Consider the following 115,343-nt stretch of genomic DNA (forward strand, 5'->3'; position numbering starts at 1 on the left):
AACCTGTCTGAAGCCATGGCGGTGACAACAGCAGAGATAGGAGGCGCAGGAGGAGGTCACGATATCGCAGCAGGTGCCACCATACCATTCAATGTAAAAGAAGAATTCCTGCAAAAGCTCGATTCCGTCATTGGTGAGCAATTGCGCAAAAAGTGATCAGACAAAATCATCGACGTGTTTCATCTCATCTATGTCTATCAAAGTTGACATCGCGTTTGTGCGAACCGCAAACCCTTGCTCCTTTGCCATTGCCATAGGGTTGGTCCCGCCAATGACAACAACGCCGAGATGATCACGCTCCACCGGCACGTCAAGCACCCTGGAGTTTGGCTCCCCAACTTCCATTATTCCGCTGATACCTGCATCCAGCATATCAGAGAGAATATGGTCGATATCGTCCCTTGCTACCAGTGGCGCTTCACGAAGATTCGCAAGGATCTTGCCTGAGCCTGTTCTTAACATCTGGGATACAGAAGTAACATCCTGCGACATCAGTACCTCAAGAGGATCGATAGTTGTGCTGACATAGGTCACAACATCGGTGAACCTCACCGGATGCCCGTTCTTGATCTGCACGACCCCTCCAAGTTTAGGGTTGATCATGACACCACCTTTCAAGAGCACACCATCGATGGTAATACTACAAACTGTGGCAATGCCCACATCACCCTCGGAGATCCGGAAATCGCCAATACTTTCCCCAGCTTTGATTATCTTGAGGAAAGGACTGACCGACAATCCGCCCCTGATAGCCAGCGCGTAAACATCGAGAATAGATTCAAGATCTTCTTCCTTGATGAGAGACAGATTGATGATAACATCACCTGCCATTGCAACCGGGTCGAATGTGGTCCTGAACATAAGGTCTTCAATACGAGATGAAGTGAACTGGACACTATGTGGTTTGTTGATCATAGAGACACCTTGTCATTTCCATAAAGTAAGGAAATTACCTTATTATAGTTTTGTGTGTCCGCATACTTATAATAAATATAGAAAGAGAACCTCAAATTGTGAGGATGCTCTCAAATACCCCTACAAAATCCTGCGGTTGTTTCAGGAAACGCAGTTTTTCAGTGTCTTTTATAAGTTCATACATATCCCTGCCACATGTAAGACCAAATTCCGGAATGTCCACCGGAGTGATATATCTTAGCTCAGGAAGGTCCTTATAACGAGGATTCTTGACAAAACCTTTATCCAGCAGATAATATGCCCCACCTTCCATATCCCTGAATGGTACATAACTGGAAGCAAAGTCACAACATACCCAGTTAGCCATCTTCAGAGGTTCATCGGATGCATTGATGGTAACATGACCATACTCCGGAGGAATGAGTGCAATGTCTCCTGCTTTTGCCTTTATTGCCACAACATCGATAATATCATCGACCTCATGCTTCTGCAAAAGGTAGGTTGCCTCACCCTCAAGCACCTGGTACACCTCAGGATAGGATATATTCTCACCCGGAACGTTCGGATGATAATGACCTGCAGTCTTTACAAATTCACGCCCCATCATTCCCGGAGGAATTACCGTGATGTCATAACGCAGGTGTTGCTTGTTGATATGTTTAAGTTCTGCCTCGGATCTGGAAAGATGCCTGAACATATAATAGAGTTCGAAGTCATCAACTGAATCGAACCAATCTCTGTCGCAGACGACCTCTTTCATATCATGAAGCATTCTGATATCAGGATGCCTTTCAACTCCCCCAAATTCAATATTATAAACCATATTTAATACCCTCTCTTAAATTACAGACCGGACCCCACCGGTCAATCGATCATCATAATAATAATCGAAATGCCTGCTAAAGATGAGCTTACTACATATTAAATTTAACTCATCGAATTAATAAAAAGTAGACATTCGTAGCATAATTCATCGAGACAGTAAAAACAACAAGCTTAAAAGTATATGAGAGACTATACAATGGCACATGGAGAGGGATATCAGAATACTGCATACTGCTGACACACATATCGGATACCGGCAGTACCATAGTGAAGTGCGCAGGCAGGATTTTATTGATGCTTTTTCCAGGGTCATTGATGATGCCATTGAGATGAAGATGGATGCTGTTGTCCATGCAGGCGACCTTTTTGATTCAAGGAACCCTACGCTTGAGGACATCCTTGACACGATCAATATACTCTCAAAGCTAAAACCATACAATATCCCGTTCCTATCTATAGTGGGAAACCACGAAAGCAAGCAGCATACCCAATGGCTTGACCTGTTCGAGAGCATGGAGATCGCTATTCGGCTTGGGACCGACCCATACAGGATAGAGAATGTTGCCATCTATGGAATCGACAATGTCCCGAGATCGAAGATACCGCTTTTTGATTATTCGAAGTTCACAGATGAGAACTGTGGAGAATTCAACATTGTAGTAATGCACCAGCTGATGTCCCCATTCCCCTTTGGCGAGTGGGATTGCGAGGAGGTCATCAACGGCCTTCCTTTTGACGTACATGCCATCCTGCTGGGAGATTATCACAAGAATGAAAAAACCAGGGTCTTGCAGACCTGGGTAACCTATTGTGGAAGCACAGAACGTAACAGTGCAGCCGAAAGCGATGCCCGCACGTATAACATTATTACGATAAATGATAACGGCATCGAAATCGGCAGACGTAACATCCTCACCCGCGAGTTCCTGTTCATTCCGGTTGAGCTGCGGGACATGGATAGTGCCTACGAGCTGATCATCAATACCGTCAAAGAGTATGATGTTTCTGAAAAAGTTGTCTTTGTGGATATATCAGGAAACCCGGAAGTCACGATATCCTACAATGAGATAGAGGAGTTCCTTGCGAACCAGAAGGTCCTTGTAACCCGTATAAGGGACATGAGGCGCGGAGAAGATATCCAGGAGGATAAACCAGTAGAGGTTTCCTTTTCAGATCCTGACGAAGCAGTCAAAAAAGAGATCGGGAAAATGACACTTACCAGCGGCGGCATCATGATAGACGAAATAGTAAGGGATCCGGGCGTTCCCAAGACAAAGGTCGACCTTGAAGCTGAAACACGAATAGGCAACCTGCTTTCAAGTATTGATTTTATGCAGCCGGGAACATACATGATCCAAAAGGATACAAAAAGCGACGAAGGTACGGAAATCGTAACAGTTGCTGATAAAACCGAGAGCCAGGAAGCTGCGGATGTTCAACAGGTTGCTGAAACCCCTGAAGAATATAACGTCCGCAATGTGCCCGAAAAAGATGCTGCCCCAGAGGAGATCGTGGTTAAGGATGAAACTGAACCACCAGAAACAGATGATGAACCACCCGAACTATCTGACATAACCTCCGATATGACCGAACCATCTGAGACCAATGGTTCAAAGGAAAAGGAAGTTGAAGCCCCGAAACCAAAGCAATACAATCTGGGGGACTACCTGTGAAACTGAAAAGGGTACGTGTTGAGAACATTAGAAGCTACAAAGACCTTGACATAAGCTTTGAAGATGGAGTTACCGTGGTATCCGGTGTGAACGGGAGCGGTAAATCCAGCCTGCTGGAAGCATGTTTCACAGGACTTTTCGGTAGCCGCACCCTTTCAAAGGAATTCGTGCTTTCCGACCTTATCCGCAAGGGTGCAACAAAGGCATCCATTCTGGTCGATTTTGATAACAAAGGACATGAGTACAACATTGAGCAGGGGTACAAGATAAATCCCAGGACCGGAAGTGCATCCAACAACAAGTCGGTATTCAAGATCGACGGGGATATCATGGTCGACCAGGCCAGCCAGACCTATGAAGCTGTAAAAGCACTTCTGAAAATGGACGAGGAAGCCTACAAGAACTGCGTGTACATCCGCCAGGGAGAGGTCGATGTATTGATCAATGCAAAGACAAAGGACCGGCAGCGGATGATCGATGACCTGCTCCAGATAGGGAAACTGGAAGAGTACAGGGAGCGTGCAGGTAGTGCGAGGAAAGGTGTGGGAAGACATCAGAGAGAAACAGACGCTCGCATCAAGGACAACGTTGCAGATATTGAAAATATTGAAAGCTCCAACCCATACCAGGTGCTCAATACAGTCAAAACTGAGATGAATGAGACCGGAGCGAAAATTACTGATTTTGAGTCTAAGAAAGAGCGTGCCAGAGGAATTGTGGAATCCATTGGGGAGAAGATAAGCAAATACACAGAAACCCAGGAGCAAAAGAAAGCGATCGATCTTGAGATAAAAGGCTTCAAGTCAAAGATAACGACAACATACAGTGAAATTGAGAGATCCAGGAACCTTGTTGGTTCCGGCAGGCAGGAAGTCCAGCAGCTTAAAAGTGCAACTGCCGACCTTTCCAAACAGATAAATGTTCCAGAAGATGCTGATATTGAGATTTATAGTGTATCCATAGAGAAAGAGGAGGTCAGTGCCCGGGATGTTGTCAGCAGCATTGTCAAAAAGAGGGAACTGGCACAAAGCAGTGAGCGATCGCAGAATGAATTCCTCCTTAACCTGAATGAACAGGTAAAGACGACATCCATTGCCATACAGAATAAGGAAGCCAAGATCAAAACCATTCAGGAAGATATTGAAAGGCTTTCTGCAGAAAGCAGGAAACTGGATGATGAGAACGCTAACAGATCAAAGGAAGCCTCTGAACTTGGATTCCCTGCTGATAAACTTGAAAATATAGAGGATATTGCTGAACTTCTGAGCATGAAGCAAAAACAGCTTCACGGAAAGGAAAGGGAAAGGTCTGCCACCCTTGCAGAGCTTGAGAAAAGGGTGAAGAAATCCAAGGAGCTACTGGACAAGGGACTGTGCCCCACCTGCGGACAGGACCTTAAAGGCTCAAAGATATGCGAAGAAACAGCAGTGGATGAAGAACAAAAGGCCGAGATGTTGGCCGAGCTCCAGAGCATACGTTCCGAACAGGCAGAAGTGGAAACAAAAGTGGAACGTGTCAGGAAAGCAAAGGAAATTGCAAAAAGGATCGTAGAGAACGATCACCTGACCCAGATAAAGAAGAAAGACATCGCTGCCAATGAGAAGCTGATCGAAGAGAACCACAGGACCATCAGGGAAGAGAGGAAGAAGGAAAGTGGTCTTAAAGAGCAGATCACTGAGGTCACGATATCGATCAGGAAGATCAGGGAAGATATTATTTCCCTGGGAAAAGATGAAACTGCTGCGAGGGATTCTCACAAAGTTGTAAAAGAGAAGCTCGATGTTGCAAGAAATATACGAACTAACCAGCTTGAGATCAGTAAGGTCCAGAATGACATACAACGGTTACAGGACGGGATCAATAACGGGCTGGAAAAGGTCGGACTGTTCGAGGAGCAGATAAAGGATAGGAAGCAGCGTCTTGACCACCTGGAAAAGGTACTTGGCGATGTCAATATAGATAAGCTCCAGACCGAAAAGATGCAGTACGAAAGTGCGTACAAAAATATCGTTTCCGAACTGGAAAGATCGAACCTGAGGATAAAGGAGCTTCACAAGGAAGTGGGGCGCGTCGAAGGAGAGATCAAGAGGCTTAATGAACTTAAGCAAAAGCACAAGTTGCTTACCAATAAGAAGGAGTTTCTGGCAGCCGTTTACAATGACGCGGAAGAGCTTGAGACCATGTACATACGACTGCGTGCTGAACTGCGTGCAAAGAATATTGATGCGCTTGACAGGTTACTCAATGAGATATTCTCTTTCATGTACACCAACAATGCATACTCGCACATCAAGCTTGACCAGGAATACAATCTTACCATCTATGAAAAGGATGGCACTGCCCTTGAACCAAAATTGTTGAGCGGAGGCGAGAGAGCGATATTCAACCTTGTGCTGAGGTGCGCTATCTATCGTTTATTGTCACATTCACCCGGAACTACAGGCAGTTCAGAGCTCCCACCGCTGATACTGGACGAGCCCACCGTGTTCCTTGATCGCGGACACATCCATCAGCTGATAAAACTTATCGACATGATGCGGGACATCGGTGTTGGACAGATCCTGATAGTATCACACGATGAATCACTGATCGATTCTGCAGACCATGTGTTCGTAGTTGAGAAAGACCCCATCACAAATAGTTCTTCCATTTCCGCAAAATGAACATCTTAAAGGAAAATTGTGACCATAAGATATATTATAGTTTTTACCATTATTACTGGACAGGATAATGGTTTGGTATTAAAAGGGATCAAAAGGTTTGTGAGGTATTGAATGAGCTCCGAAAACAGGGACTTTGTTATAGAAAGGCTTGAGCGAAAACTGACTGAAAAGGAAGAAGAGATAGAGACGATCAGCACCAAACTTCGTGATTCTATCATGAAGGAACTTCGCGAGAACCTGAAGAATGACCTCGATATCAACAACCGTCTTGTCAAGATCGAGCAGAAGGTTCAGGAGCTTTCAAGCAATTTAAGTGGTGTTATGGATGAACTGCTCGACCAGAAATCACAGATCAGGTCAATGAGCACAACCACTCGAAAAGAAGACACTGAGCCATTTAAAGTAACAGCAACACAAAATCCTTTCAACCCCCCTGCACCAAAACCTGTTGAGGTTTCGGGGAAAAAAGGTCAGCTTGCAGATTCCCTGTTCGGTCAGAAAAAAGCTGTACCAACCACAATTCCTGAAAGGAACATAACTGAACCACCTGTACCAAAGATGACAGTCCCTGAATCAAAAACATCTTCAGGATCACAGTGGAGCAAACTGGTAAACCCGAACGAGGTCAACATGGAGATCAGGGAAATAAGGACCGAGAAACCTGCACAGGAGCAAACAAGAGATATACCATCCGAATACATTGTAGCGGATGGGATCGATGCGCCCCGGGACAGGAATTATTCAAGACCTCCGAAAGATGAATGTGAATATATCGTTGCGGAGGAAGGCAAACCTCCTCGTACTCGCTCAGAAACAGAGTACGAGACCGTAGAAGACCGTGATGATGAAGATACTGTCGTCACAACGACCCGCAAAAAATAATTTTAACTCGACGACAGAGGAATCACGTGTACATCAAAGAAATTGAATTTACAAACTTCAAATCTTTTGGGAAAAAAATAAAAATACCATTCTTTGATGATTTTACCACCATATCCGGACCAAACGGAAGTGGAAAATCCAATATCATCGACGGGATACTTTTTGTGCTCGGGCTTTCCAGCTCACGTACCCTGAGGGCTGAAAAACTGACAGACCTTATTTATAATGGTGATAAGGCAAAAAAACCTGATTTCGCACAGGTCACGATAAAGTTCGATAATGCCGACCGTGAGATGCCTGTGGACGAAGAAGAGATCACCATCAGCAGGAAGATCAGGGAAACAGAGAACGGATATTATAGTTATTTCTATTTCAACGGGAAAGCGGTCAGCCTTACAGACATCCACAACCACCTTGCAAAGGCACGTGTGACCCCTGAAGGCTATAATGTGGTCATGCAGGGTGATGTTACCCGTATCATCACCATGACAGCAGGTGAGCGCCGCAAGATCATCGATGAGATCGCCGGTGTTGCGGAATTCGACAACAAAAGAGACAGGGCCCTGAACGAACTGGAGATCGTCCGGGAACGTGTCGAAAGGGCTGACATATTAATAGAAGAGGTTGAGAAGCAGCTGGAGAAGCTCAAGGTCGAGCGTGACCAGGCTGTGAAGTACCAGAGCCTCAAACAGGAAAAAATGAAGTTCGAAGGCTTCGTACTTCTTGCAAAGCTCAAGGATGCAAAGGTGGAACTTGAGAACGTGAACCTGGACATAGATGCAAAAAAGGAAGTCCAGGAAAAATTGCAGCAAGCCCTTGAACAGAAGCAGGAAAAACTGGAAGAGCTTGAAAAAGAACTTCAAGAGCTTACCTCCGAGATCCAGAGGATGGGAGAGGACGAGCAGATCCAGGTCAAGAAGGACATCGAGGAGATAAAAGGAGAGGTCTCAAGATGTGTCAACAGCATAGAACTTGCAGATAATGAGATCGAAGACATTGATTCCAGGCGTAAGAAGGCGTTCCTTGATATCGAGCAAACGAAGAACAGGGTCAATGAAATAGATTCAAAGCTGTCTGAGGAAACACTCCGTAAGGACAGTATCTTTTCAGAGATATCCGAAAGAAAGACCGAGAGAATGATCCTGCAAAGCAGGATAGCGGATGTGGATGAGAAGTTCGCCCAGACCAGAGATGAGCTTACAACGTTCAAGAATGAACTGGAAAATTTCAGGAACGACAAGAGCGAGCTGATGCGACAGGAAGATCGCCTGCTTGACTCCCTGAGAAGAAGGTCAGCAGAAGTAAGGGATATCGAGAACGAGATAGAGGATGCAAAGGTTAAAGCACAATCATCAGACAGCGATACAAAGTCTGCGCAATATGAGATAGAAAAAAATACCGAGCAGATAAATTCCCTGACAAAGGACCTTGATGACCTTGAAAGCAATCGTTTCCAGATAAAGACCGTAGTAACAGACCTTGAAGCTACGCTCAGAAAACAGCAGCAGGATTACGCAATGCTGGAAGCGCGTGTCCGTGCGGCAGAGGATACCAGCAATTATTCCAAAGCTGTGGACATGATAATCGCCGAGAAGAAACACCACGGACTTCCCGGAATCTACGGCACCATCGCCGAACTTGGAAGCGTGGACCAGAAATATTCCACAGCACTTGGTGTTGCAGCAGGCGGACGTATGCAGGCGATCGTTGTGGAAACTGACCAGGACGCATCACGTGGCATACAGTTTTTGAAACAGCAGCGCGGAGGACGTGCAACCTTCCTGCCACTTAACAAGATGGAGGCAAGGCGGCCTTACAAGGACCTTTCCGACCGCCAGGGCGTCATCGGCTATGCCATTGACCTGATCGACTTTGACCCAAAGTTCGAGGCTGCATACTGGTACGTATTCAGGGACACACTTATTGTTGACACACTTGAGAATGCACGCCGCCTCATCGGCGGTCTTCGCATGGTCACACTCGAAGGAGAGGTCATTGAAAAGAGCGGTGCAATGACCGGAGGATCCATGCAAAGGAAATCTGGACTCTCATTTGCAGCCTCTGAAAAGGACAAGCTCATAAAGATCGCTGAAAAACTTACCGAATTTGAGTCAAGACGCAATACTGCGATCAAGAAGCTGGACAGCGTTGAGAGCCATATTGCGGATATTAACCGTGAGATCCATGAGCTGGAGAAGGAGATCTCAAAGAAGGAAATGATCTTTGAGGAGATAGGCAGCAGGGCAGAACGCCTCAGCCAGCTGATCGAGGACAAGAACAGCGAACTTTCAGAGATAGAAGAACAGCGCTCGAAGCTCCGCGAAGAAATGGAACTGGTCGTTTCCCAAAAGAATGAGAAGGATGAGAAGTCCGGGGAACTGGAAGAGAAGATCGCCGTCATTGAGGAGAAGCTTTCCGAATCAGAGATACCTGAACTTAACAAACAGGCTGAACGCATCGATGAAGAGATGCGCAGGCTGGACGGACGTATCCGTGACATTGAAGCTGACATCAATGCACTGAACCTTGACCGCGAGTATGCTTCATCCAGGATAGAAGACAGTCGCCAGCTTGTCAAGGAAATGGATGAAAAGAGATCCACACACCGTGAACGTGTGGACGGCTTTAAAGCGAAGATAACCGAGCTGGAAGCCACCCTTCAGAGCAAGCAGCAGCGTGAACAGGAACTTACGGAAGAACTTAAGGAGATGCAACAGAAACGCGCCATTAAGCAAACAGAGTATAACGCTGCGGAAAAGGATCTTCTTGCCACCAGATCGAGACTGGACGATGCTGACAAGACAATGATGGCACTGGAAGCCACACTGAGTGCCCTTGTTGACCAGACAAAAGACCTGAAGGAAGAACTGGACAGGCGCGGCATCGAAGAGGTCGAAGATGTGCCAAATTACGAGACCGTCAGCACAAGGATAGCATCCATAGAAAAGGCTATGGAAAGGCTTGAACCTGTGAACATGAGAGCCATTGATGAGTACGACGAGGTTGATGCAAGAGTTGTGGACCTTAAGACCAGAAGAGCCATCCTCTTCAATGAAAGGGAGCAGATCCTCGACCGTATCGACCAGTATGAGACCCTGAAGAAAGATGCTTTCATGGAAACATACAACGGCATCAATGAACCTTTCAAAGAGATATTCAACGAGCTTTCCGATGGTAGCGGAGAACTCGTACTTGATGATTACGAAGATCCTTTCAATGGAGGACTGACACTTCGGGCACAGCCAAAAGAGAAAACGCTCCAGCGTCTGGAAGCGATGTCAGGTGGAGAGAAAAGTCTTACCGCCCTGGCTTTCGTGTTCGCTATCCAGCAATACCGCCCGGCTCCATTCTATGCATTTGACGAGATCGACATGTTCCTTGACGGTGCAAATGCAGACAGGGTCGCCCAGCGTGTTAAAAAGGCCGGAACAAAAGCACAGTTCATTGTAGTATCCCTGCGTAAACCGATGATCGAAGCGGCTGAACGTACCATCGGTGTCACCATGCAGGAGAACAATATCACGAGCATTACGGGTGTGAAATTACGTTGAACGATCTTTCTGAAAATATAGAGGAAAGCGAAAGCAATATCCAGAAGATCACCAGCATCTCCGACAGCTCTGTTGACCCGGAATTTTTGGAAACACTCCGAAGCCTCGGTGTTGATGAATCCCTTATAGAGTTTTCAGATGATGTACTCTGCGAACCCGTGGAGATCTTCGTAAATCTTGCCAAGAACGGCGACATCAACCCATGGGACATCGATATCGTCCAGGCTACAGACAAGTTCCTTGCATACATTGAAGATATGAAGCTCATGGACCTGAGGATATCGGGCAGAACACTTTTGTATGCAGCCATACTCCTCAGGATGAAATCAACAGGTATCGTTCAGGAAGAAGAGGAGGAAGAGGAAGATTTCCTGGACGACGACATGGATTTCTATGAAATTGAAGAATACCCAGTCCCAAAACTGCCCATCCGCCGTACTGCGACACGACCTGTAACCCTCCAGGAGCTTATTACGGAACTTAAAAAAGCAGAGAAGGTAGAGACCAGAAGAAAGGACAGAAGAATACGCCATCGTATCGAGGTAATGGACAGGGCGACCACAGATGATGTGCTTGGTATCGCGCATGAGGAAGACATCAGGGGCAGGGTGGACACCCTTTATGAGTATCTCGAAGAGCTGTTCAGGGATAGAGAAGAAGTTCTTTTCTCGGACCTTATCGATAATTCCAACAGCCGCTCCGAAAAGATGATGACATACATTTCACTTCTGTTCCTTGCAGCTGAAAAGAGAGTATGGTTATCACAGGAAGAACTTTTTGGCGAGCTATATGTCCATCAGGGTTGCGCCATCGAATGATTTTGAAGAGGAAAATATGAACGACAAGGAGATCATAGAAGCCGTACTTTTTGCGGCAGGGGGAGCTGTTGACACCCAGACGCTCGCGAAGGTCGTTAATAAGTCAGCAAAGACCATCACACCCGTTATCCAGACCCTTATGGAAGAGTATTCAGCAAGAGACTGCGGCATGGAGATCGTTGACCTTGGCGGACGTTATGTGATGCAGGTCAACCCGAAGTATACCGATCTTGTAAGCCCGGTGGCTCCAAAAGAATTGAGAGCTCCGATCCTGCGTACGCTTTCCATGATAGCTTACCACCAGCCAGTGGTCCAGTCAGAGCTTGTGGACATGAGAGGCAATTCAACATACGACCACATACGTGAGCTTAAAGAAAGAGGATTTATCGAAGCAGTCCCTCACGGAAGGACAAAACTGCTCCAGACAACACCGCTTTTCGCAGATTATTTCGGACTTAGCTCCAACGATCCGGAATCCATAAAGAAAAGGATCGTTGACCTTTCCCGGCAGCAGAGCGGGAAAGAAGGGCTTGACAGGTGGCTTGGAAGGAAGTTCGTGGGCATCACCCCCATGTACAGGTCACTTGCGGATCTTTGCGGGATCAAGGATTACAGGATCATCAATGCCTATAACCCTACAGAAGAAGAGCTTGAGAGCCTTGCAGATGTGTTTAAGCTGGTAGTCTCCAGAGGCTATGAGGAAAAGGTCAGTAAATTTTACGATGGGGAGATAATCGAGGTCAGATCCACTACATTTGGCGACATAATCGATGCCATAAACGCACTTGAGAGCATTGCAGATCCTGAAAAATCAAAGGAGAACATCGAACTGATAACAGATCTGCGTGACAGGTATGTATCAAAGGCGCTGGTCATCAGCAAGAAGGTGAAACCTGCAACAGATATGATCGCACGTATCGTCAGCGACCTGAGGCTTGGAGTTTCTGCAGAAGGTTGTGTCATAGCGCCCGATTATGGCACATCCAGTGAGGGAGTGAACATCTCCGAAGGAGCTGATATCCTTGTCCCGACACACTCAAAGGTGGACGGAGACATTGTGGACAGGGTCTGCAGGAAATATGATGCTATCATAGATGGCCTGAAAGATCTTGAAAAATAACAAAATTAACACCTTTTTAAATGACGTTTAAATAGATATATAAAGAAAAGGGTATAAGCTTATATACTGTATTGGCAAATATACCCACCCTTAAATACTGAGGATCAAAGAATATGACGGAATATAATATCAAGATAGAGAACGTGGTTGCGTCAACCAAACTTGCTGAAGAATTCGACCTTACAAAGATAGAAGCGGAATTCGAAGGCGCAGAATACAACAAACAGAAGTTCCCGGGACTTGTATATCGCGTTTCCGATCCAAAAGCTGCATTCCTTGTATTCACATCCGGAAAAGTAGTATGTACAGGTGCAAAGAACGTCGCAGACGTACACACAGTCATCGGAGATATGGCAAAGAAGCTCAATGGCATCGGGATCGACACCCTTGCTGAACCGGAGATCACAGTACAGAACATCGTTGCTTCAGCTGACCTTAAAGCAGTGCTCAACCTTAATGCAATTGCTATCGGACTCGGTCTTGAGAACATCGAGTACGAGCCAGAACAGTTCCCAGGTCTTGTTTACAGGATCGATGAACCAAAGGTTGTCGTACTGATCTTCAGTTCCGGAAAACTTGTGGTCACAGGTGGAAAATCCCCTGAGAACTGCGAGGAAGGAGTCGAGGTCGTAAGACAGCAACTTGACAATATGGGACTTTTGTAAATGGATATTCAGATCCCCCTGGACAAGAACGATGTGTGCATCCTCATTCCCGCTTTGAATGAGGAAGCAACCATAAAGCAGCTCATCGAAGATTTCCAGGCAGAAGGATTTGAGAATATCCTTGTCATCGATGGACACAGCCATGATCGCACCCGCGAACTTGCTGAAGAGAGCGGTGCAAGGGTAGTAGTCCAGGAAGGAAAAGGCAAGGGCCAGGCAGTCCAGGAAGCTTTCCAGCTTATCGAGGATCCATACACCGTCATGATCGACGGTGATGGAACCTACCTTGCAAGTGATATATATACAGTTCTGGGACCGCTTCTTGAAGGACGTGCTGACCAGACGATCGGCAACAGGTTTGCAAATTATGAGCCGGAAGCATTTACAAAATTGAACCTGGCAGGCAACAAATTGCTCAACAAGCTTTTTGGTTTTGCATATGGTATCTGGCTGGAAGATATCCTTACAGGATACCGTGGTTTCACACGGAAAGTGATCAAAGGCCTTAGCCTCAACGAAATGGGATTTGAGATCGAGACAGAGATCACGGTCGAGAGTGTTAAGAACGAGATGAAGGTCGAGGTCGTACCTATCACATACGTATCGAGGCATTCAGCAGCAGCCACCAAGCTCAACCCATTCAGGGACGGGATCAAGATCGGAAAGACCATCATCAGGATGGCAAGATTGCACAATCCGATGTTCTACTTTGGGATATTCGGCACGATACTGACACTGGCTGGTGTCGGCACGGGACTTTATGTGGTAAATGAGTGGTTAAGCGGAGTTACCCGCATACCAATGACAATACTGACCGCCCTATTGATACTTACAGGTATACAGATGTTCGTTTTTGGAATGCTGAGCGACCTCATAGTATCACTACACAGGGAAAATATGCGAATGTTGCGTAAGAATAGCGAGCGTTGATCCTTTTCCCCTGACTAACTTTTTTTATGACCTTGTTGCTCAGTGCGAGCATATTTTAGTGGGATATTACATTGAAAATATACAACTCAAGTAAACTTTACTTGTTTTTATCTAAAATTTGATGGATTTGTTTCGCGAAGTGCTAACTAAGACACAACCACTCATTGATATCATACAACAAGATAAAACATCAACAGATGTTGATTGTTGGATAGATCAACTTCAAAATTATGTAGGATATATACCAATAAGTAGAAATTGCCTGAGGGCACATGCAATTTTACTTTACATACTCTAAAGTTGATTTTTCGAAAATACTTATATAAAATACCTCCTTTTTTATACCAACTGAATAACGAGGTTATAATCATGTCAATCGTAGAAGATGCCAAAGCTGGCCAAATTACAGAGCCAATGAAAGTTGTTGCTGAAGTCGAAGGTTTAGAGCCTGAGTTCATCAGACGTGGAATCGCTGCAGGTAGGATCGTAATCCCAACCTCCCCATACAGGGATGTCAAATACTGTGGTATCGGTGAAGGCCTTACAACAAAGGTCAATGCATCAATCGGTGCATCCTCAGATATCGTCGACCTTGACATGGAAGTTGAAAAAGCAAAGGCTGCAGAAGCTGCTGGTGCAGACACACTTATGGAGCTTGGAACCGGCGGAGACTTCCTTGGAATCAGGAAAGCTGTCTGTGACGCAACATCACTTTCCGTTGGATCAGTTCCTTTATACCAGGCATTTATCACAGCTGCAAAGAGAGACGGTTCTATCATCCACATGACAGAAGATGACCTCTGGCATGCAACTGAAGAACAGGCAAAGCTTGGTACAAACTTCATGGCTATCCACACAGGTATCAACAACATCGTTCTCGACAGGCTCAAAGCACACGGCCGTTACGGTGGTATCTGCTCCCGTGGCGGTGCTTTCATGACAACATGGATGCTCCACAACGAGAAGGAAAACCCACTTTACGCTGACTTCGACTACCTTTGTGAGATCCTCAAGGAGCACGAAGTTGTCCTCTCCACAGGTAACGGAATGCGCGCAGGTGCTATCCACGACGCTACCGACAGGGCACAGATCCAGGAGCTCATCATCAACTCAGAGTGCGCACAGAAAGCACACGACAAATATGGTCTTCAGGTAATTGTAGAAGGTCCAGGTCACGTACCACTCGATGAAGTAGAAATGAATGTCAAACTCATGAAGTCAATGAGCGGACACAAGCCATTCTACATGCTCGGTCCACTTGTAACAGATGTCTCCCCAGGAAGAGACCACATCGTTACCGCGATCGGTGCAGCAACATCAGCATCACACGGCTGTGACTTCCTCTGCTACGTAACTCCTGCAGAGCACCTTGCACTTCCAAACAAAGAGGATGTTATCGAAGGTGTAAAGACATCAAAGATCGCAGCTCACGTCGGTGACATGGTCAAACTCGGAAAGAGGGATCAGGACCTTGCAATGGGCAGGGCACGCAGAGACCTTGACTGGAATAAGATGTTCGAGCTTTCACTCGACCCAGAACTCGCAAGAAAGATCAGAACCGAGAGAGCTTCAGCAGATGAAGATGCATGCACAATGTGCGGTGACTTCTGTGCTGTGAAGATCGTCAACCAGAACTACAATCTTGCAAAGTAATGCCATTGGCATTACTTTTATCTTCTTTTTAAAAGACCACCATAGTGGCCATTATATTTTCTTTACAGCCCAACTAATTTTGCATCACATTATAGTTAAAGCAAAAAGCATAGCCATGCTTTGAGAACTGTAATTAAAATAGCAGACGAAGACTGTAATTAAAATAACAAGATAAAATAAGCGAATCACCATTCCATTTCAGAATGGTGCTAAACATCGAACTAGCAGAACTTCCCCCCAAAAAAATGAGATCAATAGGGGGTTTTAGTTACGTATGAAAGGTCGATCTTTGAAACGTTGGCTTTCTGAACAAGGAGAATAGACTTCCCATAGTCAGGGTTCTCATAATCGAAGATCAACCATGTGATCTCGTCTTCTAATACTTCACGGCAATCCGTGATGTTATCATACCATATGATAGATGATGATGCACCGTCAAGCAAGTAAAGATAACCTGACAGCTCGTGCCCCTCAGGCACATTTTTTATCATTTCAAGAATGGAATTAATCATCTTAGTAACACCCATTTAAAGAACCCCTGAACGTATAAAATGATTTTGGTAAAAACAACGATGAATACGACATCAGTCTTAACTTTTTATAAAAATTATCCAAATAACGATATAATATAAAAAATGATTATTCGGACAGAAACACCGAGCACTCCGACCGTGGGATTTCTGATATAAAGTTATCGATAGAACTGTAGACCAGAACAAAATACCAACTGATAGTAAAAGAACCATGAAATAAGAGATTTAGCTATTACCCCCATATTTACCTATTTCGTACCTAACAGAAACCCTTAAATCCAGATTTGCCGTAAATCCGGGTGGGAGACACATTAATGAAAAAAGCAATTATTGATACAAACAAAGGTCAGATCGTTCTGGAACTATTCGAAAAGGATGCACCCAAGACAGTTGCAAACTTTGAGAAGCTCATCAAGCAGGGATTTTACAATGGCCTTACCTTCCACAGAGTAATACCAAACTTTGTCATTCAGGGAGGATGTCCAAAAGGAAACGGTTCAGGTGGGCCTGGATACACCATTAAATGCGAGATAAATCCAAAGAAGCATACAAAGGGTGCCCTTTCCATGGCACATGCCGGAAAGAATACCGGTGGAAGCCAGTTCTTCATCACACATTCCCCACAGCCACACCTTGATGGAGTGCACACTGTTTTCGGAAAGGTCATTGAAGGTATGGATGTGGTCAACAAGATCAAAGAAGACGATGTAATGACCAAATTAAGAGTGGAAGAGGAGTAAACTCCTGCCCCATTCCCATCTTTAAAAGAACATAGAGGAAATGAAAACAATAAGAGGGCTGTCCATCCCATGCAGGATATACACGACCATGAGGAAGCCAGCTCTCTTGTTGATCTTTGTCCCCTTATTACTATTATAATTAGATCTGCGGTGTAACATGGATAAAAACACGTTCAATCGGGTCAGAGTAGCAGGACTTGTCATCAATGAGATCGAGGACCTTGCACCAAAAATGTACCCATATGTCGAATTTGTAAAGAACGAAGATGAAAGTGAAGGCAAATATAGTGTAACCCCGCTCTCAGGAGAAGGGCTGGAAATGCACGAAATGATGCTGGACAAATACCGGAAATGGTATGCTTGCGTCCTGGAATTGCTAGAGCAGTATTATCCTGAAAAGGCAGATGAATTCACAAAAGCATATGAAAGCGCCATCCCTTACGTCACTTTTGAATGTAAACCAAAAGTTCCAAACAGCTTTAAAATGCGGTTCGAGTTCATCAAGCACCTGACAGCCCAGAAGACAATACTATCTCACCTGTTCTCAAAGATGTCCACCATGGAGATCACTGAAAGCGAACCAGACACCATCGAGAGTGACGATGTTTGTGAAGCAGAAGAAAAGATCCCACAGGAAATGACGGCTTTACTTTTCAAACAGGTTATCAAACCGGTCCTTGATGAAGAGATCAAAAAATTCATGGACAAGCTGGCCCAGGAGAAGGCCGCACTCGATAAAGTTGGAGATCTTTCCGAAGACATAATCACCTCTGATGCTGCAGATATCGAGCAGATAAAAACCAAATGTGCCAGTCTTCAGCAGACCTGCCAGAAAGATGACTTGTGTAAAGAGAACATAAAGCAACTGGGACCAATATTCGACATCATAAGCAGACTGTGAGTTCTGCTTTTTATACTTCTTTTTATGATATTTTAGTGTAGCATCTCAAAGGATGGAGAAAGCAGATGAAAATTATAAAATGCAGAGACCTTGGATTTAATTGCAACTTCATGGCAACCGGCAAGGCATCTGAGATTGATGATGTGAAACAAAAGATGCTGGATCACATAACTGAGAAGCATCTATCAGAAAAAAATATGTCAAAAGAAGAACTTGAAGAGATAGGCTCACGCATCGACATTATGCTGAGCAGAGGTTGTGGCTGCGGAGCTCTTTAAGCAAGCACCGCATATTATCTTAACAGAAATGTTATAAATTACATTTCTTGCAATTGGAAAGACCACATATCTTGTTCTCGAACTTCCATTCGAGACCCCACTTCTTAATGGACTGAATAATTTCCATGAACTCTTCTCCACTTTTAGTCAGAGAATAAGTGTATATCACAGAGTCCTTTGAATCGTCAAGCGTCTTCTTCACAAGACCTTCCTGCTCCAGTTCCTTGAGCCTTACTGAAAGGGTCTTAGGAGTAATGGTCTGTAACTTCTTCTTAAGTTCGTTGAACCTTTTTTCCTCGTTGTTGCCCTTGTAAAGCTCCAGCAATATGCACAAAGTCCACCTCTTGCCAATTATATCGATCGTTTTGTAGATGGTACAATCTTTCATAGTATCAGGAAAGAAACTGGCATTATATATAGGAGTATCCCAAATATACTTAGTAACGAAAAACAACAAATTTTAAAAGGAGAGTACTAAATGTCAAAAGATCTACTTGAAAAGGGAGCAATTGTTCAGAGAGACAAAGAGACATTCGCTATCGCACCACATATAGCCGGAGGTATTGCATCACCTGACCTGCTCAGGAAGATAGCTGATGTATCCGAGAAATATGGTGCAGCTGCAATTAAGGTCACATCATCCCAGAGAATGGCCATTGTAGGCCTCAAGGAAGAAGACCTTGACAATGCATGGGAAGACCTCGGAATGAAGCCAGCAGCAGCGATCGGCCTTTGTGTCAGGAGCGTCAGGATCTGTCCGGGAACCACATTCTGTAAACGCGGACAGCAGGATTCAGTCGGACTTGGCCTCAAACTTGATGAGATATACCATGGAATGGAGCTTCCATCAAAGCTCAAGATCGCTGTATCAGGCTGTATGAACTCCTGCGCTGAGAACGCTGTCAGGGACATCGGTATCATGGGAACACCAAAGGGATTCACCGTCATGGTCGGCGGCAGTGCCGGACTCAAACCACGTCTTGCAGATGTCATTGCAGAAGAGCTCGATGAAGAAGAAGTTCTTGACCTCGTTGACAAGATCATCACATACTACAAGACCCACACAAAGAAACACAGGATCGGAAGGGTCATTGACGACGTCGGACTTGACACCTTCAAGAAAGAAGTCGGTCTTTGAGCAGACAATTATTACGACTGTAGGGGTTCTTTGCAAGAACCCCAACAATCCCCACGAATCGCTTACGAACACGATCTACAGGGTAGTTCGGACAAAAACCCTGCTTATTTTCCTGATTGATACAGAGGAGACCATGCAGATCAGCTTTTATTATACCGGAGAGTTCGGAAGGAAAGTTATCGGCAATGTGGTGAATTCCAGCACATTCTGCACATCATGTGGAGAACTTTGTGACCACTGCAGAGAGAAGAAGAGATCGTATGCTGACCAGATCGTTGATATTTATGAATTCCCCGCCGACCTGCCACAGTTCATCGAAGAACCTGAAGAATACCTGCCTGAGAGCATGGGCAAATGTGATCTGCTGATCGCCATGGACCTTCATCCGGACATTCTTTCCGTTCTGCCGAGGATGGCAGAGATGGCAGGTGCAAAGGCTGTGATAGCACCAATAGAGGTTCCAAAGCTTGCCCCTGCCGGACTTGTCCAGCAAGTAAAGGAGACCCTTGAATCAAAAGGAATCGACTGCGAATTCCCAAAGCCATTCTGCTCACTTGTAAAAACAGGAAAGCACCTGATCGATGAATTTGTAGACATGGGATTTGGCAAGCCGCTGCTTGTCATAGAGGTCGATAAAGAAAGGAACATATTCACACATGCAAGGGTACTGAGGGATGCACCATGTGGTTCCACATGGTATGTCGCCAAAAAACTTGGATGGTCTGATATTGAAATCTACAAGGAAACCGTATCCGGAGCACACCACGCATACCCATGTACTGCAAGCATGGACAAGGACCCGCAACTCAAAGATACCATCCTGCATGAAGCCGGATACATAATCAGGAAAAGCGTTGAGGAAGCGGCCAATATTAAAATTAAAGAAATGGACGAAGACGTTTCGTCTGAAGATGAAAAATGAGGTGAGAATATTACCGAACACAAACCTGTGAAGATAGCGGTTCTCAGATGCGATATCGTATCCGAGGCATGCCCGGGAACAGGATGTTTTAAAGCTTTCAATGAACGGAGAGTAAAGTTCGCCGACTATGATAATAATACACAGATGGTTGCTTTCTTCACATGCGGAGGGTGCTCAGGCAGACGCGTATTCCGCCTGGTGCGCTCCCTGCAGAAGAACGGAGTGGATGTGATACACCTGAGCTCATGCATGCAGATGAAGAACTACCCCGAGTGCCCGCATATTGATACTATCAAGAAGACCATAGAAAATGCAGGCATCAGGATCGTTGAGGGAACACACCACTGATAACTAATAATTGAAAATGGAGAGGATACAATGGTTAAACGAATGATAGTTAAGATCGATGAGGACAAGTGTACAGGCTGTGGACAATGTGTTTCTCCCTGTGCTGAAGGAGCCATACAGATAATCGACGGCAAGGCAAAGGTCGTTTCCGAAGACCTCTGTGATGGCATGGGATTCTGTATCGGCGTCTGCCCAGAGGGTGCCATCACCATCGAAGAGAGACAGACCGTGGAGTTCAACGCTGAAAAAGCAGAGGCACAGCCAAAGAGCACTGATGTATCCATCAGGTGCTTCAGCTGCGGTGCCGGGGAAGATGAGAGGTACCTCCTGCCCATGAGGCATAAGATGGAGAGCCTCTGGGTCTGCACACGCTGTCTGCCCCAGCTTATCCATGGGTGAATCAAATTGATAGAGCTTGGACTTACCTCAAGAGAGGATCACCTGTGCGATTACACGTTCAATTTCTACTGGCACGAAAAGGAACTTGAACCCGACACAGTGATCCCGTCCCAGAAAAATACTGAGTATACATACAGACAGCTAGTTGACGAACTCAAGAAAGGAGAGGACGTTCACATAAAGGGAAGTGTTGGCACAAGGTTCGCATATAGCCTCGGGGTCGACCTTGCACATTTTGGCGGGACTGGCAAGACCGAGCCTGCCGGACGTATCTTTGTAGACGGAGATATAGGACCGGAATCAGGGATGTCCATGTCAGCAGGTGCACTTTACCTGACGGGAGATATTGAGGAGCCACTTGGAAACATCATCGAGGTCAGTTCCGATGAGGAAGGATACAGGAAGTTCATTTCCATCACGGAGCTGCTCTGTTGCAACAGCTCCGAAGTCCCCATTGAGAACAGTTTCGATGCAGGAGGTAAGAAGCTTGTACTGACAGACAACATCCCTCGCGGAACCCTTGCTTCAAGATGTAACTGCAATGCAGAGATCATTGTCGAAGGGAATGTTCACAACGGCACAGGACTCCTGATGGAGAGCGGCACAATCACGGTCAGAGGTAATGCAGGGCTCAACACCGGTGCACATCTGAACGGCGGCAGTGTTGTCGTAGAGGGCACTGTCGGTGAATTTGCAGGTGCTTACATGAAAGCCGGTGTCCTGCTGTTCAATGATGCGAAGGGATATGCAGGTGCAGGTATGCTTGGCGGCACCATCTATTCCAGGAAGAAGATCCCACCCGCACCCCCTGCTGAGAAAATGAGGATGGGAGGCAAGGACAGCTCCGCCGTGAGAAAACTTACAGGTGCGGGCCGCGTGGAGTCCATGCTTTACAACAAGTACGAGGTCGGCGAGGAGAAAGCGCAGTATATCAAAGTACAGATGAGGGATGGTTCCATCGTTTTACGTAAGGTGGACTGAAAGGCAGTACTGATACCACTACTGCTAACACCAGTAACTGTTTTCCTGACATAACATATATAAGACGTAACATTGTATCCTGATAGTATTAGATATACCGAAAAAGGTTGGATGCACTTGACGACAGAAAGAACTGAAGATTACCTGAAGGCCATTGACACCATAATTGAGAAGAAAGGATACTCGCAGGTGAAGGATATTGCAAGGTTCCTGAATGTCAGCCCGTCCAGTGTTACCGGAATGTTCAAGAAGCTCACCAAAGAAGGGTACATCAATTACGAGAAATACGGAGGAGTTACACTCACTCCGGAAGGAAAGAAAATTGCCAGGAGCACAAAGGAAAAATACAGCGTCCTGCATGAGTTCCTGATCCTGCTGGGAGTTGATGAGATCACAGCCGATGACGATGCATGCAAGATGGAGCATGCGGTGACACCCCAGACACTTGAGAAACTGACAAAGTTCAGTGAATTTGTAAATTGTAAAGATGAAATGCCAAAGTTCTTCCGCCATTTCAAGGAATTTTGTGAAAAAGGTGAGATCTCCGGCTGTAAGAAAATAACTGGAAAGACCTCTTTAAGCAAAAATACAAGGAAAGAATGTGAATAACTGTATTGATGCAATAGTAGTAAAATAAAAAATGATCATCTTTTCCAGTTGCTGATTTTAGTTTTAGATGGGCAGTTTTGACTGAATATAATTTATATTTATATTCTGTTTTTTGTTGAAACGGCCTCAAAGCAGTTTCAAATTTTGCCCTAACCTATCGTTTTTTAACATTGATAGATCTCCAGATCCCTTTACTTTTTTAATCCGGCATATATTGTTAGGCATGCCAAAACTTATATATGACTGTGAACAATTGTGCAATAAATTAGGATAGCCTAAATATTGGAGGCTTGCGAACAAATGTTTACCAAATTAAAAAAGAAAAGGTGTTGCGATCTCGAAGACAATGCTGAAAGCGGTCTTGAAAAGATAATTCTTGTAGGAAACCCAAACGTAGGCAAGAGTGTTATCTTCAACCATTTCTCAGACAGCTATGCAATTGTTTCAAATTATCCGGGAACTACAGTAGCAATAAGCAAAGGGAAGGGGAAAATAGCAGGCAAGCAATACGAGATAATCGATACTCCCGGGATGTACTCATTATTGCCGATTACAGAAGAGGAGCGCGTCTCACAGAGTTACCTCTTTGACAGTAAACCATTTGTTTACCTGCATGTTGTAGATGCCAAAAATTTGCAGCGCATGCTTCCCCTGACACTCCAGTTAATAGAAGCAGAGGTGCCCCTCATACTTGTCCTGAACATGATGGATGAGGCTGCTGAGAAAAGCATTGAGATCAATGAGGCTAAACTTGAAAATGAGCTGGGAATTCCCGTAATCTGTACGACCTCAATTAAGGGAGAAGGACTTGACAGGCTTGAAAACGCAATCGCCGATTATGACATTCAAAATGTCTATAACAAAGTAAAGTACAGCAGGGGAATTGAATCTGCAATTGAAGAGATATCCTCATTGATAAGATCTGAATTCGGAGTCTCAAAAAGGACACTTGCACAGTTGCTTCTTCAGAATGACAGGGTTGCTTTTGAGAAGATCGTCCAGAACAATGAAGATGTCAGTTCTATCAAGAAGGTAATAGAGGAAACGGAAAAAAGCTACACTGATCCACTTAATTATGTCCTTACAATAGAAAGGCAGACCTTTGTCAATGATATTGTCGACCCTGTGATGAGTACGACTAAAAAGACAGATACGCTTACAGAAAATACTGAAGAAACATCACGAACAACACGAGCATCACTTCGGGAACGTATTGACAGACTCCTTATACACCCTATCACAGGAATTCCGATATTGTTACTGATACTCTACTTTGGGCTGTACAAGTTCGTAGGCGGATTCGCAGCAGGTACAGTTGTGGATTACCTTGAAGGAACCCTGTTCGGGGAGATGATCAATCCGTGGATCATCGAGACCTTCAATTCCATAGTCCCATACCCGGTCATCCAGGATCTCTTTGTAGGTGAATACGGCATACTGACACAGGCTGTGACATATGCAATTGCACTGGTCATGCCGCTTGTGGGTGCATTCTTTATCGTATTCTCCATAATCGAGGATACAGGTTACCTCCCACGTCTTGCAATGCTGATTGACCGTGCTTTCAAGAAGATGGGAATGAGCGGCAGGGCTGTCATCCCGATGGTACTTGGCTTTGGATGTGCCACAATGGCAACCATGGTTACACGCACCCTTGAGACAAAAAGGGAGAAGATCATCACAAGCATGCTGCTCTCACTGGCGATCCCGTGTTCCGCACAGCTTGGTGTCATACTGGGCATACTCTCTTTCAGTTCAAAGGCACTGCTGATATGGGCTTTCGTCATCGGCATAGAACTTCTGTTCATAGGATTCCTTTCATCAAAGGTGTTACCAGGGAAAAGCCCCAGTTTCTTCATGGAGATGCCACCACTGAGGCTTCCGAAGCTTTCGAACGTGCTTATTAAGACCTATTCGAGGATGCAATGGTATTTCCTTGAGGTACTCCCCCTGTTCGTGGTCGCGAGTGTACTGATCTGGATAGGAAGGCTTACCGGACTGTTCGAACTGGCTGTCAGGCTATTCTCATACCCTTCACAGTGGATAGGACTTCCAGCCGAGGGTGGAGTTATGTTCCTATATGGGTTCTTCAGAAGGGATTTCGGTGCTGCCGGCCTGTTCGATATGTACAATGCAGGGATGTTGACCGAGATCAACCTTGTCGTAGCTGCCATCACACTGACATTGTTCATGCCATGTATAGCACAGTTCATGGTAACCGTGAAAGAGAGAGGACTTAAGATAGCCCTCGGAATGGCTGCGTTCATCTTCCCGAGCGCTTTTGCTGTGGGATATGTTGTGAACTACGTCCTGACAACGTTTGGAGTGGTGCTATGAAGTGCCCCCTTTGCAGCCATGAGTTCGATCAGCCTGACAAATCAAAGTGTACAGGCTGTGGGAACTTCAGTTCATGCAATATGCAGCGCTGCCCGAAGTGCGGATACGAGATCCCGCGGGAAACAAAACTGGAAAAAATCATCAGAGGGATATTCAAATGAAAATAAGTGAGAATGCGGAAGAGGTCCTGGAAAGGATGTGGGTATGCATAAACGAGCAGGGCACAGATCCTGTGAGCATGGGATCTCTCGGACTGAAGGAAACCTCACCAGAGATACAGGAACTGCTCAGGATCGAGAATATCACACTTTCCGGATCACATGTCAGCCTTACAGAGGAAGGTACTACAAACGGCAGGACCGTTGTCAGGAGGCATCGTCTTGCTGAGAGGCTCCTTGCAGATGTGCTGAACACGAAGGACAAGTATGTGCACAGCTCCGCATGTGATTTCGAGCACATACTGTACCATGGAATCGATGAGAACGTCTGCATCCTGCTGGGACATCCACGCACATGCCCCCATGGAAAACCGATCCCTGAAGGAGAATGCTGCAAGAAAGCAAAGGAAGAGATCGAGCATGTTGTTGCCTCACTTTCATCCCTGAAGAACGGACAAAGCGGTAAGATCGCTTACTTCAATATGAGGGAAGAGGAAAAGATGCAGAAGATGCTGGCAATGGGAGTGCTGCCTGGGATTCCGGTAAATCTTGTCCAGTCATATCCGTCCTATGTTTTCGATCTTAACCATACAAGATATGCGGTGGACAGGGAAATTGCCGACAGCATATATGTAAGGATAAAAAGGGACTGAGAACAAATTTAGCTCAATAGTGTACCGCCAACCACAGGGTTTCTGTCGTGTCACTGGTCCAGATGACCCTGTGTTTGCAGTGGGCTGGAATATTAATATGGTCGCCGGGATTAAGGTACACCACCTCCGAATCTTCGAACAGCAACTTCGCCTCCCCCTGCAACACCATGACCCATTCACTGCGGTCCTGATCGTACCATTGACCCTTCGGAGTCACATGTTTCTTTGAAATAATGCGCTCGACCAATAGCCCATCTTGATCTACCAAAGGCTCGAACACTTCTTGGGTCAGATCGGCTGGTATCTGGTTAAAAATATTATGTTTTTCCATGACATACCTCATGGGGTCGATCAATAAAAAGGACACCTTAAGGCGGACTTATATTGTTCAGATCATAGCAAAGTAGCTATTTCATCAAGGGCTTTTTCCCGGCAGAGTGATCGAGAATGGCATTTCGATCATCAAAAACTTTATTTGGTTTTCGACACAGACTCCTGCTGATGTAGAAAAGAGAGGAACATCCTTCAGGTCAAGGTAAGGAAGACCTTTTACATGAGATGGTCATGCATATCCACGATCAACCCTGCCGGATCGTTCTTGCAATTACCGGAGGAGGAGCCGGGACTATCGAACAACTTTTAAAATACGGAGGAGGTTCCGCAACCCTTCTTGAAGCTACCGTGCCATACAGTTCCAAAGCGCTTGATGATCTTATCGGTAGGAAGCCTGATAAATATGCTTCACCGATGACTGTAAGGGCCATGGCCATGGCAGCGTACCGCCGCTCATTATCCCTTTCAGAAGATGATGAACTGATCAGGAACAAAGATCTGATGGGCTTGGCAGCTTCCTGCAAGCTTTCCACAGGAAGTGATGAACGTGAAGGCCGCGAACATGAGATATATGTTGCCGTTCAGTCCTTTGACAGAACAGTTGTAAGGAGCCTAAGGCTCGGAAAAGCGCGTTCAAGACAGGAAGAGGAGCACATTGCAACCTGCATGGTAATAGATTCCATCGCGAAAGAGTGCGGCTGGGATGGAGAAATGCTTCCTGACCGGCTGTTGGGCGATGGTGAATTCATCAAAGAGAGAGAAGCAAGCGTTTCCGAAGAGATCGCACAGATGCTTGCACGCCCGGATAGCATCATGAAACGCCCTGACCTCAAGCACGATGTTTTCAGGTTGAACCTCAAAGGCGAGGAAGTTGCTGATAAACCAGAGATCATCTTTTCAGGCTCTTTTAATCCATGCCATCGCAACCACATTGTGATGGCTGAGCAGGCATTCTGGAAACTTGGGAAAAAAGTCCATTTTGAGATATCCGTCACGAATGTGGACAAGCCTCCGATAGACTTCATATCGCTTCAGGAAAGACTGGACTCACTCAAGGAATACAGGGACAAGGATTTCCTGGGAAATATTTACCTCACTGTTGCCCCCCTTTTCATCCAAAAAGCGCAGATATTTGAGAATACCACTTTCATCATCGGAGCGGATACCGCCAACCGCCTGTTCAAGGTTAGATACTACCGCAACGAAGATGACATGAAAAACATGCTGACAGAGTTTCGGGAAAAGAACATCCATTTTCTGGTGTTCAGGAGAAAGGACGTGGAACTGAGGATCGAAACTGAGATCAGCGACCTGTGCGAGATCGTGCCGCTGGAAGATTATGAGGATAATGGCATTTCATCCTCTGCAATCAGGAAAGAAATGGACATTGAATGAGACCTCTTCCTGCTTCTTTTTGTAATTTTTAACTTCTAAAATAATAGGGTTGCTGCTATTAAATATTTATATAAATCATTAACCTGAAGACTTGCAGAACACCCTGTCCCCCTAAGATAAAATGAGGACAGATGGCAGGTGAAGCCATGAAAAACGAAGCTGTGCGACACCCACGAACTGCACAGGAAAGAAAAACGAAGCGACCCGCATACAAGTTTTGTAGATCACTGAAAAAAGTGAGCTTACTTGCCCGTAATACCGATGCGTACATCCCATTCTCTGTCATCGGCATCTTTGTAATACTCGGAGCTGTGCTCACCTCAGCATACTTTCTGCAGACGGATTACGACATTGCACAGACGATCTACACCACTGAGAAGACAGATCCTGAAAAGGTAGCTATCGGATTTGCTTCTGCGGACCTGTCCCGATGCCTCAATTATGCAGGGATGGAAGCCCTGAAATGGAAAGGTGAGCACCCGATCATCCAGCCTGTGGCCACTTCGGGAGGTACGACCTCGGAAGATGATTTCATGGTCAACTCCCGCACCCATGACCTTGAGGTTGGGGATACATTAAGTGTTCAGGTCGACCTGCCTTCGGATGTGTGGTACAGCATATCCTCCCTCTGGAAGGACCAGAACATCATACTGAGGATAAAGGACAGCAACGGCCAGATCATAGATTCCGTAGACTACGGTGAAGCTGTCAGCATCTGGAAGACGGTGTCCTTTGAGGAGAACTTCCTGCTGCCACAGGATATCGATCCCGGCTACGGTGCTATTGAGCTTGAGTGCGGAGGCAACGTGAAGGCCACCGACTGGTTCAGTGTTGCCATGAACCCTGTGAAGGACATCTCTGCAAAGCATTTCAACGAGCTGATCACAGGAAACTACCAGTACGACCAGTATGTCTATGACAAATATGCCATCAACGTGGAACCGGACATCCAGCCTCACCAGATACTCATTGAGGAGATCAACGGGACACTTGAAAGGCAGATAAATGATGACAACCGGACCTATTCCATCTATTACACATTCTCTATCCTGGACCTGAACTATACCCTTGTTGAACTTGAGACCGGGGAGTCCTTCAACCGCAGCATGGATATCTCCACACTTGTGACCTCAAGGGAACCGCTTCTTGAAGAGCTTACTACGGAATATGAACGCTCACTGAACAGTGCCGAGACAGCGAACATCGTCCTCGGTGCCATGAACATACGCTCGTTCACCTACGGACCCTGGCAGCACTATGCCAATGGGCCACTGAACATCATCACAAATCCGGCACTGGCATCTGCGGTCAATGCCGGGACAGCCTATTCCCAGAAACGGACGTTCGATTCGGTGGATCCCTGGGCACTGATGTACACCACATACTACAATGGCAAGGTATTCTACGAGGATGTGCACGGAGCTGCTGACGAGTATGATATGAACAGCTCTAACGGCTCTGCAAACCTGACATCCACCTACGACAAACTGGCAGAGAACAACTCGTTCAGCGTGGACATCGAGGAAGGCATTGCCCAGTCGATGACAGAGACCGGCACGACCTTTGAGCAGGTGGATGAACAGTCGACGATCCGGGTGGCAGCATCGGATTACATCCCGAGCCTGGTGGACGGCTGGGTGTTCAATGACCACGTCTGGACCGATGAGCAGGACCTTGTGCACGATGTTGCCCGGGAGGTATATTCTGCCGGGGTGCAGGCACAGGTCTTAAGGGACGGTTTCAATGATACCGTTCCGCTGTTCACGGACACCAAAGGAGAGGTGGATTCGTCCTCCTATGACTGGCACACAGTATTCTGGAAAGCCTCGTATGATATCGAAGGAAAACATACCGGGGCCATCGAACCATCATATTTGTGGGATGAAGCATGGCGCCGGTCATACGACAAGACAGTCAACCCGAAGATCAAACCACCCAGAGGAAGTCTCACCAGCTGGAAGGTAACTGATGCTACCGTGTCCCTTCAGTCGGTTGATGCAGAAGTAACGATCACGCCGGTGTTCCGTCACAGGGAGAACGACAACGTTACCGGGGTGGTGCGCAGTGACGGATACCTTGAACGCGAAGACCATGTTTTCGACTGGAATGTGACATATAACATAGACTACCGTGTCACTTCGAAATGGAACATATACTACAAATATTACTATACCTACAAATGGAAGGAGATCACCGGCTATCAGACCACTGAAAGCGGCGGAAAGATACCGCAATACAGCCATCATTCATCAAGCAGTACAGGATCGAAAACAGAATATTACACTACCACTGAGAACCGCGCGACCTCACACCTTGAGACTGAGACCGAAAACTTAAGCATACTGTACCACAAGCGTCCGCCCACAGGAACCTACGAGGGCATGGCATCCTACGCCGACCCGGTGACCCGGGAGTACCGCATGACAAACATAGATATCGACGGCATCGAGCGACAGGACCCTTCCTGCAGTGATGCTGCTGACAAGTACAAGGAGCAGTACATCGACATCCACCAGATCGAGACCCGCTACATGCTGTTCCCCAATGACTTCTACATCCCGGAGCAGAAGGTGGAGTGCGATATACCGGACTGGCTCCACAAGATGATGGCAGACGAACTGCTGGAAATGGTCGGCTCCATCGAGGCAGCGGACCCGGCGGTGAACGTATCCCTGATGGACGACCCCGATGCAGACCCGACACTGCTCAGGTACGAGGCCGCAAAGGAGCTGACAGCCGACCTCAGGGATGATACTGAGATTTACGTGAACAGACAGCAGCACCTGATAGACGGTGAGATGTACACCAGCAGCAATGCAGCCCGCTATATTGCAAAAAATGAGGCTTACCTGAAGCTGATGGACGAGATCGAATCACAGAACCGGAAGCTGAACAGCGACCTCAATGATTACCTGCTGGAGAAGCTCACCGAAGCGAACGTTGACATCCCCGGCCTTGACACAGGAGCACTGGACAGCGTGACCTCCGGCTCACTCTCACTTTTCAACAACCCTGCCGTGAGCATGGCAGGCACTGCACTGGGAACCGAGATGGGGATCATCGATACCATGACCATCACAGGCATGCCTGAGAGCAAGTACAACTGGACCGAAGGGATGACACTGGTGGTGGACCAGTACCCGGACTACCTTTACCATGATCCCGAGTTCGACCTTAGTGGAGAATACGAGCTCAAGGACCCGAAGGGAATGACCATCTACCCCCTGGGCGTGAAGAACACATGCATCTTCTCCACCGGCATTGCAGATGACATCGCCGGCCTCCTGGAAGAGACCAGTTCCCCGGTAAAGGAAGCGACTGCACAGATGGTAAGCAGCAGCATAGAGGACCTCAGTACAGAGGTCAAATCACTGGAGCAGAACCTGAGCGAGCAGGCTATCCCCCTTGACACCACAGCGCTGGACCAAAGAATCAACGGCCTGACCACCACCTACAGCAGCCAGATGAGAGAGGACATCCCCGAAATGGTCGCTCAGGAAGTGAAAGCCGACCCTGTGGTATCCCTCTGGATCACAGAGACAGAAGTTACAACCATCACACAGAATCACCTCAACAGCCTGTCAAACAAAGAGATCATCAACCAGTCTGCCGACGGAACACTCCCCACCGGCATCTCTGAAAAACTGAGAGCCGAGATCATAAAGGACAATCCAGCCCTCACAGGAGATGAGATGGATGCGGTCCTCAACCGCCTGGACACCGATGTCCGCGTGGGAATCGCCGAAGGTATCAGCGCCGTGATAATAGATAACAGCGCAATGATCGACGCCTCCTTTGAGGCCATCAGCAACGAACTCCAGAAACTGACAGACGATGCCACCACACAGCTGAGCGAGGACGTCGCGGACAAGGTCAACAAACGCCTGGAAAGGACCATGAAGCACGTCCCCATGGGATTGCCTGTACTCCCCCCGCACTGGATGTTCACCGTCAATGTCTGGACGTATGATGTGATCGGCAAGTATGAGTATTTCAGGGTGACCGATAACGACAATGAGGTTATTTTGAACACTTATATCGGGCATGAAGGGCAGGTGTATGTGAGAAAGGAAGAAGAGATATACCACCCATTCAAAACTGATGAGAACGGTTATCCTCTAAAGATTGGCGATAATAAGAATATAGCATTTAAACAAGCCGGATATGCTGGTACAATCGTAGGTGTCAGCCAAAAAGGCGTAGGAGACAAAATTGGAGGAAGAGTTGAAGAGTCAATTGGATACTCCGACCTTTCATTTGAATTTGGAGAATTAACATGAGATATAGCTTATTGGTAGTTTGTCTAATCCTGATATTTAGTATTTTTTCAATATCCCCCACTGCTATAGCATACAATCCATATGGGGAAATATACACATACGAAGCTTACTACAATGACGAAGTTTTAGAGTTAGATGCTGCAAAACCAACACTGAAAATAGATGAACCTTTCAAAGTTAAAGTCGAATTTACTGTGTACAAAGAATACAAAGTTTCAGGAAAATTAACAGAAATTGGATCTGGGAACTTTGAAGTTGTAGAGGGACCATCTGAAATGGACACATACTCTGTAGCATATTTAAATCCAAATGAATCACATACTTTCGAATGGACTGTCAAACCAACAGAAGAGTGGGCAGGTGGATCATTGCCATTGAATTTTCATTACTCAATTGTAGAAAAATACAATCCAGAACCAGTCGTAAATGATGAGTTTACAATTGTCTATCCCTACATCTCCACCGAATACTACGACGCCCCCGAAACCACACAAACAGAACCCCCGGAAACCGACACAAACCAAACCCCAGCATTCACCCTCCCGACTGCCCTACTGGCAATAGCACTTGTTGCCCTGCGCAAAAAGTGCTAATCACTTTTTGGAAACAGACGCAGATTTTAAAATAATTTGCCAGTAGTGGAATCCTATATATAAGTGAAGACTGCATTATTTGTGAGGAGTCGAAATATGGATTGTCTGTTCTGCAATATAATAAAGGGAGATATCCCATCCTACAAGGTCTACGAAGACGAAACGGCCTATGCTTTTCTTGACATAAACCCCTGTTCCAGAGGACACACAGTAGTTGTCCCGAAAACACACTACGAAAACTTCACCGACATGCCTGCTGAGGAAGTCGGCACACTTTTCGCCACCGTAAGGATGATCGCAAGACTGGTAGAGGATGCCGTGTCAGCAGACGGCTCGAACATCGGCCTGAACAACAAGGCCGCTGCCGGCCAGCTTGTCCCGCATGTCCACATCCATATCATCCCCAGATTCGAAGAAGACGGCGGCGGATCCATGCATTCAATTGTATCCGTAAAGGGCGCAGCGGATGATCTGGAGGAGATGGCGGAGCTTTTGGTGATGGAGTAAGAAAAAACTGAGGATCAGGTGTTTGGCAGGATATTAAGTCCAATCAAACTCCATTAACTACTTGGTGCTGTAATGTATTCGTAAATCGAATCTTCAACAGGATGGTTCATCCTATATCTTACTTTTACAACTGAAACATTTTTATTGTTATCATCAAGCAAAGTAGCCTCTTCGAAGCTTTCATCTATGGGAGTCACATCGCCCATATAGTAGAAATCGTTGCTTTCACCATTGCTTTTTTTGATGAATAAAGGCAATCGAAGTCCGTCTCTGTAGTTTCTTATGGTAGAAACATCTTTGCTATCCAATTTTCTTCTAGATTTAGACATCCATTCAAATTCAGAATTATTGACAAAACCTTCTTCATATTTTGTAGTACTCGAAATATGCTCTTCTTTGTGATAGTTTACGAATATTGGACAATTTGTTTTTTGAGGACTAATTAGATAGCCTCCAACATTTTGTGCTAAAGGATTCTGATCCCAGTTCAGAATTCTAAAAACGTCCTTCCTAGAATATTTCTGATACAATACGAAACCATCAACATATTTTTTTTTGTCAAAATTGCTATCATAAATTGTTTCTGAATAGTTCAGCATATCATTTACAAAACGCAAGAAGGTCTCATTTTTGAGTAAGTCTATAAATTTATCACTAAATGAGATAAGTCCATTTGCATAAGAAACTATATTTAAATCATATATTTCACTTACACTCACTAGTTTTCTATTATGATTTTCAGTTACAAAATCAAAATTGATATTTTTGATACATGATTCTATTGTTTCATCAGAAATTGAGATTCCATATTTATCAAAAATAATTGCTTTAAATTCTTCCTTTAACAGAATATTTTCAGAAATCAGTTTTTTAAGAATAATAACTTCCTCGACCCTCTTAGTGTTTGCAATTTCATTAGAGAATAACTCTAGTAGCTTGATTTCCTTTTGAGAGAGTTTATTTTGTAAGGATTCTTCTTGACCTGATACAAAGTTAAAATAGGATTTTGAATAGTTTACATATAATTGTGGATCTCGGGAACCATGTTCCACAAAATCCATCATCATAGGAATTGTACCAATCTTGAATTTCAAGAGGTCATAATCTTTTACAAGGTCTTTTTTGAGATGTAAATTTGCTTTGTCTATTGCTGCAAAAATCCTGTCATGCGTAATTTTATCAAAATTAATAGTTGAAGCACCCGGAATGAAACTGCTTCCACTTAGCATCAGTTTACGCAACGTATCCTTGTTGTAAGTAGTGTCTCCGTATAACGCAATTGGAACTAAGTAGCTATTATTGTAATTACCGATGAAATCAATCACAGTTAGGTATTCTTTATCGTTAGCTTTACGCAATCCCCTTCCTAATTGCTGTACAAAAATGATGGCTGATGCAGTGGGTCTCAACATAATGATTTGATTTACTTTTGGAATATCCACCCCTTCATTGAAGATATCAACAGTAAAGATGTAATCTAATTTTTCAGATGGATCATAACTTTCCAATCTGTTTATTGCATCAATTCTCTCTTCCTCACTGTTTTTGCCAGATAATGAAATTGTCTTATATCCCCTTTCATTAAATGCATCAGACAATCCCTGACTTTCAACTACACTGCTACAAAAAATGAGTCCTCTCACACAGCCATTGTCACAGCCATAAAATTCAGCTTTTTCAATGATCCTAGCCACACGTTCTTTTGCTGTTAACAAAGAAAAAGCTGAATCTTCTTCTAAAACTTGACCATCTACAGTAACATCAGTTACACCAAAATAGTGAAAAGTCGATAACATTTTTTCTTCTAAAGCTCTATGCAGACGGATCTCGTATGCAATATTGTGTTCAAATTGAGAAAATATGTCAAAACCATCTGTCCTTTCAGGAGTAGCAGTCATACCTAACAGAAATTCTGGTTTAAAATAATTGAGGATTTTTTGATAAGTTTCTGCCCCTGCTCTATGGGTTTCGTCTATAACGATATAATCAAAATGCCTTTCATCGAATTGACTTAAATGTGTATCTCTTGAAAGGGTTTGGATCGTAGAAAATATAAAATCAGCATCAAGTTCTCTTTTATTTCCTGAGTAAATACCCATGCTTCGAGATTTTCCAAAAATCTTTTTGAAGCTCTTCATAGCATTTTCTGCAATGTTTCTTCGATGTACTACAAATAAAAACTTTTTTGGATTATATGCTTTCACATCAAATGCAGACAGATATGTTTTCCCTGTTCCAGTCGCAGAAATTAATAAAGCCTTATCTTTATTATTTGACCTTAAATCTTTCAAGTTTGTCAATGCTTCTTTTTGCATTGCATTGGCAGTTATTGAATCATTGTGGCGATCTTCGATGCTGTTTCTTGAATTTGAAATGATTTTCTTTTTCAAATTATAATCTAATGCATAAGAATTAATGAATTCATCATCCACCGATACAGCATTTTCAAACTCATTTTTAAATTCTTTAATTGAATCAGCTATCAATTTTGAATCACACGTAGCTGAAATTTTCAAGTTCCACTCTCTATTTGAGCATAATGCATTAGCTGTAAGATTACTACTCCCAATAATCAAATTATATCGATTGCTTTTTTTGAATAGGTATCCTTTTGCATGGAAATTACAGTTTACTGCTATCTTTAAGTCAATATTTTTAAACTTTGATAAAGACCTCAATGCTTCTGGCTGAGTGAAATATTGATATTGAGATACCAATACTTTCCCATTAATTTCAGCTTTTTCAAGTTCTTCAAATGAATTAATTAAACTAGTTACACCACTTTTTGTTGCAAACGCTACTGAAAACCAAAACTCCTCACAATTTTTTAATTCTCTAGATATGGTCTGTAGTACTTTTTTCCCATTATCAGTATCATTTACTAGTAATTCTGGGAGAAACTCTTTTTTTGAAGTTAAAGACTGGTCAATAAAGCCAGTTTTCAAGCTATCTAATAAAGATACAGGAAAGTTATCCATTTTAACATTCCTTCATTAATTTTGAAACAATTGGAAGATCCGCTTCAGCCCAATCCAAAATTGATAAATTTTCTGTATTTAACCATTTGAACGCAATGTGTTCTTTCAGATTAAATGTTGAATTTAAGGCACTGCAAATGAAACTGTGCATAGTAACACTAAAATCAGGATACTGATGATTTACAGTAAGAAACTCCCTCTCAATTTCTATATTTATATCGAGTTCCTCTAATAATTCACGTTCCAATGCTTGTTCTTTAGTTTCATCAGGTTCTATTTTTCCACCTGGGAATTCATATTTTAAAGAAATATAATCGTATTTTCCATGATCCCTTTGAACACATAGAACTTTATCATCATCCATGATTATTGCTGCAACTACTTCATAGTGCTTCATTTGTTTTGTACATCCCGGAAAATATGATAACTGAGATAATTAATAAACCTTTTTAAAATTAACAAGGGTCTCTATTATTTTTCAAAAACACAACGATCAGAATAAGGCTAAACAAAGCACTATAGTATAAGTCTTTTAGAAAATACAAATATTCCCGCCCAGATTTCTTCCAGCTTGTAATAGAGAATAGTTACCTGCCCGGCCTGTTTGGATTAAGAGAGAACTGTGAAGTCGGCCACGATGAACATATTGATGCATTGATGCCATGATTCCGGTATTGCCCTGAAAAATGTGCCTCTGCATATTGTTTTTACAATCACTTCATACAGAAATACGGAGGAAAGGATTTAAATATAACATGTTAGATGGTATACCCAAATCCAATGCAAATTTGTATTGAATGTTATGAAGTGGTGGTAGTCATTCAAGATAAAAAAATTAAAATAATAATCGTTTCGTTAGTCGCAATTTCTTTGTTGCTGATATATAATTTAAGCTCTCTTTTAGGAAGGAATATAAGTTCACATAAAGCGATACCCTTGCTTTTGGTCACAGTGGGATTTGCGACCATCGGGACGCTCTACCTGCTGGAAGCCAGGAGGACTAAACCGGAAAAACGGCAATGAAAGCGACCATGTTATCGAGAGCTAAGTCGTCCTGTCAGAGCGCTGTGGTTTTCTTTGAATGTCCGGGATAAGATACTCCACAATCATTTTTTAAAAACAAAAGGGAAAAGTGGGGTTGAAGTACGATGAGAAAAATAAAAATGAGTATTCAGCAAATGAGATACTGATTTTTTAAAAGTCCGAATTCAGAGGCTTTGTTGGGATAGTAAATCCAAATGTACTTCCGTTTTCAACCTCACTTTCAACCCAGATCTCGCCTCCATGCGTTTCTACGAAATTTTTAGCAATCGCAAGCCCAAGGCCCACACCTCCGTATTTCCGCGTAATTGAGCCATCAAGTTGTACAAAGGGTATGAAAAGTCTTTTTTGTTCTTCTGAAGAAATGCCAATACCTGTATCCCTTACAGAGATTTCCATGAACTGGTCGGATCTTTTTGCTGTTACTGACACAGAGCCTTTTGGTGGTGTGAACTTTATAGCATTTTCAGTAAGGTGGTATAAAGTTTGCTTGATCTTTTCCTTATCTGCATATATAGTTCCTAAATTTGTATCAATATCAAATGTCAGGTTAATGTCTTTTGATGCAGAGAAAGGCATCAGCGATGTTTCAACTTCCTTAACAACATCCGGTACACTGAATGGATTAACCTCAAGGTTCATTTTCATAAGCTCAATATTGGAAATACTCAATACATTGTTGAAGATACCCAATAATTGCTTCCCGTTCTTCAAAACGATTTTAGCACATTTCATCTGTTTTTCAGTTAAGTTCTCATCAACCAGCACATTCGAAAAACCGATGATTGAATTTAAAGGTGTTCTGAGTTCATGGCTTACATTCCTTAATAACTCAGTTTTTGCCTTGTTGGCAGCTTCAGCGGCGAATTTTCCATCTATCATTGCTTTTTCTGCCTTTTTGAACTCGGTGATGTCCACCGACGAACCCATTATACCCAGGGGTTCACCATCTTTGTTCAATACCATGTTTGCCGAAAGGAGTAGCGGAAATTCCGTACCATCTTTTTTTATACCTGTCACTTCCCCTTCCCACCTTTTTTCAGAAAGCAACGTTCCCAGAATTTTTTCGGCTCGTCCATTCCTCTTCCAAAATTCTAAAATGGGTCTTCCCAAAATTTGGGTTTCATCATCATATCCCCACAACCTGAGAAACGCAGGATTAACATAAGTCAAATTGGCATTGAGATCTGCAAAACCAATGGCATTGATGGATGTTTCGACAGCATTTTCTTTTATTAAAAGTTTCTCTGACAACTGCTTTGTTTTATGGTTCACTGATTGATAGCCCAGGATTGAAAAAATAGGTAAATAAACACAAAGCGCTGTGACCATTATCAGGAGATATGATAAAGGCAAGTCCGTCGCAACATAAATAAGTGCAACTATAATTATGATTGAAAATACGACTATGCCGTAACAGACAACCATAAATAGTTTCCAAAGATCTTCCTCTCCCCAGGACAGCCGATCCATAATAAATAATTGGAATTAAAAATATATAAGACGTGTTATTGACTGCATGAGTAATCCTCAATTTATGAGATCTCCAGCCAAAAACAGCTTATGGATTATGGTTTGGGAATCTTGAGATTCAATTCACCATATTTTCAGTATTCTCAACTGTTGCAACCCTCATGATGTGGAAGAAATTCTCGTCGTATGCTGTGTTGCAGTGACAAATGCATGACAAACATCATGAATGGGTGTGGAAGGGAGTAAAGACCTGATATTATTTATCAAAAATGAAAATAGTGTGGTCAACATTTGGACCAGATCACCAAATCGCTCTTAATGCTCCTCATCCGGTAAATGTGCACAACCCTGGCGCCTAAGTTTTGCAATACACTTATCAGCGAGTTCTCGTCCAATATGTAAATTTGAGGCTTTCCGGTAAACATCTTCAAGTAACACTTTATCGGAAGGGGAAGAAAGTCGGAGCTGGTCGATTATTTCACGTATGACCTCTATATCTCCACTTGAAACTGTCACCTCTTTATTGTCGGCAGACAGTTCCTTTTCTTTAATTTTTTCAATTGAGTTAGCTTCTAAAACAAAATCGCCGGTAGTAGATGTTGATCTGAAGTCTGCTTTTAGTACCCCGGTTGCAATGATCTTATCTTTAACATTAACAGCGTCCACCAGATCCCCTTCCAGATGAAGGATCAATGACCTTGGGTCATAAACATTATCGAATTCCCTGATCTCGATCTGCTGAGAATTATTTATGGTTGAAACTTCACCCTCAACAGAAATTGTATTTGAAATGTCCTTGCTTCTAATATCTCTTATTTTCAAAATTCCACTCCCGCTAATATGAATAACATGCTCAGCCTATTATTTATGTTGCATCAATACCTCGAATCACGCGGAACCACAACTTTTAGTGATGTTATCAACGCTGTTCACTCATGAATATGGGAACTCTATACAATATAATTCCCATCCTTATTCTCAAAAAATGCATTGCATCATAAATTCCGATCATTTGCCTTTGCCATAGAGTAAACTTCGTATTTCGATGACGACAGCTTGACCAGGAATTGATCAGGAAGCACCAAACTGTCTTCAAAACAGGTGTAACATACTGTACATACACATTGCGAAAAATACACCGATCATCTTAAATATTATTGCATTGTAAAATATTTTTGACCCAGAGAAAATTGGAGTTAGCATTCAAGTACAAAATTATAACTCTCACAATTTCATTACAATTTGTATTTTAAATATATTACTAAACTTGAAATAAATAATATTTAATGTAATTAAATGGAGACCACTGGCAATGATTGGATGTTCTATATACAGGAATGAATCTCCAAATAAATTTACTACAGATTATTTGGAAATCCCGGATGAAATTGTTAGCAAATGGCAACATATGCTTGACCTAACATCCAAAGTTTTTGATTTACCAGCCGGTCTTATCATGAGAATCCATCCTCTTGAAATAGAGGTTTTTGTTGCCAGTAATACAATAAATAATCCATATGAAAAAGGTGAACTGGCATCATTAAATACCGGCCTGTATTGTGAAACTGTCCTGGCTACTAAAAAAATGCTGTTAGTACCGGATGCGTTAAGAGATCCCGAATGGGATCACAATCCGGACATTGAGTTAGGAATGACATATTATCTTGGTTTTCCAATAAACTGGCCAAACGGTGAGCCTTTTGGTACGATATGTGTGTTGGATTCCAAAAATAATCCAAAGGCAACTCAGTACAAAGACTGCCTTTTTACAGTCAAGAAAATTGCAGAAGATGATCTGAACTCGCTGATTAAACAAGAGAAAAATATCTCCACCCTGGAAAATAGAGCCATCTTGACCGAGGAACGCTATCGTGTATTGTTTGAATCATCTTCCGAAGCCTTTTTATTAATCGACAAAAAAGGAATTGTCGACAGTAATAGAACGGCTCTGAATATGTTCGGATTCTCAACAAAAGAAGAGTTTATCGGACTACATCCAGCGGACATATCACCCAAAAAGCAGCCAGACGGGAAAGACTCGCGTATTGCTTCGCAAGATAAGCTCTCAGAAGCATTCAAGAAAGGGTTTGCCAAATTTGAATGGGTTCACCGCAGAAAAAATGGAGAGGAATTCCCTGCTGAAGTGTGGCAAACATGCTTTTCGTTGGATGATGAGCAAATTCTGCAGGTTACTGTAAGGGATATCACCGAACGTAAACAGGCAGAAGAAGCACTGCGAAAAAGTGAAGGGAAATATCGCTCCCTGTTCCAGCATAACAGCGCTGTGATGATGATAATTGACCCGGAAACCGGAAACATCATGGACGCAAACCCCAGTGCATGCTCATACTATGGCTACAGCAAAAAAGAACTCAACCAAATGAAGATAAGCGATATCAACATGCTCTCAAAAGAAAAGGTCTTAGAAGAGATAGAAGATGCAAGATCTGAAAAGAAAAAACGATTTATCTTCACCCACAGGTTGTCCGGCGGAGAAATGCGCAATGTTGAGGTCTACAGTTGCCCAATAACGATCAATGATAAAAAGCTCCTTTACTCGATCGTTCACGATGTCACTGACCGCAAAAGGGCAGAGGAGGCACTGCAAAACAGCGAATCAAAACTCCACAGTTTTATGGAATCAGCCACCGAAGGCTTTGCATTATTCGATTCACAAATGAATCTGATGACTATTAATGAAACCGCATTAACGATATATCAAGATGAAAACACTAAAGAAAATCTGATAGGAATGAACATTCTGGAAATAGCACCGCATCTGAAGGAAACGAACCGGTACAACAGCTACCTGGATGTTTTGAGAACTGGCGAGCCATTCCAGATAGATGAACTTGCATCCCCCACCTTTGGAAAGAAACACGTCTCGGTCAGGGCTTTCAAAACTGCTGGTGGTCTAGGGTTCATATTCACCGACATAACCGAACGTAAGGAAGCAGAGATCGCCTTGCAGAAATCTGAACATAAATTCAGAACATTTTTTAATAATTCTAATGATTCAACTATAATATACAATTTAGATGGTCAAATCCTGGAAGTTAACGATGTTGCTTGTGAATTTACGGGTTACAACAGGCATGAGATGCTTTGCATGTCGAAGATGGACCTGGATTCTGCTGAATATGCTCTGAAGGTAATGGACAATATTAAGAAATTGCAGGAGATAAAGCAATCCATATTTGAAAGCGAGATCATTTGTAAAGACGGACGCCTTGTCCCTGTAGAATTGAGCACCCGCATTATTGAGTATACTGGCAAACCAGCCATTCTCAGCACTGCCAGGGACCTCACCGAACGTAAGAAAACTGAGGAAGCAATGCTTAATGCCAAACTTGCTGCAGAAGCTGCCAACCTTACCAAGACCGAATTCGTCTCAAACATGAGCCATGAACTGAGAACCCCTCTCAATTCAATCATCGGATTCTCGGATGTACTTTGCAATGAGAACTTTGGTATCCTGAATGAGTATCAGAAAAAATATGCATCTAATGTTCTTAAAAATGGAAAGCATCTTTTACAGCTGATCAACGATATCCTATCCGTATCAAACATTGAAGCCGGGGAGATGGAACTTCATATTAATGAATTCTTTGTATCAGATTATATTGATGAAGTAGAAGCATTGATGATGCCTATTGCATCAGAAAAAAGCATTGAACTGACATGTAACATCGACATTGAAACGCCTATCATAAAAGCAGACATGGTAAAATTTAAGCAGATCCTTTACAACCTTGTGAACAATGCCATTAAGTTCACAGATCAGGGAGGAAAAGTGACAATTGGAGGAAAAGTGACAGGGGATTTTGTGCATATTTCAGTAACGGACACCGGCATTGGCATTTCACCAGAAAATCAGGATAAACTGTTCAACCCTTTCTATCAGGTGGATTCCTCAACTACCAGGGAGTATGGAGGCACCGGTCTTGGCCTTCCCCTTGTCAAGAAATTTGTGGAAATGCATGGTGGCGACATTTGGGTTGAAAGCGAACTCGGGAAAGGAAGTACCTTCGGATTTAGTATACCCATAGATAGTAAACTTCAATAAGATCCATTCAGGGGTATTAGTCATAATATCACTGGGTCACCCACACGATGCCAGAGAGAAACAAACAAATGATATAATTTTGTTGTCTCAGCCTTATCAACTGCCGGACACATGATCCTGAAATGTGAGCATGCCCAGGTATTTGGTTTACATGAAGGATCCTGCAGAACCAGAATATTAAGCGTCAAAATGAGAGAGCTAAGGGTATTGGCAACAACAATATATGTATAAATGTGCATATATGCAATTAATGCAAAACGAGAAAGCTAAATTCTTCAAAGCACTTGGCGATAAAACACGCCTTACAATTGTAGGATGTCTACTAAAGCAGGACCACTGCGCATGTGATTTTGCAACAATTGCAGGAAAGGACCAGACAACTATATCCAGGCATCTGAAAATACTTTGTGAAGCCGGTATCCTGAGATATGAGAAGAATGGAAGGTATGTAATTTACAGCATAATGGATGATAAAATGAAAGAAAAACTTGAGAGATGCGGAGTTGAAAGTGTCGACTCATGCTGTCCGGACAGTACAATGGATGTAGATGCCAAGAAGGATGTTGTGAAGAAAAAATACAGCAACATAGCATTAGGTGTTGTACAGGGATGCGGATGCTGTGGAAGCCTCACAAATGAGCAACTGGCAGCATCCATAGGATATTCACCTGAAGAAACCCGATCATTCTCAGAAGCTAACCTGGGACTTGGATGTGGAAACCCTACAGCACTTGGAGAGATAAAAGAAAAAGACATTGTCCTTGATCTGGGTTCAGGTGCCGGATTCGACAGTTTTTTGGCTGCAAGAAAAGTAGGTGAGATCGGTAAAGTGATCGGCGTGGATATGACGGAAGATATGGTTGCAAAGGCAAGAGAGAACGCTGAAAAGTATGGGTTCAACAATGTCGAGTTCAGACATGGAGATATCGAAGATCTGCCTGTTGAAACCGGATCTATCGATGTCATCATGAGCAACTGTGTCATCAACCTCGCGCCTGACAAGTCCAGAGTGTTTAAAGAAGCATATCGTGTGCTAAAAGATAATGGCAGGATGTACATTTCCGATATTGTCCTCCTGAAAGACCTGACTCCGGAGGAAAAGAACAATGATGAACTCATCTGTTCATGTGTAGGAGGTGCATTGCTGAAAGACGATTACTTAAAGACAATAAAAGATGCCGGATTCCATGTTAGTATCATAGAAGAAGATAAAGATATCAGCGAAAGGCAGTATTCCGGATATCCGGTTGAAAGTCTTAAGCTCAAATTAGTTAAAAATGAGAATGAATTAATGAGATAATCAATGAATTTAGCCACAAGAGATTAAAAACCAGAAAAAAGAGGTTATAATTGGACACTATTTGTTTCAAACCCGACCCATCATTTAAATAATTCTTATGCAAACGAAAAAGTGCCATATACAAACCTCACAGGCACCTGGTAAACACCTCTTTTCTCCGCCTCAGTACTGATAATACGATACATCTCATCCATGGACGAAGTTCCGGGATTTACATCTGTCATTACCTCTATGTACCCGGTCTTTCGATCATGTCCTAGAGTCATGGAAGAATTTACGATAGGCGGAAATTCACTGAAATTTACACCGAAAACGATCTCACCAACGTTATTCCGGTAAGACCTCTGTTCCTCGGTCAGAGGGTATGGAAGCTCACCATAGGTCCCATATACCTCATAAATATCATTCAACGGCGCGAGAACGTATGCAGCATGATAGAGTATTAGCCCGTCATCACCATAGCTCAACTCCCTGAGAGACTCAAGTGCTTCTTCGTCCCCGAGATCACCAAGAGCAAGGATCGAAGCCATCCTGAGATGCTTATTTTCGGATTCGTTCATTGAAATATCCAAAAACAGCTCTGTTGTACCGTTATCACCAATCTTACCAAGGGATACAATTGCATTTTTTCGCATTTCAAGGGGCAGGTTTTCGTTTTGCACGACCTGTACAAGTGATCCAATTGTCTTTTCATCACCCATCCCCACAAGCTCATCCATTGCATTGGACCTGATACTTTCATTCTCGTTGTCAAGGTCCTCGATGAGAGAATCCACATTCGTATCCCCTGTACATCCCGAGAACATAATTAGTAAAGCAAAAAAGATCATTACAACAAATAGGGAGATTTTCATATCGTATCAAACCTTCAAATTTTAAGTAAACAATAATTTCAAGCCTTAACGTATAATTGGCAAATTATTGATTTATAACTAAAATCACTAACTTTGAGAATCTATTAATAACTTTGCTCAATTTTTTGAGGCATGTCCCGATAAATAATCAGTAAAAGTTTGTTTTGATAAGACTAAAATGTGTTGTAAAAACAGGAAAGTTAAAAATAAGCAGATAGTCCCGCCCGGATTTGAACCGGGGTCCCAGGCTCCAAAGGCCTGAAGGATTGACCGCTACCCTACGGGACTTCACATCCTGCATATTGCACAATAATACTTATTTGTTGTGGAAAATCCAGATCATTTCTGGATGATAAGGGTCAGCACATCGCCATCTTCCAGATAATGGTCAAGACCAGCTCGCTGGCCTGGATGTTTGGCTGATGGACCCCATATCTGGGAATACCTGAACTTATCACGGAAATCACGGTGCAGGCGGTCACAAATATCACCTACAGTCACGCCGTTGGTCACGATCATTGGCTCATCCATGTCTGCGGGGCCACCCTGTGGTTTCAGGTACACCCTAATGAAATCCAGGGTTTCGTAGATCAGGTCCTTGACGGCTTCAAGGTTCTTCTCCTCGTTGGCGGAAATGAATGTCGCATCAGGGAACTTTGCCTTGCAGAACTCAAGGATCTCCTCGTCGGCCATGTCCACCTTGTTAATGACGATCACAGCGGGGATGTACACCCTGTTGGCCATCACGCCATCGATAAGCTGGTCCATGTTGATGTTGTCCCTGAGAAGCACATGGGCATTGTGTATCTTGTATTCGCCCAATATCGCCTTGATAAGGTCATCTGACATCTCAAGTTCCATGGTCGCACTGATGATCACGCCACCCCTGTCCATCCTCTTGATAGTAACATCAGGTTCTGACATATTGATCCTGATTCCGGCATCGTAAAGTTCCTGCATCAGCACCTTATGATGCTCGGTCTGGAACACGTCCAGCAGGAAAAGCACAAGGTTTGAGTTTCTCACAACAGAGATGACCTCCTTACCACGGCCACGGCCGCTAGCTGCACCTCTGACCAGACCCGGCACATCCAGTATTTGGATAGTCGCGCCCTTATACTCCAGAACACCCGGGATCACATCAAGGGTCGTGAACTCATACGCACCTACCTCGGAATTGGCACCGGTCAGCTTGTTCAGGAGAGTGGATTTACCCACAGAAGGGAATCCCACAAGTGCAACAGTAGCATCACCTGACTTCCTTACAGAATAGCCCTCGCCGCCGGACTTGGCAGAAGCTCTCTTCTGCACATCTTCCCTCAGGCGTGCGAGTTTCGCCTTCAACTTACCGATGTGATGGGATGTTGCCTTATTATAGGGAGTCTTACGGATCTCGTCCTCGACTGCCTGGATATCTTCGTGTAAACTCATCTGCTCCCTACCATAACTTCAATATAAAAAAGATTTTCCTTAGAAGACCCGGAAATTACCTGTATACACCTTCAAAAAGGATAACTTCTACATCGCTTCCTTTCTTCAGTATTGGCACATCCGCAGGGATCTCAATGAACCCGTCCGCACCTGCAAGAGTGGTGATCGAAGCTGATGTCTTACTGACGGAGAAGACCTTGTCCCCTTCCACCCGGACAGCATGGAGCTCATGCCTGCCACCAGAATTGAGATCCTCCTCTAAAACTCCGGCAACCATCTGTTTCATATGTTCAGAAGCTCCCAGGCATCTCCTGATAAGCGGCAGAAGGAACTCATAGAAAACTGTAAGCGAAGAAGTCGGGTGCCCCGGTAAAGCTACGATCGGAACCTCATCTATGATCCCCAGGATCACAGGTTTTCCCGGCTTGAAATTAAGCCCGTGTGCCAGCACCTTACCCTTTTCCTCAATGATACTGTACATGAAATCATCGGGTCCTGCTGACGTACTGCCGGATGTAAGCACAAGGTCACATTTTGCAATTGCCCTGTCCACAGCTTCCCTGAACGCTTCCCTGTCGTCTTTCACGATTCCATAGGAAACAGCATCTGCACCGCAGTCCGTTACACTGGCATAGAGAGAATAGGAATTGCAGTCATAGATCTTGCCACTATCAAGAGGTTCTCCCGGGACCGTTAGTTCATTTCCGGTGGAAATAATACCAACCTTCATGGAACGGATATCCACATCCCTCTTTCCGATAGCTGCAAGCACACCTGCCTCACGTGCCCCCATTCGTGTACCTTTACGAAGCACACGCTCGTCCTTTGCAACATCAAGACCCGCATGTAGCAGATATTGACCTGCCTTAGCAGCCACTTTTATGAGAACATTACCGTCCTGAAGTTCAGTGTCCTCCACCATCACCACGGCATCGGCACCTTCAGGAATAGGACCGCCTGTTGCGACCTCTACGGCCTCCATCTCATTCACACGATATTGCGAAAGCTGACCCACCGGAGAGAATCCGACCAGCCTTAAGGGAACCGGATCTTCCTTTGCCAAAAGCAAGTCCTCTGACCGTACAGCGTACCCATCCCTTAAGGATTTATCAAAATCCGGGACAGCTATGCCTGAAATAACGTCCTCTGCAAGAACACGCCCTGTTGCAGTCTCAATAGGCATTGACCTTACATGGGTACGGACATAAATTCCTTCAAAAAGGCTCCTGGCATCCTCAATGGAAAGCAGGTCCCGCAATATTTTCCGTGGCATTGTTAGTTCAAATTAAGAAAGAAAAAAGAATGATCGAAAAATGATCATTCGAAGATCGGAGTACCTATGCTGCCGGTGACCTCTTCAAAAGCAGCGACTGCTACCTTAGTAATAGGACCAACAGAACCATCGCCGATAGGACGTCCGTCAAGCTTTGTGATAGGTGCAGCCTCTGCTGCGGTACCTGTGACGAAGATCTCATCTGCGGTGTACATGTCGAACAGGCCGAGGTTTCCGACAATGACCTCATATCCGCGCTCCTCGAGAAGCTCAATAGCAGTAGCCCTTGTAATACCCTTGAGGTTGTTGATGGTTGGCGGGGTGTAGACCTTGCCGTTCTTGATGACGAAGATATTATCTCCGGAACCTTCAGAGACGAAACCGTTCTGGTCAAGGAAGATAGCCTCATCGCCACCCTTTGCGTTTGCCTCGATCTTTGCAAGGATGTTGTTCAGGTAGTTCAGTGACTTGATGTTAGGGGATAATGCATCCGGTGCATTACGCCTGATTCCGACGGTAATTGCTTTGAGACCGACCTCATAGAGATCGCCATACATTGCACCCCATTCCTGTGAAACGATGTAGATGCTTGGCTTTGGGCACTTGCGTGGGTCAAGACCGAGGTCACCAATACCACGTGTAACGATAGGACGGATGTATGCATCGGTCAGATTGTTCTTCCTCAATGTCTCAAGGATAGCCTCGCTCATCTCTTCCTTTGAGATCGGGACCTCAAGAGCAATAGCCTTTGCAGAATCGTACAGTCTGTCAACATGCTCCTGAAGCTTGAAAACACGACCATTGTATGCCCTGATTCCCTCAAAGACACCGTCACCATACAGGAAACCGTGGTCGTAGATAGAAACCGTTGCATTTTCCTTTGTGACAAACTCACCGTTGTAATAGATCAGTAATTCGCTCATATGAATCCTCTTTAATAATACCAATTAAAGGTACGTTTTTGTAAATGTTGTATTCCTGATGATAGCTATGTTATATATGAATATTTGTACCAGTCGAAATACTGAGGAGAGTAAAAGTGCTACTTAAACAGTGAATTACAAAAAATGAGAATAATTGGAAAGCCAGGGTCAGGAATGTTCCTGCTCAGTTGAACTTTTCATAGCCTGCTGTTCAGAATATTTCCTGAAGATCGATTCATACTCATACCATCCCATTACAAATATGACAATTGCAGCAGGAACCAGAACGAGCATATTCAGGTAAATATCAGAGAACGATGTCATCAATACAAAAATGAAGAACATAAAACCGGCCTGGAATAAGGAACAGCCGAAAGCCGCCTTTCGTGAACCCTTGTTCAGTGCATAAACAGCCCAGAACCTTAGATTCAAGATGTCCTTTAATGCAGGAGAAGAAGTGGTCTCTATGCCCTCCATTCCCTTCATGAATTGACTCATCCTCATTTCTGAGATCGTTTTAGAATAAAACAGAGCCAGAAGCAAAATAATGATGAATCCAAAGCTACCGATCAGGGCCTGGCCAAGCAGGATCAGCAGGGTTGAGGCGAACATTAGGAGACCAAAGATCGCCGGAAGGTAGCTGGTCTCCTCACTGGTTGCTTTTTTCAGATTGTAAAGCGTCATTAGTGCAAAGAAAATGAGTCCTGGGATGAGAATGATTTGTATGATTATTTGGGCCTCTGTTGTTAATACCTGATATCCGGACAAGTACATTATACAAAAAAGTATTGAATGAATAAATTTATTTTGCCATATGTCCATATATTGAGACCAAATCTTACATTTCACCATGAAATTAGCCCGATCAAACTCTCCTGTACAAAAGGCTTTTATGCATAAACACCCATGTCGTATCTCATCCGCCCAGAATAACAATTTTGGGCCCGTGGCTTAGCCAGGATATAGCACCGGGCTTCTAACCCGGGGGTCGTGGGTTCAACTCCCACCGGGTCCGCTAAAAATGTTTAGAAAGTCCTAAGCAGATATTGAAACTCGCAAGATTTCAGTATCTGTTTATTTGCTTTTTTTGCACTTAACCTTGATGTTTTATGCGTGATTTTGACCAGAGATTAAACAGGATTGTATCTGCTGGGAGCCACAACTAGCCATTACCAAAACTTCTCACAATATTGGGCAGACGTATCACCCGCACAGATATTTTCATAAAGTTCCATGAATACAACTGAGCCTGCCTATGCAAGAGTCATAGGAATCAGTGCACCCACTTGCTGTAACGAAATGGAAGTAAACGAGATATGGTCACCATAACCAACGAGTTTCTTTCCTCGTATTTAGGCCTAAAAGTATTGTCAGTACAATACATATTATCCACGCAGTGATAGAAGCTAACAGATCAAAGGACCCCATTGTATCTCTTAGCGCATAGATAAGAATCAATTCAATCATACCGCCCAATAAGAGAGCAAGTACCCATTTTGTAAACTGCCCATTTGGCCTCCACTCCGATTCTAAAGCAATTCTCATCGAATTTTTAGTAATTCAAATAACTATATTAACGATGTTTAAGAATTGATGTGAGGAATTGTCTCTTCTTTGATTTATGAGGCTAAAATTTGGAGTCGTATTAATGAGAAACGAATTATTTAGGAAGTTTGGTATTGGTATCCTCTTTGCATTCTTAATGCTGAGTGTTGTTACTATGGCGAGTGCAGAAGAAATAGACGTGACATTTGTAAGCAATTATGATACTGGTAGTGCATGTGATGTTGCTATCTCCGGCAATTATGCATACGTAGCTGATGTTTCCAACGGTCTTGTGATCGTAGACATCAGTGATCCTGTAAAACCAACACGTGTAGGAAGCTATGGTGCTTCAGCACAAGGTGTTGCTGTCTCTGGCAACTACGCCTACGTAGCCGATTATATCAATGGTCTCTTGATTATTGATATCAGCAACCCCTCAGCACCAGCACTTGCAGGAAATTATGATATTTCTCCTTATACGTTTGGTGTTGATGTTTCCGGCAACTACGCCTATCTGGCCGATTACAGCAATGGTCTTGTGATCGTTGATATCAGTACCCCCTCAAAACCAACATTTGCAGGTAGATGTGATACTTATTATTATGCACGCGATGTTGCTGTCTACGGCAACTACGCTTACCTTGCAGATAACTCCTATGGCCTATTAATTATTGATATCAGCAACCCCTCAACACCAACAATTGTAGGAAATTGTGATCCTGCGAGTTATACACACGAAGCTGATGTCTCCGGCAACTATGCTTACGTATTAGATTATTTAAATGGTTTTGTGATAGCTGACATAAGTGACCCCACAGCACCAATTCCTGTAGGAAATTATAATTCTGGTGCTAGTGGAATCGGAATTTCTGCCTACGACAATTACGTCTACGTATCCGATCGGACTAATGGTCTTGTTATTGTGAATGTCAGTGACCCCACAGCACCAACACTTGCAGGTAGTTATGCTTGTGACTCTGCAAATGATGTTGTTGTCTCCGGTAATTATGCCTACGTAGCCGATGGGTACAAAGGTCTTACTATCCTTCACATGGCACCATTAGTATCAAACAATGCACCAATAGCCACAATTTCTTCAGTTTTCCCGAATCCTGCATTTGAATGCATGCCTATAGAGTTCGATGCATCAAGTTCATCAGATCCTGATGGGGATATTCTTACTTACAGGTGGGACTTCGATAACGATGGTATATGGGACTACGAGTCATCAGAACCTACAGCAACATACACGTGGGATGATGACTATACTGGAACCGTCACTCTCGAAGTAAATGATGGTGAGTTTACAGATACTGCTACTACAACATTAACTGTAAACAATGTTGCACCAGTCGTAGATGCAGGATCTGACCAGAGCGTTCATGAAGGTTCTAATGTTGGATTCTTTGGAACTTTCAGTGATGTAGGATTCCTCGATACTCACACAATCTTGTGGGACTTTGGTGACGGTTTTACAGAATCCGGAACCCTGACACCTTCACATGTTTACACAGATAGTGGAACCTACACAGTCACCCTCACAGTAACAGATGATGATGGCGGTATTGGAACTGATACTCTTACGACAACAGTGACTATGGCGAGCTCAGAAGAGATGGATGTAGAATTCACAAGCCATTATGATACTCCCAGTTATGCATTTGATGTTGATGTTTTCGGCAATTACGCCTATGTAGCTGACAAAGACAATGGTCTTGTGATTGTTGATATTAGTGAACCATCAGAACCAGCATTTACGGCCAGGTATGATACTGATAATGATGCAAGAGGTGTTGTTGTCTCAGACGACTACGCTTACGTAGCCGATAATTCGAATGGCCTTGTTATCGTGGATGTCAGCAACCCAGCAGCACCTAAACTTGCAGGCAAGTATAATACTGATGGTTATGCATGGCGTGTTGCTGTCTCAGGCGACTATGCTTACGTAGCCGATTGGACTAATGGTCTTGTGATTGTGGATGTCAGAAATCCAGAAGCACCAACACTTGCAGGCTGGTATGATACTGATTCTGCATTTGGTGTTGATGTTTCCGGCGACTACGCCTATGTAGCTGACAAAGACAATGGTCTTGTTATCGTTGACATAAGTAATCCAACAGCACCTGAACTTGCAAGTAATTATGGTGCTAATGATGCAAGGGGTGTTGTTGTCTCAGGCGACTACGCTTACGTAGCCGATAATTCGAATGGTCTTGCTATCTTGGATGTCAGCAACCCAGCAGCACCTAAACTTGCGAGTAATTGCGACACTGCTGGGTTTGCATGCGATGTTGTTGTCTCCGGCGACTATGCCTACGTAGCCGATAATTCGAATGGCCTTGTTGTCGTGGATGTCAGCAATCCAGAAGCACCAACACTTGCAGGAAATTACGATACGGCTGATAACTCAAAAGGTGTTGCTGTCTCAGGCAATTATGCCTACGTAGCCGATGGGACAACTGGTCTTGTGATTCTTCAAATAACACCACCAATCTCAAACAATGCACCAACGGCCACAATTTCTTCAACCACTCCAGACCCTGCATTTGAAGGGATGCCTATAGAGTTCGATGCATCAAGTTCATCAGATCCTGATGGGGATATTCTTACTTACAGGTGGGACTTCGATAACGATGGTATATGTGACTACGAATCATCAGAACCTACAGCAACATACACTTGGGATGATGACTATACTGGAACCGTCGCGCTCGAAGTAAATGATGGTGAGTTTACAGATACTGCTACTACAACATTAACTGTCAACAATGTTGCACCAGTTGTGGATGCAATTGAAATTGAAAATACTATAAATGAAAATGAGATTGCAACCGTTTCTGGTTCCATCAATGACCTTGGACTCCTTGACACCTTTGAGGTGGTAATAGATTGGGGTGACGGTACTAATGCTGAAACCTTCAGCTATCCAGCAGAAACTACTGCATTCAGTGAAACTCACCAGTATCTGGATGATGATCCTAGTAGCACACAATCAGACGAATATACTGTGACTGTAACTGTCTCTGATGATGATGGGGGCGTTGATACTGCATCTACTATTGTAAGGGTGAACAATGTTGCACCGGAAAGAATCTCATTGTCTTTCCCATTTGAGCCTATATCAGTAAATGAACCTCTAACAATCAGTTCAGACTACACTGATGTAGGAACTTTAGATACACACACAGTAACTATAGATTGGGGTGAGGGTGACAGTGCATCTGATGTTAGTGTTTCTTCTTTAAATGCAGATTACTCATCTCACTCATACACGAGTGCCGGAGTATACAAAATTAGTTTAACAGTAACAGATGATGACCAAGGTTCTGCTTCCATAACTTCTGATCAATATGTTGTTGTCTATGACTCCGATGGTGGATTTGTGACTGGTGGTGGATGGATTGAGTCACCAGAAGGTGCTTATTTCCCTGATCCTGCTCTTACTGGAAAAGCCACATTTGGTTTTGTTTCCAAATACAAGAAGGGAGCAACTGTGCCTACAGGTTCAACTGAGTTCCAGTTCAAGGTGGCTGATCTGAATTTCCATTCTGATGAATATGAGTGGCTCGTTGTTGCAGGTTCAAAGGCCAAATACAAGGGAACTGGTACGATCAATGGTGAAGGCAACTATGGATTTATGTTGACCGCAATCGACGCAGAACTCACACCAAGCACAGAGGTTGACATGTTCAGGATAAAGATATGGGATAAAGACGATGGCGATGCTGTGGTCTACGACAATATGTTGGGAGCAGATGAGGGCGAAGATCCAACAACAGCAATTGGTGGAGGAGCAATAAAAATCCACCAAACAAAATAATTGCATAAGTGTGGAGAATACAAAATTCTCCACGAACTTTTTATTTTTGTGATGCTGATTTTTTTCCTCTCTAAAGTTGTTAATGGACCATTTTTTGTAAAGAGTATGAAATTATATTACATTTGATTTCTTCAAAATGGATGTGCTCCTATTCCACAATACATGGGGTTTAAAAATAATTTTTCATATTTCTGCAATAAATAGTACAAAAATATAAATATTAAAACCTAAAACTAGGAAGAGCTTAAAATATAATATAGGTTGTGATTTTAATTAAAAAGTATGTGGTGATTTTAACAATTGTTCTAGCTTTAATAACAGCGGGAGCTTCAAGCGCTGCAGAAGGCGTTGAGGAATGGAATGTAACCTTTGGGGGGGATGAAAACGAATATGGAGGGTCCGTCCAGCAGACCTCCGACGGTGGATATATCATACTTAGTTCCGCAAATATCTCTGGTTCTTATGATATGTGGCTTATTAAGACCAACAACCTCGGTTCCGAGGAATGGAATGTAACCTTTGGTGGGGATGAACGTGAATATGGAGAGTACGTCCAGCAGACTACCGATGGTGGATATATTCTAGCTGGAAGTAAAGAGACTTTTTATGGATGGGATGACGGGTGGCTTATTAAGACCAACGACACAGGTTCCGAGGAATGGAATGTAACCTTTGGTAACAGTGGATATTATGATGAGACGTTATATTCTGTCCAGCAGACCTCTGATGGCGGATATATTGTAGCCGGTGAGAGTGATAATTACGATGATTATGACATGTGGGTTATCAAGACCAACGAAACGGGTTCCAAGGAATGGAGTTATACCTATGATGGTGGTCTTGATGACATGGCAATGACTGTCCAGCAGACCAACGATGGTGGATATATTGTAGCTGGTGAAAAAGAGGTTCCCTACTCAGGTACTACTGGTGCCATTGAGGGTGACGCATTGCTTGTTAAGCTCAGCGACACAGGTTCCGAGGAATGGGTTGTAACTTCAGGCGTGGGATTTATAACAGAGGTTGCAAATTCTGTCCAGCAGACCTCCGATGGTGGATATATTCTAGCTGGTGACTCATATTATGGTGATGATGAAATGTTCGTTGTCAAAACCAACGACTCAGGTTTCGAGGAATGGAATGCAACTTATACTGGTGACTATGCAAATTCTGTCCAGCAGACCTCCGATGATGGATATATTGTAGCTGGTGAAAAATATCCACATGGCATGTACTTAATCAAAATCAACGATACAGGTTTCGAGGAATGGATTCTTCCTATTGGTGATAAGTATGGGTCTGGTAGTGCAAACTCCGTCCAACATACCTCCGATGGTGGATATATTGTAGTCGGTGAAATATATAATGGTGATAATCGTAACATATGCCTTGCCAAGATAAAAGAAAACAATGCTCCTGTGTTGTTCCCAATAGGTGATCAAAGCATTAATGAGACTGAAAATCTCAATTTCACAATTACTGCCGATGATGCTGATGCCGGTGATATTCTAACCTATACCTCCGATAATCTTCCCACAGGTGCTACATTTAATGACAGTACATGTGTATTTTCGTGGACACCTTCCAGCTCCCAGTCTGGGGTTTATTTGGTCGAGTTTACTGTTTCCGATGGCGCTCTGAGTGATTCAGAAACCATTAGTATCACAGTCAATAATGTTGACACCGGTGACAGTTCCTCTGATGATAGTTCCTCCAAGCGTAGTTCCTCCGGTGGCACTGGTAATGCAGTAATCGTACCAGTTCAGGAAGAAACTGAAGAGATGGAAGAGAATACCACTTCCAGTTCAGATGGCATTGGTAATGCAACCATAATAGTTCCTGAAGAGGAAACACCTGAAGAGGAAGTTGTTGAAGAAACATATGAAATGGAAGCAGAAACTGAGGCAACTCCAGGCTTCAGCACAATGTTGACAACTGGCATTCTGTTATCAGCATATGTTATTTACAGAAGGAAGGATTGATAAACAATCCTTCTTATCTTTTTTAATTTCACTCTTATTTTGAAGTTACTTTCTTTTTAAAGTGGATGCAATACAATTATTTCTAAAATAAATGTGTTGTCATTTTAAGTAATTCAACAGACATATGTTTCCCTCAGTCCAAAGAGTAATCTTAAGAATAGTAGCTTTGATTTTCTTTTACTCTTGAAATCCTAATTACATTCACATCCGCATTAGGTTCATGCTCTTCAATATCTGCAATTTGCGTCATAGCTGCCTCTTCCTCAGGACTACCTTCAATAAAAATGAACGCATGGAACTTTCCAGTTCCGTTTATGCGTCTCTCCAGCAGCTTGAGCTTACGTTCAAGTGCCATGATGCTCATCTGTTGGTCTCCTCACATGCCGCCTCGAGCAGCTCCAGTCTTGCCTTGACATCCTCAAGCTCTTCATCCCTCAGGACCATGTTGTGGGTCTGGATGGCAGTCATAAGAACTCTTAGGTACTTCAGTTTGATATTGTCACCCTCACGCTCCCTGAAGCGCTGTACTTTGACCCGATCGTAGATGTCCTGAATTACCTCTGATGAAAGAGATAAAAGCCCATCACGGTTTAATTTTTTTAAGCAATCCGAGTCAATGCTGGTTTCATTTATCATTTTCGGCCTCCATATTGTTGCATTTCCGAGGTGGTTGACAATTATATGTCAGTTATAGTCCCCCTTCTGCTTATCGTCAATATTGAAGATTCTCATGACTACTCGCTTTACATTGTTGAGTTGGTCTGGAGGGACCTTGTGTTTTCTACAATACTCGTGGGTTACACCAACATAGTTACTTGAGTTGATAGTTTCCTGCAAGGTTTCTTCCCACTTATGGCACCATTGTTCCAGTTTGAACAAGTCCAGACCATGACCATTCTCTTGTTTCACTGATTGCACCAACTTCACCGTATCATCTGTAATATCATGTTCAAAAGTTGCGCGTATAGCTGTGTTATTACCACCTTTATCCTGATTCTTCACCAATTTCACCTCACCTTTTGTTCCCTCTGTGAAACAGTGAAGTTCGTGAAGCGCGCGAAGTTTGTGAAAACTCTTGCTTGTATCGATGTTTATCTTTTTACTGTCATCCAGTAGCACATAAGCCATAGCACCGGTATCTGTTACTTTGTGTTCAGATATTGCTTTTGATTCCAGTAGCGTTTCAATACAATCATCGAAATCTTTCTTTTTTAATTTCGAGTATCGCAAAAGGCGTGATCGATCAGATGTCCCACCCAGACGTCTTAAAGCAGAGACTACTTTTTCAATCTGGTTGTATCGGATATCTTCCTGAAGGCGATCAATAATGTTCAGACAGGAAGGTAAGAAATAATCAATTACAAGAGAGGAGGCTAATATAATACTCCTCTTGTGCATAGTAGTACTTATTTCAGGCATCCCTATTTCAATCAACATCGCAATCTTAAGTATGTGTACTTGTGCACGGCCTACTGCAGAATTAACCATATCATTATCTGCTTTTTCAGCCTCATCTTCAAGAGCTTCCAATATCTGATTATAATATTCCATTGCATCATCATCAACTTCGAAAAGAATCATGTTGCAATCTTTGAAGTGGTTATACAATATCCTGATACGGGCTTGAAGCTTTGCCCACATATTGACATCTTCCTTCGTTTCAACCTCTAGCGGCTTTCGCTCATGTCTATAGTTAGGATACGCATACAAGAAACGATAACCATAGCCGGACTCGAAGTCTTCAATTCGCATGTATCTGGAGAAATTATCCGGAGTGGAGGCATAGAGATGAGTCACACACGGTGACTTGACAACATACTCCTTCGGCTTGTTATTTTTTCCTGAAGCAAGTGTCTTCTTGTAGTCCTGGCAATCATAAATCGCGCACTCTGCTTCAAAAATCCCCTCGTTATACTTTTTGTGGTATTTTGCAAAAAGTCCTGCAGCTTCATCCCTTACAAAATTGCATATTGGATGTTCTGAAAGTGTTTCCAGATAGCCTTCAATTGAATAGTCATCATTGTATAGTGTGGTATCTGTAGCACTTGCATAGATACTTCGTGCTTTATTCACAACTGTGGATTTTCTGCTGGTTGTAGATTTCCCCAACACTATCACCCATATATTCGGTTTTACTACTTCCTGTTTCAACCGTAGCTCGACCTTACCCTGTGTAGCTGCCGACAGCATCCAAAGGGCTGAAGTAACCTGATACTCGTAATACCCATCTGTTATGCTGCTCATCCACGATGTAAGCTGATTGATCAAATGTTGTTCAGGTAAGACCTCTTTTAGGTCAACCATGCGCCTGTTTTTCTGTTTGATAGCCAGCTCCTTTAGTTCTTCCTGACTTATTTCGGTTACATCTTTTTCAGTATCATTGTCTCTCTCATAGGTCGGAGGAGTGTATATTTCAGTAAGGCCATCAAGTGCAAAGTGTATAGTCATCTCCCCATATGTGAGATTTCCACGTTTTTCATCCCATTTTGGACGGATAAGTTGTGATCTCCTAAATAACCGGTCAATTTGCGAGAGATCCTGTGTGTAAAACGCAAGGATACTGCAAAGAGCCTGATCTGCTGCACTGTGATCTCCCTCGTGCATTGATGTGTACCCTTCATATAATGCTTCGAATTTATCCGCATTCCTGGCACCCATACATAAAGATATGACTTTTTCATCAGTTAGTTCTGGGCTTTTCGTGAATGAAAACGCCGACTTGGAAGTTCCTTCCTCCTTTTCAGGTTTTAGTCGATTATACATTGCTTGTATCGCATCTTTTGGAACATCATTGATATCTGTGGGTGTACCATCTAAATGTTGGCCAGTGACTACAAAGAAACGACCATGATCGTACATCTCACCACTAGGCATGTTAACACCTTTCTCACTGGGGACCTTTCCTTTTCCTATTACGTGTACACCGGTGCCACTTTGCGAGATTTCTGCATAACTACCCATACTGTGAATCTCTGCGAGTGCATCGGAATAATATTCGCCAGTTTCTGTATTTTTGATGTCATCCCAGTCCATTCCAATAAAACCATTTTCAATCACAAAAGCAATACCTGCATAGTTTCCCGTCTTATAATCATGGATGGCCTCATCATATGTCGACCAGGTATTAGGATCAGTGCTGCTTGCCAACTCATCACCACACTTATTGGGGTCTGATTTCTTGCTGGTTGCACGATATGGTCTTTTTACATCCTTCCAGTTCCCATCTTTATCCTTTTCTTTTGTGAGCTTCCAAAGTATCCATTGAGGAAGCATTTTTAATTCTTCGGGGATTCCATCTTCATTTACTTTGATTACTGGAGCAAGGGTCATTTTTCTGCCTCCATAACTTCACTGGCAAAGTCAACCAACATTTTTAGTATTGGATTTGTTTTCTCAATAATCATATACAGTTCCGGGTCATTGTGTACTGCTGCAAACTTCTGGATAAGAGGGTGAGTTTTGAGAACTTCAAGATCTTTCATCCTCACACCTCCGCACATGTTCCTTAATTGCAATTTCAGCTTCAGTCTTTATCGCACCGCGGAATTTTTTGTGTTTTTTGAAAGCATATTCCCGCAATAGCTGTGCAATTTCTGAATCGATTTTGATATCTGTTCGAGGCATAATAGACAGTTAGACCAACACAAATAAATAGATTTACAAGGTTATATTATAATAATACTAAAAATAACCTTAAAAGGGAATTAATAATGCCACGTGGTAAGAAAATATCATCGTTTGTGGACCTCTTGAATCGACCAGTATATCGAGAAATACGTGAACTGCTGAGGAAAGAAGGGCGATTGATGACAGCAAAAGAAATAAAAGAGAATCTTTTCCCTTTGCGAGCCGCATCCATATCTGCTTCGAAAGAACAAATGTACACCAATGAAAGATATTATCCTACAATGAAAGATCAGACATTAAATGTATACTTGAAAAAAATGTCTGATTTTGGTTTGATTGAAAAAATACAACTATCTGACAAAAGACGTTCCGCTTACCGAGCACTTACCTTTGAAAAAGAGTTCGAACTTCGAAAAACAGCACCTAAACCAAGTATAAAAGAAATGATACATGAGGTTGCTCCTGAAGATAGAGACCGTTTTAAAAGAAATGCTGTTAAAGGTAATCCTGAAAAAGGAACTATTGGTTCAGATGCACTGGTGATGATGAATCCTACTTATTTTGAAAAAGAAACGTCGGAGCAGCTCATCCTTGATGCAATAGACGAAGCAGTAAAGGCTATACATAAAGATTTAGTAACCACAGAACAAGATTGTGATGTAAAAGTTCATATGATTTCGGATAGGTTTAAAAGTGGTAAATATATATCTGCCTCGAATATAACTGGGGTGGATATATGTGTAAAAGTATTCCATGATTAATATCGTGCACTACATTACTGCATTTTAGCCAACAATTTCTTCCCTGCATCAGTATTCAAAGCCAACTGTAAAAGTTCTGGTATCACCTGTTCACATTCCTGTATTTGACCGAGTGCTTCACGGTTCAAGACAAGGGAGCACTGCGAACAGAACTTATCTTCAGGTCTCAATACATTGTTACATCGTGGACAAGCCTTAAGTGTCACATGCCTTTTATCTTTGGTCTTGAGACCATATTTCTCAAAGATCCGGTCGTTAATCTCATTGTCTGTGAAGTTCGCGTAGATCTTGAACATCTGCGTGGAACCACGAGACCAACCGGCCCTATGCTTGATCTCCTGTTCATTAAGGCCGTCAAGGATCCAGTTCGTGATAGCAAGATGACGGAAACTGTGAGGATTTACAGGTTTCTTGATACCAGCACGTCCCCCAATTTTAACGATGATAGTACGTGCCGTTTTGTAACTTAATGGTGTTCGGTTTTTGTCAAGAGTTACCCACAAAGGAGCATCATGATCCTCCTTGAATGGATGAACCGAAAGCCACTGGTTAAGGTAGCCTGTAGACCATGTTATAGGTATGCCTTTAGCAGCAGTTGATTTCTTACTCTTCGATGTTTTAGAGATGTACAAAATCGCACCATACTGATTGAACTCCACATTCTTGATGCGACAGGAAGCCAACGCACCAATTCTCATCCCGCTATCTGCAAGGACAGCAATTAAGGCCTTGTCGCGCGGATGGTTACAATAATCTAGCAGCTTATCAAGCTCATCCCGAGTAAGAAGATCTGATGGCTGGACAGGAGTCTCAATTGCCTTCAAAGTCATCTGTGCAATCCATTTCGGAGGCTCACCGTCATAGGCCCAGCGGAACAGCTTCTTAATTAATTTCTTGTGGTTTCGAATACCTCCAGCAGTGAGATTTTTCTCATCTTCAAGGTATATTAACAAACGATCAAAGTCGTCCTGATCCAATTGATCTAACCGCTTTTCAATGTCTATTGTGCGTAAATATTCAGCAGTACGCTTGCTATAATCGACATACCAGATAAGTGTCGTTTTTGCTAGCCCCTCCCGCCTGCAAGCAAGTACAAATCTCTCGATTAAATCGATGTTATCTTCACCAATATCGGCATTCTTGAGCCTTTCCATAGCACGTGTGAACCCTATGGAAGATTTGTGGACATCGTCAACATCTTGAGTCATATATACAGATAAGATGTATAGGAGTATAAACTTTTAGATGAAACTCCCACCGGGTCCGTTAGAATCAACAGATAGTCCTAATACGACTATCTTCTTTTTGTTTTTTTAAAATTGAACTTTTGAGATTCATCCATCCCAACATTCAATATTTAGGCTCTGAGCATTACAGATCAGTACACGATCAAACTTATTTGCAAAATGAGGTGTCATATTACACACCATCATTAATTTTTGAACATGGAAATCACTTTTAATTAGAGCTCCAGCCGATAACAACTAAGACATCCTGTTTTGTAAAAACTGAACTTTTGTATAAATAAAACGTCTAATGCACCTGTTTTAAAATCGTACATAAGTAAGTATTTAGATAAATCCAAATGATAAATATAAATACGTGTAGAAATACTTAGTTAACCACACAAAAAATTGGGTTTGAAAGAAATGGGGAAATTTTTGAACATCGGGATGTTCTCCTGGGAGAGTTTACACTCGATAAAAGTAGGCGGTATAGCACCGCATGTTTCCGAACTTGCGGAAGCTCTTGCTGAGAAGGGAAATTCAGTCCACATATTTACCAGAAATTCAGGACTTGAACCATATGAGAAAGTAAACGGAGTTCACTACCATCGTGTGGACTATTCTCTTGACGGGGGCATTGTCCAGCAAATGGACAGTATGTGCGATTCAATGTACTCAAGATTCCTTGATGTTACCGGGGAATATGGTAAGTTCGATATGTTGCATGTCCATGACTGGCATCCTGTCAATGTGGCCTCAAGGATAAGACATGAATTTGGTATACCCTTTATGTTCACATACCACAGTACCGAATGGGGAAGAAACGGTAACGTACACGGGGACTGGTGGGAAGCAAAGGAAATATCACACAGGGAATGGAAAGCCGGCTATGAATCTACAAAGGTAATCTCCACCTCACAACAACTTACAGATGAGATCAAGGTCCTGTACCAGATACCCGATGAGAAAATATCCATTATTCCAAACGGTATCTTCCATGGGAAGATCAAGAAGGAAGTTGATCCCGGTGAAGTGAAACAAAGATTGGGGATACATCCTCTTGCACCAGTTGTACTGTTCATAGGACGCATGAGCTACCAGAAAGGACCCGACTTGCTTGTTGAAGCGGTCCCGAAAGTGTTGGACCATCGCTGGGACACTCAGTTTGTCTTTATAGGTGAAGGTGAAATGCGCCCCCACTGTGAATATCTTGCAAATGCAGATAATGTTTCAGAACGTTGCCATTTTCTGGGGTATGCAGATGATGAAACAGCCAGGGATTGGTTCAATGCATGCGATATTCTCTGTGTCCCAAGCAGGAATGAACCTTTTGGAATAGTCGTTCTTGAGGGCTGGGATGCTGAAAGGAACATCGTTGCAACAGATGCTGTCCAGATAATAGACAATTTCGTTGATGGAGTACTTGTATACAAAAATCCAGAGTCTATTTCATGGGGCTTAAATTACGTGCTTGATGACCTCTCCAATGACAGCCTTAGAGAAACAGGTAAAGAGCTTATCGAGACAAAATTCAACTGGCACACAATTGCAGAAAAGACAATTGAAGCGTACAATTTGGATGAACAAAATGATTGGGTACCTGAGAAAACACTTGGAAAAGCAAAACTCTTTTGGTGGAAAATTGATAGTGATCTCAACCTTTTCATAAGCAAAGAATTTAGTTCACCAAATGGTAAGGTAAAAGTTGATAAACTCATCATGAAGGATGAATTGAGTAAATTGGATGCTTATATGACAGATGACCATTGGAAAGATCTGTCAAATAACGTATCAAGATTAAGGAATGGGACCGAAAAAGAAGGAATCGGCAAATTCCTTTATCATGATCTTAATTGGACTCAGACAGAATCTCAGCTATCAAGCCACATCGGATCAATATTCCATCAGGCCGGTGTTTGGGAATACAATGGAAAAAAGAGAGGGATCCAATTTAGAAAAGTAGCAGGCGATTGGCACAAGCTGATGAAATGTTACTATGGAGAATGCATTAAAGAACTTGGTGAAACAGACCAACATAATAGCGTTGATCTTAAGTGATCAACGCTTAAGATCCCAACTCATAATTTTACGGATTTATCAGATGCATTGCCCATTTCATCTCTTCAACTATTCTTTTTCATCAATATTCTTCCCGATAAATTTCATGCACCTGGGCCTGCCATAATTTAAAGATGGAAAATAGTTAGTCCTAAGTCGCTTTTTGAACTTTTATTTTGCTTTATATTAGCGTCGTATTTTAAAGGAAAAGAAAAACATCAAATTTAGCTGATGTTTGCACTCATTTTCTCCAGAGTATCGACCTCAGGCGAATAATGCTTATTATTGCCCATCTTAACCCTTTTTGAGATCTCAATTTCCATCTGCCTCATAAAATCATCCACGGTATTACCCATGAGAATTATGGGAAGCCCTTTCTTTTCCATCTCATCGAGGACCAGGGATGCATTATCACTTGCACTGAACTGCCGTGTTGGTGCCTTGAGATTCCTTGCGAACGGATCAGTTGTGCAGCCACCAACGAGAACCTCATCGATATAGCCTTTCTCAAAAAGATGGTTCAGGTAATTCACAAAGGAGAAGGACCTACCCCTGCGCTCATCCCTCAGGTATACAAACGGAAGTATCTTGTTCTTCCCGGCAAGCTGCTGGCGTATCATCTCGGTGCTTTCCACATCGTTGACCTCGGCTGCATTGAAGATCGTACAACCTTCAAGTTCCATCCACCGGGGCTGCATGGCCTTTAGATAGGAATCAAGCTCCTCGAACGGTATCGGCTCACTGCCAACCTCATCGAGAACGTAATTTAAAGAATGTACAGTTTCAGAACCCAGAAGACCCCTGTGCTCATCGGGGACCTCCACATTCCTGACAGTAGCCCCTCGCTTTTCGATCTCTTTTTTCATGTAATCCTGCAAAACCTCATTCTGCTCACAATTGATAACAACAGTACCTTTAGGGATCGAACGGGCAAATGCTCGTGCGATCTCACTTTTATCCCTGCCAAGTGTGGAGAGGTGGTCCTGTCTCACATTGGTGACCACCACGATATGTGGTTTTACAAAGACATCGTTGACCATCCTTGTGGTATATTCGGTGATCGCCTGATTTTCAAAGATAGCAACATCCTTCCTTTCATCAGGAGTATAGGACTCAATGACAGGTATGAACTCCTGATAACCATGGATATTCTCATAGAGCGTTACATTTGGACCCATTCTTTCGATAGGTATCGTAAATCCGTTGACGATAAGATGAGGACGGTTTCCTGTCACCTTTGCAAGCGTATTATAGCCACGCCTTGTGAAGATCTCAGAGAGACGATGAACAGTGGAAGATTTACCCCGGATACCCACCACATCAATGCGTGTATCTGTCAGATCCAGAAGATCACGGTGCTTGTGACCTCTTTTAAGGAAACAATTAAAGCAGCCAAAGGGGCCGTGTTTCTCGATCTTGAGAGTCAGCAGGTCATCGCTTTCGTCCATTACGAATACCTTGACCGCACCAACCATATCCCGAAGTAGTTCCTTGCGCATCTCTTTGGCATCTTCGTGGACATCGAAGTGCCTTGCACTACATGCAACGGTATTGCCACTACAGAATGTCAGGTGCCAGTCTATAGCATCCGCATTTTCAATTTCCATTGAAGGAATTTCATCAAGAGGTATATCCTGGTATGCGTTTATTCCCGCAAGTCTTGCAGCCATTGCACGTACACGGTCGACCTCCCTCCAGGCCTCGGAGGAACTGGAGAACATCTTCCCGCTGTAAGCAAGCATCTCCTCCTTGTTCCGCAATCTCCAGGTCCATCCACCGGACTTATTGTATATCTCATAGATTGCGCGTTTCATTCGTCTTCCTCCGAGAACAGTGAAGCATTCCAGACATGTTCGTCCAGTGGTTTGCGTACCCAGTTGTACTTTACAAATGCAATGGAAATAGCAGCCCCCAGCACTACTACAAGCAACTGGACAAGCCCGAACTCATGGAACAAGCCCTGTGGCTGCCCTTCTCCAAGAGCTCTTGCAAGGACTATAAGCGGTGCCAGCAAAGATAACTGCAAAGGCACGAACAATTTCCGCTCTGCAGGAGGCGTAACATGAAGGTTATATGCATTTAACCCCGCGATCAATCCAAGGAAGAAGATCGACAGCCCACGCGATACCGGGAAAATGAACACTAATGGAATCGTCAACAGCAGGGAAATGCAGGTCCCAAGCCCGATCAGGTTCCTTCCATAGATCAAAGTTGCCTTCTGAATCAGACTTATACCAATAAAGGAAGCAAAAAGATTGATAAAATAAAGTGCAAAGAACCACTTGTTCTCAATTGAGAATATCGCAAGGATAGCCATTGAGACCACGCCCACGCGTATCCCGGAGACCTTCCTGACAAACTCAGAAAGTATCAGGGAGACCATGAAAAGGATAAATGCAGAAAAACGATCGATTATCGCAGGTGCGGGATAAGTATCCACAGCTGCATTCTTCAGGAGAGCCAGGTCAGATGTCGGACTGAAAAGGATCGCAGGTGTTAGCATGCCTATGGCATCGCTGATGGCAGGGGTCACAAGGAACCAGGCTGCTGCCACAAGCCCAATGAATATGCCAACAGATGCCATTGCATCATGCAGCCTGTATTCCGGTTTGATCCTGGAATAATTATAAGCTGCAAGCCCCGGAAGGATGCTTCCAAAGAACACAACATCAGTAAGATCATACCCGACCCCTTTCATAAAAAAGAGAGCTATAACAGGCAATACAGAACCAAGCAACAGTGTTGCAACAAGTTCATCTCTTCCATAGATCATGGTCTTCTTCTGCAAATAACGAAGTCCCACATATGCAATTATAGCACCTGCAAAGAACAACGGCAGCATGAGGAAATTCTTGCACGTATAAACAGCAAGTACCGGTACGACTATAACTCCTCCAAGACGATACCCGTAAAATTGGGTGAGGATAATGACCGAGAGAATACCAATAACCCCAAGTAACACCGCGATAAGCATAATAAATAGATGATTTCGGATATATATTAAGTCTGGTATGTGAGTTGCAGAAAGAAATTTAGTCAGACATATCCTCTTCTACAAATTAGCTTTTTAATGAGAACACAAGATCCGAACTTTCATCAATCACCCTCTCAGCCCTGACAAAGCTTCCTTTGATGCCGACATTCTTCCCTTCATACCATGTCCCAAATACCCGGACATTGTCATCCATTGAGACCGCACAGATCCCCGGATAGACCACAATAACTGAACTTTTCTGAGCCCTGATCGTGAAAACACTCTCATATCTGCCGAATATCTTTCCCAATACAATACCTATTGGAATTCCAATAAAGGAATTTGCTTTCTCGTAGATCCTCGAATCAGCCAGTACCTTCCCCTCAAACTCCTCCTGAACAGGAGCGGCCTTTGACACCTTTGGAACCCCCATATCCCGGACAGGGACCAATAAAATGATAATAACCAATAAAGCCAGAAGAACTCCTGAGAGCAACTGACCTATGTAGTTGCAATAAAGCAGTATCACCAGTCCTATTAATACCCCGGCGATAATTCGATCCCTATAATTAGTATCCATTGAATCACCTGAACCCATTATTCGTACACACCCTCATCGGTCACTACATGCCCTTTTACAGTTACCCAACCATCCTGTCCCCCGGTAAGTTCTGTAGAGATACGGTCATTGTAACCATTGTAGCTCCAGCCATACACCCACCACTGGTTCAGACCTTCCATTCTCACTGAGATCTGTACATTGGTATCAGAACCTGTTTCATAATCCGCATAGATACGACTCTCATATTCATACAACTGAGTATGCTCTCCACGGGATACGGGATGTGCAGGATCATCAATTGCTACCTCCAGACCACACTTTGGAGCTAACATCGCCTCGCTCCCAAAAGGATACCTGGTATTTATTTCCGGCTCCACCTCCAGGTTCATCCCGAAGCCGAACAACTCCAGCACCGGAGTTTCGTCCGAATATTCACCAGAGGTCATCCACTCATCTGCAACATCAGGATCATTCACAGGATCATCTTCAGGGACAGCAACTGGATACGAATGATAGGTCGGCACGATCTCATCTGCAGTAATACTGAGCATCGGACCGTACTCCGTATCTACAAGACTGAAATTCCACCCCTCTGGCATATTATGAAGATTCTCAGAGATTAAACTTTCAGCTACCTTCGACCTGTTTTCAAAGACAGGAACCGGCAGGTAAAATGTAACATTTTCCAGTGTAGAACTGGTAGCGATCACTACACCATACTCATAGTCACTTCTGTAACTATCCTCATAGGATTTTTCACCGCTGTAAATTCCTATGGCACCAATTATGACCAGCAGTAGAACGAAAAACAAAACAACTCCAATCCCCAACTTTCTAAACCAGTTCATAAGCGATCACCAGAAATATGATATTCTTTTTAATAATCAAATGCTAACGAAGGGTTCGAGATGATAAGCCGTTTTACTTCTCCCACAGGCAACATATACCCATAGACCTCATCCAGCTTTGGGTTTGACACATCAACACCGTATATCTCAAGATATCGTTGCCTTGCATCCGCTTCGATCACGATCATTTCCTCTTCGCTAATGACCATTTCATAGTCTACCCCTTCCACCATACCTTCAGGAGACTCACCATCCTCAGTTACAAGTAACCTCACATCACTATTCAGCACAGTACCCTCCAGATAATGAGGTAGTTCCCCCTTTGCAAACTTTATGTCGTTCTCAGTTACGTTGAATTCAGAATAAAGCTCATCCAATTCCTCATCAGTATAACTTATATCCGCTGACATACCACCATTTTCACCATGATCCACCCCAACAGCCAGAATAACAATAGAGCACAATGAAACAACCACCAGAACTGCTGCCAATGTTTTCCTCATATGACCCACACCTTAACGATCCATGTGTATGCTTGGGCAACTGACCCAAAAAACAGCTGCCCGAATGTTAACATCAGTTCATCGATCCTGCGATCTCCAACAACTCATCCTTGTCCAGGGAAGCGGTTATCACCAGCTCAATATCATCCACATCCCATCGAAGCATTTTATTCCCATAAACCTCAACAAAGTCCCCGGGAGAGCCATTGACATCAACACTCTCGGAACCAGGGAACTCCGTTGGTCCGGGGAAACCGGCTTCATAGAATATTTCAGTAATATGCAACTGGGAGTCACCATTAATGTAAACCAGAGTTACCCTTTGCAGGACCTGACTCCCGGATGCGAACTCGCTGTTATCGAACAGTGATGCATGATCGAAGTCGTAGCCCTCAGGGATATAGGATGGATGGAGAATATCAAAATCTGCTTTTTCCTGTGCTTCCTCCAAGGTTATATCCTCAGGAAGAGCAAACTCGTTCATGTCAAGGGTGCTAACTTCTGCACCCTCGGGGATCTCGAACTCGAATACTTCATCTGAAATACCGGTATTCACCTGCAAATTGCGGACCTCTACTGAAATAATTACGTTTCCATCGGTATCATAAATGTCATACTTCAACGGCATCCAGGTCTCTTCATCGACCCAGACCTTGATATTCCCGGTAAATGGCCCTGCTGAAGGTACTTCCTCTTTTGGCTCAAGGTTCATTATGAAAGTGTTCCTGCCTTCGATCTTTTCCATTCCGGAAAAAGAGACATCGCTTTCATTCAGGAACTGTGCAATTAGACCAGCATAATTTATTTCCTGATCCAGATCAAGATCCGGCATTTCCATTATAACGACCGAGTTTTGCCTGGGATCATATGTCCACATGGTCTCTCCATTGGAAACAACAATTGTACCTGCCTGTTCTGCAGGCTGTTTAGTGACCGACCTCATCTTCTCTTTTTTCTGGATCATATCCTGCTCCATCACGGATTCCTGACCCATGAGTGACATTGTCATATACAAAGTGAATGAGGAGTCCTCAATAAGGTCATTTTTCTGTTGCATTTTTTCTGCGATCTCTTCTGCTGAGACCTGATCATCCACGCACCCTGCAGATAAAAATGCAGAAAATATCAAAAGGAGAACAAACAAAACTTTGGTTCTTGCTATATTACGTATCATTTCAATTCACGACCACCATTCTCACGGAAGGGTTATATTTGAAATCTACAATGTAGTTAAACATAATAAAAGTTTTGTCTTTACATCAAAATTGTTTTAACTAATCGCCTCATTTCAAAAGACAGAAGCCCGGAGAAGAGAGATTATGCAGAGAAAAGCAGGAAAAGCATTAGGTATAACAGGAGGACTTCTCGCGATCATCGCAGGAGCATATATGTTTGCAGTTACAGTCGGCGGTCTCCAAATAGGAGGAGGAGTAATGATGTACGGAGTGTCTTCTGTATTTGGGATTTCAGACCCCGAGCTTATCATGTCCGCTTTTTGCTTAATGATAATGCTCTTCGGAGCAATGGGGATCGCAGGAGGAATATATGCCGAAAAGGATCAGCAGCTTGCAGGCATATTGATGATCATACCGGCTATCTTCGGATTTGTATTACTGAGCGTGATATGGGCACCTGTCGCTGCAATGCTTATTCCGGGAGGAATACTGACCATACGTTCAGGCAAATGAATCCTTGCCTGATGGAAGGAGGATCAATATTTTCCTGTCAGTTTAGCGATCGCCCTGTGTACTCCATGGATGCTCAGATCACTGCCTAAGTACATCATGGGACACCTGCCTGTAAAACATTGATGTTCAGCACATAGTTCCCTTACAGCAGGCGTGTCGGTCCTCCAGTGGATCCAGGTATTGACAACACCCTTTTCAAAGAGCTGATTCATAGCATCGGCAGGTTCCATGGTGGTCAGACCAATCACTGCATTCTCAATACCATCAGGGACTTCTCCTACGGACTTGATGGTATCAAACTCCGGCCTGTTGGAAAGATCAACATAATAGACGGTTTTACCACGCTTTTTCAGCTCATTGGCTGCCCACTTGATCGCAGGTTTTGTTTTGTCGTCCACTACGACATACTCATCTGCATCCCAGAACTCCGAATAATTCAATCCCATATTAGCACTCCCTTGATATCGGAAAATAATTTTACAATAATAAAATGTAATTAACTACTTAAAATAATCTTATACTTCGTCCTTTAAAATACCTTCTATTTGCTCTTTAGTCAGATTCACACCCCTGAATTTGCCTAATATTATACAGATATATCCGAAAAGTGCAAAATATATTGATCCGAACAATTTCTTCCAGTGGAAATGGGGGGGTTTATGCGGACATACATCCTTATTCTCATTAATGGATAGTGCTTTCCTAAGTAGGTGCTTTTTTTAGTAACATATGATAGTATTAAAGATAATAGCAGGAACAAAAATATACCATATGCAAACAACTACCCATCTGTTAAAGCAAAAAAGAGGAAAGAATTTGGACCAGATAAAAGAGTTCTTCAAACGAGATAAATTTGCAGAATATATCAACGCCGAGCTTCTAGAAGTCTCAGAGGGATATGCAAAAGCAAAGATGGACATTCAGGAACACCACCTCAATGGCGTAGGCATCGTACAGGGCGGAGCAACATTTACCCTTGCAGACTTCACTTTTGCAGCTGCTGCCAACTCCCACGGGACAGTTGCAGTTGCAATAAATGCAACAATATCTTTCGTGACAGCTGCAACCTCAGGAACACTGACAGCCGAAGCACGAGAAACGTCAAGGAACCCGAAGATAGCAACCTATACAATCGAAGTTACCGATGACAACAGCAATACTATTGCCATCTTCCAGGGAATGGTATACAGGAAAAAACAGACATTAGAGTCATTTATTGATCAGGCGTAAGGATTCGATCTCACCTTTTTCCGGATGTTCGAGACCAAGCAGGAATTCCTTCAGCATCCGGTGATCATCCACAATTTTGTCAGCATTGATGATGCTCTCTTTACTGACATAAGTAGGCACACCCACACAGAACATACCGGCCCTGTTCGCAGCCTCCACACCCATTGGTGCATTCTCCACCACAAGGCACTCACTCCGGTCAACATTCAACACCTCAGCGACCTTAAGGAAAGGATCAGGGGCAGGTTTCCCATGTTCTACATCCTCGCCACTGAGAACAATGTCAAAAATACCCTCGAACAATCTCCCAATAACATCATGCACGATATTCCTGTCGGCACCCGAGACCACTGAAAGCATGAAACGCTCCCTCAATATCGGAAGGCAATCATCAATTTCCCTGAATGACTTCAACACAAGTATCCTTGCAAACTCTGCCCTGTATCTTTTAATCAGGCCATCGACATCAAAATCAAGAGGATCGATCCCTTCCTTCTCAAGCAGGAAACTGACGATCTCTACGGTCTTCGACCCTTCCTTGTCATAAATGTCCTGTTTGTCCATATTGATGCCCAATTCATCAAAGATATGCTGCATAGCCTCGGTATGATAGGACATAGAGTCCACCAGTACACCATCCATGTCGAATATCAAAACTTTTAGCACAAATTACACCCTTTAAAACGAATAGATTCCAAACACTCAACATACTAAGATGAACGGAGCTATAACACAGGTTATTGATATAGCTTATTAAAATAAGCTATTCCCATAACGTGACAACAAAAAATTTACACTAAAAATACGAATATACCTGCAACGTCTGCAGATACAATTTCCCATCCAATTATTTTAACCTGATCTCTTTCTCATGCTTGTGGAGAGCCATCTCGATATTGGACTTGAGGTCCTGTTCCTTGAACGGCTTTGAGATGTAACCATAGGGCTCAGCAAGTTTCGCCCTCTCAAGGGTCTTATCATCAGTATATGCTGTAAGGAAGATCACCGGAATATCGAATTTTTCCCTGATCTTTTCAGCTGCCTCGATGCCATCCATCTCACCTCTGAGCATGACGTCCATTAGCACAAGATCAGGATAGAACAGATCCGCTTTTATAATAGCATCCTCTCCTGAAGGAGCCGTGCCAACTACGGAATAACCCATCATTTCAAGCTTGTTCTTTATGCTTAAAGCAACGATATTCTCATCCTCGACGACTAAAATATTTGCCTGTTTCATCTTGTGACCTTCAGATCCTATTTTTTTCATTGAATATTATTGTGAAAGCTGTTCCGCAAGTCCGATCCATATCAATAGTTCCCCCTATCTGATCGACCAGCGTTTTCAAAAGCTGTAAACCCAATGAAGTGCTTTTTTTATAATCAATTCCCTCAGGGAACCCTACACCATTATCACTCACGAATAGTATAAATTTATTTTCATCCCCATGCTTTAGATCAATACAGATCTTCCCCGACATTCCCTCAAAAGCATGTTTCAAAGAGTTGGTCACCAATTCATTTATGATTATCCCAAGAGGGATTGCCGTATCCATGCTCAAAAAGATATCCTCGACACGAAGTTCCAGTTCAATATCCTTATCAAGAGAATATGAACTTATAAGCTCAGCTGAGAGCTTCTGGATATAATCAGCAAAATTGATGCTTTCCATATCTGTTGACTGGTAAAGTTCCTCATGGATCAATGACATCGACATAACACGACTCCTGCTCTCCATAAAAGCCTGAACCACAGAAGAATCATCAAACTCCATAGAACAAAGATCGAGCAAACTGCAGATTATCTGAAGGTTGTTCTTGATACGATGATGGATCTCCTTTTTTCGCATCGCTTCGACTTCCATCAACGCCTTTTCTGCATTCTTGCGTTCAGTGAGATCATGGATTGTGACAATTATGCGCTCCTTACCTCCGATCATAGCCGATCTTGCCATGACCTCGGTCCAGAACAGCTCACCATTCTTCCTCTTTCCCTGCCATTCAGCATTTGCAAACCCATTTTCAGATGCAGTATCGATAAGCCACATGATCTTTTCCAATGAATAGAGAGCCTTTCCCTGCTTAATATCCTCAGCAGTCCTTCCAAGCACTTCTTCCCTGGAATAGCCTGCCATCTCACACCCCCTGTCATTGATATCAAGCATCCTGTAATTCTCCTTTTCATGGATAGTTATACCATCAAGTGAACCATTGAAAACGACACGATAGGTTTCCTCAGAATTTTTCAGGGCTTCCTCTGTATTCCTGAACTCGGTCACATCCTCACCAGAACATAACATGCCTGTGATAACACCTTCATCATCTTTCAGAACCACAGTATGCCATGCAATGATCCGTACATCTCCGGCGTCAGTGACAATGCTACTCTCAGAATATTCCATGACATTAGTGTCGCCAGCCATTATTTTAGGGAAAGCTTTGCGCCCCTGAAAACTGAACTCTTCTGAAAACCCCAGATCATACCATTTCTTCCCGAGGAGCTCGGACTCAGGAAGACCGAACATCCTGCAACCCTTCCTATTTATAGAGATCACCGTCTGATTCCGATCAACTGCAAAAATGATGACACCTGCTATATTCAGGTAATTCTGGAGCTTGTCCTTTTCCATTTTGAGCATAAGTTCTGCACGTTCCCGGTCGGAGATATCCCTGCATATGCTAAAATAAGCATCTTTTCCATTCCATTTGCCAGGAGTTACTTTCACTTCAACCGGAATGGAAAACCTGTCTTTTGTGAGTATGGGAATTGAAAAGGAAGCATGGTTTTTCTCATGCACTTCCTCAATGGCCTTTATGACCTCACCGCGATATTTTTCGGAATGCAAACCCATGGGACCTAATTTGCAGAACTCTTCCAGCGTATAGCCCAGCTTATCGAGGGTCTTTTTGTTGGCATCGATGATATTACCCTCTACATCTAGCACAAAAAAAAGGTCTTCAATGCTTTCGAACAGGGTCTGCAGATCCTTTTGCCTTTTTTCCAGTTTCATTTCGGACCGGATCCTTGCGATGAAACCACCTATTTGTACAGCAATGGCTTCCAGGGAATCCTTAATTTCAGAAGGTAGTACATCATGGCTATGTGAAGCAACGTTCAAACTGGCCACCACTTTACCACCGTATGTTATCGGAAGAATCCCACACCCAAGCATACCTTTTGTGAACGGATCAGAAGGGATCTTATCCGTAAACTCAAAACAAGCCCCATACAAAGGCAAACCTTTTTCGAGGACATCATGCTGAGGAGAATCTGGCCTATAATGGGAATTTCTGCGAATGAATTGCTCTGAAAGGTTCTTCTGCATTACAAGATAGATCTCATCAGTATCCTCGTCGACAAAATATATGCCACCGCAATCAATAACCCCTATGTTAAGGGTTGTTTCAAGCAAAAGTTCAAGGTTTGTGAGCAAATTGCTACTGGAAAACAAAGCAATACCTATATCTCGCTGGATACGCAGCAACCTATCCGACACAGGAGCGTTTACATCAACCCCTTTTACCGGTTCATTTTCAGATATGTACATGCTAACTCCCAAAGAAAAAACGCAGATATTGGATATTAAGTTACCTAAATGCTTATAGATAAGCCTTGATTTCTCCCGAGGGAAACCAATTATTAATAGAAAACCATTATAATTCTCCGTGATACTATGCCAGAAAACGTTGAAGCAAATCCTATAACTTCATGGAATCCGCAAAGCAAGCATCCGAATATCTCTGAGACCGCATACATACACCCGCAGGCAACGGTCATCGGGGCAGTTTCCATCGGTGAAAAAGTTATGGTCGCCCCCTATGCTTCCGTAAGAGGAGATGAGGGATTGGACATCAGAGTCGATGATCACAGCAATGTACAGGACGCAGTTGTCCTTCACGGCCGTCAGACCATTGACCAGAATGGCAACCCTATAAAGGAGAACCAGGTAGAAGTCAACGGAGAGAACTATTCGATCTACATAGGGAAGCGTGTATCCCTTGCCCACCAAGCACAGGTTCACGGACCAGCTGTTGTTTTTGACGATGTGTTCATAGGCATGCAGACATTTGTCTATAAGGCAACAATTGGAAAGAACTCAGTACTTGAACCAAAGGCCTGCGTGATCGGTGCAAATGTCCCGGAGAACAGATACGTCCCTGCAGGAGTTACCATCACATCTCAGGAAGATGCAGACAACCTGCCTGAAATATACGAAGGATACACATTCAAGCACACTAACCAAGAGGTCGTAGAAGTGAATGTCGAGCTGGCAGACGGATACAACCAGAGGAAATAAGATCAAAATAAAATTTAAGAGGAGGAACCGTTCACGTACGGGTAACCCTCTGCTTTCCATTTGTTGATACCACCCAGCATGTTGTAAACATCGGTATATCCGGCATCAACAAGAATGTTGCTTGCTGTGACACTTCTCGCACCCGTGCGACAGTAAACCAGTATCGTTTCATCCCTTGGAACCTCGTCCAGCCGTGAGCTAAGTTCGTTAACATTAATGTTCACAGCACCTTCGATGTGCTCAGTTTCGAACTCATTGACAGTACGGACATCCAGGAGGAAAACGTCCCCGGAATCGATCATTTTTTTTGCATCCTGTACCGAGACATCCATGTATCCTGCGGTGCTATCGACCTCATCCACCTTATATGAGGTAACCGGGTTAGCACAACCTAAAATGAAACAGGAAATTACAAGAATTACAAGAACCAGTACAATTTTCTCAGAGATCATATTCAGTCATCCTCCATTCTGCAAAAATATTCACCTTCAAGAGCAAACTGGCTATAAACATAGCATTCTTTACAGAGACAGCCCGCTTTTTCAGAAACAGGTAACTTGTTACCCTTTGCACAGAACATATACCCATCTCCAGGGGATGATGGACAATGTTTACAATTGCAGGCTTTGGAATGATGAAATGAAGGACATATCCCAAAGTATTTCCCACCGATCTTTTCTCCTTCAATATCAGACATAATTGATTCCCATAAAATATAGGGAAGACCTTCCCTTTATCTTTATCTGAGGACCATTTGTGCGATCAGGCCGAGGTGGTCCTCATGGAAAGGTGCAAGATCCTGCTTTTTTATGATCTGGAACTTAGTATCAAATTCCTTTTCAAGCTTCTTTACCTCTTCTTTGAACACCTTTGCAGGATTGGCAACAGTATCAATGCTCCTTGCCTTGATAGACAGGAGAAGATGACCATCATTCTTCAAAAATTGTCCGCAGTTCACTGCCGCGATCTGTGCCTGGTTGGGCTGTGCCACATCCTGGAAGACCACGTCGACCTGTTCAACGATATGTGCGTAGGAAGCAGGATGGTTAGCATCTGCAAGGATCGGGATTATGTTCGGCCTTGTATCGCATAGCTGTATCAGTTCCCTCATGGTCCGAGGGGAGAATTCCACAGCATAAACCAGACCATCGGTGACAATATCAGAAACGTGGCTCACAGTGGTTCCGGACGCCGCACCCAGGTACAGGACATGAGAATCCCTTTTGATAGGAATGGTCATTTTCTTGAGAACCATTGCAGCAAGCTTGCTCCTGCGGGCATCCCAGATGCGGTACTCGTCCCCTTCCGCCTCTACGAGTCTTTCCCCATAGACAGCTGAACCGGGTACTGCATTCTTTGTACCGATGAACCTCTTGCCACTCTTCTGTACTTCGAAAATACCATCTGAAAGTTCTTTTGCAGCCATTTAACGCCTGCCCCCTGAATTCTTGTTCCCCTTAGCCTTACCCCGGCCTTTCCCGGAAGGTTTCTCCCTTGCAGGAGGCTTTGGATTGGAACTTTTTATTGAGTTTACCTTCTTCTCAAGACCGACCTTTATAGCAGGGCTCAGTTCTCCTGAATAGACATCTGTGCGGCAGGCAAGACTAATCTTTGCAGCCAGTGCACGTGCGATCTTACCCCTCTGCCACCAGGGGGAGTTCTTGATGAGTGGATGATTGAATATCAAACCGTGCTTCGGCGAAGGAGCACGGGACCTGAGATGCTTGAAAAGTGCCCGGCTGGCACCCATTACCTGGACCGTGCTGGAGGGCAGTTGTGAAAGTCTCTCAAGACCGCCTGTCATACTGATCAGGCGTGCACCGATAAGAGGACCTGCGATATTTGTAAGGTTTGGAGCGATCTCTTCCATGTTCCTGAGAATGCTTTCCTCGATACTGTGCCGGTTATCATACATATCACATATGTTCGAAGCGAACTGCTTCACAAGTTCCTCATCAGCAGGAGGAAGTTCGGCACCCATGGAGGATGAAGCCTTATCGAACATCGGGTCATCAGCAGGTATGTTGGAACGTGCACCATGCTCTTTTACGAATCTTGCAAGCTGCTCTGAACTGAATCCCAGTTCCGGGAAATGCAATCCATACCACTCTGACAAGCGCTCAGACAGTGCATTTGCTGCATCATCGATGTCATCCAGTGCTTCAACTGCCTGAATGATACGCATGTCCGGTGTGTTGGTGCGGGAAATACGCAATTTTCCTGCACGTATGCTCACATTGCGAAGCAGGGAATCGTATTCCCGGTCATCTTCCACGAAATCGAAGGAGATCGCCGGAGCGCGGATGTCGAAACCTGCTTCGGGGGGGTGTGCACCTGCAACATTCCGTTGAAGCAGACCTTCTGCAAGCTCCTCGACATCCTTATTGAAAAATTCGCAATCAACAACAACATTATCCTCAAGGGTTAGGACCCCATACCATGTAATGATCTTCAAATCAATCCTTCCATATTTTTGCACCGGAGTTGTTCGCACGTGTCAGGACAACGTTGCCACCAACGGTATCATCAAGGAAAAGCTGTGCTTCCTTTCTTATCTGTTCAGCTATACGTCTGTGGTCCACAACACCAAATACCACAGGTCCAAAAGAGCTCATTCCTGCACCTGCTGCCCCAAGGTCCTGCATGAACTCGATAAGGTCTCGCACAGCCGGTGACTGCAAAGCAACCTCTCGTTTCTTGAAACCAACTGACTGCAAATGATTCAGGGCCATTCCGAAGTTCTCAATATCACCCTCTATGATCGAAGGCATCATCTGCATCAGCACAACATGACTAACTTCCTGAACTTCCCGAAGAGGAATAGGACACTCTTTTTTGAATATATCCACTTCCTGGGCATCATGTGCCCCTTTGGAATCCGGAAGTGCCAGTATGATGTCCCACTCCGGAAAGTCATGCCTGAAGATCACCGGAGCTGGATCCGCCCTGCTGGCAGATGAAGGAGAAAATGACCCCTTATCACTGAACTTATGCCCGCAATCGACAAGGAAACCGCCATTCTCAAAAGAAGCAACCCCTATACCGGAAGTTCCACCCCTGCCAACCCTGATGGCAAGTTCGTTGACGCTCAATCCAAGATCATAAAGTTCGTTAACTGCTGCTGCAGCGCTCAGGGCTATCTGGGTACCGGACCCCAGACCAACATGAGGAGGCATATCTTCTTCCACATGGACCTTTATGCCTTCACCTTCGGGTAATAAAGATTCCACAGCTCCATATACCCTGTCTGAAAGACTTGATCCACCCGTTATTTCGATCCCATCATGCTTTTCAGCACTCAGTGTGATGTTAGGCGAATCAAGGGTTATCCCCACACCGCCATCCACCCTTCCGAGCTCTGCATTCATGTCTATCAAAGACAGATGCAATCTGGATGGAGATCTTATTTTAATCATGCTCGTTTATCAGCGTTCATAATATTAAACACTAACACCCGAACGGGAAGAGCGTTTGTTTTTAATGAACCACCAGCCTGTACCCAGCACTTTCCTGCTGAATATGAACCTCAGCAGAGGGGGAATAAAAGACCCGATGCGGAACCGGATATCGCCTGACATGTTCACATCTAACCCCTCTTCGGCAAACAAAGGATTAACAGAATAATGGAATTTCCTGCAACCACTGTGAACCACAGATGCCAGGGTATGAAGATATCCGCAAAGCATCCCGGTATCTGCCGGGTTAGGAAGACCGTAGTCCAGATCACAGGACAACTCACGAATATGTATGGAGGAAAGGATCCCTTTCAACAGGCTAAAGACAGGATCGCGGATACCATAGACCATACGCCCTTGTGTATAATAATCATCAAAGGACTCCCGCATGCCAGACCCTTCCTCTCGATCGGATTTACCCTTGTCTTCCACTTTGCCTTTTTCCCCGTCCCAGGTGCCACCTTCATCTGCCTTATCCAAATGCTTTTCTTTGTTGTCAGATTCCTTTTCCAGAGATTTCTTCTTCGAGAAATGCGTCGAAAGGATTGTCCACTTCACATCTGCTCTGCTATGAACGCCATTCAGGTCGGCCCTTACACTGAAAACAACGTCTATCGGAGCTAACAGGATAAGCCCCAGTAAAAGAATAATGCAAAGGCTAAGCGAGTAGATGAGAAGTGACATGTTCAACCGCTTATGGTGTTGTAAAAAGAAGTGATAGCGGATTATTCGCCATCATCCTCAGGCACATCGCCCTCAGGTTCCTTTTCTTCACCCTTTTTCATCTTCCCTTTTGCAGATTTTATCTTTTCGAAGACCTCCGGGACAGCTTCGATCAGTTTCCCGAAATCGCTCTTTCCGGAAAGGGTCATCAGTCGAACACCTTCTTCCTCTATCACAAGGAAAGCAACAGGCTCGATCTTAGCACCCCCCCCGCCTCCACCACCGAATCCGGTTTCAGTTTCACCTTTGGTACCTTCTCCGCCACCGCTGCCAAAACCAAAGGAAACCTTGGTTACAGGAATGATGGTCTTGTCCCCGGCAACTACTGGTTCTCCGATCACTGTCTTTGCACTGACCATCCGCTCAAGCTCGGTGGTCACTTCTTTTATGACATCTTCGACTCCCATATCGATAACCTCCCAATTATCCGGAAGCTGTATCACAACACCCGGATACGTGCTATATAAAAGAAATTATGGTGGACAACAGTATAAATGTATCCCCACAGGAATACATTCAAAAACCTAAAATGTCTTTACTGCCCCTCGTTGTCCATGAAGAAGTTCATCAGCGAATACTTCACTTTCTCAGGGTCCACATCCACGAACTCTTTACTTTCTGCAGGCGGGAACACATCGAAGACAGCGAACTTGCCGAACCTCTGCTTTGAATCGGTCAGGAACCTGCCATCAAGAAGTATGCGTGCACCGTAATCCTCAGGGGAACGGACAACCCTGCCCATGGCCTGCCGGATCTTGCGTATCGTTGGAACCTGTATGGCATATTCCCATCCTGCACCGTAACCAAAGACATGATCATATGCTGATTCTACTGCATTCATCCTGTCATTGAGGGCCGGATAGCCCACACCTACGATAATAACAGTGCGACCCCTGCCATCACGGTAATCTATACCCTCACTCAGGGTCCCCCAGAGATAGGACATCAGCACGGCCTTGCCACCGGACTCACCTATAGCAAAGAATTCCTGCCTGACTTCCTGGGAAGACACACCTACCTCATCAAGGAAGATAGGCACATCTATTCTGGGTTCCAGTTTTGAATAGAACCTCTTTGCCTCAAAGGAGCTCTGGAAAAAGATGATAACATTCCCCTTTGAATGCTCAATTGAATCCAGAAGAACCTGCTCCAGCAACCCGACAGTATGCGGATCATCCCGGTTCTTGGCAAAGAGAGGAGGGATGGACACTGCAATTGAAAGGCGTTTTTCTTCCGGGAAGGAGGTGCCGAAGGATATCTCGCAGGTTTCCCGTGTGATCCCAAGTGTCTTCTTCACCATCTCGAACGGATGAAGTGTCGCTGACATCAGTACGCCTGAGAACAGGGAATTAAAGAGCGGTTCTGTAACGTTCTTGGGGATACATGTGAACAGTTCCACGCGACCGTAGATCTCATCGTTCATATCCCTGCGGACATTTAGTATAGGATAATAGTTCGGATTATGGGACAGCTCCAGGTAAGCTGAAAGGAAATCTGCAACATACCGAATGTGGGAGCGTTTCATAACACCAGTTAAACCTTTCTTGTACTGGTCACGGTAGGTCTCATCGAGTTTTGCCCCGATCTCGCTTGCCTCTGAGAGAAGTATCTGGATCTCATCCTTGTCACCAAAATCCTCCTTTGCGTTGCGAAGGAACCTTGCACGTACTATGTCGTTGCGGTCATAGGGATCACTGATACGCATATCATACCAGTTCTTCCTGACACGTTCGCGCTCACCGAACTTGAACCTGGAATTGTAGGTTTCGGTAATAACATCCTGGAAGACCTTGAACAGGTTGTGGATATTGTCATCTGCCAGAAGGTCGATGTTGGCCTCAAGTTCTGCCCTTGCTTTTTCGATGGAATGCTCGGTCAGGGAGATAGATGAATGGGAACGTGCTGCCGATTCGATGTTATGCGCTTCATCAAAGATAGCGATGACATCCTGGGGTTCCTTTTCAAGCCAGCCCAGTACCGTTGAGAAGATATCCGCATTCAGCACATGGTGATAATTGCAGATCAGAAGGTCCGCATGCTTGAGTTCACGTTTTAGCAGCTCATATCCACACATACCATTTTGAAGAGCATGGTCATTGACCTCTTCTGGAGTGCGTACTTCTTTAAAGAGCCAGTCACGGAACTTTTCGCTATCAGACCTCAGAACCTCATAAAGGTCATTGCAGGAACGATCACGCAGGCCTTTAGCCTTCTCTTCCAGAGCATCGAGCTCCTTTGCAAGTTCATCACGAAGTGCTACAAAGGCCTGATCATGGGATTTCTTGTAGCTTTCTCTTGCAGACCTGAGCTCCTGCCGCTTAAGATGCATTTCCCGCTCGGCCTCCATAAGCTCAAAGGTGTTCTCCCTTTTGACAGAACACTCCTCATAATCCGCTTCATGGGGACACATTGTGGTCTTCCCTTTCACAATAGCAACCTTGACATCGTGCATCTTCTTGATGTCACGGGCTTCATTGATGAACTGGACCATCTGCTGATGTACGTTCGTAGCTATAATGACGGTCTTGTCAAGCTGCTTACCCACGTGCAGTGATGGTGACAGAGCACTCAGCGTCTTGCCGGTCCCGCATGCGCCCTCGAATAGTACGAACTGCTTCTGCAGAAGGGCAGAATGTATTCGGTCCATTGCCTCCTTCTGGTTATTATAACATGAATTCTTGGGGAAATATTTCATATACGCGGGATTGTCACTCATCGCACACCCTATGTATTCACCCTACTTTAATGGTAGTGATAGATCATCAGTCCAGAGGTCTTACCGACACAATATCCTCTGCAATAACACGATCGGTAGTACTATCAAACACCTTAACAGTTATCAGAGTGCCTTGCCTGAAGCCGTAATTATTAGAAGTATCCGAGTAACTCCCAACACTAACACGGACCGTAGAAGCATCCGTACCATTGATACTGTCATCGCCATTAAGCACCAGGAACTCACCGGCAGACCACAGGCCATCGTCGATGCATGGGTTATTGCTCTTGTAGGTTGCACATGTACCGGAAGGAGTCAGGTCGTAATATTTTGCAGTTACCTGCCCGTACACCTTGAATCCGCCATGCCCCACTTTACCGACATAGCTGCTTCCATCGCCACTTAGGACCACAAAAGTGGAGTCAAGGTCCAGCGGATCTCCGCCTTTGTGTTCGAGTATCACATAGTTCTCTTTATACTGCACTGCATTCGGAACGCCACCAACAGCATCTTTGACCTCTATCATAGCCATGGGCGTAGAAGAGGAAATGCTTCCAAAGATACCGTCACCAATTACTGCTGCTGCCACCACACCTCCAAGAAGCACGGTCAACATGACCAGCAGAAGCGCTCCGATTATTGGTGCTACTGCACCATCGTTTTTTAGGATCGCTACCATAATCTCAACCAACCGGGTAGATTGCAGAGGAATATTAAAGATTTTTGACAGACAGTTGCTATATATAAAACAAGAACTTGAATTGAACCCACTTTTTTAAAAATAGGAGATGCGAGTTATTGAAAAGTATATCCTGAAATAGCAATGAATAGCCAGATATATACATAGCCGGTCTTACTAGTTTCTTAAAAGTGAGAAACGTGTTTGGATAATCGATAGCTTTTTATCTAACTTATTTAATGGGTATATTGCAAAATTTGCAACTAATACAAGTTAAACCAACTTGAATAGGAGAAAATAATAATGGTAGCAGTAATTAACAGAGATGAATGTGTAGGATGCGGAACATGTGTAGATGACTGCCCATCCGAAGCAATTTCAATGGACGGCGACAACATCGCTGTAGTAGATGCTGACGAATGTATTGACTGTGGTGCATGTGTGGACTCCTGTCCAACAGATGCGATCACAATGGAATAAGCCTGCTTATTCCATTTATCTTTCTATTTTTCTATTAATTATTTTGTATTGTATCGTATTTTTTGTTTTGCATCTTTTGTTTTCCATACTGTTTATTTCAATTGATGATTTAGAGTCAGTCATTTCACATTGATCATTATCAGAAGAATTACGTTTCAGATCCGAGCGTACATTTAATAGTTAACATGGGTGAGTGAAACAATAACTTTTTTACCCGCAACCAAAAATAAAGCCATAGGATGTTGTTCATTGTGGCGATAGATTTAAAGCATTGACAACGTTAGGAGTAAAGATCATCATGTTAGTTGTATTATCAGTAGGTGGATCCATACTCGCAAAGGACCTGGATCCTGAGCATTTTGTTGCTTATGCTTCCGCACTCAGGGAACTGGGACGGGAACATAAGTTAGTGATAGTAACCGGTGGCGGTGTTGCAGCAAGGAATTACATAGACGTTGCAAGAAGTGTCGGAGCAAACGAAGTCGTATGTGATTTTATTGGAATTGACATCACAAGACTAAACGCCCAGCTCCTGATCGCAGCACTTGGAAAAGATGCGTATCCCGAACCACCTACCAGTTACAAGGAAGCTGAATCTGCCCTTTCATCCGGAAAGATAGTGGTAATGGGAGGAGTTATTCCAGGCCAGACCACAGATGCGGTTTCCGCAGTTCTTGCCGAATATCTCAATGCAGACATGATGGTGATCGCAACATCCGTTGACGGTGTATATTCAAGTGATCCAAGAGAAGACCCGGATGCAAAGAAATATGATGTCATGACAGCAAAGGAACTTGTCAGCGTCGTAATTTCAACAGAAATGAAAGCCGGATCCAAATCACCTGTCGACCCTCTTGCCTCCAAGATCATCGAGCGATGCAACATTGATACCATCGTAATGGATGGAACTGATCCTGAAGATGTACTTCAGGTCGTACTTCAGGAATGCTCAAAAGTAGGAGAGATAACCGGAGTACACCTTGGAACACGTATTATCGGCTGATATAAGGTAAATGTAGAGCTGATAAACGACATTTTTCATTGATGGCAAAATAAACTTGTGATGGAGATTGGATAAAACCCATCACAGGAAAGCATCTTTTTTTGGAATATTTTTATATAATAGCATGATACATCTATATTAATACATATATGTTTGAGGTTAAATATACAGTCTAATTACAGCATTCCGTGAAAATATGGCTGGGTTCAGTAATAAATTGAAGAATCTTACAAAGGGGATTCTTCGAAAAAATGGGAGCAACGGACAGGAAGGTTCACCTTTCGATTCACAACCGTCTCCGTTTGATTCACCGCAATCCCCTTTTGCAGCAGGCCCCCCTGATTTTGGTGATGCCACTAATTCTCCCGGAGGGTTTCCTTCAGGACCACCGACAGGTTCGCCTTTTGGAGCTGCACCACCCGGACCGGGAGTAGAAAGACCCACGGAGACCGAACCTGTTGACAATAAACAGATCAACGAAAATGCTGAAAAGATCAAAGCGCTTGAGGCCAAGCTCTCAAAAGTAGATACAGCCATATCTACAGTGCAGAGAGAAAGCCAGAGTGTGAAGACAACAGTGGAAAAGATAGACCAGAGCGTACTGGAACTGCTTTCGCTTTACGAGCTGGTCTCGAACCAGGTAAATCCTTTTGTTGGAGATGAGCTTGGAGGTCGTGCCACCATTGAGCGTTTTGACAAGGCAGATAAAAGAATAGCTGAAGTTGCTGATTTTGTAATGATGCTCCAAAAAGAGGTCGAAGGACTTAACCAGAGTATACAGATGCCGGGACTTCCTGCTGAAACTGAATCAAAGATAGAGAATATAACTACAAAAATGGATGTTTTTGCAGATTCTCTTGTTACACTTCAGGAAAGCGTTACGGAGATCGCATCCCAGGTCAAGGATGCGTACGAAAGGCAAAAGCAACTTGACATGGACATCGTGGATATTGCACAAACAACAAGTACCTTTGCAGGCAGGATAGGCGAACTTGAGAAGATCGACCTTTCCGAGCTACAGGAAAAAGTGGAACAGGCAATTCTAAAAAGATCACAGTTGACCGATGAGGCTATTTCAAACCAGACCGATGAATACGGACAGCCGGTGAATGGGGGAAAAGAAGCAAGCGCAAGAAACCCCATAGTCCGTCTGGAGTCCATTAAGAAGAACCCTATGAGCGTCGTGGTCCTGCTGAACTGGATAGAGTTCCTGATGGAACGTGTCGGCAGAAACAACCTTATGGATGCTCTTGATTATTATGTTGATATTGGCTGGATAAGTGAAGAGGTCAGATCAGAGATCATGGCCTATGCCAGAGGAATAGACTACTATGTGGAAAAACCCACATGGAGACTTTTACCGGAAGATCACACAAAGTCACTGCTTTTTATCGAAAGACTTTGCGGACGCAAGATCGACAGGAACATGCTCAGCATGATCGACAGGGAGATGGCGAAAGTGAAACATGGTTTGGAGGAACTTTATGGGATTTGAGACCACTGTTGTTATTTCCATATTCTTTGTCTCGATCCTTGTCCTCGGAACAAATTCTTACGCTGTGATGAGCAATTCAAATGATGTCATAAACGATGCTGAAAACATAAGGTATGAAATGCAATATACGAAACTGAACAGTGCAATATCTCTTGATTCAATGACATTGGACAATGAAAATTCCACATTGGTGGTCGAGGTGACCAACTGCGGGAATATTGTCCTTGATTCTGATGAAATAAGTATACTTGTAGATGGACATCTCTTAAATTATGATTATTACCCGGAAACTGCAAAATGGTATCCAGGGGAGAAAAAAACATTTGCAGTTGAAGAGATCTCCAACCCTGGATACAAAAGAGTGAAAATTATTACCGATAGCGGAGTCTCCGGATATCTTAGCGGTGTTCCGGATAAAATAAAGGATTAATAATTAAACAGAGATTATACTATTGAATCGTAAAAGGTGGAGATATGGCATTCCTAAAAAGCGCAGATACCCATTGTTTCATCAAAGACAAGAAGGCTGAGACTGCAATTACCCACATGATATTTTTCATAGCTGCCATCATTATAGCTATGACCGTTATTGCAGTCATGTCTGCAAATGTCCAGTCACTTACAGGTGCTACCGCATCAAGCAGCAAGGTACTGTCGGAGCAAATAAAGACAGACATCACCATCATCAGCGATCCAAAGATAATACCATACGACAGTACTTCAAAAGAGTATACATTCTATGCAAAGAACACTGGCAGGACAGATCTGGATACCGAATACCTTGACGTGTTCATAGATGGCCTGCATGTTGATCCGGAAAATATTGAGATGGAATTTTTTGATCAGGATGTACTCTGGCGACCAGGAGACACACTTGTTGTCAATATGAAAGTAACAGATGAAATGACCACAGGTGATCACAGAATACTGATCGCCACAGAAAATGGAAAGTCCGACTCAATGGATTTCAGGATATAAAAGAGGAAATATGCCGTCGATTCGTTCTTTCGAGATTCCCAGAGATGAGTTCAATAGAAAACTTGGAGGAGGATTCCCAATGGGATCCCTTGTCGTCATCGAAGGGGGTAGTGGAGGAGGTAAAAGTACCATATGTCAGCGTATTACCTACGGCCTGATCGAGGGAGACACAAGTGTTACTTTCATCTCCACACAACTCACAACAAAGGGATATATCAACCAGATGTACTCGCTTGACTATCCGATCGCTCCACACCTACTGAAAGGAAGGCTACTCTATATCCCGGTAATACCCCTTATACAATCTGCAAAGTCAAGGATCGATTTCATTGAAAGATTAATGGGTGCAGAAGAACTGTTCGAGAAGGATGTCATTGTAATAGACACAATATCTGCACTCATAAAGTACAGTGCAAACACTGAAAAGAGTCTGGAACTGATATCGTTCTTCAAAAAGCTTAATGGAATGGGAAAGGTCATAATCCTGACAATAGAAGCCAGTGAACTGGGAGATGAACTTGCATCGATGTTCCGTTCATCCTGTGACATTTATATGACACTGCAGTCAAAGGCAATGGCTTCTGAAGTAAAACGTACAGTTATTGTGAATAAGTTCACTGGGGCAAAAGGACCTGTGGGGCAAATGATAGGCTTCAGGATCGAACCAAAGGTAGGACTGGTCGTTGAAATAGCATCCGTCGTATAAAAAAACAAGCTGAGGAATATTAAGTGGAAGCTGAGTATCAAAAAACATTGCAAAGAAACCCCCATCTGGGAGTTTACATCAAGGACTTTGTAAAAAGGACCGGCAATAACCCTGAGTTCGTAACCAGCCTCTCAAAAGATATACAGGACGATGGATACATCAACCTGATACTCCCTGTGGGAGATCCCGTTTTCATTCATCTGTACGGAACCCCCGAAATGGGAGAGATCGGATATTATACAATAGAACCGCCCCTTAATAATCTTGAAAAGGCGAAATACGATGCCATTATGAACATAATCCTTGAAAGGTCTGCAAACGAACCTGTCCCAAAAAATGAAGATAAATTGAAGGAACTCATTGGGAAACTTTTGACCGAAGTAGTGGATATCGGTGTAGGCGGCCAGATCGCCACTGACAATAAGTTAAGTTTAATAGAGAAACTCATCCCAAGACAAAAGAAAATTCCTGTTACCCAGCAGGAATTCAACAATCTGCAGTACCATATTGAAAGAAATATCATTGGTTCAGGACCCATAGAACCAATAATCAGGGACCCTCACCTTGAGGACATACACAGCATAGGAATATCCGGAGTCTTTATCGTCCACAGGATACTGGGCATGATGAAAACAGACCTTTCGTTTGGAAATGAGGAAGGCCTTGACCACTGGCTCAGGAGTATGAGTGAAAGGATCGGCAGACCTGTAAGTGATGCCAGACCTATCGCCGATGGTGCACTTCCGGACGGATCGCGTATCAATATCGTTTACAGTCATGATGTAAGCAGGCGCGGAAGCAGTTTTACCATGCGTAAGTTCAGTGAAGTTCCGGTAAGTATTATCGAACTGATCATGTGGGGAGCTATCAGTTGTGAGATCGCCGCATACATGTGGATCTGCCTTGAGAATGGGATGAGCATATTCTTCAGCGGAGAAACTGCAAGTGGTAAGACCACCATGCTCAACGCGTGCCTTGCATTTGTTAACCCGAAATCCAAGATATTCACCGCAGAAGATACAGCAGAGGTGCAGCCACCACAGCCAGTCTGGCAGCAGTTGATAACCCGTGAGGACGGACCACCGGACTCAAGGGTCGACACTTTTGCACTCCTGAAAGCAGCTCTGCGGTCCAGACCGAACTATATCATTGTGGGTGAAATACGTGGGGAGGAAGGAGCAGTAGCTTTTCAGGGCATGCAAACCGGTCATGCAGTAATGGCAACATTCCACGCATCTGCTGTCACAAAGATGATCCAGCGTCTTACCGGTGACCCGATAAATATTCCCGTTACCTTCATTGATAACCTCAATGTTGCAATGATATTGCAGGCAGTATATCGAAACGGAAAAATCATCAGACGGTGCCTTGCTATTGAAGAGATAGAAGGATACTATGAAGATGCAGGCGGTGTCGTTACAAGAGCTGTGTTCCAGTGGGATCCAGATACCGACACCCATAATTTCAGGGGTATTAATAACAGTTTCATCCTTGAGAATAAGATTGCAACCAAACTCGGATATGAGGACAAGAGGCAGATATACAAGGAACTGATGTTGCGGGCAAGAATACTGGAAGAGATGAAAGAAAGAGGTATCAAGGATTACTACGATGTCCTTGAGATCATTATCAACTTCTATAAGTATGGTGTTGAAGGACTGCCTTTCGCAATATGAGGACAGATAAATGGACTTTCAAAAGGCATTCAACGCACTGGAAATGGAACCTAAAGCTTATGTGAAAAAAATAGCTTTGCCAGTAGTGTCTTTTGGATTTATCTTCTCGATCCTTATCTATGTGTTGTTACCGGGCCTCTTCACTGGAAGCGCTCAGATCATTCCTGCACTTATTCCAGTCATATGCATTATTTTTGCATTCTACTACCCTTTTGCAATACTTGGAAGTAAAGCTGCACAGATCGATAACAACATGCACTACTACATCACACAGATGGGGGCAATATCCACAGCTGAGACACCAAGACTGGATATAATAAAGATAGTTTCCAAAAATGAGAGTTACAAGTTCCTTGCAAAGGAAAGTGAAAAGATATACAACCTTGTCACAGTATGGAACATGAGCCTTTCCGATGCATGCCGATTTACATCAAAGAGAACTCCCTCTGTCCTTTATGAAGACTTTCTGGACAGGTTTGCACATGGTCTCCAGTCAGGAGAGGATATCAAAGTTTTCCTTGCTGCAGAACAGAATGTCGTAATGAACGAGTATGAATCAATATACAACGGTGCACTCTATGCAATAGAGGTCATCAAGGAACTTTTCGTTTCCCTTATTATGGCATTGATATTCCTTGCTTCTTTTGCAGTGATCATACCTGTCATTACCGGAATGGATGCTGTTCTGCTGATGAGCATAGTTGTTAGTGTTTTCGTAGTAACTGATATTGTGATGATCACTTTTACAAAATCAAAGGTCCCGAAAGACCCTATCTGGCAACAGACAAATATAACAACAAAAGCCAAGACAAAATTATACCAGTCCATCCCAATTTCATTTGCAGGCTGTATTATCGTCGCCATAGCTGTCATATTATACGGCAAACTGGAACTGCCTATTGCTGTTGCAGCAGTAATGACACCACTGGTCTATATAGGCCATGTTGCAAAAACAATTGAAAAAGAGATCAAACGTAAGGATGAGAACTATTCCTCGTTCATCAGGTCCCTTGGAAGTTCTGCAGGTGCAAGAGGAGGACTTATCGACGAGGCACTTAAATCATTGCGTATACATGACTTTGGGCCGCTTACTGATGATGTTAATGCACTTTTCAAGAGAATAAACACCCGTGTGGACAAAAGTAAGTCATGGGATTTCTTTTCAGCCAACACCGGAAGCAACCTCATACACCGGTTTAGCGCCATGTTCGTTGAAGCCACCAAACTCGGCGGACAGCCGGAAGTTATCGGTGATATGATCGCCACGAACTTCCACCGCATCGTAAATCTGAGAAAAAAAAGGTACCAGTCTGCTTCCAATCTTGTAGGAGTACTATACGGACTTACAGCAGGAATCGGTTTTACCCTTTATATCTCACTTGGAGTCGTTGACCTTATGCAGGACATGTTCACGACAATTTCGATGCCAGAAGGGATGGGTATGCGAATGATCCTGAACACGGACATAGGGAGTATAGAACTTCTTTCAGCCATGATATTGTTCATCATGATAGCACATTCACTCATGTCAGCACTGCTAATCCGATTTGTTGACGGGGGGCATGTCCTACGTTCAACGACAGATTTTGTGATAATGACATGGATTTCGGCTTTCAGCGCAGTGTTCACAACATCAGGCGTTGCATCCCTGCTTGGGGCCACGTGACAGAAATAGAAAGTTAACCTAAGAGATTCAAACTAATGTAGTCAAATCCAAAAATCGATGGTTTTCAAAATGAGTTGATAAAAACTAAATGAACAGATTAAAAAAATAATAAAAACTCAACCGGATGGGATCATCCATCCAGCATGTTCTTTATGTTATTTGCAATTGCCCTGCCAACTTCAATGGTACTGGCATCTCCACCAAGGTCAGGAGTAGTTATTTTTTCAAGTATGCTTTTGCCTACAGCCTCTTCAACGAGATCTGCTTCTTTCTGATAACCCATCCATTCCAGCATCATCTTCATACTCAGGATAGCTGCTATCGGGTTTGCAATACCTTTACCTGCAATATCAGGACCGCTACCATGTACCGGCTCAAAGAAAGCATATTTATCCCCTATGTTTGCACTGGGAACAAGCCCCAGACTGCCAACAAGTGCTGCTGACATGTCGCTCAGTATATCACCAAAGAGATTGGTCGTGACCACAACATCATACCTCTCAGGATATGTCATCAGGCTATATGCCATTGCATCTACCAGCATGTCCCTGTGATCAACTCCTTCTGACCTTGCGGTCTCACGGCAGACATCCAGGAATAACGTATCCGACTTCAGTACATTGGATTTATGAACGATCATAAGATCATTCCGTCGCTCTTTGGCTAGCTTGCAGGCACTCTTTGCGATCCGTTCGGATCCTTTCCGGGAAACCACCCTTTTCGTATATGCCACATCATCATGAATCTCTTCGATGGATGAATACATACCTTCGGTATTTTCCCTCACGATCACAAAATCAAAATCACTTTTTCCGGTCACGCCTATTACACCGGGAAGAGGTTTGATCGGACGGATATTCGCATACATGTCAAGCTCTTTGCGTATTGTGAGTAGAACACTCTTGTAATTGGGATCAGCTGGTGTGGTAATAGCTCCAAAAAGAACACAATCACAGCTTTTCAACACATCAAGGTCATCGTCATCGATAGCTACGCCGCATTTCTCCCACTTGCCGTATCCCAGCTCAAGCGGAATTTTTTCGATTGGAAGACCAAATACATCAAGCACTTCTACAGCTGCAGGAATTACCTCCCTGCCAATGCCATCACCTTCAACCACTGCAACTCTCATTTTTTCAGACATGATTCACTTCCTCTTCTCCGCAAGGTCCAGTGCCAGGTCCCTGACAGCTTCTGCCACAAAGAACTCAGATGCGCCCCAGTGAACCACAACGCCTTCTATACCATTAATGGTAACCCGGCCGGACTTCTCGGAGCGACAGCACCTGGTGATGAAAGGCTTTGTGGGTTCGAAAATATCGGACTTGAAAGGACAGATGTTCACCAGTGAATACTCAACATCCGGGAACCTTGTCTCAAAAAGCTTTTTAGATATCTCGCATCCTACGAGCAAAGTACCGTCCTCAGTTATTGTATCGCAATCAAGGAACTTACCCTTAAGCCCGGAACAGGAACAAGGGAATACCGTCTTAGGACCTTCGAACTGGGAGAGGTCTATAACGTTCTCAGTAAAGCGCACTCCGAAGTCCCCGAATATGCCACTTGCCTCAAGCCTTCGTACCACGTGGGAAAGCCATGAAGGTTCCGGAGGGATCACATCAACGATCTCGATGTCTATGATCTCAGACAATGAGGGTTCATGCACGAACGTCACATGATTGTCCACACCTGTGAATATGACGGTACTGACATCATCCTTGCAGAGGCCTGCAGCTATTTCAATAAGCTGTGCACGGTCCTTTATGTTCAGTTTTGCGTCATACTTTATGACCTGTTCGCCTGATGCAACGAGGTCAAGCTTTTCTACATCACGCAAAAGGTCATCGCCCTGCTTTGTTACATGATAGATGGAATATTCGATCTCATCCTCAGTAACATGATCCTCAACGACCATGTATTCGGAAAGAAAATAGATGATGTTCTCCTCTGCATCATCTGGGTGTATCCCGGTCACACCCACATACTTGTATTCATCTGGAAATATCATGAGCCACTTTATTTGTCCTTTTCTTGTAAAGCCTTGCGATGTGCCACGAGGCCACCATCTGTGAGGATCTCAAGCAGGAAATCCGGAAGTTTGTTGCCCTTGAAATCTTTCCCATTGACGCTGACGTTTCCTTCAAGCAAGTCAACTTCCACAGTGTCCCCTTCCTTGCATTCAATATCAGCTTCCATTAAGGGAAGTCCGACATTGATGGAATTACGGAAAAAGATGCGCCCGAATGATTTCGCGACGACACAGGAGACCCCTGCATACTTAAGGGCAAGAGCTGCCTGTTCCCTTGAGGAACCACAGCCGAAATTGTTCCCGCCGACCACAACGTCGCCCTTCTCGACCTTTTTAGAAAAATCAGGGTCAATGCCTTCCATTGCATGATCAGCAAATACCTGCATATCAGTGGTTCGGAGATATTTTCCCGGAATGATAACATCCGTGTCAATATCATCGCCAAAAATCCATGCCTTTCCTTTGATCTTACTTTCCAATGTTGTCACCTGTGATGTAGGTTTTACGCGATAATATTTGTATATAGCGGAAAAAAGAAAAGAATTGTGTGACCGGAATGACTCAACGGTCACAGGTCCGGAATTGTCTTCAGGTATTCCCTTACCTGAGGACCGAAATCCTCACTGCAAAGTGCAAAATCGATAACTGCCTGTACATATCCCAACTTATCACCGGTATCATATCTTCTACCTGCAAACTTGTGGGCATAGACCTTCTGCGTTTCATTGAGCATACGTATACCGTCGGTAAGCTGAATCTCACCACCGACACCTGTGCCAGCATCCCTGATGCAATCGAATATCTCAGGAGTGAACACATACCTGCCTATGGCACCGATGTTGGATGGAGCTTCTTCAATGGAAGGCTTTTCCACAATGTCCTCGAGGATACACAGTGACTCTTCCAATTGCTTACCCTTTATGATACCATAACTGCTGACCTTCTCCATTGGGACCTCTTCAACTGCAATGGTAGAACACCTGTACTTTTGGAAGACCTCGATGAGCTGTCGGATACATGGTGTGTGGTTGACAATGATATCATCACCAAGGAGGACTGCAAAAGGATCCCCACTTATGTGCTTCTCTGCAGTCATAATAGCATCTCCAAGCCCCCTTGGCTCTTTCTGCCTGATGTAGTGGATATCCACCATGGAAGATATATCCTCCACCATTTTCAGAAGGTCGTCCTTATGTTTCTCCTTAAGGTGCATCTCCAGTTCAGGAGAGCCATCAAAATAGTCCTCAATGGAACGCTTGCTCCTTCCTGTGACGAATATAATATCATCTATACCCGATGCAATTGCCTCCTCCACAACATAATGGATCACCGGCTTATCGATTATTGGAAGCATTTCTTTTGGCATGGACTTGGTCACCGGCAGGAACCGGGTCCCAAGGCCTGCAGCAGGAATTACAGCTTTTTTAACATCCATTTACAACATTCCTCATGACGATCAAACACAGATTCTTATCGATCCTTCAATAAACATTCATTATCAAATTATAAGAGGCAAAACCACCAATAATTAATCCATCATTGGTGGGAGAATGCACAGAAGCTGTGCATCATACCTCTATCACATTTCCATCCAGTACGTCCCTTTCACTGACATCCACTTCTTCCTGAACAGTACCGTAGCTTATCTTGTAAGGTCCAACCGGCATGGTATCGAACTGGGTCTCGCCATCGATCGGGCCCTGTGTGGAATATGGTACCGTAAAGGAGTAAGTTCCATCCGAAACGCTTGACTGAGAATATACGAAGGTCCTGCCAATGTTGGTCAGAATGGTTACCGAAATTGTCACATCCTCACCTTTCGGTGCTTCGCCAACGACCTGTGCACCCTCAACATACTCGAAGACCTTCACATATCCGGTATTTTCCAGAGCGATATTTCCTTCGAAAAGCGCATTGTAAATATTCTTGTAACCAGTCTCAGCAGAATTACCAGCAGGAGATTCGTGCACCATACGGTATTGTTCAAGGCCCCTCGCATCGAATATATGGAGCCGTGATTCCATGGAATTAAAATACCTTGGCCCCGGAACGGTCTGCATTCCCTGATCAGTCTGAACAGGAATGTAATAGTCTGCCGTATCAAGGGTCCATGCAGCCATGGCATAGAACTTACCGGTTGCCATCTCCACATCGGAAACGATGTATCTTGCACCGGCTTTCTCAGGGTCAGGATGGACTGCCTCAAGAACCGCAGTGGCCTCTTCTTCGGACTGTGCTGTGAAGAATGTGGATGCACCGGGTTTGTTCTCGTCCTCGATGCTGTTTCTTCTGCCACCAACTCCCTGCTGGAACGGATTTGCATTTGGAATACGATGGCCTATGACCTCGATCCAGTGACCATAATCCCACCAGGACATAACACCATATGCAGTATCAGGGTACTGGTAGCTCTCACCCTTTGCCGGAATCTCATAGCTTTCGTAATAATCCAGTCCCGGGTCAGGGGTGTTTGAATTCAGCCACATGGTAGATTCGATCCAGTAGCCGTTGGGACCGCCTGTGTACTGGGATTGCTGCATTGACATGTTGTAACTTGGATACATGAAGACCAGTATGATCACAAGAACTGAGAGTACATGCCAGATCTTGATACTTTTTACGTCGAACTTATCCTTTAATTTGATGTCTTCAAAGAAGTCTTTCCAGCCTGCAAGCTCCAGGACCTTGATACCGATGTAAGCAGAGAGTATCGCAGCGTTCACCGAATAATAGTATGCGAAACGGTTCTGCTGGAGCATGGCCCAGATGATCATGAATGTCCACACCAGCAGGAATGTTCTTTCAGGGGTGTTGTTCTTCTTGAATGCTTCATAGCCAAGGAAGATAATTGCTAAGAGTGAAATGTATCCAAGGGTTGTGAAGTTACCCCAGAAGGGAGCGAGGGAGAACTGGCCGCCTGAGGAGAGGAGGGGGGAGGCTTCTGCGATGGTGAGGCCGCCGCCTGTTCTCATGAAATAGCTTGCTAAGCTGGCAATTAAGCCATAGATTGATGGTGAGAGTATCTTTGCGAGCATGATCGCTACAATGGACAGCGATGCTATTGAAATCGGGTAGTAATATTTTTTGAGATCTCTTTTGTTGAGTTCAATTGAAATAAGGGTGAAAATAGGAAATGCTATGATACCGGCGAAGAGACCTTTTATCAGGAGACCTTTGGAAGAAAGGTTCGGCACCATTAGTACCATTATTAAGGCAATACCAAAAAGGATCACGCCGCCTACTGCCAGATGATCGGTAGAGCGGTTGTGCATGTGATCTGTTATATGTTGCACTGTGATGTAGATACCAAGAATGAAACTGAAGAAAATTGCCCCGTACCATGCGAGTGAGTAAGCACCCAGTGACACTCCTGCAAGTATGAAATACGGGAGTGCAGGCCTTAATTCACCAAAGTTCCCGGCCCTGATGCTTTCAAAGGTAAAGGGGTGTTCACGGCTAACCTTCAATGCCATTATCAGGAACATTGCCACAATAGTGGTGAGGAGGGTCTCTGCTATGTGATGGTCATTGAACCCAATCATAGACCTTGAGAGAAACTGCCCTGGTGCGATCGCTATTAGTAAAGCTGCAAGCAAACCAACCCTGCGATCGAACAGCCACTTGGCTACGAAATATGTTGGGATCACTACTATTGCGCCCAGAAATGCAGGATAATATGCACAAACCCTGTAGATCAGTTCCTGATCAGGGTTCCCAAAGCCGAGGAACCAGATGATCGAAGATAGTACCAGATCGAACAGAGGTGCAAAAATCTGACGTGTGCCATTCGGATACTGTGTGTATGCATCGAACCACAATATATTCGGGAAATTATGCACAATGGATTCTACATTACGCAAGTGGTACCAGGGATCATTACCGCCAAACCGTACGAAACCGTTTGACAGGAACACGCTTGCTTTGGGTATGGTTCTGATATATAATGCTATCAGGAATGAGATAATCAACCCTGCAATGTAAGGTAAGGAATTAGTAATTTGGTTTTTTTTGTTTTCACCGGTCATATGCTTCACTCGCATTTAGTGCATATTGAATACTTCCACCATTGAAGGCATAGATAACAGTATATAAAGAGATTCGATTTTTATTTCAATTCCCGAACCATATAACCCTGCACATAAATTCAGATGATGAGCTCATATGTTGCAGATATAGCCTTAGTAATAATGTTATCTAAATGATGCCAAAGGAAACTTTCTTTTAATTTTGCAATGTATTAATTCATCATACAATATATAACTATTATCGAACAAACTTCCATTTATTTCAATTGTAATATTACAAATCAGATACCATGCCCTTTGGAATATACTCTGTCTTGATCAAAATGCAACATATGTTGCAGATCAGAGATGGATCAAAAGCTCAAATGTTATTCTGGCGTCTTAAGTAAGATCTGAATTTATTGCCAGGCAGCGGCTCAAATACATGATGATAATCCAAAATCAACAAAATTAAACATTCTTTTGTTTCAAAATAACGTTCTTTTTGTGAGAAATCCCGGTCACAAAACGTTTCCCAAAATTAACCAGAGATCTCGTGTTCTTATCTCCAAGTATCCTATTTAGAATTGGATAACAAATGGCCCATGCATACGATATGAGCCAGGGTATCGTGATAACCTTTAACCGATGACTTCGCCTTGCCCTTGCCGTTTCCTTAACAAGATTTGTACAGTTGGCAGTGACCCCCCCGGTTTGCATCCCTGCTACTATCAGCCCATTCACAAAAAGAGCATCGCCACCATCCTTGAATGCCCTGATAAGTAATTCATAATCTCCTACGATCCTATAGGATTCATTGAACTTCCCATATATCTCAAACAGACTGCGGTGGTGAAACATTCCCTGATGCGTAAAAGTACACACCCCGTCCTCAATGATCCCATTCCATGTATAACCCCATGGATTGCCATCAACACAGCAGATCTCATCAGCTTCTGTTACTCTTGCAACCTGCCCATAGACAAGTTTAATATTTTCGGATGAACCCTTCATCAGATGTGGTGCCATCTCCTGAAATACGCTGTTCTTCCAGAGGTAGTCGTCAGATCCCAAAAAGTATATCCATTCCCCACTTACATGTTCCAGTGCCTTATTCCAGGCATTGTAAATACCATTATCGGGCTCTGACCTCCAGTAAGTGATCTTATCGTCATTGGTCATCAGGATATCTACTGTACCATCTGTGGACCCACCGTCAACAACGATAAGCTCTTTATTGGGATATGTCTGATCGAAAACACTATCGATACAGCGCTGTAAGGTCTTGTCGCCATTGTACACGGCCACAATTACGGAGATCAGGGGTTGTGAGATCATTTATTTCGCCATTGGATCCTTATGAATGTTAGATCATCATTGAATATAGTATTGAATGTAGCATCATTTATTATGTACTATTATGCCGGGTCATTTCCCACTTTTGTACCACTCATATGTTTCCGTAATTCCGTCCCTGAGCAATATCCTGGCTTCCCATCCGAGTCCGTTCAGCCTGCTGACATCCAGCAACTTCTGCGGAGTCCCATCCGGTTTTGAGGCGTCATAAACGATCTCACCCTCATATCCCACAATATCCCCTATGAGCTCAGCAAGCTCCTGAATGGTGATATCTTTTCCAACCCCGATATTAACGAACTCACCTACATTGGACTCATCGTAGTTCTCCATAAGATGAACGCAGGCATCTGCCATATCATCAACGTGCAGAAACTCACGCCTTGGTGAGCCTGTCCCCCAGATTATTATCTCCGGCTTATCCTCCATCTTTGCCTCATGGAACTTGCGGATAAGTGCAGGCATTACATGGGATGATTCAAGGTCAAAATTATCATTCTGCCCGTAAAGGTTTGTGGGCATGACAGACATGAAGTTTGTTCCATATTGCTGATTATAGTGCTTGCAGAGTCTTATCCCGGCTATCTTTGCTATTGCATATGCCTCGTTTGTAACTTCAAGTTCCCCGGTAAGCAGGTATTCTTCCTTCATAGGCTGGGGTGCAAACTTGGGATAGATGCAGGACGAACCAAGGAAAAGAAGTTTTTTGACACCATAGGTGTATGCAGCATGGATAACGTTTGCCTCGATCATGAGGTTCTGGTAGATAAACTCTGCAGGATACGTGCTGTTTGCGAGGATACCACCTACTTTAGCTGCTGCCAGGAAGACATATTCAGGTCTTTCAGTCTCGAAGAAATTGTTGACATCCTGTTGGTTTGTGAGGTCGAGCTCGCTGTGGGTGCGGGTTATGAGGTTTGTGTAACCTTTGGATTCAAGCTTTCTTTTTATGGCCGAGCCCACCATCCCGCGGTGACCTGCGACATAGATTTTGGATTTGAGTTTCATATTAAATCACTTTTTATTGGATTGAATAGCATATCCAACTATTTCAACAATTCTGGTAATTCCCATAAATCTGATATAATCGGTATATCATATTCTTTGAATGGATTGTTGTTCTCATCAGAAAGTCTACCAATAAAAGGAACATCCGAATCAAGTGCACCATTTAAATCTGTAATTGCATCACCGACAAAGACTACCTGATCTTTTGTATAATCTCCACCTGACAATATACGTTTTATCAAATTTCCTTTTGTCTCAGGTGACCCATACGTTCCTTTGAAGTATTTTTTGATGCTTTTCCTATTAACTATACTCTTTAATTCATCCTCTGGAGTGCCTGACACAATATACAAATCTATTTCTTGATAATACTCCTCAAGGAAATTTTTGGCACCAGAAACCCAAGGAGCATCTATAACATTCTGAATCACAAGATGTGAAAATCTCTCCCCCAGATCTTTACTAATTTCAGCGTTTAGATGTTTCCCAAGAAGTTTTTCATATATGTACTCGAATTTCTTATATCTTGAAACACCACCATTTGCTAAATGGTATTCTACAACTTGATCTACAATTTCTTTCCCTTCACTTTCGAAGAGCTTAGCAAATGCTTTAGTTTTGATATCAACAGACTCCACAAGTACACCATCAAAATCAAACAGTATTGCCTTTAACATCTTTTTACACCTGCAACTACTGTGCAAGGAGCACCATCTGCACATTTTACTCTAATTGGTAGTGCACAGCAAGATAATATTTGCACATTATCTTCTAATATACTTAAGTCCATATCTTCAATCAGCAAGATGGGATTTCCGTAATCTTCCGGATTTAAAAATGATTGATGCGCTTTGCGACCCTCCTCTCTATTTTGCCAGGAGGATATGGATATTGAATCTATTCCCACTGCACGAAGATCTGGATAATTCCTTCTCAAAAAGATCGCTAATTCAGAGGATAAGCCGGGATTTTCACGCCAGTACTTCGTTTCGTTTCTGTTTTTGCTAAATCCTGTATAAATAAGAAGTAGATCTGTTTCTTTTGATAAATTTTCAAATTTATCATCTACTTCTACACCCATCTTTTCATTTATTGTTGGTTCTTTTATTACCGAAATTTTTGAAAAAAACCAAAAATCCGGTGGAAAATCATCAATTGATTTGCCATTAGAAAAGAAATGATTTGGGGAATCGATATGTGTTCCGATATGATTTGTCAATTGCCAACGGGATGTATTGCAACTGTCACCTCTTGTTACGTTTTTTATACAATTGTTATTAAAACCCTCCCCATTTCCATATGAAGGAGTGGAAGTATCTAGAGGATAAGACAACCATACTAAATTATCGACATCCTCATTCATTTTTCATTCCGTCCTCAATTAAATACCCCATTTCTTCATGCACTTCTTTGTGAATCGAAGCAAATATTTCAGACATAATGCTCAGCAATCCTTGACCCATGTCTACGTAATAATTACTTGTAAGTTTTCTACCTATTCTTGGATTAAATGAATAGGGAGTCACCTGATAATGAGTCTCAGACTTTGAATTTTCATAAATGATTTCAACATCTCCGCCTGACATTTCGTTGACCATATTTAGCAAATCTTTGTACTTCAATGTCTGGTTTCCAGTCAATATAACATGTTGATTTTCATATTCCGGATCAAGGACCTCTACACTGGATCTTGCTGCATCTTCTACGTGGATATATTCCCTTATCTCTTCGCCTGTTCCATGATATTCAATCTTTTTGGTTGTAAGGGCTTCTTTAATCAAGCGATAAATGCTATTCCGATCGTCTGCGCGATTGCCATACAAGGAACCATAACGTAGAATTGTGTAGGGTAAATCGAACAACTTGTTATAATCTTCGATAAATGATTCTGCAGATTGTTTGCTACTTCGATAAAAGGATCCTGTCTGACTATATACATAAACTGAACTGGAAAAAATGAATCGTTCTACTCCAGCATTTTTTGCCGCTTCAAGTACCATTGCATTGCCTAAAATATTATATCTAATCGTATCAATGGGCCTTCTTACGCATTCATCGATATCAGCAATTCCTGCTAAATTATATACGACATCACAGCCATCTACCGCATTTTCAACTGATTCTTTATTAAGTATATCGCCAATGAACATCTCTTGTCCGGCTTTGAGGTATGGAGACGTTTTAATGTCAAATATTCTTACCTGATAGCCACTTTGAGTAAGAGCATCTGCAATATGGCTTCCTAAAAACCCCGACCCACCAAAAACAACTACTTTTTTACTCAAAACAATACCTCATTTTTCAATTTTTCGTTACAGTTATATCGAATAATTTCTTCTGTAGCTTCCAATTCCATTCTTTGCCTGGATTCTCTTGTGCTAGCACCCATATGACATGTGAGTACCACTGATTCACATTGACTTAAAGGACCATCGTAAGGTTCATTCTCGAACACATCAATGGCTGCTCCGGCAATCATCCCCTCTTCCAATGCAGATAACAAAGCCAACTCGTCTACCACTGGCCCCCTTGCAGTATTAATCAACACTGCAGTAGACCTCATCTTTTTGAGTGCATTATCATCAATTAAGTGGAATGTGCTTTCGGTGAGTGGTATGTTTAAAGAAACTACATCAGAATTCTCCAGTAGGCTATCTTTATCCACCCATTCAATCCCCATCATGTGACCAAAGGCCATGTCCGGGTCTATATCATTAGCCAGTATGTTGACATTGAATGGTTGCAATAAGTGTACCAGTGTTTTCCCAATACGCCCCAAGCCAATAATACCTACAGTCTTACCATATAGCAATCCACCCATGTGGCGATGCCATTTACCTTCTCTTAAGTGGCGATCTGTAGCAGTTATCCTTCGAAGACAATCAAGAATCAATCCCATACAGAGTTCTGCCACAGCCACTGTTGGTGCATCGGGAGTAAAGGCTACTTTCACATTACGCATTTTTGCAAGATCAAAATCAACCCCATCCAGGCCAATCCCTACACGTGAGATCAATTTGAGATCCGGTGCATTTTCAAATACAGATGCATCGATTATCTCAGTACCAGCTATGAGGGCATCACAATCTATTATCTGTGTAGCCAATTCTTGTGTCGTAATTTTGCGGCCATATGGATTGAGCTTGTAGCTTATTCCTTCTGCTTCCAGAAGATCAAGAGGCTCAGTAGAAATCTCACCAAATGGATGAGTTGATATGAACACTTTCTTTATAGATGTGGCTTTATCCATAATATCACAACTTTTTTATTTGCTCAATCGAATTTCTGCAACCTTCTCCCAAAAACAAGATGTCCAAACTATGTGCAATAAAACGATACCCTTCATCGACTTTTTCTTTAAACTCATCAAATGTTGGTGGAATCACATGAAAACCAGAAAGTGAATCGAGACGATTTGATACCTCTTTTACTTTTTCTAGTGCCTTCACAACATCAGGATGATCAAACTGCCCGGGAACGCCAAGTGAGCCTGAAAGATCATAAGGGCCTATAATAAAACCATCAACACCATCTACCGTTAATATTTCCTCCAAGTTTTCAACGGCTTCTATATGTTCCACCTGTACGATTACAATACTCTCTTCATCGTTCCATTCTTTATATTCTTCAAATGATTCTCCATACCCCTGTGCACGGGCCAGGCCAACGCCGCGTATTCCTTTTGGCGGATACTTTACGGAAGACACGGCCTGTTCCGCATCCTCACGACAGTTTACCATCGGAACGATCACACCATGGGCACCAGCATCCATTACTCTTTTTATGAGATTTGGATCATTTTTGCCTACTCTGACAAGAGGCACACACCCTGCCAGTTCAATTACCTGAATCAACTGCTGTGCCTGGTGCAATGTGATCGCACTGTGTTCCATATCCACAGTAAGCCAATCATATCCTGCTCTAGCCATAATTTCAGCTATTGAGGGGTGCCCCAATGTGATCCAGGAACCAATTGTTAATTCTCTATTTTTTAATTTTTCCTTCAGTGTCATTGTCACTCCTCACAATTTTCTATTTGTCTCTTTTTTAATGCTGGTACATATGAAGATGTTAAAGAATAGTATTGAATTCCCATAGATTCTCCATATGAGATCAGTTTCTCAAGATACTTACAATGGGTTTCATAGTAATCCTTGTAATCTCTGTCTCTGAAAAACGAAGGATGGGTTTCAAAAGCTGTTTTCATAAGTTCATCATATTGGACAGAAGAACTGTGTTTCCAGAAATATTTTTCATTTGGTTCCCTCCCATCTGCACCAATAATGAACACTTTTTTGGCTACTGCAGAAGCAATAGGCAACATTAAGAAAGTCAAAATGTTAGAGGATTTTTTTACATGAAATTTATCAATCGAAGGTATGTTCAACGATCTGCCAGAAGGCATCCCTATTAATTTACTTTTAAGTTCTGGATAATGTGCAATTAATAAAGGCATTGCCATGTCAGGAACCATCACATAGCATCCATACTTTCGGACTACATCCAGAACATGATCCCTGAATTGAGATGAATATTCACATGGACTAAAATGGAAAACAGGATCCGCAAAAACAAGAATATCCGGTCCATTAACATATTCCAAAAAAGTATCATTTTTTACAGTACTATTACAGATCACTTTGAAACAATTGTTTCCATAATCAAATTCCCTGTATCGGTCAAAAGAAGGACCTGTTGCAAAACAACAAGCTTTATCCTTGTGCTTATTTTGCTTGAGAAGGGAAGAAAGATTTTGTTTTGAGATTGATCTGAATTGTTCAATTTCTTTTTTATCAAATGTCTTGTAATAGCCATCTTTCCATATGTTAGCTTCTTCAAAAGAGAAATAATATGGATCAATTATCATTGTTTTGTGCAATCTCAAAAATATAGCAGGATCATGAAAAGCTTCAGTTCTTGTAACAAGTATTAAACCGGAATCAAACTTTTTTCTTGCTTCATTTTCGTCAATTAAGACAACGTTGGTTAGGCTATTCAGATAAGACCGTTGGTTAGGCGTAGCAGATAGCAATTGAGGATCGATATCTTTCAAATTTTCAGATACCGTCACAAATATCGAAAGATTCTCCTTCGAAGGGAATCCCCATGCCAGCCGATTGAGATAGTCAGCTAATGTATTTTTATCACCAATTGCCGGATAGACTAAAATGGAATTTACAGACCTGTCAATAAATTGGTCAGCTACTATTCTAGTACCGGCATAAAGCAAGTAGGTCCTGAATTTTCTTTTAATAGCTGAGAGATCTCTTTTACCATACGCCACTTCACTCATAATTTATCCCTTAATTGTTTGTAAAGTGTTTCAGCCAGTATAAAATCTTCCGGTTCATCTATGTCAATGGATTCAAGATTGTTCATTTCAAACATCTGCGGTTTCAAACCAATTCGGCGATTTCCAGCATTTTTGAACGATTCTCTGGAAAAGATATAGATGTTAGAATTTTCCTCAAACAAAGGAGGCAGATCCTGTGTCCTGAGAAGTTCCTGAGGGTTGTGATTTACTGGTTCGCCGTTTTGCCAATAAAGACGTGTTTGCAAACGATTTACAGAAAACAAAGAATCGAATTCACTCAAATTTTCAAAATATTCCTCTATGGCACGATCAATAGTATCTGCTGTCAACAGTGGATTAGTACTGTGGGTCTGAAGAAAATGTTCTCCTTCAAGTTTTGAGATATCATAGTCAATGATATCGTTCATAGCTACGATATCCCCCATAAGTTCTTCAGGACGTTCAATTATTCTTACATTGTCAAAATTGGATATTGCATTCTCTGAAATCTGTTTGCTGTCAGTGTTGATGCAAACTTCTTTTATGTACTTAGATTGTGAAAGAGATTCCATAACCCGATGATAAAGCGGCTTACCGGAGAAATCTCTCAGATTCTTGTTAGGGACCCTTTCTGAATGTTTTTTCATTGGAAGGAGAGCTATAATATTTTTGTCCATTATATGCCTCAATTGATTGTTTTGGAAATTTCGATCAATTCACCTGCAACATTTGACCAACTTTGTTCTTGTTTCATATTAGACAGGCCGATTTTGAAAGATTCGATCTCTTTTTTGTCCAGTTCAAAAAATCTCTCAATTGAATCTACAAAACTGTTGATATTTTCAGCTTCAAAAGTAAGCCCTAAATTGAATTTATTAATAAATTCACCAATCTGCCCATGTTCTGGTCCGATGACAGGCAGACCAAACTCCGCAGCATTTGCCAGAACGCCACTCGCCCCTATAAAAGTTTTGTTATAAGGTAGTACTAATACATCTGCTGCAGAAAAATAATTCTGGAAATCTTCGTATGATGAATTATCTTCCAGTGATATTCGTTTGTAAGAATCATTCCAGCCAATAGAACTTATCAATGAGTCAACATTGTAATCTAGAAGATGGGACATTGAGCCTGCAAGTAGAAAGAAATATTTTTTGTCATCCATTTTTTTCAAAGATTCAATTGTTAAATCAATACCTTTGTCCTTTCGCATGGTTCCAATAAACAGAATGATTTTCTTATTCGTATCTATGTTTAAGCTTTTTAAGGCTACCTTTTTATCAATCGTTTCACAATCAGTTGCCAAACCATATGGAACATAGAATAAGTTATCACGACTTAGTTTTATTTTATTTTCATAATAGTCATACAAAGCTTTGCTATGAAATAGAATATTTATTTTGTTTAGCATTATATGATAATAGATCTTATACAAAAAATTGGTATTTTTTGGTAGTTTTGTAGTACCATTTGTATAGACATGGATGTCTACTAATGTGTTCTTAGGAATTATTCTCAAAAGGGATGATATGAAAAGTCCAAAATTACGTGGAAAATCATGAATAAATATTAAATCATGCTTTTGTTGGTCTTTATTTAGTTTTAATGTAACAAAAACAAGAAGAATTTCAATACTTTCTTTTATTCTTAATGTAACATGTTTCAAAATTCTCAACACTTTTTTTGAAACATTCCCCGCGGGACCTATATTATTTAATATATTGTTTAGTTTTCCCATTTCATTTACAAAAAAAGGGAAAACGATATAATCAGAAATCTTTTTGTTCTTTAAGTTATATTCACCGATCCAATCGTGACCAGTATAACCATTATGTAACCCTTCATTAATCACACCCCCGATCTTGAGTTCTTTTACAACATTGTTTGAAAAAGAGGAATGATGACCGGGTAAATGTAATTGAGGCATTAAGTGGAATATTTTCGTCTTTTTCCCATTCATGGTTAACAACTCACAATGTCTTGCTGGATGTTGAATTAATTTATGTATAAATTCATTTTTAGATTTTAATTGAGTGATAAAAGTATCATCTTGTTTAAGTATTTAATTAATAAGATTAATTAAATATATAGCGTTCTCATTAACATCGAGTGGGTAAGTTAATATTTGTACTCTTCAATTCAACTATTATAGAGATCCATAACTGTTTATTATAACCTCAAATCAAAATGTTACTATAAATGTCAGAATACTTCATTGCTATCGCTTCAATCCCGAATCTATTTTCAAATTTTATTCTTGCATGTATAGATAAAGAATGCAGATTATCATCATCTTCAAGTACCCAACTAATACCTCTGGCTAAATCATAAGTGTCAAAAGGTTGTGCCAAATAACCCGTTATCTTGTGGTCAACAATATCTTTGGGACCAGTGGCATCAAAAGCAACCACCGGAGTACCGCATGCCATAGCTTCAATTAGCGTTTTACCAAATGCTTCCTGAACCGATGGAGCAACAAAAACGTCTGCTGCAGAATAAGCAAGCCTTAAGGAAATACTATCTCTTAAAAACCCTAGTGCCTTATAATTAATTCCAAGAAGGTCTAAATCTTCATTATTAGTTCTACCAAAAAAAAGGAATAAATAGTCCTTGTTTAGGTGCTGAATTGCATCCCGGAACTTCCCGAAGCCCTTGTACATATCATGTATGTTAGTTGCACCGGCAAGCACTATTTTTTTATCCTTTGGCAAACCCAGCACATCCCTAGCGATCTCCGGGCTAATTGGGAAAAAATCATTAGTATCAACTGCGTTAGGAACTACGTCTATATTAAAGCCATTGAACAAATAACTATTTTTAGCACACTCTGCTAACCAAGTGCTTATGGCTACAAGGTTCAAATTATCTGGATAACAGCGTTTTTTGCGTTTCAGAACATATCTTGAGAGATCATGTTTATAATTGCTCTTCAATTGAGGACAAAGACCGCATTCATTTTCATATCCTTTACATTCCATTGCATAATGACACCCCCCAGTCATTGGCCACATATCTCGCATTGTCCAAACTATTGGTTTATCAATTTTATTTAATAGATTTATATTGACCATACCACCATTAATCCAGTGTAAATGGATAATATCAGCCCATTGATAAAAATCAGATTTCCTTATATCAAAACCAGTAATCCCTGTACTGAATATAAATTTTTCACGGTTGCGATATATCTTTGTCGGGATGATGTCAATTTGACTTCTAAGTAATTTTAATCCCTTCCCAATATCTGTTTGGGTAACGGCTTCAACTGTGGAATCAGTCCCATTATAATTTTGAACAACCATTCTTGATTCAATGCCATACCTCAATAGACCTTTATGAAGCCAATATGCACCTCGTGCAGCCCCTCCTGAAAGATCACCAGCAACGATATGAAGAACTTTGATGCTCATATGCTTGAATCCGACATAGGTATGTTTTAAATATTTGCTTATATATTAGATAATAAAATTCTGTTATGAAAGTTAATCTATAAATCTTTTTGATATATGTCTCAATTGTTATTTTGAATTCTATTACAATATCTAATCCATATTATAAATATCTTGTTTTGATGACTCTATCCAAAACTTAGAGTATTAGCAATGTTTCGGCTCTGTAGAAATTATCTTAATATAAATCCATACCATAAAAAATTCACCAAAATTAAACATATTGTTCAAATGAAGTGTCGACAGAAACGATTTATTCTTATTTATTCATCACATTTGTATCTAACTCTTGATGAAAGCACCACAATCATATATTGGTTTGCCAACTAATCAGAAGATAAAATAATTATATCAAATGTGTATAAAATTTACCTCGAAGCAACTATTTAATAATAGTTGATAGTTCTTTATCGTAATACAATAAGAGATTATATGAAATATGCATTAACAATATCAACATACTAAGTTATTATATAGACTATATAAAAATGAGGACAAATTTATGAATATAGCTTTTGTTGTTGGTCCCTTTCCAAAATTGTCTGAAACATTTATATTGAACCAAATTACAGGTCTTTTGGACATGGGACACAAAGTGGAAATATTTGCAGTATCAAACCCGAATGAAGAAGTTGTTAATGAAGATGTGATAAGATACAATCTTATGGACCACGTTCACTATTCCCCTAAATATAATACAATTACACCTAAAGAAATTAAATCTTTATTTTTTAACTTTTTCAAGGATTGGAATAAAATATGCAAAGCACTTAATGTGTTTAAGTACGGAAGATCATCCATAAGATTGCTCTTTACCGTTTCAGAAATTATTGGAAATGATTATGATTTTGATATAATCCATTGTCACTTTGGACCAAACGGAATTTTTGGGACGTATCTTGAAGACGTTGGTATTGAAGGGAAATATATTACAACTTTCCACGGCTTCGATGTAAACGTATATCCAAAAAGAAAAGGAGAAAATGTTTACCAAGAACTATTTGAAAAAGGAAATTACTTTACATGCAATACAACTTTCACAAAGAAAAGGCTTATTGGATTAGGTTGCAAAGAATCAAAAATTGTAGTATTACCAGTAGGCCTTAAAGTTGAATTTTTTACTCCAAAGAAAATAGATTATAAAAATAAACCTCTGCAAATTTTAACTGTTGCGCGGCTAGTTGAAGAAAAGGGGCATAAATATGCTATAAATGCAATCGCTAAACTAATTAAGATACATCCCAACATTTTATACTTAATAGTAGGAGACGGTCCTTTAAAGAGAGAATTGGAAAATTTAGTATCAAGATTAGGAATTAATAAAAATGTAATCTTTTATGGAGCTGCTAACCATAGTAAAGTATTAAATTTATATATAGATTCCGATATATTTTTATTGCCAAGTGTAATAAGTAAAGATGGTGCTCAAGAAGCTCAAGGATTAGTGCTTCAAGAAGCTCAAGCAATGGGGCTTCCTTTAGTATCTACAAATATTGGTGGAATTCCAGAAGGGATTAATAATAAATCGGGTTTTATTGTACCAGAAAAAGATATTAATGCATTAATGGAAAAACTGGAATATCTTATAAGGAATCCAGAAATTTGGCCAGAAATGGGAGCAGAAGGTCGAAAATTCGTGAAAAACAGATATGATATGCGCAAACTGAATAAACAACTTCTGGACGTATATGAGTCTGCACTATAATGCAATAGGATTTTGGCTCTATAAAAATAAATATTTTTATGGAAAAAGAAAGATACACATAAATGTAATTGAGTAGTAATCAGTATTTTATTACGAAGTAATTAAAACTAGTTAAATTTTATACATAGGGGGTTAATTAATGGAGTCTCCAATAATTCATATCGGATACCATAAAACAGGCACTACATGGTTTCAAAATAATTTTTACCCTAAGATAACAAACATACAATATATAGATAGAAATTTTGTACAAAATTTGTTCATTAAAGAGAGATCTTTTCATTTTGATGAAAATGAAGTTAAAAAAAATCTTTCAACAAATTTTATTAATAGTAAAAGAATTGTTTTGTGTGAAGAAGAGTTGTCAGGAAATATTCATTCTGGTGGCCTCCATGGATGTTTAACAAAAGAAATGAGCTATCGAATTAAAGCAGTTTTCCCAAACGGGAAAATAATTATTTTCATAAGAAATCAAATCGATATGATTACTTCAATATATCTTCAATATCTAAAAAAAGGTGGAAACTATAATATTAACGAATATTTATATCATACATATACTCATAATAATAGGTTCCCTTTGTTTTCATTTGAACATTTGAACTATATACAAATCATTACACACTATGAAACCCTTTTTGGTAAAGAAAATGTGCATGTGTATTTGTACGAAGATTTTTTAAAAGATAACGACCAGTTTATCAAAAATTTTGCAAGTGAGTTTAATTTAGAGTATAGTTTTAAAGATATGGACTTTAGTAAAAGGAATATAAAGTACAAAAGATGTACTTTTCATTTATCAAAATTACTAAACAGTTTTACTAAACATGACGTTCTAAATAAGTATTATTTAATTAATGTACCATATTTATATGATATATCACGAACCATTTTAAAAAAATTAGATAAAGCGCTATATTTTGATAAAGCTGTAGACAATGAAAGTGTATTAGGAAATGGTAATATTAAATACATCAAGAAATACTACAAATTGTGTAATAATGAATTAAAAAGTAAATATAAACTTGATTTGGATTACTATGATTATCCCTTATAAGTTTATATTTTATCTAGGTGGTATTAATGCAATATAACAAGAGCAATTGCCCTATATTCTTAAGCAAAATATACAATAGGGCAAAATGTTTAAAAGGTATTTTTTTCCCAAAATATAAAGTTAATGATGAAATAAATGATCTAAGTTGCAACCCATTTTTCATAATCGGATCAGGAAGGTCAGGTAATACTTTATTAAGAGCGATATTAACCAATCATTCTAAAGTCTCTATACCACCAGAATCTTATGTACTCCCAAATACCGTTAGAAAATTTCAAATATATAATTTTTTACCATGGGAAGAATTAGTTAAATTAATTTTAGGAGAATTCGAATCACATGACCAATTTACTATGTGGGAAATTAATATACATGACGTTTATGAGAGAGTATTAAATCTCGAAGAAAATAATAGATCGCTTGCAAAAATTATTGATGAGGTATATTGTTATTATTCTGAACAAAAGTTTCCAGGTTTTGAAATCTGGGGTGACAAAACCCCAGGCAACACTTTAAGCTTGGGTTGGATTGATCTTCTATATAATGATGCAAAATATATACATATTATAAGAGATGGCAGAGATGTTGTGAGTTCTTATTTAAAAATGGGAAGATACAATAATATAAAAGATGCCTGTGAAAGGTGGAATGACAGTATTAATGTGGCCACATCTTTTGGAAGAATGAAGGGGTCAGATAAATACATTGAAATTATATATGAAGACCTCGTATCCAATCCAAAAAAAGAAATTATTAAAATTTGTGAATTTATCGGGATTGAGTTTGAAGAAAAAATGTTCACGTATCATCAAGAAATCAATAGGCTTGGGGATACTAAGTTATCCCATCATGGTAATTTAACTAATCCTATTAACATATCTTCAATTGGGAAATGGAAAAACAATTTATCAAAAGAAGATATCGATGAAATGAATCTATTGATCAACACTAATTTGAGCAAATTGGGTTACATATAACATTGATATTTGAATTCCAAAAACGTTGGTAAAAGCAGATACGAGAGAAATCATTGTTACTTGAATGCTACGTCGATGAGCATTAAGTAGTTGTCAGACAAAACACAAGCATCCACTTGTGTTTGTGGTACAAACTTACACAAGGGGTTTCTTATTATTAAACATAGAGATGATCAAATAGGTATAGAGAAGAGGATTTCTACAGAACCAGTATGTAAGCTAATTGGTTACACATTTTTTGCATTTAATTAATTTTTCGATAGACTTAGTATCTAATAACAATCATAGAAAGACGTAAGAACGTTAGCTTACTTTTTACTCTCAAATCGGGACTTCACTTTCATAAGATTGAAAAAGACGTTGAATTTGTTGCACAACCCAACTTTCGACATAAATATATATTTGTTGAACTTTTCACATATTTCTATTATAGCATCTTAAAAGGTTTACTAGTCAAATTTCAAAGATGTTTCTGAAAAATTCAAGTTCATACTTGTTAAACCCTTTAAGTAGCATAAGTATTAAAAAATACAAAACTACGCATATACCAATCATTATGATAATACTAAATAAACCTACAGGGTTCCAAAATATGATTAAGACAGACATCAGAAACGAGGAAAATACGCTTTTTAATATAAACCCGAGATTCATATCAAATCTCAAAAACCTTAGAGAATAATACGCCATTAGGGCAAGGCTAACCATAAAGGACAGCAATGTTGTAACTGCCGCAGCTATAATCCCTATGTAAGGTATCAGCAATAAGTTAAGCCCTAGATTAATAACCGCTGCTACAAGCCATATCGTACCCATGATATGGGTTTTTTTCACAAGCATTGCCACTTTCTGGAATACGACAAATACACCGAACAATAGTGCACTCAATGCTACAAAGGGTGTTATAAGATAACTGTGCTCTGCTATCTCGGGCGTAGATAAGATCTCAAGCAATTCCTTTGAGAGTAATGAGAGTCCGAAGACTCCAGGTATAGCAACAGCTAGGAAGTACTTCAAGGAATAGCTAAGATACTTTTTTACTTCGTCGAGGTTTCCCTCATCGTAATGTTTCGATAGTATCATTGGTAGCATGAAGTTCAAAGGAGCTATGAACGCCTGCAAGATATTACCTAGAGCATAGCCTGGTGAATAGTATCCAACAGCAGATGTTCCTAAAAAGCCCCCAATTACATAGCGGTCACTGGAGTCCAAGATCCATTTGGACATGTTCCCTGGGACGGTGGGTATCCCATATTTCAGATAACTTTTAAGGTTTCTAAACTTTGGTATCCTCAACCCAAGCTGCGATACAATAATGACGGTAGAAATCAAAAATACAATGATGGACTTGACCAGCAAAGCCTCTAATGCCCCCATAAGCCCCCTTCCCAGAAGTACAAAAATTACAACAAGAGCCATGAGAAGTAATTCCTTCAAGGACTGTAGCGTGGAGTGTTTCTTTATTTGCTGGGTAGCTCTGAAGTAATCGAAGAAAATTCTGTCTAGAGTCTCAAAGAAGATGATAAGCGAAAGAATCTCTACAATAACTTTGTTGCCGCCAAAGAGCATGTCTGCAATAGACTCTGATAGCAAGTATACTCCAAAAGCTGCGAACATGCCAGTTACGGTCACAACAGAGAGGAATGAATAGAAAATATCCTGAAATTCCTCTCGGTTCTTTACAGAAGGCAGGAATCTGGCCATAGCCGCAGGAAGACCCAGAATCATAAGGCTTGGAACGATTCCAATTGTCACCATGACCTGTGCCCAGACCCCATAATCCTCTATGGGAAGGTTTTTTGTAAGGATTGGCAGAAGTATAATTCCTTTGAAATGGCTGATGAAATTAGTTAAGCTAACCAACCCAATTCTCTGGGCAAAAAGTTTATATTCCTGCATATTTAAACCAGACAGTTTACTTAAAATATAGACACTTAAAAGAAAGAATGATATATGATTCTTTTCGTTTTGAATTCTCATTCGTTCGTGAAGAAATCTAAAGTTTCTTTAGCAATCATTCTATGTCAGAGCAATATTGAGTTGTAAAATATTCATTTGCAAGAATTAATAAAATAAAAAATTCAAGATTATATAATACGTATATTGGAAATGCCTTTTCTCTTCAACTTCATTGCTATATTATCGACATTTTCGGTAACCACTAAATCAACCTTATGTATCTCTGCAATGTCAGCAACACTCTCAACAAAATGCCCTTTCATCTTCACAGTCTCAAACTCAATACCACGTTTTTCAGCTTCATTCTCGATCATGCCCAATCGACTTGTAATTAACTCATCCCTATCCTTTTTGATGTCCTCTGCCAGCTTCTCAACGAAATCTTTCCCAAGAAAACCATGGTCCTTTGTAACCTTTGCAACCATTTGAGCCACATTTCTATCACGCACGCTCAGAATGATCAGTTTTGCATCATTTTCCTCTGCCAGATCAAGAGCTGCTTTTGCAAGCTTCTTGCGTATTGAGGTTGCTGAAAAGGCCACAAGCACGGCATTTATTTTGTCCATGATATTCATCGCTGCTTTTTATGATTATGTCAAACTTATTCCTACTAAAGGCCAGTATGTAAGCGCCATCAGGATGAAGACTATCCATGATGTTAGATTTAAAATTAACCCCGGAAGCAGTATATCCTTTATTTCATAGTATCCCGAGGAATATGCTATGGCGTTTGGTGGCGTTCCCATTGGCAAGATGAATGCAAGACCTGCGGGGACTGCGATCATATAGACCATTGCTATGGGGTTGATACCTATCACATCACCAAGGCTGAAACCTATCGGAAGAAGGATGGCCACAGCAGCTGAATTGCTTATGCATTCGGTGAGGAATATTGAAACGAATGATATGGCAAGTAACATGATCAGTGGAGTAAGGTGTCCATTCTCGAGAACAAGGTTTGCAATCCATTCTGCTGCTCCTGTCTTAGCCAGTGCAGATCCCATGGCAATTGCACCCCCGTACATGAGGATGATTCCCCAGTTAACGTTGGATTCCACATCGTCCCAATCGATCACGTTAAGAATGAACAACGATACTGCTGAAATAATTGCGATGACGGCAAGCCCAAGTATATTTCCAAGGAATATCCAGGCAAGGACTGTAAGAAACAGAACCATTCCTGTCTTCTTTTCATGGATATCCATCTTGCCCATCCTTTCCAGATGCCTTTCAAGGACTTTTTTTGCAGAACTGACATCATCCACATCTATCCTGAAAAATAGGTTGAGTACAACAAATCCGACTGCAAGCATCACAAACACAATTGGTATGATCGCAACACACCATTCGAAAAAAGTGATAGTAAGGCCCACGTTCTCTTCCAGAAGTCCAATTGCAAGGGGATTCCTGGCACCCCCGAGCAAGGTTCCCACACCACCGATGATCGCTCCCCATGCCATTGAAAGGAAAAGGAGAGTTCCATACTTACTGTTCAGGGGCTCAAGATCGAGACTGTCTGCAATTGCGGACACCACAGGAAACATCATTGCAGCAACTGCATGTTCGGGCATTATGAATGAAAGCATGGCAGAGGATAACATGATGCAGCACAAAAGCCTTCTTGGCGTTCCATCGAATCTGCTGAGCATCAAAAGAGCAATTCTTTTA

At 42.5% G+C, this 115,343-nt stretch carries 103 protein-coding genes and 2 tRNA genes (2 of these 105 only partly in view); 47 read left to right on the top strand and 58 right to left on the bottom strand.

Annotated features, from left to right (window positions below; all coding sequences use genetic code 11):
- Positions 1-156, top strand: the end of a protein-coding gene (gene recJ, locus J7W08_RS08955) for a RecJ family nuclease (RefSeq protein WP_233084150.1). It extends 1,233 nt beyond the left edge of the window; 156 of the gene's 1,389 nt are visible here — the last part of the coding sequence; the start codon falls outside the window, past its left edge; its stop codon occupies positions 154-156.
- Here the strand turns inward: recJ and J7W08_RS08960 are convergent, their stop codons facing one another.
- Together J7W08_RS08960 and J7W08_RS08965 are read right to left on the bottom strand one after the other, a co-directional pair.
- Positions 157-915, bottom strand: coding sequence for a DUF128 domain-containing protein (locus J7W08_RS08960; RefSeq protein WP_233084151.1), 759 nt, complete (start codon positions 913-915; stop codon positions 157-159).
- Positions 916-1,006: 91 nt separating this feature from the next.
- Positions 1,007-1,738 carry a glucose-6-phosphate isomerase family protein gene (locus J7W08_RS08965; RefSeq protein WP_233084152.1) on the bottom strand — a complete coding sequence of 244 codons (732 nt, stop codon included), beginning with the start codon at positions 1,736-1,738 and terminating at the stop codon, positions 1,007-1,009.
- Positions 1,739-1,943: 205 nt separating this feature from the next.
- Here J7W08_RS08965 and J7W08_RS08970 point away from each other — a divergent pair, with 205 nt between their 5' ends.
- The 9 genes from J7W08_RS08970 to thiC all read left to right on the top strand — a co-directional run bounded on the left by J7W08_RS08970 (position 1,944) and on the right by thiC (position 15,695).
- Positions 1,944-3,413, top strand: coding sequence for a metallophosphoesterase family protein (locus J7W08_RS08970; RefSeq protein WP_233084153.1), 1,470 nt, complete (start codon positions 1,944-1,946; stop codon positions 3,411-3,413).
- Positions 3,410-6,076, top strand: coding sequence for an AAA family ATPase (locus tag J7W08_RS08975; protein WP_233084154.1), 2,667 nt, complete (start codon positions 3,410-3,412; stop codon positions 6,074-6,076). Before J7W08_RS08970 ends, J7W08_RS08975 begins: the two co-directional genes overlap by 4 nt.
- A 111-nt stretch (positions 6,077-6,187) precedes the next feature.
- A complete protein-coding gene (locus J7W08_RS08980) occupies positions 6,188-6,958 on the top strand; it encodes a magnesium transporter CorA family protein (protein ID WP_233084155.1) in 771 nt (256 codons plus the stop codon).
- Positions 6,959-6,984: 26 nt separating this feature from the next.
- A complete protein-coding gene (smc, locus tag J7W08_RS08985) occupies positions 6,985-10,509 on the top strand; it encodes a chromosome segregation protein SMC (protein ID WP_233084156.1) in 3,525 nt (1,174 codons plus the stop codon).
- The gene (locus tag J7W08_RS08990; protein WP_233084157.1) at positions 10,506-11,327 is read left to right on the top strand and encodes a segregation and condensation protein A; all 822 of its coding nucleotides are present in this window, start codon (positions 10,506-10,508) and stop codon (positions 11,325-11,327) included. The genes smc and J7W08_RS08990 overlap by 4 nt, the downstream gene beginning before the upstream one ends.
- A 16-nt stretch (positions 11,328-11,343) precedes the next feature.
- Positions 11,344-12,447 (top strand): SMC-Scp complex subunit ScpB, encoded by a 1,104-nt coding sequence (gene scpB, locus J7W08_RS08995; protein WP_233085749.1) that lies wholly within the window; start codon positions 11,344-11,346, stop codon positions 12,445-12,447.
- Positions 12,448-12,560: 113 nt separating this feature from the next.
- The gene (locus tag J7W08_RS09000; RefSeq protein WP_233084158.1) at positions 12,561-13,112 is read left to right on the top strand and encodes a TATA-box-binding protein; all 552 of its coding nucleotides are present in this window, start codon (positions 12,561-12,563) and stop codon (positions 13,110-13,112) included.
- Positions 13,113-14,042 carry an S-layer glycoprotein N-glycosyltransferase AglJ gene (gene aglJ, locus J7W08_RS09005; RefSeq protein ID WP_233084159.1) on the top strand — a complete coding sequence of 310 codons (930 nt, stop codon included), beginning with the start codon at positions 13,113-13,115 and terminating at the stop codon, positions 14,040-14,042.
- Positions 14,043-14,411: 369 nt separating this feature from the next.
- Complete coding sequence (thiC, locus tag J7W08_RS09010) at positions 14,412-15,695, top strand: phosphomethylpyrimidine synthase ThiC (protein WP_233084160.1); 1,284 nt, start codon at positions 14,412-14,414, stop codon at positions 15,693-15,695.
- Between the two features lie 251 nt (positions 15,696-15,946).
- Here the strand turns inward: thiC and J7W08_RS09015 are convergent, their stop codons facing one another.
- Complete coding sequence (locus J7W08_RS09015; protein ID WP_048195692.1) at positions 15,947-16,222, bottom strand: hypothetical protein; 276 nt, start codon at positions 16,220-16,222, stop codon at positions 15,947-15,949.
- Between the two features lie 320 nt (positions 16,223-16,542).
- Here J7W08_RS09015 and J7W08_RS09020 point away from each other — a divergent pair, with 320 nt between their 5' ends.
- The 3 genes from J7W08_RS09020 to J7W08_RS09030 all read left to right on the top strand — a co-directional run bounded on the left by J7W08_RS09020 (position 16,543) and on the right by J7W08_RS09030 (position 18,147).
- On the top strand, positions 16,543-16,968 hold the full coding sequence (locus tag J7W08_RS09020; RefSeq protein ID WP_048195694.1) for a peptidylprolyl isomerase: 426 nt from the start codon (positions 16,543-16,545) through the stop codon (positions 16,966-16,968).
- A gap of 157 nt (positions 16,969-17,125) precedes the next feature.
- A complete protein-coding gene (locus tag J7W08_RS09025) occupies positions 17,126-17,869 on the top strand; it encodes a hypothetical protein (RefSeq protein ID WP_233084161.1) in 744 nt (247 codons plus the stop codon).
- 65 nt (positions 17,870-17,934) lie between these two features.
- Complete coding sequence (locus J7W08_RS09030; protein ID WP_233084162.1) at positions 17,935-18,147, top strand: DUF1059 domain-containing protein; 213 nt, start codon at positions 17,935-17,937, stop codon at positions 18,145-18,147.
- A gap of 31 nt (positions 18,148-18,178) precedes the next feature.
- Here J7W08_RS09030 and J7W08_RS09035 read toward each other — a convergent pair whose 3' ends face one another.
- Positions 18,179-18,535, bottom strand: a complete 357-nt coding sequence (locus tag J7W08_RS09035; protein ID WP_233084163.1) for a winged helix-turn-helix transcriptional regulator — start codon at positions 18,533-18,535, stop codon at positions 18,179-18,181.
- Between the two features lie 90 nt (positions 18,536-18,625).
- On the opposite strand from J7W08_RS09035, the gene J7W08_RS09040 reads away from it, so the two are divergent.
- From J7W08_RS09040 to J7W08_RS09080, 9 genes are all read left to right on the top strand, one after another.
- Positions 18,626-19,285, top strand: coding sequence for a ferredoxin-like domain-containing protein (locus J7W08_RS09040; protein ID WP_233084164.1), 660 nt, complete (start codon positions 18,626-18,628; stop codon positions 19,283-19,285).
- 133 nt (positions 19,286-19,418) lie between these two features.
- Positions 19,419-20,207, top strand: a complete 789-nt coding sequence (locus J7W08_RS09045) for a DUF166 domain-containing protein (RefSeq protein ID WP_233085750.1) — start codon at positions 19,419-19,421, stop codon at positions 20,205-20,207.
- Between the two features lie 27 nt (positions 20,208-20,234).
- Entirely contained in the window at positions 20,235-20,555 is a 321-nt protein-coding gene (locus tag J7W08_RS09050; RefSeq protein ID WP_375141046.1) for a CGGC domain-containing protein, read from the top strand.
- Between the two features lie 30 nt (positions 20,556-20,585).
- A complete protein-coding gene (locus J7W08_RS09055) occupies positions 20,586-20,954 on the top strand; it encodes an ATP-binding protein (protein WP_048195709.1) in 369 nt (122 codons plus the stop codon).
- 6 nt (positions 20,955-20,960) lie between these two features.
- Positions 20,961-21,935 carry a formylmethanofuran dehydrogenase gene (locus J7W08_RS09060; protein WP_233084165.1) on the top strand — a complete coding sequence of 325 codons (975 nt, stop codon included), beginning with the start codon at positions 20,961-20,963 and terminating at the stop codon, positions 21,933-21,935.
- A gap of 117 nt (positions 21,936-22,052) precedes the next feature.
- Positions 22,053-22,544, top strand: a complete 492-nt coding sequence (locus tag J7W08_RS09065; protein WP_233084166.1) for a metal-dependent transcriptional regulator — start codon at positions 22,053-22,055, stop codon at positions 22,542-22,544.
- 300 nt (positions 22,545-22,844) lie between these two features.
- Entirely contained in the window at positions 22,845-24,881 is a 2,037-nt protein-coding gene (gene feoB / locus J7W08_RS09070) for a ferrous iron transport protein B (RefSeq protein ID WP_233084167.1), read from the top strand.
- The gene (locus J7W08_RS09075; protein WP_167879762.1) at positions 24,878-25,042 is read left to right on the top strand and encodes a hypothetical protein; all 165 of its coding nucleotides are present in this window, start codon (positions 24,878-24,880) and stop codon (positions 25,040-25,042) included. Before feoB ends, J7W08_RS09075 begins: the two co-directional genes overlap by 4 nt.
- Positions 25,039-25,692 (top strand): metal-dependent transcriptional regulator, encoded by a 654-nt coding sequence (locus J7W08_RS09080; protein ID WP_233084168.1) that lies wholly within the window; start codon positions 25,039-25,041, stop codon positions 25,690-25,692. The genes J7W08_RS09075 and J7W08_RS09080 overlap by 4 nt, the downstream gene beginning before the upstream one ends.
- Positions 25,693-25,705: 13 nt before the next feature.
- Here J7W08_RS09080 and J7W08_RS09085 read toward each other — a convergent pair whose 3' ends face one another.
- Positions 25,706-26,023 (bottom strand): cupin domain-containing protein, encoded by a 318-nt coding sequence (locus tag J7W08_RS09085; RefSeq protein ID WP_233084169.1) that lies wholly within the window; start codon positions 26,021-26,023, stop codon positions 25,706-25,708.
- 233 nt (positions 26,024-26,256) lie between these two features.
- Between J7W08_RS09085 and J7W08_RS09090 the strand changes: the two genes are divergently transcribed.
- From J7W08_RS09090 to J7W08_RS09105, 4 genes are all read left to right on the top strand, one after another.
- A complete protein-coding gene (locus J7W08_RS09090; RefSeq protein ID WP_233084170.1) occupies positions 26,257-27,420 on the top strand; it encodes a nucleotidyl transferase family protein in 1,164 nt (387 codons plus the stop codon).
- 146 nt (positions 27,421-27,566) lie between these two features.
- Positions 27,567-31,700: a DUF7286 family protein gene (locus tag J7W08_RS09095; protein ID WP_233084171.1), complete on the top strand. Its 4,134-nt coding sequence runs from the start codon at positions 27,567-27,569 to the stop codon at positions 31,698-31,700.
- Positions 31,697-32,293 (top strand): sarcinarray family MAST domain-containing protein, encoded by a 597-nt coding sequence (locus J7W08_RS09100; protein WP_233084172.1) that lies wholly within the window; start codon positions 31,697-31,699, stop codon positions 32,291-32,293. The genes J7W08_RS09095 and J7W08_RS09100 overlap by 4 nt, the downstream gene beginning before the upstream one ends.
- Before the next feature lie 81 nt (positions 32,294-32,374).
- Positions 32,375-32,800, top strand: a complete 426-nt coding sequence (locus J7W08_RS09105) for an HIT family protein (RefSeq protein ID WP_310742485.1) — start codon at positions 32,375-32,377, stop codon at positions 32,798-32,800.
- 53 nt (positions 32,801-32,853) lie between these two features.
- On the opposite strand, the gene J7W08_RS09110 is transcribed toward J7W08_RS09105, so the two are convergent.
- The 4 genes from J7W08_RS09110 to J7W08_RS09125 form a co-directional block, all read right to left on the bottom strand.
- Positions 32,854-35,778 carry a DEAD/DEAH box helicase gene (locus J7W08_RS09110; protein WP_233084173.1) on the bottom strand — a complete coding sequence of 975 codons (2,925 nt, stop codon included), beginning with the start codon at positions 35,776-35,778 and terminating at the stop codon, positions 32,854-32,856.
- A 1-nt stretch (position 35,779) separates the two neighbouring features.
- Positions 35,780-36,175 carry a (deoxy)nucleoside triphosphate pyrophosphohydrolase gene (locus tag J7W08_RS09115; RefSeq protein ID WP_233084174.1) on the bottom strand — a complete coding sequence of 132 codons (396 nt, stop codon included), beginning with the start codon at positions 36,173-36,175 and terminating at the stop codon, positions 35,780-35,782.
- 797 nt (positions 36,176-36,972) lie between these two features.
- On the bottom strand, positions 36,973-38,292 hold the full coding sequence (locus J7W08_RS09120; protein WP_233084175.1) for a PAS domain-containing sensor histidine kinase: 1,320 nt from the start codon (positions 38,290-38,292) through the stop codon (positions 36,973-36,975).
- 315 nt (positions 38,293-38,607) lie between these two features.
- Positions 38,608-39,114, bottom strand: a complete 507-nt coding sequence (locus tag J7W08_RS09125; protein WP_233084176.1) for a hypothetical protein — start codon at positions 39,112-39,114, stop codon at positions 38,608-38,610.
- Between the two features lie 586 nt (positions 39,115-39,700).
- Here J7W08_RS09125 and J7W08_RS09130 point away from each other — a divergent pair.
- Both J7W08_RS09130 and arsM read left to right on the top strand, forming a co-directional pair.
- Complete coding sequence (locus J7W08_RS09130) at positions 39,701-42,358, top strand: PAS domain S-box protein (protein WP_233084177.1); 2,658 nt, start codon at positions 39,701-39,703, stop codon at positions 42,356-42,358.
- A 250-nt stretch (positions 42,359-42,608) separates the two neighbouring features.
- A complete protein-coding gene (gene arsM, locus J7W08_RS09140) occupies positions 42,609-43,658 on the top strand; it encodes an arsenite methyltransferase (RefSeq protein ID WP_310742486.1) in 1,050 nt (349 codons plus the stop codon).
- A gap of 95 nt (positions 43,659-43,753) precedes the next feature.
- Here arsM and J7W08_RS09145 read toward each other — a convergent pair whose 3' ends face one another.
- The 6 genes from J7W08_RS09145 to J7W08_RS09170 all read right to left on the bottom strand — a co-directional run bounded on the left by J7W08_RS09145 (position 43,754) and on the right by J7W08_RS09170 (position 48,823).
- A complete protein-coding gene (locus J7W08_RS09145; RefSeq protein WP_233084178.1) occupies positions 43,754-44,434 on the bottom strand; it encodes a HEAT repeat domain-containing protein in 681 nt (226 codons plus the stop codon).
- A 293-nt stretch (positions 44,435-44,727) separates the two neighbouring features.
- Positions 44,728-44,800 (bottom strand) — tRNA-Gln (locus J7W08_RS09150).
- A 51-nt stretch (positions 44,801-44,851) separates the two neighbouring features.
- A complete protein-coding gene (locus J7W08_RS09155; RefSeq protein ID WP_233084179.1) occupies positions 44,852-45,943 on the bottom strand; it encodes an OBG GTPase family GTP-binding protein in 1,092 nt (363 codons plus the stop codon).
- Between the two features lie 55 nt (positions 45,944-45,998).
- On the bottom strand, positions 45,999-47,216 hold the full coding sequence (locus J7W08_RS09160) for a molybdopterin molybdotransferase MoeA (RefSeq protein WP_233084180.1): 1,218 nt from the start codon (positions 47,214-47,216) through the stop codon (positions 45,999-46,001).
- 44 nt (positions 47,217-47,260) lie between these two features.
- Positions 47,261-48,139 (bottom strand): branched-chain-amino-acid transaminase, encoded by an 879-nt coding sequence (ilvE, locus tag J7W08_RS09165; protein ID WP_048195766.1) that lies wholly within the window; start codon positions 48,137-48,139, stop codon positions 47,261-47,263.
- Positions 48,140-48,307: 168 nt separating this feature from the next.
- On the bottom strand, positions 48,308-48,823 hold the full coding sequence (locus J7W08_RS09170; RefSeq protein WP_233084181.1) for a hypothetical protein: 516 nt from the start codon (positions 48,821-48,823) through the stop codon (positions 48,308-48,310).
- Positions 48,824-49,079: 256 nt separating this feature from the next.
- Here J7W08_RS09170 and J7W08_RS09175 point away from each other — a divergent pair.
- The 3 genes from J7W08_RS09175 to J7W08_RS09195 all read left to right on the top strand — a co-directional run bounded on the left by J7W08_RS09175 (position 49,080) and on the right by J7W08_RS09195 (position 55,486).
- Positions 49,080-49,154: transfer RNA gene (locus J7W08_RS09175), tRNA-Arg, on the top strand.
- A 633-nt stretch (positions 49,155-49,787) separates the two neighbouring features.
- Positions 49,788-53,504: a PKD domain-containing protein gene (locus tag J7W08_RS12275; protein ID WP_310742487.1), complete on the top strand. Its 3,717-nt coding sequence runs from the start codon at positions 49,788-49,790 to the stop codon at positions 53,502-53,504.
- A 284-nt stretch (positions 53,505-53,788) separates the two neighbouring features.
- The gene (locus tag J7W08_RS09195) at positions 53,789-55,486 is read left to right on the top strand and encodes an Ig domain-containing protein (RefSeq protein ID WP_233084182.1); all 1,698 of its coding nucleotides are present in this window, start codon (positions 53,789-53,791) and stop codon (positions 55,484-55,486) included.
- 151 nt (positions 55,487-55,637) lie between these two features.
- Here the strand turns inward: J7W08_RS09195 and J7W08_RS09200 are convergent, their stop codons facing one another.
- From J7W08_RS09200 to J7W08_RS09215, 4 genes are read right to left on the bottom strand one after another with little or no spacing between them, the layout of a single operon-like run.
- Complete coding sequence (locus tag J7W08_RS09200) at positions 55,638-55,850, bottom strand: hypothetical protein (protein ID WP_233084183.1); 213 nt, start codon at positions 55,848-55,850, stop codon at positions 55,638-55,640.
- On the bottom strand, positions 55,847-56,122 hold the full coding sequence (locus J7W08_RS09205; protein ID WP_233084184.1) for a DUF8136 domain-containing protein: 276 nt from the start codon (positions 56,120-56,122) through the stop codon (positions 55,847-55,849). Before J7W08_RS09205 ends, J7W08_RS09200 begins: the two co-directional genes overlap by 4 nt.
- 48 nt (positions 56,123-56,170) lie before the next feature.
- Positions 56,171-58,816 carry a phage NrS-1 polymerase family protein gene (locus tag J7W08_RS09210; RefSeq protein ID WP_233084185.1) on the bottom strand — a complete coding sequence of 882 codons (2,646 nt, stop codon included), beginning with the start codon at positions 58,814-58,816 and terminating at the stop codon, positions 56,171-56,173.
- Entirely contained in the window at positions 58,813-58,968 is a 156-nt protein-coding gene (locus tag J7W08_RS09215; protein ID WP_233084186.1) for a hypothetical protein, read from the bottom strand. Before J7W08_RS09215 ends, J7W08_RS09210 begins: the two co-directional genes overlap by 4 nt.
- Before the next feature lie 324 nt (positions 58,969-59,292).
- Between J7W08_RS09215 and J7W08_RS09220 the strand changes: the two genes are divergently transcribed.
- Entirely contained in the window at positions 59,293-59,874 is a 582-nt protein-coding gene (locus J7W08_RS09220; protein ID WP_233084187.1) for a hypothetical protein, read from the top strand.
- 14 nt (positions 59,875-59,888) lie between these two features.
- On the opposite strand, the gene J7W08_RS09225 is transcribed toward J7W08_RS09220, so the two are convergent.
- Positions 59,889-61,082 (bottom strand): tyrosine-type recombinase/integrase, encoded by a 1,194-nt coding sequence (locus J7W08_RS09225; protein WP_233084188.1) that lies wholly within the window; start codon positions 61,080-61,082, stop codon positions 59,889-59,891.
- A 453-nt stretch (positions 61,083-61,535) separates the two neighbouring features.
- On the opposite strand from J7W08_RS09225, the gene J7W08_RS09230 reads away from it, so the two are divergent.
- Positions 61,536-63,158 carry a glycosyltransferase family 4 protein gene (locus tag J7W08_RS09230; RefSeq protein ID WP_310742488.1) on the top strand — a complete coding sequence of 541 codons (1,623 nt, stop codon included), beginning with the start codon at positions 61,536-61,538 and terminating at the stop codon, positions 63,156-63,158.
- Positions 63,159-63,382: 224 nt separating this feature from the next.
- Here the strand turns inward: J7W08_RS09230 and J7W08_RS09235 are convergent, their stop codons facing one another.
- The 6 genes from J7W08_RS09235 to J7W08_RS09260 form a co-directional block, all read right to left on the bottom strand.
- Positions 63,383-64,972: a Mur ligase family protein gene (locus J7W08_RS09235; RefSeq protein ID WP_233084189.1), complete on the bottom strand. Its 1,590-nt coding sequence runs from the start codon at positions 64,970-64,972 to the stop codon at positions 63,383-63,385.
- Positions 64,969-66,132: a poly-gamma-glutamate biosynthesis protein PgsC/CapC gene (locus tag J7W08_RS09240; protein ID WP_233084190.1), complete on the bottom strand. Its 1,164-nt coding sequence runs from the start codon at positions 66,130-66,132 to the stop codon at positions 64,969-64,971. The genes J7W08_RS09235 and J7W08_RS09240 overlap by 4 nt, the downstream gene beginning before the upstream one ends.
- A gap of 85 nt (positions 66,133-66,217) precedes the next feature.
- A complete protein-coding gene (locus J7W08_RS09245) occupies positions 66,218-66,712 on the bottom strand; it encodes a hypothetical protein (protein WP_233084191.1) in 495 nt (164 codons plus the stop codon).
- A gap of 17 nt (positions 66,713-66,729) precedes the next feature.
- Complete coding sequence (locus tag J7W08_RS09250; protein WP_233084192.1) at positions 66,730-67,542, bottom strand: hypothetical protein; 813 nt, start codon at positions 67,540-67,542, stop codon at positions 66,730-66,732.
- A 29-nt stretch (positions 67,543-67,571) separates the two neighbouring features.
- On the bottom strand, positions 67,572-68,045 hold the full coding sequence (locus J7W08_RS09255; RefSeq protein ID WP_233084193.1) for a hypothetical protein: 474 nt from the start codon (positions 68,043-68,045) through the stop codon (positions 67,572-67,574).
- A 73-nt stretch (positions 68,046-68,118) separates the two neighbouring features.
- The gene (locus J7W08_RS09260) at positions 68,119-69,219 is read right to left on the bottom strand and encodes an outer membrane lipoprotein-sorting protein (RefSeq protein ID WP_233084194.1); all 1,101 of its coding nucleotides are present in this window, start codon (positions 69,217-69,219) and stop codon (positions 68,119-68,121) included.
- A 145-nt stretch (positions 69,220-69,364) separates the two neighbouring features.
- Between J7W08_RS09260 and J7W08_RS09265 the strand changes: the two genes are divergently transcribed.
- Positions 69,365-69,733 (top strand): hypothetical protein, encoded by a 369-nt coding sequence (locus J7W08_RS09265; RefSeq protein ID WP_233084195.1) that lies wholly within the window; start codon positions 69,365-69,367, stop codon positions 69,731-69,733.
- Positions 69,734-69,756: 23 nt separating this feature from the next.
- On the opposite strand, the gene J7W08_RS09270 is transcribed toward J7W08_RS09265, so the two are convergent.
- Positions 69,757-70,179 carry a Rossmann-fold NAD(P)-binding domain-containing protein gene (locus tag J7W08_RS09270; protein ID WP_233084196.1) on the bottom strand — a complete coding sequence of 141 codons (423 nt, stop codon included), beginning with the start codon at positions 70,177-70,179 and terminating at the stop codon, positions 69,757-69,759.
- A 370-nt stretch (positions 70,180-70,549) separates the two neighbouring features.
- On the opposite strand from J7W08_RS09270, the gene J7W08_RS09275 reads away from it, so the two are divergent.
- A complete protein-coding gene (locus J7W08_RS09275) occupies positions 70,550-70,963 on the top strand; it encodes a PaaI family thioesterase (RefSeq protein ID WP_233084197.1) in 414 nt (137 codons plus the stop codon).
- On the opposite strand, the gene J7W08_RS09280 is transcribed toward J7W08_RS09275, so the two are convergent.
- The 3 genes from J7W08_RS09280 to J7W08_RS09290 form a co-directional block, all read right to left on the bottom strand.
- Positions 70,943-71,629: an HAD family hydrolase gene (locus J7W08_RS09280; RefSeq protein WP_233084198.1), complete on the bottom strand. Its 687-nt coding sequence runs from the start codon at positions 71,627-71,629 to the stop codon at positions 70,943-70,945. The genes J7W08_RS09275 and J7W08_RS09280 overlap by 21 nt on opposite strands.
- 181 nt (positions 71,630-71,810) lie before the next feature.
- Positions 71,811-72,203: a response regulator gene (locus J7W08_RS09285; protein WP_048196299.1), complete on the bottom strand. Its 393-nt coding sequence runs from the start codon at positions 72,201-72,203 to the stop codon at positions 71,811-71,813.
- Between the two features lie 10 nt (positions 72,204-72,213).
- On the bottom strand, positions 72,214-74,511 hold the full coding sequence (locus J7W08_RS09290) for a PAS domain S-box protein (protein WP_233084199.1): 2,298 nt from the start codon (positions 74,509-74,511) through the stop codon (positions 72,214-72,216).
- Between the two features lie 126 nt (positions 74,512-74,637).
- On the opposite strand from J7W08_RS09290, the gene J7W08_RS09295 reads away from it, so the two are divergent.
- Positions 74,638-75,261, top strand: coding sequence for an LbetaH domain-containing protein (locus J7W08_RS09295; protein WP_233084200.1), 624 nt, complete (start codon positions 74,638-74,640; stop codon positions 75,259-75,261).
- Between the two features lie 14 nt (positions 75,262-75,275).
- On the opposite strand, the gene J7W08_RS09300 is transcribed toward J7W08_RS09295, so the two are convergent.
- The 9 genes from J7W08_RS09300 to J7W08_RS09340 form a co-directional block, all read right to left on the bottom strand.
- Positions 75,276-75,713: a rhodanese-like domain-containing protein gene (locus J7W08_RS09300; RefSeq protein ID WP_233084201.1), complete on the bottom strand. Its 438-nt coding sequence runs from the start codon at positions 75,711-75,713 to the stop codon at positions 75,276-75,278.
- A 2-nt stretch (positions 75,714-75,715) separates the two neighbouring features.
- On the bottom strand, positions 75,716-75,958 hold the full coding sequence (locus J7W08_RS09305; RefSeq protein ID WP_233084202.1) for a DUF2769 domain-containing protein: 243 nt from the start codon (positions 75,956-75,958) through the stop codon (positions 75,716-75,718).
- Positions 75,959-76,000: 42 nt separating this feature from the next.
- A complete protein-coding gene (locus tag J7W08_RS09310; protein ID WP_233084203.1) occupies positions 76,001-76,687 on the bottom strand; it encodes a fibrillarin-like rRNA/tRNA 2'-O-methyltransferase in 687 nt (228 codons plus the stop codon).
- Complete coding sequence (locus J7W08_RS09315; RefSeq protein ID WP_233084204.1) at positions 76,688-77,716, bottom strand: NOP5/NOP56 family protein; 1,029 nt, start codon at positions 77,714-77,716, stop codon at positions 76,688-76,690. It abuts the gene before it with no gap.
- Between the two features lies 1 nt (position 77,717).
- A complete protein-coding gene (locus J7W08_RS09320) occupies positions 77,718-78,677 on the bottom strand; it encodes a beta-ribofuranosylaminobenzene 5'-phosphate synthase (RefSeq protein WP_233084205.1) in 960 nt (319 codons plus the stop codon).
- A 24-nt stretch (positions 78,678-78,701) separates the two neighbouring features.
- Positions 78,702-79,400, bottom strand: a complete 699-nt coding sequence (locus tag J7W08_RS09325) for a DUF2953 domain-containing protein (RefSeq protein ID WP_233084206.1) — start codon at positions 79,398-79,400, stop codon at positions 78,702-78,704.
- A 41-nt stretch (positions 79,401-79,441) separates the two neighbouring features.
- A complete protein-coding gene (locus tag J7W08_RS09330; protein ID WP_233084207.1) occupies positions 79,442-79,846 on the bottom strand; it encodes a GerW family sporulation protein in 405 nt (134 codons plus the stop codon).
- A 128-nt stretch (positions 79,847-79,974) separates the two neighbouring features.
- Positions 79,975-82,155, bottom strand: coding sequence for an ATP-dependent DNA helicase (locus tag J7W08_RS09335; RefSeq protein ID WP_375141047.1), 2,181 nt, complete (start codon positions 82,153-82,155; stop codon positions 79,975-79,977).
- Between the two features lie 46 nt (positions 82,156-82,201).
- A complete protein-coding gene (locus tag J7W08_RS09340; RefSeq protein WP_233084209.1) occupies positions 82,202-82,834 on the bottom strand; it encodes a type IV pilin N-terminal domain-containing protein in 633 nt (210 codons plus the stop codon).
- A gap of 303 nt (positions 82,835-83,137) precedes the next feature.
- Here J7W08_RS09340 and J7W08_RS09345 point away from each other — a divergent pair, with 303 nt between their 5' ends.
- The 8 genes from J7W08_RS09345 (at position 83,138) to arlJ (ending at position 90,838) form a co-directional block, all read left to right on the top strand.
- Complete coding sequence (locus J7W08_RS09345; protein WP_048195799.1) at positions 83,138-83,314, top strand: 4Fe-4S binding protein; 177 nt, start codon at positions 83,138-83,140, stop codon at positions 83,312-83,314.
- A gap of 298 nt (positions 83,315-83,612) precedes the next feature.
- Positions 83,613-84,317: a UMP kinase gene (pyrH, locus tag J7W08_RS09350; RefSeq protein ID WP_233084210.1), complete on the top strand. Its 705-nt coding sequence runs from the start codon at positions 83,613-83,615 to the stop codon at positions 84,315-84,317.
- Between the two features lie 196 nt (positions 84,318-84,513).
- Positions 84,514-85,812, top strand: coding sequence for a FlaD/FlaE family flagellar protein (locus J7W08_RS09355; RefSeq protein ID WP_233084211.1), 1,299 nt, complete (start codon positions 84,514-84,516; stop codon positions 85,810-85,812).
- Positions 85,802-86,242 (top strand): archaellum stator protein ArlF, encoded by a 441-nt coding sequence (gene arlF / locus J7W08_RS09360; RefSeq protein WP_233084212.1) that lies wholly within the window; start codon positions 85,802-85,804, stop codon positions 86,240-86,242. The genes J7W08_RS09355 and arlF overlap by 11 nt, the downstream gene beginning before the upstream one ends.
- A 44-nt stretch (positions 86,243-86,286) precedes the next feature.
- Positions 86,287-86,790 (top strand): archaellum stator protein ArlG, encoded by a 504-nt coding sequence (gene arlG / locus J7W08_RS09365; protein WP_233084213.1) that lies wholly within the window; start codon positions 86,287-86,289, stop codon positions 86,788-86,790.
- 10 nt (positions 86,791-86,800) lie between these two features.
- Positions 86,801-87,496 carry an archaellum protein ArlH gene (gene arlH / locus J7W08_RS09370; protein WP_233084214.1) on the top strand — a complete coding sequence of 232 codons (696 nt, stop codon included), beginning with the start codon at positions 86,801-86,803 and terminating at the stop codon, positions 87,494-87,496.
- Between the two features lie 23 nt (positions 87,497-87,519).
- Positions 87,520-89,172, top strand: coding sequence for an archaellum flagellar ATPase motor FlaI (flaI, locus tag J7W08_RS09375; RefSeq protein ID WP_233084215.1), 1,653 nt, complete (start codon positions 87,520-87,522; stop codon positions 89,170-89,172).
- 10 nt (positions 89,173-89,182) lie between these two features.
- Positions 89,183-90,838 carry an archaellar assembly protein ArlJ/FlaJ gene (gene arlJ, locus J7W08_RS09380; RefSeq protein ID WP_233084216.1) on the top strand — a complete coding sequence of 552 codons (1,656 nt, stop codon included), beginning with the start codon at positions 89,183-89,185 and terminating at the stop codon, positions 90,836-90,838.
- Between the two features lie 130 nt (positions 90,839-90,968).
- Here arlJ and J7W08_RS09385 read toward each other — a convergent pair whose 3' ends face one another.
- From J7W08_RS09385 to J7W08_RS09460, 16 genes are all read right to left on the bottom strand, one after another.
- A complete protein-coding gene (locus J7W08_RS09385; protein WP_233085755.1) occupies positions 90,969-91,970 on the bottom strand; it encodes an isocitrate/isopropylmalate family dehydrogenase in 1,002 nt (333 codons plus the stop codon).
- A 15-nt stretch (positions 91,971-91,985) separates the two neighbouring features.
- A complete protein-coding gene (locus J7W08_RS09390; protein ID WP_233084217.1) occupies positions 91,986-92,846 on the bottom strand; it encodes a DUF7714 family protein in 861 nt (286 codons plus the stop codon).
- Between the two features lie 8 nt (positions 92,847-92,854).
- Positions 92,855-93,346 carry a LeuD/DmdB family oxidoreductase small subunit gene (locus J7W08_RS09395; RefSeq protein WP_233084218.1) on the bottom strand — a complete coding sequence of 164 codons (492 nt, stop codon included), beginning with the start codon at positions 93,344-93,346 and terminating at the stop codon, positions 92,855-92,857.
- An 89-nt stretch (positions 93,347-93,435) separates the two neighbouring features.
- A complete protein-coding gene (gene galU, locus J7W08_RS09400) occupies positions 93,436-94,302 on the bottom strand; it encodes a UTP--glucose-1-phosphate uridylyltransferase GalU (protein ID WP_233084219.1) in 867 nt (288 codons plus the stop codon).
- A gap of 133 nt (positions 94,303-94,435) precedes the next feature.
- A complete protein-coding gene (locus J7W08_RS09405; protein WP_310742489.1) occupies positions 94,436-96,907 on the bottom strand; it encodes an oligosaccharyl transferase, archaeosortase A system-associated in 2,472 nt (823 codons plus the stop codon).
- 435 nt (positions 96,908-97,342) lie between these two features.
- The gene (locus tag J7W08_RS09410) at positions 97,343-98,209 is read right to left on the bottom strand and encodes a glycosyltransferase family 2 protein (protein WP_233084221.1); all 867 of its coding nucleotides are present in this window, start codon (positions 98,207-98,209) and stop codon (positions 97,343-97,345) included.
- Positions 98,210-98,299: 90 nt separating this feature from the next.
- Entirely contained in the window at positions 98,300-99,235 is a 936-nt protein-coding gene (gene fcl, locus J7W08_RS09415) for a GDP-L-fucose synthase (RefSeq protein WP_233084222.1), read from the bottom strand.
- A 38-nt stretch (positions 99,236-99,273) separates the two neighbouring features.
- Positions 99,274-99,912, bottom strand: coding sequence for an HAD family hydrolase (locus J7W08_RS09420; protein WP_233084223.1), 639 nt, complete (start codon positions 99,910-99,912; stop codon positions 99,274-99,276).
- Positions 99,906-100,598, bottom strand: coding sequence for a cyclase family protein (locus J7W08_RS09425; RefSeq protein WP_233084224.1), 693 nt, complete (start codon positions 100,596-100,598; stop codon positions 99,906-99,908). The genes J7W08_RS09420 and J7W08_RS09425 overlap by 7 nt, the downstream gene beginning before the upstream one ends.
- Positions 100,591-101,520: an NAD-dependent epimerase/dehydratase family protein gene (locus tag J7W08_RS09430; protein ID WP_233084225.1), complete on the bottom strand. Its 930-nt coding sequence runs from the start codon at positions 101,518-101,520 to the stop codon at positions 100,591-100,593. Before J7W08_RS09430 ends, J7W08_RS09425 begins: the two co-directional genes overlap by 8 nt.
- Positions 101,517-102,485, bottom strand: coding sequence for a phosphoglycerate dehydrogenase (locus J7W08_RS09435; RefSeq protein WP_233084226.1), 969 nt, complete (start codon positions 102,483-102,485; stop codon positions 101,517-101,519). The genes J7W08_RS09430 and J7W08_RS09435 overlap by 4 nt, the downstream gene beginning before the upstream one ends.
- A gap of 4 nt (positions 102,486-102,489) precedes the next feature.
- The gene (locus J7W08_RS09440; protein WP_233084227.1) at positions 102,490-103,248 is read right to left on the bottom strand and encodes an HpcH/HpaI aldolase family protein; all 759 of its coding nucleotides are present in this window, start codon (positions 103,246-103,248) and stop codon (positions 102,490-102,492) included.
- A gap of 2 nt (positions 103,249-103,250) precedes the next feature.
- Positions 103,251-104,528 carry a hypothetical protein gene (locus J7W08_RS09445; protein WP_233084228.1) on the bottom strand — a complete coding sequence of 426 codons (1,278 nt, stop codon included), beginning with the start codon at positions 104,526-104,528 and terminating at the stop codon, positions 103,251-103,253.
- A complete protein-coding gene (locus tag J7W08_RS09450; RefSeq protein WP_233084229.1) occupies positions 104,525-105,205 on the bottom strand; it encodes an acylneuraminate cytidylyltransferase family protein in 681 nt (226 codons plus the stop codon). The genes J7W08_RS09445 and J7W08_RS09450 overlap by 4 nt, the downstream gene beginning before the upstream one ends.
- A gap of 8 nt (positions 105,206-105,213) precedes the next feature.
- Complete coding sequence (locus tag J7W08_RS09455; RefSeq protein WP_233084230.1) at positions 105,214-106,488, bottom strand: glycosyltransferase family 4 protein; 1,275 nt, start codon at positions 106,486-106,488, stop codon at positions 105,214-105,216.
- A 217-nt stretch (positions 106,489-106,705) separates the two neighbouring features.
- The gene (locus tag J7W08_RS09460; RefSeq protein ID WP_233084231.1) at positions 106,706-107,938 is read right to left on the bottom strand and encodes a glycosyltransferase family 4 protein; all 1,233 of its coding nucleotides are present in this window, start codon (positions 107,936-107,938) and stop codon (positions 106,706-106,708) included.
- A gap of 541 nt (positions 107,939-108,479) precedes the next feature.
- Here J7W08_RS09460 and J7W08_RS09465 point away from each other — a divergent pair.
- The 3 genes from J7W08_RS09465 (at position 108,480) to J7W08_RS09475 (ending at position 111,716) form a co-directional block, all read left to right on the top strand.
- Positions 108,480-109,682, top strand: a complete 1,203-nt coding sequence (locus tag J7W08_RS09465) for a glycosyltransferase (protein ID WP_233084232.1) — start codon at positions 108,480-108,482, stop codon at positions 109,680-109,682.
- Positions 109,683-109,821: 139 nt separating this feature from the next.
- The gene (locus J7W08_RS09470; RefSeq protein WP_233084233.1) at positions 109,822-110,739 is read left to right on the top strand and encodes a sulfotransferase domain-containing protein; all 918 of its coding nucleotides are present in this window, start codon (positions 109,822-109,824) and stop codon (positions 110,737-110,739) included.
- A gap of 26 nt (positions 110,740-110,765) precedes the next feature.
- Positions 110,766-111,716 carry a sulfotransferase family protein gene (locus J7W08_RS09475; RefSeq protein ID WP_233084234.1) on the top strand — a complete coding sequence of 317 codons (951 nt, stop codon included), beginning with the start codon at positions 110,766-110,768 and terminating at the stop codon, positions 111,714-111,716.
- 453 nt (positions 111,717-112,169) lie between these two features.
- Here J7W08_RS09475 and J7W08_RS09480 read toward each other — a convergent pair whose 3' ends face one another.
- From J7W08_RS09480 to J7W08_RS09490, 3 genes are all read right to left on the bottom strand, one after another.
- On the bottom strand, positions 112,170-113,615 hold the full coding sequence (locus J7W08_RS09480; RefSeq protein ID WP_233084235.1) for an oligosaccharide flippase family protein: 1,446 nt from the start codon (positions 113,613-113,615) through the stop codon (positions 112,170-112,172).
- 188 nt (positions 113,616-113,803) lie between these two features.
- Positions 113,804-114,241: a universal stress protein gene (locus tag J7W08_RS09485; RefSeq protein ID WP_233084236.1), complete on the bottom strand. Its 438-nt coding sequence runs from the start codon at positions 114,239-114,241 to the stop codon at positions 113,804-113,806.
- Between the two features lie 24 nt (positions 114,242-114,265).
- Positions 114,266-115,343, bottom strand: the 3' portion of a protein-coding gene (locus J7W08_RS09490; protein WP_233084237.1) for an SLC13 family permease. The gene runs 314 nt beyond the window's last position; the window shows 1,078 of its 1,392 coding nt (coding positions 315-1,392); the start codon falls outside the window, past its right edge — the gene reads right to left on this strand; it ends in the stop codon at positions 114,266-114,268.

Origin of the sequence: Methanococcoides orientis, from assembly GCF_021184045.1 — an archaeon.
In the GTDB taxonomy this organism is placed as follows: Archaea; Halobacteriota; Methanosarcinia; order Methanosarcinales; family Methanosarcinaceae; genus Methanococcoides; species Methanococcoides orientis.

Bases quoted from the DNA above. Each gene is read 5' to 3' on its own strand.
- J7W08_RS09330 (WP_233084207.1), bottom strand. From the start codon at position 79,846: ATGGGAGTCGAAGATGTCATAAAAGAAGTGACCACCGAGCTTGAGCGG.
- J7W08_RS09235 (WP_233084189.1), bottom strand. From the start codon at position 64,972: ATGAAACGCGCAATCTATGAGATATACAATAAGTCCGGTGGATGGACC.
- J7W08_RS09055 (WP_048195709.1), top strand. From the start codon at position 20,586: ATGGTTAAACGAATGATAGTTAAGATCGATGAGGACAAGTGTACAGGC.
- J7W08_RS09015 (WP_048195692.1), bottom strand. From the start codon at position 16,222: ATGGGTGTTACTAAGATGATTAATTCCATTCTTGAAATGATAAAAAAT.
- scpB (WP_233085749.1), top strand. From the start codon at position 11,344: ATGAACGACAAGGAGATCATAGAAGCCGTACTTTTTGCGGCAGGGGGA.
- J7W08_RS09480 (WP_233084235.1), bottom strand. From the start codon at position 113,615: ATGCAGGAATATAAACTTTTTGCCCAGAGAATTGGGTTGGTTAGCTTA.
- J7W08_RS09075 (WP_167879762.1), top strand. From the start codon at position 24,878: ATGAAGTGCCCCCTTTGCAGCCATGAGTTCGATCAGCCTGACAAATCA.
- J7W08_RS09245 (WP_233084191.1), bottom strand. From the start codon at position 66,712: ATGGATACTAATTATAGGGATCGAATTATCGCCGGGGTATTAATAGGA.
- J7W08_RS09100 (WP_233084172.1), top strand. From the start codon at position 31,697: ATGAGATATAGCTTATTGGTAGTTTGTCTAATCCTGATATTTAGTATT.
- J7W08_RS09320 (WP_233084205.1), bottom strand. From the start codon at position 78,677: ATGATTAAAATAAGATCTCCATCCAGATTGCATCTGTCTTTGATAGAC.
- J7W08_RS09110 (WP_233084173.1), bottom strand. From the start codon at position 35,778: ATGGATAACTTTCCTGTATCTTTATTAGATAGCTTGAAAACTGGCTTT.
- J7W08_RS09085 (WP_233084169.1), bottom strand. From the start codon at position 26,023: ATGGAAAAACATAATATTTTTAACCAGATACCAGCCGATCTGACCCAA.
- J7W08_RS12275 (WP_310742487.1), top strand. From the start codon at position 49,788: ATGAGAAACGAATTATTTAGGAAGTTTGGTATTGGTATCCTCTTTGCA.
- arlF (WP_233084212.1), top strand. From the start codon at position 85,802: ATGGGATTTGAGACCACTGTTGTTATTTCCATATTCTTTGTCTCGATC.
- J7W08_RS09225 (WP_233084188.1), bottom strand. From the start codon at position 61,082: ATGACTCAAGATGTTGACGATGTCCACAAATCTTCCATAGGGTTCACA.
- aglJ (WP_233084159.1), top strand. From the start codon at position 13,113: ATGGATATTCAGATCCCCCTGGACAAGAACGATGTGTGCATCCTCATT.
- J7W08_RS09465 (WP_233084232.1), top strand. From the start codon at position 108,480: ATGAATATAGCTTTTGTTGTTGGTCCCTTTCCAAAATTGTCTGAAACA.
- J7W08_RS09000 (WP_233084158.1), top strand. From the start codon at position 12,561: ATGACGGAATATAATATCAAGATAGAGAACGTGGTTGCGTCAACCAAA.
- J7W08_RS09200 (WP_233084183.1), bottom strand. From the start codon at position 55,850: ATGAGCATCATGGCACTTGAACGTAAGCTCAAGCTGCTGGAGAGACGC.
- J7W08_RS09295 (WP_233084200.1), top strand. From the start codon at position 74,638: ATGCCAGAAAACGTTGAAGCAAATCCTATAACTTCATGGAATCCGCAA.
- J7W08_RS09460 (WP_233084231.1), bottom strand. From the start codon at position 107,938: ATGAGCATCAAAGTTCTTCATATCGTTGCTGGTGATCTTTCAGGAGGG.
- J7W08_RS09095 (WP_233084171.1), top strand. From the start codon at position 27,567: ATGAAAAACGAAGCTGTGCGACACCCACGAACTGCACAGGAAAGAAAA.
- J7W08_RS09205 (WP_233084184.1), bottom strand. From the start codon at position 56,122: ATGATAAATGAAACCAGCATTGACTCGGATTGCTTAAAAAAATTAAAC.
- J7W08_RS08960 (WP_233084151.1), bottom strand. From the start codon at position 915: ATGATCAACAAACCACATAGTGTCCAGTTCACTTCATCTCGTATTGAA.
- J7W08_RS09420 (WP_233084223.1), bottom strand. From the start codon at position 99,912: ATGTTAAAGGCAATACTGTTTGATTTTGATGGTGTACTTGTGGAGTCT.
- J7W08_RS09265 (WP_233084195.1), top strand. From the start codon at position 69,365: ATGCAGAGAAAAGCAGGAAAAGCATTAGGTATAACAGGAGGACTTCTC.
- J7W08_RS09325 (WP_233084206.1), bottom strand. From the start codon at position 79,400: ATGTCACTTCTCATCTACTCGCTTAGCCTTTGCATTATTCTTTTACTG.
- J7W08_RS09355 (WP_233084211.1), top strand. From the start codon at position 84,514: ATGGCTGGGTTCAGTAATAAATTGAAGAATCTTACAAAGGGGATTCTT.
- J7W08_RS09410 (WP_233084221.1), bottom strand. From the start codon at position 98,209: ATGATCTCACAACCCCTGATCTCCGTAATTGTGGCCGTGTACAATGGC.
- J7W08_RS08965 (WP_233084152.1), bottom strand. From the start codon at position 1,738: ATGGTTTATAATATTGAATTTGGGGGAGTTGAAAGGCATCCTGATATC.
- J7W08_RS08970 (WP_233084153.1), top strand. From the start codon at position 1,944: ATGGAGAGGGATATCAGAATACTGCATACTGCTGACACACATATCGGA.
- J7W08_RS09240 (WP_233084190.1), bottom strand. From the start codon at position 66,132: ATGCTTATCGCGGTGTTACTTGGGGTTATTGGTATTCTCTCGGTCATT.
- J7W08_RS09305 (WP_233084202.1), bottom strand. From the start codon at position 75,958: ATGTCTGATATTGAAGGAGAAAAGATCGGTGGGAAATACTTTGGGATA.
- J7W08_RS09470 (WP_233084233.1), top strand. From the start codon at position 109,822: ATGGAGTCTCCAATAATTCATATCGGATACCATAAAACAGGCACTACA.
- J7W08_RS09485 (WP_233084236.1), bottom strand. From the start codon at position 114,241: ATGGACAAAATAAATGCCGTGCTTGTGGCCTTTTCAGCAACCTCAATA.
- J7W08_RS09290 (WP_233084199.1), bottom strand. From the start codon at position 74,511: ATGTACATATCTGAAAATGAACCGGTAAAAGGGGTTGATGTAAACGCT.
- J7W08_RS09035 (WP_233084163.1), bottom strand. From the start codon at position 18,535: ATGAAAGATTGTACCATCTACAAAACGATCGATATAATTGGCAAGAGG.
- J7W08_RS09445 (WP_233084228.1), bottom strand. From the start codon at position 104,528: ATGAGTGAAGTGGCGTATGGTAAAAGAGATCTCTCAGCTATTAAAAGA.
- J7W08_RS09440 (WP_233084227.1), bottom strand. From the start codon at position 103,248: ATGACACTGAAGGAAAAATTAAAAAATAGAGAATTAACAATTGGTTCC.
- thiC (WP_233084160.1), top strand. From the start codon at position 14,412: ATGTCAATCGTAGAAGATGCCAAAGCTGGCCAAATTACAGAGCCAATG.
- fcl (WP_233084222.1), bottom strand. From the start codon at position 99,235: ATGAAACTCAAATCCAAAATCTATGTCGCAGGTCACCGCGGGATGGTG.
- J7W08_RS09345 (WP_048195799.1), top strand. From the start codon at position 83,138: ATGGTAGCAGTAATTAACAGAGATGAATGTGTAGGATGCGGAACATGT.
- J7W08_RS09285 (WP_048196299.1), bottom strand. From the start codon at position 72,203: ATGAAACAGGCAAATATTTTAGTCGTCGAGGATGAGAATATCGTTGCT.
- J7W08_RS09210 (WP_233084185.1), bottom strand. From the start codon at position 58,816: ATGACCCTTGCTCCAGTAATCAAAGTAAATGAAGATGGAATCCCCGAA.
- arlG (WP_233084213.1), top strand. From the start codon at position 86,287: ATGGCATTCCTAAAAAGCGCAGATACCCATTGTTTCATCAAAGACAAG.
- J7W08_RS09160 (WP_233084180.1), bottom strand. From the start codon at position 47,216: ATGCCACGGAAAATATTGCGGGACCTGCTTTCCATTGAGGATGCCAGG.
- arlH (WP_233084214.1), top strand. From the start codon at position 86,801: ATGCCGTCGATTCGTTCTTTCGAGATTCCCAGAGATGAGTTCAATAGA.
- J7W08_RS09340 (WP_233084209.1), bottom strand. From the start codon at position 82,834: ATGGTAGCGATCCTAAAAAACGATGGTGCAGTAGCACCAATAATCGGA.
- J7W08_RS09025 (WP_233084161.1), top strand. From the start codon at position 17,126: ATGGATAAAAACACGTTCAATCGGGTCAGAGTAGCAGGACTTGTCATC.
- J7W08_RS09385 (WP_233085755.1), bottom strand. From the start codon at position 91,970: ATGAGAGTTGCAGTGGTTGAAGGTGATGGCATTGGCAGGGAGGTAATT.
- J7W08_RS09220 (WP_233084187.1), top strand. From the start codon at position 59,293: ATGACAGCAAAAGAAATAAAAGAGAATCTTTTCCCTTTGCGAGCCGCA.
- J7W08_RS09310 (WP_233084203.1), bottom strand. From the start codon at position 76,687: ATGGCTGCAAAAGAACTTTCAGATGGTATTTTCGAAGTACAGAAGAGT.
- J7W08_RS09120 (WP_233084175.1), bottom strand. From the start codon at position 38,292: ATGGATCGGCTGTCCTGGGGAGAGGAAGATCTTTGGAAACTATTTATG.
- J7W08_RS09030 (WP_233084162.1), top strand. From the start codon at position 17,935: ATGAAAATTATAAAATGCAGAGACCTTGGATTTAATTGCAACTTCATG.
- J7W08_RS09045 (WP_233085750.1), top strand. From the start codon at position 19,419: ATGCAGATCAGCTTTTATTATACCGGAGAGTTCGGAAGGAAAGTTATC.
- J7W08_RS09475 (WP_233084234.1), top strand. From the start codon at position 110,766: ATGCAATATAACAAGAGCAATTGCCCTATATTCTTAAGCAAAATATAC.
- J7W08_RS08980 (WP_233084155.1), top strand. From the start codon at position 6,188: ATGAGCTCCGAAAACAGGGACTTTGTTATAGAAAGGCTTGAGCGAAAA.
- J7W08_RS09130 (WP_233084177.1), top strand. From the start codon at position 39,701: ATGCTTGACCTAACATCCAAAGTTTTTGATTTACCAGCCGGTCTTATC.
- J7W08_RS09215 (WP_233084186.1), bottom strand. From the start codon at position 58,968: ATGAAAGATCTTGAAGTTCTCAAAACTCACCCTCTTATCCAGAAGTTT.
- arsM (WP_310742486.1), top strand. From the start codon at position 42,609: ATGCAAAACGAGAAAGCTAAATTCTTCAAAGCACTTGGCGATAAAACA.
- J7W08_RS09020 (WP_048195694.1), top strand. From the start codon at position 16,543: ATGAAAAAAGCAATTATTGATACAAACAAAGGTCAGATCGTTCTGGAA.
- J7W08_RS09115 (WP_233084174.1), bottom strand. From the start codon at position 36,175: ATGAAGCACTATGAAGTAGTTGCAGCAATAATCATGGATGATGATAAA.
- arlJ (WP_233084216.1), top strand. From the start codon at position 89,183: ATGGACTTTCAAAAGGCATTCAACGCACTGGAAATGGAACCTAAAGCT.
- J7W08_RS09450 (WP_233084229.1), bottom strand. From the start codon at position 105,205: ATGGACAAAAATATTATAGCTCTCCTTCCAATGAAAAAACATTCAGAA.
- feoB (WP_233084167.1), top strand. From the start codon at position 22,845: ATGTTTACCAAATTAAAAAAGAAAAGGTGTTGCGATCTCGAAGACAAT.
- J7W08_RS09170 (WP_233084181.1), bottom strand. From the start codon at position 48,823: ATGACGCTTTACAATCTGAAAAAAGCAACCAGTGAGGAGACCAGCTAC.
- J7W08_RS09455 (WP_233084230.1), bottom strand. From the start codon at position 106,488: ATGAATGGGAAAAAGACGAAAATATTCCACTTAATGCCTCAATTACAT.
- J7W08_RS09090 (WP_233084170.1), top strand. From the start codon at position 26,257: ATGCATATCCACGATCAACCCTGCCGGATCGTTCTTGCAATTACCGGA.
- J7W08_RS09155 (WP_233084179.1), bottom strand. From the start codon at position 45,943: ATGAGTTTACACGAAGATATCCAGGCAGTCGAGGACGAGATCCGTAAG.
- J7W08_RS09405 (WP_310742489.1), bottom strand. From the start codon at position 96,907: ATGCGAGTGAAGCATATGACCGGTGAAAACAAAAAAAACCAAATTACT.
- ilvE (WP_048195766.1), bottom strand. From the start codon at position 48,139: ATGAGCGAATTACTGATCTATTACAACGGTGAGTTTGTCACAAAGGAA.
- galU (WP_233084219.1), bottom strand. From the start codon at position 94,302: ATGGATGTTAAAAAAGCTGTAATTCCTGCTGCAGGCCTTGGGACCCGG.
- J7W08_RS09390 (WP_233084217.1), bottom strand. From the start codon at position 92,846: ATGATATTTCCAGATGAATACAAGTATGTGGGTGTGACCGGGATACAC.
- J7W08_RS09080 (WP_233084168.1), top strand. From the start codon at position 25,039: ATGAAAATAAGTGAGAATGCGGAAGAGGTCCTGGAAAGGATGTGGGTA.
- J7W08_RS09040 (WP_233084164.1), top strand. From the start codon at position 18,626: ATGTCAAAAGATCTACTTGAAAAGGGAGCAATTGTTCAGAGAGACAAA.
- J7W08_RS09260 (WP_233084194.1), bottom strand. From the start codon at position 69,219: ATGATACGTAATATAGCAAGAACCAAAGTTTTGTTTGTTCTCCTTTTG.
- J7W08_RS09425 (WP_233084224.1), bottom strand. From the start codon at position 100,598: ATGAATGAGGATGTCGATAATTTAGTATGGTTGTCTTATCCTCTAGAT.
- pyrH (WP_233084210.1), top strand. From the start codon at position 83,613: ATGTTAGTTGTATTATCAGTAGGTGGATCCATACTCGCAAAGGACCTG.
- J7W08_RS09270 (WP_233084196.1), bottom strand. From the start codon at position 70,179: ATGGGATTGAATTATTCGGAGTTCTGGGATGCAGATGAGTATGTCGTA.
- J7W08_RS09255 (WP_233084193.1), bottom strand. From the start codon at position 68,045: ATGAGGAAAACATTGGCAGCAGTTCTGGTGGTTGTTTCATTGTGCTCT.
- J7W08_RS09335 (WP_375141047.1), bottom strand. From the start codon at position 82,155: ATGAGTGACAATCCCGCGTATATGAAATATTTCCCCAAGAATTCATGT.
- J7W08_RS09435 (WP_233084226.1), bottom strand. From the start codon at position 102,485: ATGGATAAAGCCACATCTATAAAGAAAGTGTTCATATCAACTCATCCA.
- J7W08_RS09250 (WP_233084192.1), bottom strand. From the start codon at position 67,542: ATGAACTGGTTTAGAAAGTTGGGGATTGGAGTTGTTTTGTTTTTCGTT.
- J7W08_RS09300 (WP_233084201.1), bottom strand. From the start codon at position 75,713: ATGATCTCTGAGAAAATTGTACTGGTTCTTGTAATTCTTGTAATTTCC.